Source organism: Thioalkalivibrio sp. ALE11 (assembly GCF_000381205.1).
Lineage (GTDB): Bacteria > Pseudomonadota > Gammaproteobacteria > Ectothiorhodospirales > Ectothiorhodospiraceae > Thioalkalivibrio.
This window is the reverse complement of record NZ_KB906168.1, coordinates 113,712-215,431: the sequence shown is the minus strand read 5'-3', so window position 1 is coordinate 215,431 and position 101,720 is coordinate 113,712. Positions and strand designations below refer to the sequence as shown.

Sequence of the window (101,720 nt, the reverse complement as noted above, 5' to 3'; positions counted from 1 at the left end):
CGAGGAAGTCCTCCCGCCACTGGCTGATCCGAGCCGCCGTGACCCCGTACTCCCGGCTCAGGGCCTCGAGGTCCTCCCCGCGCAGCAGGCGCAGGACCACCTCCGTCTTGCGCTTGGAGGAGAACCGGCCCTTATCCCGCTTGCCGTTGTTCTGGTTGCTCTTGGCCTTCTTGCTGCTCATCTGACACCTCCGTCTTGGTCCAGGTGGGGGCAGTCAAAGGCTCAGGGCGCCCTGACTATACCCCCGGGGGAGGTGTCCAGGCCAAACGGGGTGCGGAGGACCAGCGGCCAGGCGGACAGCGTGAAACAGCGCCGGCGTGAGCAGCGCATGGATCGGATCGAGCGCATCTTCCGCGACTACCAGAGCTGGCTGGAGGACACCCAGATGATCGAAAAGACCCCTTACATCCAGGTCATCGCCGCGTTCACCGGCCGTGGCGCCTGAACGCGCACCCGCCAGCGGAGCCCCGGATGAAAGCTGATTGCAGAGCAAACCTCATGAAGCGCCGCGGCAATGCTGCCCCCGGGCGGACGGCCAATGGGGCTATTGGACCCGCGTTTACATATAAGTAAACTTCATGGAAGAGTATCGCGGAGCCAAACTGACCATACGTTACTGCGAGCAGCCGCCGGCGGACTCGGAGGGCGATCCCTGGATGCCGCCAAGCCTGCGGGAAGCACTTGGCTCCATCCAGGCGGGCAAGCACGCCACCTGCATGTCCCAGCTCGCCGCGCGCCGGTAGCGTCTGGCGAACACGGGGCGTCTCCGCTCTCCGGATCACTGGAATACGGAGGCAAGGCTGCCCAACGGCAGTCGGTTCTACGCGATCAAGGTGGGCAAGCTGCGGGCCTATGGCTGGTTTTCGACCCGATACAAGGGCGTTTTCTACATCAGCCACTTCGCCTTCAAGAAGGGGCAGAAGCTTTCATCACAGGACGAGCAGCGCGTGATTAACAACTGGCGACGGATCGAGGAGCAGAACCCATGACCGATTTTCTGGATCGCTGGGCCGCAGAAAGCCCGGAGCATGCCCGGCTGGTAGCCGAGGAACGCCTCATCACCCAGGCCACCGAAGCCATTTGGGAGGAGATGGAAAGAGCCGGGATCAGCAAGACGGAGCTGGCGGCTCGCATGGGGAAGAGCAAGGGGTTCGTCTCCCAGATTCTGAACGGATCCCGGAACATGACGCTGCGCACGCTGGCCGACATCGGTTTCGCGCTGGGCCGGGAAGCGGATGTCCGCCTTGCGGCGTCCCCGTCGGACGGCTGGACCTCCGACTCGGCTGAAAGGATGCCCATCGGCCGTCCGAAGGTTCGTTACCAGCGCACCGCCAATGTTTTCACGCCCGTGGATCACTGGCATACGGCGGCCTGAATCATGGACAAGTCCCTGATCGAGACCGCGACGCGGGCACTGACCATCGATGCGGTGTATCTGCGCGAAAGCACCATCCGCTGCAGCGACCGTTTGCTCCCTCCGTATCCCGAAGCGGGTCTGGACCTGGTGCCCCAGTATCGCGGCACGCCCGGCGGCAAGATTGAAATCCTGACCGTTGCGGACGAAGAGGGCGATCAGCAGCGCAGGGTTGCCGTGTGTCATTTCCAGGTCGGGGTGCGTCTGGTGGATAACGGTAATGTGGCAGACGCTGAAGAGGACTCCGTCCGGCTGGAGATCGGGGCCGATTTCACCGCCCACTACCGTATTCGAGACGGGGTCGAGGACGAAACCCTGCGCCCCGCGCTCGAAGAGTTCGTCCGCTACAACGTGGGGTACCACATCTGGCCCTATTGGCGGGAGTACGTGCAGAGCACCTGCGCCCGCATGGGCATTCCGCCCATTCCCGTCCCGATGTATCTCCTCAAGGATGCCGACCACGGCGACGCATCCGAACAGGGCTGAACGCGGACGGCGCGCCCTCCGCACGATGGTGCGCGCGCCCCGAACCATCCAAGCGGAAAGGAAGCACGCACGCCATGAGCTGGGCCGGCATCAGTAACGAAAACGAGTTCTACTCCGAGCACTACCTCAGCGAGGTGTTCCACGGCGACATCAAGGCCTTCATTGAGCGCTGGAACGCAGCCGAGCAGGCCGCGCGCGAGGCGCATGACCCGGTGCCGGACGACCGGCTGGCGCCCTGGAACCGGCTCGGCCGCATCGCCCACGAGTACCTGCGCGCGCAGTCCGCGCTGGAGCGCGACCGCGACCCCGAGCGCCGCGTGCAGCCCAGCGTGAGCAGGTGCGCGAACTGCTGAGCGTGTTCGGCTTTGAGTACCACGCCCGGCGCCTGCCGGCCGGCGAGGACGTGGAGATCCCGGTGCTTGCCGAATACACCGGCGCGGACGGCCATCCGCTGCTGTGGGTGGTGCAGGCCATCCCGCTGGACGACCCCGAGAGCGATCCGCTGGAGGTGCCGCTGCACGCCGAGCAGTTCCGCTCCCTGTCGGCCGCGCCGGTGCCCCGCGCGCTGCACGACGGCGAGGGCGAGCATGCCCTGATCGACTGGCAGACCGCGCTGTCGCGTCACATCCTCGCCCAGCCGCATCCGCCGCGCTGGGTGATCCTGGCCAGCCCGCGCCAGTGGCTGCTGATCGACCGCACAAAGTACGCCCGCAGCCGCCTGCTGCGCTTCGACTGGGTGGAGCTGTTCTCCCGCCGCGAGACCGACGCCCTGCGCGCCACCAGCGTGCTGCTGCACCGCGAATCGCTCACCGACCACGACGGCCAGTCCCTGCTCGACCAGCTCGAGGACAACGCCCACAAGCACGCCTACGGCGTCTCGGAGGACCTCAAGTACGCCCTGCGCGAGGCCATCGAACTGCTGGGCAACGAGGCCGCCGCCCAACTGGAGGCGCGCGCCCAGCAGCACAAGAAGAGCATCTACCAGGGCGAGGAACGCCTGGACCCGGAACAGCTCTCGCTGGAATGCCTGCGCTACATGTACCGCCTGCTGTTCCTGTTCTACATCGAGGCCCGGCCCGAACTCGGCTACGCCCCGATGAACGCCCCCAGCTACCTCGGCGGCTACAGCCTGGAACGCCTGCGCGACCTGGAGATGGTCCCGCTCACCCGGCCGGACGAACAGAACGGCCGCTACCTGCACGACAGCCTCAACATGCTGTTCGCGCTGGTGCACCACGGCTCCGAGAACGACGAGGCCGACCACCGCGCCGCCCAGCCCGGCCTCGATCTGGAGGGCCAGGCCCCGGAGCCCACCGGGCAGCACGACGCCACCGCCAGCCGCTTCCGCATGGCGCGGCTGCAGTCGCACCTGTTCGATCCCGAACGCACCCCGCTGCTCAACCGGGTGGTGTTCACCAACCAGACCCTGCAGCGCGTCATCCAGCTCATGTCGCTGTCGCGCGAGGGCGGCGGCGGGCGCGGGCAGGGCCGCCGGCGCCGGGGCCGCATCTCCTATGCGCGTCTGGGCATCAACCAGCTCGGCGCGGTGTACGAGGCCCTGCTGTCCTACCGCGGCTTCTTCGCCCGCGAGGACCTCTATGAGGTCAAGAAGAAGGACGCCAAGTCCAACCCCGGCCCGCTGGAAACCGGCTACTTCGTCACCGCCGAGGCGCTGGAGGACTACGACGAAGAAGAGCGCGTATACGACCGCGACGAACTCGGCCAGCGCGTGCTGCGCCGCCACCCGCGCGGCAAGTTCCTCTACCGCCTGGCCGGGCGCGACCGTGAGAAATCCGCCTCCTACTACACCCCCGAGGTGCTCACCCGCTCGCTGGTCAAATACGCCCTGCGCGAACTGCGCTGCGAACAGCTCGACCCGCTGCCGGACGACGCCGCCCGCGCCGAACGCATCCTGCGCCTCACCCTTTGCGAGCCCGCCATGGGCTCCGCCGCGTTCATCAACGAGGCCATCGACCAGCTCGCCGACCTCTACCTGGAATACGCCCAGAGCGCCCGCGACGAACGCATCCCCCAGGCCGACTACGCGCGCGAAAAACAGCGGGTGAAGATGTACCTGGCCGACCACAACGTGTTCGGCGTGGACATGAACCCCGTGGCCGTGGAGCTGGTCGAGGTCTCCCTGTGGCTCGCCGCCCTGGCCGAAACCGACGCCGACCACCCCCATGTTCCCTGGTTCGGTCTTCAGCTGCGCACCGGCAACTCCCTGATCGGCGCTCGCCGCGAAAGCTGGCCCGCCCACCGCCTCACCTGCGGCGCCAACGCCCCCGAACGCTGGACCCGCCACGCCCCGGAGCACCGCCCGCTGGACCCGGAGCAGGGCACCGCCCTGCCCGAAGGCCACGTGTGGCACTTCCTCGTGCCCGACCCCGGCATGGCCCACTACAACGACAAGACGGTCAAGAAGCGCGAACCCGACGCCATCAAGGTCATCGACGCCTGGCGCCGCGCCTTCAACAAGCCCTTCGACCGCGAAGACGCCGAACGCCTGCAAGTCTTGTCCCGCCGCATCGACGAACTTTGGCACCAGCACGCCCGCGAGCTGGCCGACCTTCGCCAGCGCACCACCGACCCCTGGGACATCTTCGGCCAGCCCGCCCGTGGCCAGCGCTCCAGCATCGACTACAAGGACCGCGCCCTGGCCGGCGAGCTCTACGCCGAATACCAGAAAAACGCCTCCGCCTACCGCCGCCTGCGCCTCGCCATGGACTACTGGTGCGCCCTGTGGTTCTGGCCCATCGGCGAACACGCCGACCTGCCCGACCGCGAGGATTTCCTGTTCGAGCTCGAGAGTTTGTTGCTCGGGGACATTATCCCGGTCGGAAAGCCTTACGAGACCGAAGACCTCTTCGCCCCCACCCAGAACCCCGACGCCGGCCGCCGTTTCATCGACCGCTTTGGGGTCGTGGACCTCAAACGCCTGTTCGGCCAGTTTCCTCGCCTTGAGAAGGCGCAAGACATTGCCGAGGCACGGCGCGTCTTCCACTGGGAACTGGAGTTCGCCGACTGGTGGCCAGTTCGGGGCATGGACCGTGCCGTCCAGTGTGATGTGCCCGGGTGCCCGTACCCATGACGGACCGGGTGCGAACGGGGTATCGTCCGGGATCGGATGCCAAGGGGACCCGCATGACCGAAATCGCTGCCCGACTGCGAAATGTCCGCGACAGTCTCGCCCGTCTCGAGGCCCTGGCGCGTGATGACCAGGCTGCCGCCCAACGTCTCGCGGCCGAGTTGACCCGCGATCTCAATCAGGCCATTGAGGCGGCCGCCGAGTTCGAAGGCCGCCAGGGCACGGGGGAATCCGAGGAGCCGCGGCCGCCGCGCGACCCGATCGAGAAATGTCCCCGCTGCACCCTGCGCGGGTTCACGTTTCAGGAAGGCACCATCCGCGAGAGCGCGACGCGAGCGGGGCACTACGAGGCGCTTTACCACTGCATGAGCTGCGGCTACGAGGCGTGGCGGCCGCTCTGAGTCCGGCCCCTCGGGTTCATCGCCCTCCGGGACCGTCCCGCGCGACCGCACGCCACTCGACGGGATCGCCGACCCGCAGGGTCCCGGCCTCCAGCGGGCGCAGGCAGATGCCGCTGTCGTGGCGCAGGGCGGCCGCGAGGTTGTAGCCGACGACCTGATTGAGCCAGCCGCAGGGCGGCCGGGGGCGTTCGATCACGAAGCGCGTTTCGCCGATCCGCAGCTCGCCCTCGCGCGGGCTGCGTCCCAGACCCGAGACCACCAGATTGCGACGGTGTTCGCCGGGCGCAGGCTCGGCGGGCTGGCGCAGGCGCCGGGCGCGGCGTCCGGCCCGTTCGAATTCCTCCGCGCAGATCAGGGTGACACGGCAGGCCTCGACCGTGTGCCAGTGCCCGCGACCGTGCCGGTAGCGATCCCCCTGCAGGCCCGTAGGGTCGACTTCGATGCGCTCGCATGCAGTCATCGGTGCGCCGGCGTGTTCCGCGATCCAGATGGCCTCCAGCTTGCCGGTCGCGGTGCGGCGGCGGAAGAGGGGGAACATGGTTCAGACTTTCCCGTACACCGCCGGATTTCTCCGGCGGCAGGATGACAGCGCCGGGCGCACTATTCTTCTTCGTCCGCGTCTTCCTCGCCGCTGGGGGTGATGGTCCGTCCCAGGGCGGCGGCGGTGCTGCCGGTCGCCTTGACGGTGCCGGTGGTGACGCTGACGGCGGCACTGGTGGCCGAGCTGGCCACGCTGACGGCCGCGCAGCCACTGGCCAGTGGCAGGACGATGGCGACGAGGAGCAACGGGCGCGCGCAGTGATGCATTCGCATGGGAGGGGCCTTGCGGGGTGGACAGGGCCACAGTCTGGCCGGAACACCCGTACCTTGAAAAGTACGCGGCCGCGGCGCGGGTCTCATCAACGGCGTCGGCAGACCAGGAAGACTTCTTCGACGCCGTCGGTGGCGACCATGCCGGAATGGAGTTTCAGCGGTTTCTGCAGGCGCAGGCCCAGGGGCATGAGGAAGCGGTTATAGACCTTCATGGCCACGGGCCGGTGCCGCTCGAGGAACCACATGCCCAGGTCGTTCAGCCGCGAGGAGCGGGGTTTCATGCCGAAGATCGCGCTTTGTTCCACCTCGAGCCCGTGGTGGTCGAGCAGGTCCATGAGGTGGTCGGGTTCATAGCGGCGATAGTGGCCGACGATGTCGTCGAACGGCGTCCAGTATTCCGGGTGGAGCGGGGTGGAGAGCAGGACCTGCGCACCGGGTTCGGCCACGCGGGTGATCTCCGCCAGTGCGGCCTCGTCGTCCTCGACGTGTTCGATGATGTCCAGGGCGCTTACCAGACCGAAGCTGTCGTCGGCGTGCGGCAGCTCGGAGACCGGTGCGGTATGGGTGATGCCGCCCTCGGCGGCGAGGGTGTCCAGCGCCGGCGGGCTGATGTCGACGAAGTGGGTGTTCTCGATGGGCAGTCGCGGGCGCATGCCGGGTCCGACCTCGAGTCGCCGGTCGTGACTCCGGGCCAGGCCGGAAACCAGGCCCCAGGTGTTGAAGCGTTCGGGGCGGACCAGCCGGCTGTCCGCCCATAGCTGGTCGTAGAACCGCTGGTTGACGTCGCTGACCTCCGCTGACGGAGGGGCGGCTGGATCGTGCGTCATGGGGAGGGCCGGTGTTGAGCGTGGGGCCCAGTGTAGTCGCCCGGGCCGGGGGATGCAGGTGGCGGTTCCGGGTGCTACTGGCAAAAAGGGTAATGCGTCACGTTCTCAGTGCTGCGGCGTGTCCGGCCCGGCAAGCACGGCGACCGCTTCCGCGGGCAGCCGGAGCCCGGTGGGATCCAGGCGGATGTCCGGCTCGGAACGCAGGTGCAGGGACAGGTGCGAGGCCTCCGGTGGCAGGGTGAGGGTCTGCGGCCGGGCGGCGAGGTTGCAGGCCACCACCAGATCCGGACGCAGAAGCAGGAGCCAGCGGCGGGATTCGTCGAATTCCACGCGCATGCGGTCGAGACGGTCCTCGGCGAGGGCGGCTCGGGAATGGCGCAGCCGTATCAGGGCACGGTGCCACTCGAGGAGGTCCGCATGGGGTGCCTGCAGCGGTTCATCCCAGTCGAGCCGCGAGCGCTCGAAGGTTTCGGTGGCCTGCGGGTCCGGGATGCGCGCGGGATCGTGGCCGAACCCGGCGAATTCCTCGCGGCGCCCCTGACACACCGCCGCGGCCAGATCCGCGTCGCGGTGGTCGGTGAAGTACAAAAACGGCGTGGACGCGGCCCATTCCTCGCCCTGGAACAGCAGGGGGATGAACGGCGAGGTCAGCACCAGTGCGGCCCCGACCTTGAGGAGCCCCGGCGACAGGAGATGGCTGCTGCGTTCGCCGGTGGCCCGGTTGCCGATCTGGTCGTGGTTCTGCAGGCAGCCGACGAAACGTCGCCCCGGCACGTCACTGGCCGGCCGGCCGTGCGCCCGCCGGCGGTAGCGGGAGTAGCGTCCGTCCAGGGCGAAGCCGCGGGTGAGCACGCGGGCAAAGTGCTCAAGTCGGCCGAAATCCGCGAAATAGCCCTGCGATTCGCCGGTCAGCAGGGCGTGCAGGGCATGGTGAAAGTCCTCGTTCCACTGCGCATCCAGGCCGTAGCCGCCGACCTCGACCGGCCGGATCAGGCGCGGATCGTTCGCATCGCTTTCGGCGATCAGCACCACCGGTCGGGCGATCTGCGTCTCCAGACGCCGAACCTCGTCGGCGAGGGCCTCCATCAGATGGATGGGGGAGGTGTCGACGATGGCATGGACCGCGTCCAGGCGCAGGCCGTCGAAGTGATAGTCGCGCAGCCACATAAGGGCGTTGTCGAGGATAAAGCGCCGCACCTCGTCGCTGTCGGGGCCGTCGAGGTTGACGGCATCGCCCCAGGGCGTGCTGTAGGTGTCGGTGAAATAGGGACCGAACTGACCGAGATAATTGCCGTCCGGACCCGGGTGGTTGTACACGACATCCAGGAGCACGGCGAGGCCGCGCCGGTGGCAGGCGTCCACCAGGCGCTTCAGGCCGTCCGGGCCGCCCAGGGCGTGATGCGGGGCGAACAGGCTGGTCCCGTCGTAGCCCCAGCCGCGGTCGCCGGGAAACTCGGCCACCGGCATCAGCTCGATGTGGGTGATGCCCAGCCGGACGAGGTGGTCCAGACGGTCGATCACCGCATCGAAGGTGCCGGCCGGCGTGAAGGTCCCCACGTGGATCTCCATGATGACCGCGGAGGCCAGCGGCGGGGCGCGCCATCCGGCATCGCTCCAGTGGAACCGGGAATGCTCCAGCCAGCGCGACGGCCCGTGGACGCCCTGTGGCTGCCAGGGTGAACGCGGGTCGGGGAAGGGGCCGTGATCGTCGACCCGGAAGGCGTAGTCCACGCCGTGCGTCAGGGCGGGCGCGTCCACCGCCCACCAGCCACCCTCGCGGCGCGCCATCGGGAACCGTTCGCCGGCGCATTCCAGCGTGACGTGGGCGGCGTGCGGGGCCCAGACCGTCACCCGCGTCACTGTGGCTCCCCCACCCGCTCGAGAAGGGCGACCGGGAACCCGGCCAGCAGAGCCGCGAGCGGGATATCCCCGCCTTCGAGGTCTTCCCCCGTGAGGACGTTCCGCCAGTGTCCCGGTGGCAGGGCAAATACGGTGTCCTGCCAGTCGTCGCTCAGCCCGAGCACCAGCCGGGGCACCAGGGTCAGCACCTGGTCGCCGCGCAAAAAGGCTACGGCGTGGTCGGCCCGGGGGCCCCGGGCGGCGACCGGCTGATAGCTGCCGTCGGCCCCGAACGCCCCGGGCCGGCGCCGACGCAGGGCCAGCGCCTCGCGCAGCAGCCACAGCTTCGGGAGGCCTTCATCGGCGCGCTCCAGGATCTCGGCGGGTGACAGCACGTCCAGTCGGGCCAGCTGCTCACGGCGTAGCCGAAAATCGACCGGCCGCCGGTTGTCGGGGTCCACCAGACTGAGGTCCCACAGCTCCGTCCCCTGGTAGGTGTCCGGTACCCCGGGTGCCGTGCACCGGATCAGGGTCTGCGCCAGGCTGTTGACCCGTCCAGGGCCCACCAGTGGCTGGACGAAGGCCTCGAGCGCCTCGACGAATGCCCGGTCCTCCAGCAGGCCGCGCGCGAAATCCAGCACGGCCCGTTCGTAGTCCGGATCCTGGCGGGTCCAGCGCGTGTGCTGCTTTGCCTCGCGGGCAGCCTTCTCCAGGTAGGCGCAGAGGCGTTCGGGATCGATCGGCCAGGCACCCACCAGGGTCTGGTAGATCAGATACTCCGTCGCGGCATCGGGGCCGCTGCTCGAGCGGTGGGGGGTGTTGCGTTCGCTCCATGCCGCCACGGCGCGGCCCCAGTCCTGCGGGATCTCCGACAACAGCAGCAGGCGGGCCCGCACGTCTTCGCTGCGCTTGGTGTCGTGGGTGGATGTGGCGAGCATGGCGTCCGGGTGCTGCTCCAGTGCCTCGCGACAGGCGCGATGGAAATCCGCGGGGGATACCCCGAACCGGTCCGGCGCGCCGCCCACCTCGTTGAGTGCCACGAGCCGATGAAACCGGTAAAAGGCGGTGTCCTCCACGCCCTTGGCCATCGCCGGGCCGGTGAGCTGCTGAAAGCGCAGGGCCAGTTCGGCCTCCTGTTCCCCTTCCACCTCCAGCGAGAGCAGGGCGCGCAGGAAGTCCAGGAGCTCGGCATCCAGCTCCGGGGCTTCGGCATGCGCCTGTTCGATGGCGCTGCGGATGCAGCGGGCATCGGCCTCGGTCAGGTCGGCGTCCCGCGCCAGGTAGGTGCGGTAGACGGGAAAGCGGGCGGCGACCTCCAGCAGCACGTGATGCAGCTGCTCGCGGGTGTAATCACGGTGGCGGCGATGGCGCTCGCAGATCAGCACGAACAGCGAGGTCAGCCGATGGAGCTCGCTGCCGAGAAGCTCGCGCAGGACCTGGCGCTTGCTCTCGACCACCACGGTGCCGAAATCCGCGGGCTCCCCGGTAAAGTTTTCGTACAGCGAGGTCATCGGGGGCTCCCCGGCGGGGTCCACGAACAGGCCCTGGACCCGGTTCAGAAAGTCGTAGCCCGTGGTCCCCGCGATCGGCCACTGTGGTGGCAGGCGCTCGCCGGGTTCCAGGATCTTCTCCGCCACGATCCAGGCCTCCGGGCAGACCTCGCGCAGGCGCCGGAAGTATTCTTCGGGGTCCCGCATCCCGTCGGGGTGGTCCACCCGCAGCCCGTCCACGGTGCCTTCGGCCGTCCAGCGCAGGGGCAGCTCGTGGATCGCGTCAAAGACCTCGCGCCGCTCCACGCGCAGCCCGGCCAGATCGTTGATGTCGAAGAAGCGGCGGTAGCCCAGATCCTCTGCGGCGGTGCGCCACCAGGCAAGCCGGTAGTTCTGTTCACCGATCAGGGCGTCCAGCGCATCGGGGCTGGCGTTGATGGCATCGACCTCGGCCTGCACGGCGGCCCGGGTCCCGGCGTTGTCGCGGCAGGTCTCGTCCAGCAGCCGGTGGATCACCTCCTGGTCGCGCCGGCGCCGTTCGGCCGGCTCGCCGCCGGTTACCCGCGGGCGTGGCAGGCGTGCGCAGGACTCGGCCAGAAAGCCGAGCAGCTCCGGGCCGCTGCGCCGGTAGACCCGCTGGAGCAGGTCATGCAGCGAGGAGGGGTCGACGGGGAAACGGTGTTCGTAATAGTGCAGCGTGAACCGGCCTTCGGCGAACCGCAGCTGCAGTTCGCCCGCCTCGAGGATGCGGCCGTAATGGTCGCCGAGTACCGGCAGCAATACCTTGTCGGGCCAGCGCTCTTCCGCGGCTGCCCAGTCGACGTCGAACCAGGGGGCGTGGCGGCTGGAGGGCCCGTTTTCGAGGACATCCCACCACCAGGGGTTCTGGTCGCCGGCGATCGCCATGTGATTGGGAACGATGTCCAGCACCTGTCCCATGCCGGCGCGGGCGAGGGCGACGTTCAGCCGCTGCCGCGCCGCCTCGCCGCCCAGTTCGGCATTCACGCGGCCCGGGTCGACGACATCGTAGCCATGGGTGCTGCCGGACACCGCCTGCAGGAACGGGGAGAGGTAGACATGGCTGATCCCCAGATCCGCCAGATACGGCACGACCGCGGCCGCGTCATCCAGGGTGAACCCCGGATGCAGCTGGAGACGGTAGGTTGCGACGGGTCGAGCGCTCACCCCTCTCTCATAGCACGAAAACGCCACCACCGGAACGCCCGGCCGGCCCGGGTGCGGGTCAGGTCCGGCCCAGGTTGATGCCGGTGGAGATCAGCCCGACGTGACTGAACGCCTGCGGGAAGTTGCCGAGAAAGGCCCCGCTGGCGGGGTCGATCTGCTCCGGCAGCAGGCCCAGCGGGCTGGCCCGGGCGCACAGTGAGTCGAAGAGCTCCATCGCCGCGTCCCGTTCGCCCTGGGCCAGAAGGTTGTCGGCCAGCCAGAAGCTGCACAGCAGGAAGGCACCCTCGTGGCCGGCCAGTCCGTCGGGGGATTCATCGGGAAGGTAGCGGAACAGCAGTCCGTCGCCGGCGCCCAGCCGACGCACCACCGCGCGAGTGGTGGCGATCATGCGCGGATGGTCGGCGGGAATCACCCGCCGCAGGGGCAGGGCAAGCAGGCTGGCGTCGATCCCGCCGCCGCCGAGGTGTTCGGTCAGGGTCTGCTGCTGCGGGTCCCAGGCCTGCTCGAGGATGGCCGTGCGGATCCGCTCGCACTCTAGTTCCCAGCGTCGGGCATCGGACTCCATGCCCATGGACCGGGCCATGCGCGCCCCCCGGTCCAGTGCCACCGCGCACAGCGCCGCGGAATAGGTGAACGGGCGCCCCGGCGTACGCACCTCCCAGATCCCGTGGTCGGGCGTCTGCCATTCCCTCGCCGCCGCTTCCACGAGGCGCCGCAGCCGGTCCCATAGCGCGGGTTCGAGTGCGCCGCCGCGACGCACCCATTGCCAGGCGCAGTCCATGATCTCGCCGAACACGTCATGCTGGCGTTGCTCGGCGGCGGCATTGCCCCACCGTACCGGTGCGGACCCGCGGTAGCCCTCGAGTCCGGGGTCATGCCATTCCGGTGGCGGAGCGTGGCCGTCCACGTCATACAGCACGCGTGGCCGCCCGGCCCGGTCCACCGCATCGAGTACCCAGCCAAGAAAACCCTCGGCCTCGTGCCCCATGCCGATCTGGGCAAGCGCATAGACCGAGAAGGCCGCGTCGCGGATCCAGGCATAGCGGTAATCCCAGTTGCGCGGTCCCCCGATCGCCTCCGGCAGCGAGGAGGTGGGCGCGGCGATCATCGCGCCGGTCGCGGTGTAATCCATCATCTTCAGGGTGATTGCGGAGCGGCGGACCAGTGCCGTCTGCGGACCCTGGTAGCGGAACGAGCGCATCCAGTCGCGCCAGACCGCGATGGTGTCCGCGAGGAGTTCTTCCGGCGGGCGGGGATGGAAGCGGTGCCCCGCGGATTCCCAGCTGAGGATGAGGTGGTGGCGTTCGCCCGCGGACAGCTCGTGGGTGGTGTCCAGCCCGGCCAGCGGGAGCGAGGAGGTCAGGTGCGGCTCGAGCTCCGGGCGACGCTGCAGGCGCAGCTGCAGGCCCGCGGCATGCGGTCGGCACTCGGTGTCACCGCGCGGTTCCAGCCGGACCCGCAGGCGCACGCGCCCCTCCACCACCTCGATCATCCGCAGGAGTTCGCCGCGCCCGGCGGGGGCATCTTCGGACAGGTCGGCGCCGGCGCGGAAGGTCAGCGCGTCGGTCACGCGGACGCGTCCCTCCGGCCCCGAAAGGTCCGTGACGAGCACCCCGGTGTCCGGCTCGTAGCGCTGCGTGGCAGCGGTCAGGTTTTCCGGGGCTACCGTGAAGGAACCGCCGTTGCGATGGTCCAGCAGGCCGCAGAACAGGGCGTCGGAATCGAACCGCGGGACGCAGAGCCAGGAGATGGAGCCGTCGCGCCCCACCAGGGCCGCGGTGGTGCCGTCGCCGATCAGCCCGTGGTCCTCGATCGGGAGGTAGCCATCGCGCGGGTACGGGGGCAGCTCGGTGGCGTTCAACGGAACCCCCTGCAGTCTTGTCGTTAGCCAGAAGATTGGGGTTTCGTGACGAATCCTGTCAATGCGTATGATGGAAACCGCATTGCCCACCAAGTCGCGCGGGCGCCGTCCCGCCGGAGGCCAGCGGATGAGCGTTCAGACCGTCGACGAACTCCTCGCCTCGCGTTCCCCCGAGTCGGGTCGCGAGGCGGTGGTGGCCATGACCCGCGATGGCCACGAGACCACCGAGCGGGCCGAACTGCTCGAAAGGGCCGCGAGACTGGCGGCCGGGCTGCGCGCGGCGGGCCTGGAACGCGGGGACCGCGTGGTGCTGCTGGCCCCCAACAGCCCGGACTGGATCGTCTCGGCCCTGGGCGTGATGAACGCCGGCGGCAGCGTGGTGCCCCTGGATACGCAGATGCCGTCCGAGGATCTGCGCCACGCCCTGACGGATTCGGGCCCGCGCTTCGTCTTCACTACCTCGGGGCTGGAAGAACGGCTGGCGGATGCGCCCGGCGAATGGCAGGTCCGCCTGTTCGACGCTGGGTCGGATGCCCCGGATGCCCCGGATGCCCCGGATGCCTGGGCGAGCCTGCTGCAGGCCGAGCCCGCCGGGTCGATCGCGCAGGCCGGGGATGTGGCCGCGGTGTTCTACACCTCCGGCACCACCGGTCCGCCCAAGGGCGTGCCGCTGACCCACCGTAACCTGGCAAGCAACGTGGAGGCCCTGTGCGCCGAAGAGGTCGCGGACCATAAGGATCGAGTGCTGGTGCCGCTGCCGTTCCACCACGTGTATCCGTTCACGGTCGGCATCCTCGTGCCGCTGACCCTGGGGGCCTCCATCATCGTGCCGTTTTCGCTGGTCGGGCCGCAGATCGTGCGCGGCCTGCGCGATGGCGAGGCGACCGTGATGCTGGGCGTGCCCCGGCTCTACGAGGCCGTGTGGAAGGCGCTGCAGGATCGCGTGGCCGGCCGGGGGCGGGTAGCGGCGCTGCTGTTCCGCGCGATGCTGGGGCTGTCGAAACAGGCGCGCCAGCGCTTCGGTCTGCGCCTGGGTCGTCGTCTGTTCGGAAGTCTGCACCAGCGCCTGGCGCCGCGCCTGCGCATGGTGGTGGCCGGCGGCGCGGCGCTCGACCCCGCGCTGGGCCGCAACCTGCAGGCACTGGGCTGGGAGGTGGCGACGGGCTACGGCCTCAGCGAGACGTCGCCGATCCTGACCTACAACCCGCCGGAGCGGGTGCGTCTGGACGCCGCGGGGGTGGCGCTGCCGGGGGTCGAACTGGCCATCGACGACAGCGGCTCCGGCGATGGCCGGGGCGAGGTGATGGCCCGCGGGCCGAACGTATTCGCCGGCTATCTCAATCTCCCGGACAAGACCGCGAAGGTCCTGGACGCGGACGGCTGGTACCGTACCGGAGATACCGGCGAGATCGATGCGGCTGGATTCCTTTATCTGCACGGTCGGGAATCGGCCATGATCGTGCTCTCGGGTGGCGAGAACATCGATCCGGAACGCGTGGAGGGCGCGCTGCAGTCGGCCGAAGGGATCCGCGAGGCGGGCGTGCTGGAGCATGACGACCGGCTGGCGGTCGTGGCGGTGCCGGATGCAGGCCTGATGCGTGAGGCCGCCGGCGAAGAGCTCGAACGGCGGACCCGCGAGGCCGTCAACGAAGCGGCCAAGTCGCTGCCCACCCATCACCGCCCGGGCGTGGTGCGCGTCGCGCTCGATCCCCTGCCGCGCACGCGTCTGGGCAAGCTGCGCCGGCACAAGCTGGAAGAACTGTTCGAGGAGCTGGGGCGCGAGGACGCGGTCTCGCGCGCCCGCCCGGAGCCGGTGTCGCCGGAATCCATGGCCCCGGAGGACCAGCAGCTGCTGTCCGACCCGGGCGCCGAGCGCACCTGGAACTACCTCGCCAAGCGTTTCCACGACCGGCGTCTGACCCCGGACACCGGGCTGGCCGACGAACTGGGCATCGATTCGCTGAGCTGGGTCGACCTGACCCTGGCGCTGCAGGATCGCGCCGGGATCGATCTGGACGACACGGCGATCGAACGGGTCGAGACGGTGCGCGATCTGCTGCAGGAGGCGGCCGCCGCGGGCGTGGCCCGCGAGGGGCAGGCCGATCTGAAGGAACAGCTCGCGGATCCGGAGTCGCTGCTGGAGGCCGACCAGCAGACCGCCCTGGAACCGCCCGGTCCGCTGCGCCGCGCCGCGGGGATGGTGTTGCTGGCCGGCGCGCGGGTGCTCTCACGGCTGCTGATGCGCGTGGAGGTGCACGGTCAGCTTCCGGCCAGCGCCCCGTACGTGATCGCCCCGCGACATCTGAGCTTCGTCGATGCGCTCGCGCTGCTGCCGGCCCTGGACCGGCAGCGTCTCGAGTCGCTGTACTGGGCGGGACTGCAGGGCTACCTGTTCACCGGCCCGCTGTCGCGGGCCTTCAGCCGCACGGCGCGGATCCTGCCGGTGGACCCCGGGGCCGCACCGCGTCGCAGCCTGGCCCTTGCGGCGGCCAGTCTGCAGCGCGGTCACGGACTGATCTGGTTCCCCGAGGGCCAGCGCTCGCCGGACGGAAGCCTGCAGCCCCTGCGTCCCGGCATCGGGCTGGTGCTGGCCGCGCAGCCCGTCCCCGTCGTGCCCGTGTGGATCGAGGGCACGCGCGAGGTGATGGCCCCGGGGCAGCGTCTCCCGCGGCCGGGCAAGAAGGTGCGCATCGTGATCGGGGAGTCGGTGGATCCGACGACTGCCCGCGGGGATGAACGGGCGATCGTCCGCGACCTCCAGACGGCACTGGAGGAACTGGGGCAGAAATGACCCGGTTGCCGCATGCCGAATGCCGGAAATGATCGGCAAGGGTGCTCCGGGGATACTGGAACGATCTCGGGGTGTGTAAGGATCCGGGTCGCCGCATGGAGCGGCGCGGCCGTGCTCGGGAAGATTCTGGCATGCGTCTCGCTTGGCAAGGTTGCCCCGGCTCCGTTCATGCGGAGCGGGAAAACCTTTCGAGCAGGAGCACGCCATGATCAACAGTATCGGACCCAATCCGGCCACCATGGCCCAGACGGCGGGCATGAACGGACCGAATGGCGCCGGGAATCAGGGGCCCGCGGCCGCGGCCGGGCAGAACCCGGCGGGCCAGGCGAGCGGGCAGGCCGCCGGCATGGCCGCGGCGCAGCAGGCCCAACCGGCCCAGGCGGGCGCACAGGGCGGCATGCAGGCGGCGCAGCCGGCTCAGGCCGCAGCCAGCCCGGCCATGGGACAGGCCCAGCCCGCACAGAACGCCACCCAGGCGGCCGCTACCCAGAGCCCGGCGGCTTCGACCGGTTCCGCCGGCAATACCGGGAGCACTTCCGGAATTGGCGGCACCGAAGCGACGCAGTCCGCGGGCGAGATCGATACCGGACTGTCCGTCGATTCGGAGATGCAGGCGGGCGACTCCTCCACGGACACCGGCTCGGGCAACCCGGATAACGGCGCCGCGCAGGACGAACCGGGCGCCGAGGAAGAGATGGGCTCCACCTTCATGGCGGACGGCAGCCTGGCCAGCACGGGTCCGGACACCACCGGTTCCAGCGTCAACATCCAGGCCTGATCGACCCGCAGACCTGTCCGTTCCCGGAGTGGCCGGCGATTTGCTAGCCCCTCCGGCATGGACTGGCAAGGGACAGATCGAATAAGCGGGCGAGCCCGGCGGCGATGCCGTACGGCCGGGTACGGCCGGCGTGGCAATGTGCCACATGGGTCGCGCGGATCCGTGGCGTTTCGACACATCGCCCCGAACTTCGGGCTCGGGGCCGAAGTGGAAGGCGCGAGCCGGGTGGCCGCATGACCGTCGTCTCGGCATCGCGCCTGGAGGGCCTGGATCTGGCGCGTGCGCTGGCCGTGGCCGGCATGCTGTCGGCGCATGTGGGGCCGGTGGGCCTGGAGACGCTCGGCGGGCAGCTGTACGCGTTGCCTCAGGGTCGGGCGTCGGTGCTGTTCATGCTGCTGGCCGGGGTGAGCGTATCCTTCCTGGCCGCCTCGCGGCGTTCGCGACGTGGCGGGGCCGAGGCCCAGTTGCTGTGGCGGGCCGCGCTGCTCTTCCTGATCGGGCTGGGGCTGCAGGCCCTGGAGCCCGACGCCATCTACGTGATCCTGCCGGCCTACGCGGCACTGTTCGTGCTGGCGATCGCCATGCTGCGCATGCCGTCACCCGGACTGCTGGCCATCGCTGCATTGATGCTGGCCCTCGGTCCGGCGATCTTTCTGCACGGGCAGCTGACCAGCCCCGAGGTGTTCGACCGTTCGCCCGTGATGCCGGGGCTTGCCGCGGGCGAGATGCTGCACCGTCTGGTGCTGTCCGGCCCGTATCCGCTGGTGACCTGGATCGTTCCGTTTGCGGTCGGGATGTGGCTGGGCCGGCTCGATCTTCGCAGTACCGCCGTGCGCCGGCGTCTGGTCGTGGTCGGGGCGGTGGGGACGGCCGGAGTGCTGCTGGCCAGCGCCGGGCTGCAGCGGGCGCTGGGGGTGGATGCCGACGACTGGGGCTGGAACCGGCTGCTGGTCACGCAGCCCCACAGTCAGATGCTGTTGTGGCTGGCCGGCTCCGTGCTGACCGCCGGCGCGGTGCTGGGGCTGTGCCTGCTCCTCGCCGATCGGGCGCGCCGCTGGCTGTGGCCCCTGATCGCGTCCGGGCAGCTGGCGCTGACCTTCTACGTGACCCACCTGCTGGTGCTCTGGCTGCTGCGGGAAACCCTCGAGAGTTCGGGGCTGGACGACCACGTGATGGACTCCCCCGCGATCGCGACCGTGGTGACCCTGCTGGCGATGGCGGCCTTCGCCGCCTTCGCGGTCCTGTGGCGTTCACGGTTCCACCGCGGTCCCTTGGAGAGCCTGCTGTTTCTGCCGTGGATCGCAGGGCGGCAGGGCCGGGACCGGCCCCGCTGAACCGGCTTTGAGCCGTGTCGCCCCCTCCTTTTGGAGGGGGCGTTCTTTTGTGCATTGCGTGATCCTCTCAAGGGGAACATCGGGCCAATCAATGGCACTGAGAGGAGCGGACAATGTACGGAAAACTCTTGCGACGGGCCGTGGCCGGCGGTTTGCTGGCCGGTGCGTTCGGCGTGACGTCGCCGGTGGTGGCCGATGAGCATGTGAGCATCATGGTGTTCGATGCCTCGGGGTCCATGTGGGCGCGGATGGAAGACGACAAGTCGCGCATCGAGGTGGCGCGCGAGGTGGTCGACGAGTTCGCGGCCAGTCGCGAGGCAAGCATCCCCTTTGGCGTGGTCGCCTACGGACATACCCGCCGTGGCGACTGTGACGACATCGAGGCCGCGCTGCCGCTGGGTACCTACGAGGGTGACGAGATCGCGCGTGCGATCCACGATCTCAACCCGCAGGGCATGACGCCGTTGACCGACTCCATGGCCAGGGCCCGGGAGATGATCCCGCGCACCGCCGAGTCCGCGGACATCATCCTGGTGACCGATGGCCTGGAAAACTGCGGCGGCGATCCCTGTGCGCTGGCCGCCGAGATGGCGGAGGAGGGCATCGACCTGCGGGCCCATGTTGTCGGCTTTGCGCTCGAGGAGGAAGAGGTTCAGACCCTTTCCTGTGTGCCGGAGCAGACCGGTGGCCAGCTGTTCACCACGCAATCCGGCGAGGAACTCAGTGCCGCCCTGGACGAGATCGCGGTAGCGGAACCCGAGGCACTGCGCGTGCAGCTGCGCGCGCTCGACAAACGCAATCCCGAAGAGCACGTGCGTCGAGTGGACTGGGAGGTCGCCGACGAGGCGGGCGAGTCGATCTTTTCCGGGGAGTCGCGGGGCATCATCGACCTGGAGCTGATGCCCGGTGATTACACGGTCGAGGCCGAAGCAGAGGTCTTCGCCGGCGGGACCGAGTTCGAGATCACCCCGCAGACCGACGAGCCGGTCGACATCATGATGGCGAAGACGCAGGCCACGCTGGAGCTGAGCGCCGAGGACGCCGCAACCGGGGATGCCCTGGGCGGGGTCGACTGGGTCGCGCTGAACGTGGAGACCGAGGACGCGATCGAGGTCCGCAGCGAGGATGCCGATCCGCTGGAACTGCACCTGGAGCCCGGGGAATACCGCATCACCGCCGAACGCGGCGCGACGAGCGGTGATGCCCGCGAGACGGCGACCCTCGCGGAAGACCGGGAAGTGGTCGTGACGCTCGAGCAGACGCTGCCGGACGCCGAGATCCACGCCCCGGACACCGCCGGCGTCGGTTCCATGGTCGACGTCGGCTGGGACGGGCCCGGCGAGGATCGTGACTTCATCGTCGTGGTGGAGCCGGGCGCGCCCGAGGATGATACGGGCCATTCACGTCGCGCCAGCGACCGCGTGCAGGGCGAGGAGCAGGTAACCCTGCAGATGCCGGATGCCCTCGGGCCCCACGAGCTGCGTTACGTACATCGGGAAACGGGGGCGGTTCTGGCCACCCGGACCATCGAGCTGGAGCCGGTGGAGGCAACCGTTTCCGCATCCGAGGAGGTTTCGGCCGGGGCGCAGTTCGAGGTCGAGTGGGAAGGCCCGGTCAACCGGAACGACTACATCGCGATCGTGGAAGCCGGGGCCCCGGACGACGACACCGGGCATGGCCGGCGGGCCACTGCGCGGGTTTCGGAGGACGGCGAGCCGGTGACCCTCCAGGCCCCGGATGCGCTGGGCACCTACGAGGTGCGCTACGTGCTGCGCGAGAGTCGGCGGGTGCTGGCCTCGCAGGAGGTGACGCTGACCCCGGTGGAGGCGTCCGTCTCGCCACCCGAAGAGGTCCCGGCCGGGTCGCGGTTCGAGGTCGAATGGGAAGGTCCGGTCAACCGTAACGACTACATCGCGATCGTGGAAGCCGGGGCCCCGGACGACGACACCGGGCATGGCCGGCGGGCCACTGCGCGGGTTTCGGAGGACGGCGAACCGGTGACCCTCCAGGCACCGGATGCGCTGGGCACCTACGAGGTGCGCTATGTGCTGCGCGAGAGTCGTCGGGTGCTGGCCTCGCAGGAGGTGATGCTGACCCCGGTGGAGGCTTCCGTCTCCGCACCGGAGGAGGTCCCGGCCGGGGCCTATTTCGAGGTCGAGTGGGAAGGCCCGGTCAACCGGAACGACTACATCGCGATCGTGGCGGCGGGGGCGCCGGACGATGAAACCGGGCATTCCCGCCGCGCCACGAGCCGGGTTTCGGAGGACGGCGAGCCGGTGAAGATCCAGGCGCCGGATGCGCTCGGCACCCACGAGGTGCGCTACGTGCTGCGCGACAGTCGCCGGGTGCTGGCCTCGCAGGAGGTGACGCTGACTCCGGTCGAGGCGTCGCTGGAAGCGCCGGACACCGTGCTGCCGGGTGCCGATTTCGAAGTGCGGTGGGAGGGACCGGAGAATCGCAACGACTTCGTGGCCATCGTGGAGCCGGACGCGCCCGAGGGTGACAGCGGCGACAGCCGCAGCGCCAGCAGTCGTGTCTCCGGCGACACCGAGACCCTGACCGCGCCGGACGAGGAGGGCGAGTACGAGATCCGCTACGTGATCCGCGATTCCGGCCGGACCCTGGAGGACATTCCGATTACCGTCGGCGGTACCGATGTGACCCTTTCGGCCGAAGATTCCGTGGCCGCTCGGAGTACCGTGGAGGTGAGCTTCACCGGACCGGGGCGCTTCGAGGATCTGATCGAGATCGTCGAGGCCGGCGCGGACTCGGACGCCAGCGCGGTGCAGGACGCACGGGCCTCGCAGGGCAGTCCGGTGCAGCTGTTCGCGCCTTCCAGTGCGGGCAGCTACGAGATCCGCTACCGCGCTTCCGACAGCGGTGAGGTGCTCGAGAGCATCCCGCTGGAGGTGGAATAGGAGCCGGGGGCTCAGGCCTTCACCAGGGGCAGGCGCCCCTGGTCGACCCGGCGCAGGCCGTACACTAGGTCAGCGACGGACGAGACCGGTGCCATGTTCGGACCGGGGAGCCGGACCGGGCGGAAGGATTCGCCCGTATGCCCCCGGCGGGTGCACAATATGGCCTGTTTCAGGCCTGCAGGACGCCCCGGGCGGCACCCCGTACATGGTGGATCATCGGCAATGACGGCTTTATCACCCGAAGCAGAGGTCCGGGCGGCGGTGGACCGGTATTTCGATCTCTACTTCCGCGAGCGCGACCTCGTTGCTACATGTGAGCTGCTGAGCCCCTCCATGCACGGCATCGGGACCGGTTCCGGCGAGATCTGCTTTACCCGGGAGGCGTCCGAGCAGCTCTACCGGCACGACATCGAGCAGGCGCCGAATCCGGTGGAATACTCCCTGCGGGATCTGCATGTGTCGTTTCCGGCGCAAGGGGTGGCGATTGCCAGCTGTGTGCTGGATCTGCACACGATCATTGCGCGTCAGGCCGTGCGCTTCAATGGAGTGCGACACAGCCTGGTGTGGAGCCGGGACGATGACGTCTGGCGCCTGGAGCACATCCACGTGTCCTTCCCCGGCGTCGAGCACGGGGACGATGAAGCCTACCCGGTCAAGGAGCTGGAAGACCGCAATTCGGTGCTGGAGCGAAGGGTGGACGAGCGCACGGCCGAGCTCCATGAGGCGCTGGAACGGATTGATCGTCTCGCTCGCACCGATTCGCTGACCGGCCTGGCCAACCGTCGCAGCATCGATGAAACCCTGCAACGGGCCCTTGCGCAGACGGGTGGCGGGGCCTCGACGCTGGCCGTGATTCTGCTGGATCTGGATCGGTTCAAGCGGATCAACGACGTGCACGGTCACCTTGAGGGAGACCGGATCCTGAAGGCGCTGTCCGGCATCCTGGCGCGGGCTGTCGAGGGCGCGGGTCACGTCGGGCGCTGGGGCGGCGAGGAGTTTGTCATCATCGTGCATCACATGAATCTGGCGGGCGCCTCGCGGCTTGCGGAGAGCATCCGTGGCGAGATCCACGGCCTGCGTGATCCCGACGGGGTCTCCGTGACCGGCAGTCTGGGCGTGGTGGAGGCTCGTGCCGGGGATACTCATGAAACCCTGATGGCGCGTGCGGACCTGGCCCTGTATGCCGCCAAGGCCGGCGGACGCGATCGCGTGGAGCGCGGTTGACCCCCACGGCTCTCGCGTTTCGTGTATAGTGCGCAACTGACCGTGTGGTCATTCCTTTTCGCCGGGCCCGGGGCACGCCAGTGCCGTCGCTGTTTCCGGCCCGTGTGAGTACTGTGTGATGTCTGAATCCCCCTCTTTTGACCAGCTCGGGCTGTCCGAGTCGCTGGTCCGTGCCCTGTCGAACCTGGGCTTTGCCACCCCCACCGCGGTCCAGGCCGCCTGCATTCCCGCCCTGCTGGGTGGTCGCGACGTGCTGGGCGAGGCCCAGACCGGCACCGGCAAGACCGGCGCGTTCGGCCTGCCGCTGGTGGATGGCGTGGACGCGGCCCTGAAGGCGCCGCAGGCGCTGGTGCTGGCCCCCACCCGCGAGCTGGCCGGCCAGGTGGCCGATGCCCTGAGCGGTTTCGCGGCGGGTCTGGACGGCATCGAGATCCTGCCGGTCTACGGCGGCCAGCCGATGGGTCAGCAGCTGCGTGCCCTGCGCGACGGGGCCCAGGTGGTGGTCGGCACGCCCGGCCGCGTGGCGGATCACGTTCGCCGCGGAAGCCTCGACCTGTCCAGCCTGCGCATGGTGGTGCTGGACGAGGCCGACGAGATGCTGCGCATGGGCTTCGTCGAGGAGATCGAGTGGCTGCTGGAGCAGACCCCGGCGGAGCGCCAGACCACGCTGTTCTCCGCGACCATGCCGGCGCCGATCCGTCGGATCGCGCACCGCCACATGCGCGAGCCGGAAGAGATCCGTGTGGGTGCGGGCAACGAGGCCGGCGTCGACATCGACCAGAGCTACTGCCTGGTCGATCAGCGCAACAAGCTCGAGGCCCTGACCCGCCTGATGGAGACCGAGCCGGATCTGGACGCCGCGGTGGTCTTTGCCCGCACCAAGGCGGCGACGGTCGAGATCGCCGACCGGCTGGGCGCCGCCGGCGTGGCGGCGTCGGCGCTGAACGGCGACATGGAGCAGGGCGAGCGCGAGCGCGTGGTCGCCAATTTGCGCGACGGTCGTCTGGACGTGATCGTGGCCACCGACGTGGCCGCGCGCGGGATCGACGTCCCGCGCATCAGCCACGTGTTCAACTTTGATGCCCCGGGCGATGCCGAGGTCTACGTGCATCGCATCGGGCGAACCGGCCGCGCCGGGCGCAAGGGCCGGGCGATCCTGTTCCTGGAACCGCGCAAGCGGCGCATGCTGAAAGACATCGAGCGTCTGACCGGCAAGTCCGTGCGTGAACAGGCGGTGCCCGACCGTGAGGCGGTGCGGGCACGGCGCGAGGATCGGTTCGCCGAACGCGTGCGGGCTGCCGTGGCGGATGACGCCGGGGGCCGTCACGCGGCCCTGGTGGAACGCCTGCTGGCCGACGGCGAGACCTCGCCGCAGGATCTGGCCGGCGCCCTGGTGGCGCTGGCCACCGAGGGCTCCCCGCTGGATGCCTCCGCCACCGCCGGTGCGGACCCGCTGGCCGGTGCGGCCCGTGCCGGTCGCGACGACCGCTCCGGTGGCCGTGACAAGGGCGAGCGCAACAACAAGCGTCGTGAAGGCGGGCGTCAGGGCGATCGTGATGCGGGTCCCGAATCCGGCATGGTGCGCTACTACATGCCCGTGGGTCGTACCCACGGCGTGGCGCCGGGCGCGATCGTCGGCGCGCTGGCGAACGAGGGCGGGCTCAAGGGCCGCGACATCGGCCGCATCGGCCTGCAGCAGGAGCACTCGCACGTGGATCTGCCGGAGAGCCTGGACGAGGGCGCGATCCGCAAGCTGGGCGGCATTCACGTCGCGAACCGTCGCCTCGGCCTGACGCTGGAGATCCCGGCGCCGCAGGGCCCGGGCCACGACGCTCCGGCGCGCAAGTCGAAGCCCGCATCCCGCAAGTCCGCCGGTGGCAAGCCGGCGACCGGCAAGCGCCCCGCGTATCAGGCGACGGGCAAGGGCCCCGGACGGGCTTCGGGCAAGGGCCAGAGCAAGAACAGTACCGGAACCCTGGGCATCCGCCGCAAGGCCGCCAACGGCTGATCGCAGAGGGGCGGCCGGGAGCCACTTCAGCTCTCGCAATGCTCGCAGACGGCGCCGGCGGAGGCGTCGTCCGGATATCCGCCCAGCCGCCGGCGGACCTCCTCCTCGTCCATCGCCCGGATGTCTTCGGCCAGGCGATCGAGGTGCGTGAGGATGGTCGCGGAGCACTGCTTGAGATGGGGCAGCAGCTCCCGAGCCCGGTCCAGCCGCCGGGTGTCGTCGAACCCGGTGGAACCGAACAGCCGTGCCAGTGGTGTCGGCTTTTCGGCCTGTTCCTCGAACAGGATGTTGAAGATCCGTCGGTAGGTGGCGTGGAGTTCGTCGTGTGGCGGTTCGATCCGGCAGTAGGAAGCCAGATCCGACAGGCCGCGCCCTTCGCCGTAGTACCACTGGCCGAACTTGCAGTCGGTGGGGGCGACCGGGACCTTGTCCTGGTCCAGCGGGATCCCTTCGATCAGTCCGTGGGCGTAGCTGACCCACATCTTGTGGCTCAGACGGGCGCGGTGGATCCGCTTGATCACGTCCGCTTTGGTCATGCTTGTCTCTCCGAGCGACACGGTGTGTCGCGGCAGAGGAGTCACTACAGGGTGAAGAACCCCCAATTCTGGCCTGCCTGCGGGGCGGATGGGACGGCCGGAATGCGGAACCGTTCACGAATCGGCGGATTGCCGGGGGTGTCAGTCGCCGGTTTCGTGCTCCAGGTGGTCGATCAGGCGCTGGATGTCGCCCGGGTCGGCATCCGCGGGCGCGCGTTCCAGGACGTACTGCCGGCGCTGCTCCGGCGTGAGCGGGTCACGCTCGTCCAGCAGGCCGTGTTCCTTCAGCCAGGACTCCAGCTGTTCACGCTGGTTGGTCCGCAGGCGCTGCTCGGTGCCGCTGGCCATGGTGATCGGACCCTGACGCAGGCCCTCCAGGAGCTCTACAGGGTCACCCCCCGTTTCTTCCGCACGTCGCACCACGCCCTCGAGGGTGTTGTCGGTCAGCACGCCGTCCGCGTGCGCCTGTTCCAGGATCCCCCGGTTCACCGGTTGGCCATGGCCGATCCGGCAGGCGTCCAGCCAGTGCTCCAGAGCCATGCTGCGATGGGCGAGGGCGGTGCGCCGGCGTGTCTCGGGCAGGGCGCGGGCGGCGATCCGGCTGTCCAACAGGCTGCGCAGCGGCCCGACCCGGTCCACCCGCCAGTCCTGCATCAGGCTCCGCGCGGTGGCGGGGTCGTCGAACAGTACGTGCAGCAGGTGGACCTCTTCGGCCGGAGCCGTCGGGTCCGGGCTCGGGACCCCCAGCTCGCGGGCCCAGCTGGCGATGTCCCGGTCGCCGGGTTCGGGGATGGTCGGCGCGGCGGGAAGACGGAAACGGGCCGGAGTCCGCCCCGAGCCTTCCCCGGACTTGTCCATCGCGATCCCGCGCACGGCCTGCAGGTCCACCCGGTGAGGTGACTCGCCGGTGGCCTGCTGCCACAGCTGCACCTCGTAGTCGCTGGCCGCCAGATACAGGATCTGTCGATCCTGCGCGAGTTCGCGCAGGGTGCGGAACATCACGCCGGCGCGTTCGGGGTCGGTAGTGGCCAGAGCTTCGTCGATCAGCAGCGGCCAGCGCCGTGATCCGTCGCCGGCCTCGCGGGTCTCCACGCGGGCCAGACGCAGGGCCAGCAGCAGCTGCATGCGGGTAGCGGTGGAAAGCTCGCCGGGGGTGCGCAGGGCCCCCTGCACGCGGTCCTCGCCGAGGAAGCCGTCGTCCTCGTCGCTCAACCGCAGGGCCCACTGGTGGTGGGTGAAGCGGGCGAAGGCCTCGCGCGCGCGGCGCAGCAGCTCGGGTTCTTCCTCGCGGCGGAACTCGTCCTGGATGTCGTCCAGCAGGAACCGGCCGGCGGTGCTTTCGAGGGCCCTGGCGCGGTGCTGCTCCAGCGCCTCGCGCGCGCCCTGTTCGGCCGCCATGGCCCGTTCGCGTTCCCCCTTGAGCCCGGTCTGGCGGATGCGTTCCCGGATCTGGCTGCGTTCCTCGCGCAGTTCCTCCAGCCGTGCGGCGCGGTCGACCGCCTCGGTGTGGCGCCGGGCCAGGGTGTCGCGCTCGCCGGGGGAATCCTGCGTGCCGGCCAGGGCGAGCAGGTCCGGACGGGCCACCAGTTCGCGCGCGAGGTCGTCGCGGCGCCGGCGCTGTTCTTCCCGCTGGTCCCGCAGTTCGCGCCACGCCTCGTGCTGCTCCAGACGCTGTTCCAGAATGCCGCGCTGATCCGGCCCCAGGCCGACCTCGGCCAGCTCGCGGGCGGTTTCCTGCTCGATCTCCTCCAGCGTGTCCCGCAGCCGCCGCGCCTCGCGTTCCTTCTCGGCGGCCTCGCGCTCGGCCTCTGCGGCCTCGTCGGCGCGCTCGCGCAGGGCGGCCACGGCAGGCGCCAGATCGACGTGGGCCGGGGATGCGTCGGGCGCGGCGTCGGTTTTGGTGCCGGGCCAACGGGCGAGGGCTTCGCGCAGTTCCGTGGACAGGGCCCGGACGCGGCCGGCGGTGTCCGCCCGCCGGGCTTCGGCTTGCTGCAGGGCCAGCTCGGCCTGCTGCAGCTCGCGGGTGCGCTGGAGGAAATCGTCGAGCCGCCCGGCAAGCGTCGGGTCGAAGCCGGCTTCGCGTGCGAAGGCGGCCTCTTCCTGTTCCAGTTCCTGCAACTGTCGGTCCACGCTGTCGCGCTCGGACCGCAGCGTGCGGGCCTCCTCGAAACGCTGGCGGTCCAGCCGCAGTGTATCGCGGCGGCGTTCGATGGCCTCGAGACAGGCGCGCACGCCGGCCGGGACCCACGGCGCATCGGGGGCCTTGTCCAGGCCCAGCGCCGTGAACTCCCGGGTCAGCTGGTCGCGGCGGGCGTCCGCGGCCAGCGCTTCGGCCGAGCGGCGCAGACGTTCCGGCAGGATCCCGGAGACCATCCCAGGGAACCGCAGCGGCAGCAGCGCCAGCAGCATCACGCCGCCGCCCACGACAGCCAGCCAGCCGGGGCCGACGAGTCCGCCAAAGACCGCGATGATGGCGCCCAGGCCAGCCCCGAGCACGGTCGGGAGGACGGGACGCTCGCGGTGGTCCGGCGACGGCAGGGCCAGCCAGTCATACAGCAGCCGCGCGCCGCGTTCGTGGCGTTCCAGCTCCTCTTCGGGGGAGGACTCCGGCGCACCCTGCACCCGCGTCTCGAGGGCCGCGCGGCGGTCTTCCAGCTCGCGCCGGCGGCGGGCGAGATCGTGCGCCCGGTCGAGGCTGGCGTCGTCCAGTTGTGGCAGTTCGCGGGCGGTGTCCTCGCGGCCGTCGAGCCGGGCGAGGGCCCGGTCGCGCGCGGTACGCGCGTCGGTACAGGCGGTGTCGGCGTCGGCCAGTGCCCGTTCCTGCTGGTGCAGGGCCTCCAGACGCCCGCGCAGGCGTTCGAGTTCGGCGGGATCCGGTCGGGCGTTCTCCAGCCCGGTACGTGCCAGCCGCTCGGCGGCCTGCCGGCGGGCCTGTTCCGTGCGGGCGAGTTCTTCGCGGGCGTGCTCGCGGCGGCGGTCCAGTGCGGCGAGGCGTTCCGGTTCGCGGCCGGTCAGGCGCTCCATGTCGGGCGGGAATTCTTCCAGGCGTGCGGCGGTCCCGCGCAGGGCCTGTTCGGTGTCCAGCAGGCGCAGTGCGGTCTCCAGGGCCTTCTGCTCTTCCTGCGCTTGCATTGCCTGCGCGATCTCGCGGTCCAGCTCCGGCAGGCGCTGTTCCCCGGCGGCGGCCTGGCGCTGTTCGCGTTCGACCTCCTCGCGCTGCTGGCGGGCCCGTTCCAGCGCCTGGCGCTCGCGGTGTCCGGCGCGCGGGGCATGCGGGAACAGCTCGTCGCGCAGTGCGGGCAGGTCCAGCCCGCCGTTGAGTTCCCGGCGCAGCTGGCGGGCGAGGGCCTGCTCGCCGCTGCCCTGGATCTGCACCAGGTCCTCGACGCCGATCAGGTAGCTGTCGAGCAGATCCGCCGGGGGCGGGGCGGGCGGTTCGGCCGGGCGGCCATCGCACTGCCACGCCACATGTGCCCCGTTGCGGTCCACGGTCCACAGATGGCGCCCGTCGTGGAAGCCGGCGGTCAGCGACAGCTGGTGCGGGTCGCCCGGGCGATGCCCGGCCAGCAGATGGCGCAGGGCGCGGATCAGGCTGCTCTTGCCGGAGGCATTCGGCCCGGTGACGAAGTTGACCGCCGGGTCCAGAGCGTCGATGACGAAGCCCCGATCGATCCCGGGCAGCCGGCGGATCTCGATGGATTGCAGTTTCACGCGCCGGCCTCCGTTTCGGCCAGCAGGCGTTCCAGCAGGCGGCTGCCGGTATCGGTCAGGTGTTCGGCGATGGCTTCTTCATCCAGTGCCGCCGCGGGCAGGCCCTGCCAGCGGGCGTCGTCGGCGACCGGTGCCAGCTCGTCGCGTGCGCGTTCGATCAGCGCGCGGCGGTCGGGGTCGTCGGCCGGGCGGTGCAGGTCGCGCAGCCGGCGGGCCAGCAGCCCGGCGTGGTCCTGCCGGCGAGCCAGTTCATCCAGATCGACCGGCGGCCGGGTATCGGCGAGGATGCGCTCGATGAAGGTGAAGCGCTCGGGGCTGGCGGCGATGCTCTCCTCGCGATGCCCGTCCAGCTGGTGTGCCACCTCGCCGGCGAGGGTGGTGGCCCCGGTCAGGCGCAGGCGCAGGCCCAGCGCGCGCGGCGGGACGGGGCGGGCGTCCAGTCCCGCTTCCAGCTCGCGCAGCTGCTGCAGCAGGCGGGTGCGGGCCTGTTCGGCGGTCTCGAGGCCGGTCAGGTCGAGATCGACGCGGGCCCAGTGCAGCGGGGCGAGGCACTGCTGTTCCAGGGACTGGATGCGGCCCGCCTCCACGGTCAGCAGCCACGGGCCGCGCGCGCCGTGTTCGCCGGGGTGCAGGCCGGTAATGGAGCCGAGGTAACCGCCGGTGTAGCGCCCGGCCGTGCCCGCGGCGTCGAGGGCGTCCGGGCGATGGATATGCCCCAGCAGCCAGGCATCCAGTCCGGCACCGGCCAGTTCGGCCGAGCGCACCGGGGCGTAGTGCGAGTCGCGTGCGTCGCGGTCGGCGTGCAGCAGACCCAGCTGAACGCCGGCCGCCGCGCCGTCGCCCCGCGCATGGAAGTCATGTCCGGCGAGCGGGCTGGTGGTCACCCGCCGCGACGGGAACGACCAGCCGTGCAGGGTCACCCGGTCTTCGTCCGCGCCCAGGGTGAGGCGCTCCCAGGTCCCGCCACGGCCCAGCAGGTGAAAGCCATCCAGTTCATCGGCCAGACGCGGCAGCACGGCCACGTCGTGGTTGCCGGCCACGCCCGCCACGCGGATGCCGGCCCCGGTCAGACGGTCGATGCCGGTGCGCAGCTGCCGGTAGGCCTCGAAGAAGTCGTCCTCGCGTTCGACCAGGTCCCCGGCCAGTGCCACCGCGTCCACCTGCTGTTCGATGGCCAGGCGGACACAGCGCTCCCAGGCCTCGGCCGGCCCCAGGCGCGCGCCGTCGTCGGCCAGCGCGGCCGGCAGCCGGGAGGGACGGCGACCCAGGTGCATGTCGCCCACGGCGAGGATTCGAACGGGCATGGAGATCCCTTTCCGGTGTTCGGGGCCCTATGGTCGCACCGCCGGAGGCAGGGGAGAAGTGGGCCCGCCCCCTGTATCCGGAGGGGGACAGGAGTGTCCCCTGTGGGTGATGCTGGTGCATCACAACGGGACCTTTTCGGGGGGGCAACGCCATGAAGGACTTCAGCATGCGGGAGACCCTGGGTCTGCTGCGCAGTACCGCACCGTTTCTGGTGTTCCGTTTCGTCATCTACGTGGGGATCACGCTGGCGTACGTGATTGGCACGGGGGTCGGTGCGGGCCTCGGCTACGGGATCGGGTATATCGGCGACAACCCCGGGGTATTCGGTTTGTGGGGCGGCTTCATCGGCTTCGGCCTGGTGGGCGCGGTGGTGTACTTCTTCCGCGAATACCTGCTGTACATCGTGAAGGCCGGGCATATCGCGGTGCTGGTGGAGCGCATGGACGGGCAGGAGCTGCCGCAGGGCCGCGGCCAGATCGAGCACGCGCGCGAGGTGGTGCGCGAGCGCTTTGCCCAGGCCTCGGTGCTGTTCGCGGTGGACCAGCTGATCAAGGGCGTGCTCAAGGTCTTCAACCGGGCCTTCTTCAGCATTGCGGCGCTGATCCCGCTGCCCGGTACCAGGGGGCTGGCGAGCTTCATCAATACGATCATCAACCTCTCGCTGACCTACCTGGACGAGGTGATCCTCGCCTACAACATCCGCACCCGGGCCGAGAACCCGTGGGCGGCCAGCCGCACCGCGCTGATCCTGTATGCGCAGAACTACAAGGCGTTCCTGAAGAATGCATTCTTCCTCGCGTTCTTCATCTGGGGCATGACCTTCCTCGTGTTTCTCGTCATCCTTGCCCCCGTCGCCGGCCTGGTAGCGCTGATCCCGGCGCTGGCCGGTCCGCTGACGGTCATCATCGCCCTGGTGTTCGCCTGGGGCGTGAAGCAGGCCGTGATCGAGCCGGTGGGCATGGTCGCTTTGATGCAGGTGTTCACCCGCGTGACCGAGGGCCAGGACCCCGACCCGGAATGGGAGGGGCGGCTGGAAAAACTGACCGGCAAGTTCGGCGAGATGCGGCAGAAGGCCGCCGCCTGGACGGGCGGCGGGTCGGACCGTTCCGATGATGCGGAGGGCATGGCCACCGCCGGGTCGGGTGTCGACGGGGATCCCGCTTCCGGTTCCGCGCCCTCGACCGATACGGGTTCGGATCAGACCTCCGGGCAGGGTCGGGGCGAGTCCGGACCCTGGGCAGGATCCGGGTCAGGACCCGGGCCGGATCGATAGGCTCCACCAGCCGGCTCCCGGAGCCGGGGCAGGGGCGTCCACCACGGAGGGGCGGATGCAGTAGCATGCGTCCCATGAATGCAGACAGCGACACCGGGGGAGGCGCGCGCCGGCTGGCGGAGCGGCTGAAGGCGCGCCATGGTAAGCGGATCACCGGCGAACTGGTGATGCCCGCGCGTCCGGCACGTTACGAGCCGATTCCGGAGGACATTGATCCGGCTCTCGCCGCGGCCCTGCGGGCGCGCGGTCTGCACCAGCTGTACAGCCATCAGCGGGCGGCCTGGGACCGGGTGCGGGCCGGGCATCACACGGTGGTGGTGACCCCCACCGCGTCGGGCAAGACCCTGTGCTACAACCTGCCGGTGCTGCAGGCGGCGCGCGAGCGCAAGGCGCGGGCGCTGTATCTGTTCCCCACCAAGGCCCTGTCGCAGGACCAGGTGGCCGAGCTGATGGAGCTCAACGAGGCCGGTGATCTGGGCGTGCGCGCCTATACCTTCGACGGCGATACCCCGGGCGATGCGCGCAAGGCGGTGCGCACGCGCGGGGACATCGTGGTCACCAACCCGGACATGCTGCACCAGGGCGTGCTGCCGCACCACACCAAATGGGCGCAGTTCTTCGAGAGCCTGGAGTACGTGGTCATCGACGAGACCCACAGCTACCGCGGGGTGTTCGGCTCGCACGTGGCGAACGTGATGCGCCGGCTGCGCCGGGTCTGCCGCTTCTACGGCGCGGATCCGGTGTTCATCCTGAGTTCCGCGACCATCGCCAACCCGCAGGAGCTGGCGGAAGGGCTGGTGGGCGCACCGGTGGAGGCGATCACCGAGAGCGGCGCGCCGGCCGGCGAACGCCACCTGCTGCTGTGGAATCCGCCGGTGGTGAACGCCAATCTGGGCATCCGAGCCTCGGCGCGCTCGCAGGTCACGCGGATCGCGCGCACGGCCATGCGGGCCAAGCTGTCCACCATCATCTTCGCGCGCACACGGCTGATGGTGGAGATCATCACCCGCTACATGAAGGACGTGTTCGACAACGACCCGCGCAAGGCGGCGCGGGTGGCCGCGTATCGCGGCGGCTATCTGCCGAACGAGCGCCGCGAGACCGAGAAGGCCCTGCGCGGCGGCAACGTCGACTGCGTGATCGCCACCTCGGCGCTGGAGCTGGGCGTGGATATCGGCAGTCTGGATGTGTGCCTGCTGACCGGCTACCCGGGCACCATCGCCAGCACCTGGCAGCGCCTCGGCCGCGCCGGGCGCCGCAACCGGCCGTCGCTGGGCGTGCTGGTGGCCAGCTCCGAGCCGCTGGATCAGTACATCATCCGCAACCCGGAGTTCTTCCTCGGGCAGTCGCCGGAGCAGGCGCGCATCGCCCCGGACCAGCTGCTGATCCTGCTGGACCACGTGCGCTGCGCCGCGTTCGAGCTGCCGTTCCGGCGCGGCGAGACCTTTGGCGGCGAGGACCTGGAGGCCCTGCTCAACTACCTGGAAGAGGAGGGCGTGCTGCACCGCGAGTCCGACACCTGGCACTGGACCGAGGACAGCTACCCGGCGCAGAGCGTCAGCCTGCGCTCGGTGGCCGAGGGCAACTTCGTGGTGGTGGACACCAGCGACGGGCAGCAGAACATCATCGCCGAGGTGGACTTCTCCAGCGCGGCGGAGACCCTCTACGAGGGCGCGATCTATCTGGTGCAGGCGGTGCCCTACCAGGTCGAGCACCTCGACTGGGACGGGCGCAAGGCCTTCGTCACCCGCACGCGCGCCGACTACTACACCGACGCCATCGACTACACCCGGCTGAAGATCCTCGACGACTTCGAGCGCAGCGCGGCCGGGCAGGGCGAGGCCGCGCGCGGCGAGGTGCACATCGTCCGCCGCATCCCGGGCTACAAGAAGATCCGCTACTACACCCATGAAAACGTGGGCTACGGCAACATCAACCTGCCGGACCAGGAGATGCACACGACCTCGGTGTGGTGGCAGATGGCGCCGGAGGCCCTGGCGGCGCGTTTCGCCTCGCGCCATGAGGCCCTGGACGGCTTCCTCGGCGCGGCCTACGCGATGCACCACGTCGCCGCGCTGGTGGTGATGTCGGAACCGCAGGATCTCGGTCGAGCGGTGGGTGACGGCGACGCCCGCTGGTTTGCCACCGTGGGGGCCGGCGGGCGGGGACAGCTGCGCACCCTCGACGGCGGCGAGCGCGACCCCGAGCAGGAGGCGCGCTTCCGCCCGGCGGTGTTCCTGTACGACAACTACCCCGGGGGCGTCGGGCTGTCGTCGCCGCTGTTCGATGCCCGGGTGCGGGTGGTCCGCGACGCCCTGGCCTTGATCCGCAACTGCGGCTGTGCCCATGGCTGTCCCGCCTGCATCGGCCCGATCCTCGCCAGCGACGAGGTGCGCGGGTTCTCGCCCAAACAGGCGGCGCTCACCGTGCTGGAGGCCCTGGACGTGGAGGTGGCGGCATGAGCCTGTCCGACCGGCTGAACACCCTGCGACGGCAGGCCGGCGTGAACCCGGAACGGCGCAACGCGGACGAGGCTGTCCGCGACGGGGCCGGGCCCTCCGGTACGGCCCCGGGGGCTGAATCCGGGGAAGAAACCGGTTCGATGACGGACGCCTCTGCAGATCCGCGGGATGCGTCGGAAAACGAAGGATGCGTGCGCGAAGGTCGGGCGCCGGCGACCGGGCAGGGCGAAAGCCCGCAGCGCGCCCGCGCGCTGGCCGAGCTGCGCGAACGGATCCGGCGTATGGGAGCTGCGCCGAAACCGCCCAGTCCGCAGGATGCCCCGCCGTCCGCCGTACCCCCCGCAGTCGGGAAGGCAGACAGCGCGACGGCGCCCGCCATGAGCCCCAATGGCCCGGCCGTATCCGTTGACGAACTCGCCGAACGTCTCGGCGGCAGTCGCATTGGCGAACACGTGATCCTGCTGGATCGCGAGCTGCCACCGGGGCACGAACATGGCCGGCTGGCTCTGGGGGAGGCCCTGGGGGCGGTGTGGCCGTTCTGGGAGGCCGGCGAACGGGTGGGCTTCATCGACACCGAGACCACGGGGCTGGCCGGCGGTGCCGGGACCGTTGCGTTTCTGGTGGGCCTGGCGACCCCGAGCGGCGAGGGCCTGCGCCTGCGCCAGTGGCTGATGACCGCGTTCGCCGGCGAGGCCACCATGCTGGAGTCGGTGGACGCCGCGCTGGCCGGCTGCGAGCGCCTGGTCAGCTACAACGGCAAGACCTTCGACCTGCCGCTGTTGCGCGACCGCCGGCGCATGCAGCGTCGAAACGATCCGGCGGACAGCGCCCACACCGACTTTCTCCATCCGGTACGCGCGCTGTATGGCCATGCCTGGCCCGACTGCCGCCTGCGCACCGCGGAAGAACGGCTTCTGGGCCTGCAGCGCCCCGATGACCTCCCCGGTTCTGACGCGCCGTGGGCGTGGCAGGCGTACCTGCGCTTCGGTCGGGCGGATTTGCTGCAGCGTGTGGTGCGGCACAATGCCGACGATATCTTCAGTCTGGCCGTTCTGGGTCCCGCGCTCGCCGGTGTGCTGGCCGACCCGCCGGCGCAGCTGGCTTCGCCCGAGGGCGCCGCGCGTCTGTTGCACCGCCTTCGGGGGCCGCTGGAAGCCCGCCGACTGCTGCAGCAATGCGAACAACGGCTGACCCCCGTCGGGCGGTTGTGGCTTGCCCGGGAATGGCGCCGCGCGGGCGTCCGGGAACGCGCGGTCGCCCTGTGGCAGCCTCTGGCCGAACAGGGACACCCGGAAGCCATCGAGGCCCTGGCCAAATACCACGAGCATCAGCGCCGTGACCCCGCGACCGCCCTGGAGTGGGCGCGTCGCCTGCCGGATTCTGCCGCCGCGCGTGCGCGGTGTGCCCGTCTGGTACAGCGCCTCGGCCGGGATGCAGGCCTGCTCGCCGACGCGAGCCCGGACTCGGCCCCCGATCGGCCAGAGGGCTGGCCTCCCACCGGTTGAAGCCGGGCTTGGCCCCGACCGGTCCGTTCCGGTGCCGGGGATTTGTTACGATTCCGGAATCCCTCGCCACGTCGAGTCCATGCCCATGCGCCTGTCGAACGAAACCCGCGAGACGATTCGCACCACGGTGCGGGAGGTCTTTGGCGAGGAGGCTCGCGTGCTGCTGTTCGGTTCGCGCACGGATGATGCCGCGCGCGGCGGGGACATCGACCTGCTGGTGGAGCTGCCGCAGTCGATGCCGGATCGGCGGTCGCGGGAGCTGACCCTGGTGGCGCGCCTGCAGAGGCGCCTGGGGGATCGCGAATTCGATGTGGTCACCATCGATCCCGGTACGACCTGCGAGCCGATTCACCGCGAAGCCCGTCGCACGGGGGTGCCGCTGTGAACGAGGAAAGTTTGCTGCCAGTCGATCGCTTTCTGCAGACGCTGGAGATCGTGCGCCGGGAGGGAGAACATCTGGACTGGAGTCGCGGGCGGCTGGCAGCGGAATCGATCGACGCTGAATGGGTGCGAGCGCTGGACGACGCCCCGGAGCGAGCGGAGCGCATGGAAGCATTCGTGTCCCGTTTCGGCCGCATGCAGGACACCATCGCCGACAAGCTCCTGCCACGCTGGCTTCTTGCGCTGGCGGAAACACCGGGCAGTCAGATCGAGGTCCTCAATCGGGCGGAACGTCTGGGTGTGATCGAGGACCTGGAAGACTGGCTTGAAGTGCGGCGGCTGCGCAACCGGCTGGTGCACGAGTACATGCGCGATCCGGAGACCTTCGCCGAAGACCTTTGTCGTACCCGCGCGCACACGGATATGCTGCTGGACACCTACGAGCGGGTGCGGCGTTTCGCGGTGGAGCGCATAGGACTGGATTCCACGGCGGTGCCCGTATCGCTTGCGGGAGCGGAATAGTGCCGGCATGTCGCTGATCCGGCGCTATCCGCCCAAGGCGCCGGCGCCCCGCCGGGAGATCTTCGGCTGGGCGATGTTCGATTTCGCCAATCAGGCGTACACCCTGCTGATCATCACCGTGATCTTCGGCGATCTGTTCACCCGCGTGATCGTGGGGGACGGGCCCGATTACCGCCTCGGCAATCTGCTGTGGAGCGTGGCGCTGGCGGTGAGTTACGGGATGGTGGTGCTGCTGGCGCCGCTGGCGGGGTCGATCATGGATGCCACGGCCACGCGCAAGCGGTTCCTGCTGGGCTCATGGCTGTTGACGGTGGTGACCACAGGACTGCTGTATTTCGTCGAGCCGGGGCTGATCTGGTTCGGCATGGCGCTGATCGTTGCCTCCAACTTCGGTTACGCCATCGGCGAGTCGTTCATCGCCAGTTTCCTGCCGGACCTGGGCCCGCCGGAGCGGCTGGGCTGGATCTCGGGGCTGGGCTGGGGGCTGGGGTATCTGGGCGGGCTGGTGGCCACGGCGTTTGCGCTGGGGCTGCTGGGTGAGGTGACCGAGGAGAACTTCGACCGCATCCGCTGGGTGGGACCGTTCGCGGCGGCGTTCTTCCTGGTCTCGGCGCTGCCGACCTTTCTGTTTCTGAAGGAGCGCGGCACGCGCCGCGAGCTTGCGCGCCGGGTGCAGCTGGGGCTGGGCTGGCGGCGCGTGCTGCTGGCGCTGCAGCGCCTGAGCGAGGATCGCGCGCTGCGCAGCCTGTTCGTGTCCATCTTCTTCCTGATGGCGGGGATCTACATCATCATTGCCTTCACCTTTATCTATGGCTCGCAGGTGATCGAGTGGGATGAGTCCACGCGGGTGACGATGTTCGTGATCACCCAGATCACGGCGATCGTCGGGGCGATCGGGTTCGGCTGGCTGCAGGATCGCGCGGGGCCGGTGCGGATCTACCGTCTGACGCTGATCATGTGGTGTCTGGCGGTGCTGGCGATCTACGCCACGCCGACGGTGGCGGACGCGCTGGCCGCGCTGCTGGGCCGCCCGGTGGAGGCGCAGGAGGTGTTCCTGGTGGTGGGAGCGGTCGCCGGCCTGAGCCTGGGGGCGGCGCAGTCGGCCGGCCGCGCGCTGGTGGCGATCATGTCCCCGCCGCGCGAGGCCGGGCGCTGGTTCGGGTTCTGGGGGCTGGCGGCCAAGGCCGCGGCGATCTTCGGCCTGCTGGGGCTGGGCCTGCTGCAGACCTGGCTGGGGCTGGCCAACGCCATCCTGTTCTGTCTGGCGCTGTTCGTGATCGCCCTGATCGCGTCTGCCCCGGTGCGCATGCCCGACCACATCGCCGGCGTGTGAACCGTTGAGCCGGCCGGAGCCGGCTCGCGGTTTATGGCTCAGTGCGCGTGGTGGCCCTGGTGCAGGTATTCCACGCCGTCGAGGCTCTGGAGCTGGATCTCGCGCACCGGGATGAAACGGGCGCTGCCGGGGGTCACGATCTCTTCGGTTACGCGCACGCGGTAGGGCGGCTCGTGGTTGAGCAGCTGGCCCACGTAGCGCTTGCCTTCGGCCTCCACGCGCACCGGAGTGGTGTCTTCGTACTGGCTGAAGTTGTAGGAGACGTTGCGCGGGTACTGCAGGTTGCCTTCCGAAAAGGTGCTCATCGCCGGATTCTCGCTGTTGGGTTCATGGGATCGCAGACCATTCTACCCGCTCTGCTTGATGGTGGCGAAGGCATCGAGGGCGGCCTGGCGACTCTGTCAGGGCCGGCAAGAGCCGCGGGCGGCGTCAGTCAACCACCCATTCCAGTATTTCGCTGAACATCCAGATTGTTGGTTCGCGGTCGCCATCGAAGGCCCGGACGGCGGTTTCGACAATTTGCCACTGCGGGACGAGACCCCAGTTTACGGAGACACCGGAAAATGCCGCCAGATCTTCGATAAAGAGCCTCTGCGTTCGTCCGTTGCCTTCCGGGAAGGGGTGCAGGCGATTGATCAGGTCGTAATAGCGAGCGAGATTCCGAGTGAATGGCTCGCGGTCCAGTCCCCGAAGAAAATCCTGTTCGGCCAGTTCCGTGTAGATCTGATGAGCGTAGTGTTCGATGGACCCGGCGGGGGTGAATTCGCAGTAACCCTTGCGGATGTCGAACGAGCGGATATGCCCCGCCCAGTCATAAAGGTCCTGAAAAATCTGGTGGTGGATGTGACACAGGTGTTCGAGGTCGAATGTGGCGGGGCGGTGGGGTCGATCCCGGTACTCTTCGATGCGGACCCAGGTGAGGGATGCTTCGGCTTCGGCAAGTTCCCGGCGGTCTTTCAGACCGAGGTGGTTGATGTAGACGTTGGTGCCGGGCCAGGTTTCAGGTTCGACCGGCATACCAGGAACGGATCTCGCCAACGGCCTTGTCGGCATTGATCTCCCCGCGAGCCATGGCTGCGACCAGGGCTTCGGTCCGCGGGTCGGCGTGCAGTCCCTCAAGGCGGATGTTGGCGCGGGATCGCCGCACGCGCTCAACCGGGTCGTGTGGCCCGAGGGGCTGCAAGCTAAGGCGCGGTCTCTTGATCGGCTTCATTTCCATTCTCAATCCAGCAACTCTCTAACATTACAGTGTAGCACCGTACGTTTCGCCCGGTCTGCGATGACGACGACGGTGCCTCAACCATGGTCGGACCTCGGCGGGTTCTTGATGGTGGCGAAGGCATCGAGGGCGGCCTGGCGGCTCTGTTTCAGGTCGACCATGGGGGCGGGGTAGTCGGCGGCGAGGCCGGGGCGCAGCTGGTGGATGTCGCGGGCGGGGGCGCGGGCGAGTTCGGGGACGAAGCGCCGGATGTAGGCGGCGTCGGGGTCGAAGCGTTCGCCCTGCCGCTGCGGGTTGAAGACGCGGAAGTAGGGCGCGGCATCGGCGCCGCAGCCGGCGGCCCATTGCCAGCCGAGGGTGTTGGCGGCGAGGTCGGCGTCGACCAGGGTGTCCCAGAACCAGCGCGCCCCGGCATGCCAGTGCAGGCGCAGGTTCTTGGTGAGGAAGGAGCCGACCGCCATGCGCATGCGGTTGTGCATCCAGCCGGTCTCCCACAGCTGGCGCATGGCGGCGTCGATCACGGGGATGCCGGTACGACCCTGCTGCCAGCGTTCCTGGTCTTCCGCCGACTCCCGCCACGGGAAGGCCTCGAAGCGCGGGTTCAGGGGCTGCTCCGGGGTGTGCGGGAAGTGGTACAGCACGTGGTGGGCGAAGTCGCGCCAGCCGAGTTCGCGCACGAAGGGCTCGGCCGAGCCGTCGGTCGGCTCGTACCCGGCCTGGCGCAGGGCGCGCAGGATCTGCGTCGGGCTGATCTCGCCGAAATGCAGATGCGGCGACAGCCGCGAGGTGCCGTCGGTGTCGGGGCGTTCGCGGCGTTCGGCGTAGGCGCCCACGCCGTCTTCGATGAAGCCCTGCAGACGCTCCAGAGCGGCGCGCTCGCCGGGGTTCCAGGCGGCGGCCAGCCCGCTGTCCCAGCGGATGCGCGGCAGCAGGTCGAGGGCCTCCAGCGGTTCCGAGGCCGGGGGCGACGGCGGTGCGGGGATACGCGTCGGGGCAGGCAGCGGGTCGCGTTCCAGCCCGCGTTTGCAGGCGGCGCGCCAGTACGGGGTGAAGACCCGGTAGGGCGTGCCCTGGCCGGTGGCCAGTTCCCGGGGTTCGTGCAGCAGGGCGGCGGCGAAGCTGTGCACCTCCAGGCCGTCCTCGCGCAGCGCGGCCTTGATGGTGGCATCGCGCGCGGTGATCGCCGGTTCGTACAGGCGGTTCCAGTAGACCACGCCGGCGCCGGTCTCGCGCGCCAGCGCGCGGAGCTGCTCAAGGCTGGGTCCCCGGCGCAGGGTCAGCGTCGCCCCCAGGGCCTCGAGCTCGCCCCTCAGCGCCTGCAGGCTGTGATGCAGCCACCAGCGCGACGCCGCGCCGGGGGCCCAGGGCGCTTCTTCGTCCGGCGCGTGGATGTACACCGGGATTACCGGGCCGCCCCGGGTTACGGCGGCGTGCAGCGCGGGCTGGTCGGCCAGACGCAGGTCGCGGCGCAGCCAGACGAGGGCGGGGGACGGGGTACTCACAGGCGGTCTCCTTCGCGCAGGCGCCGGCGCAGCTCGCCCGCGCGGTCGTGGATCTGCTGCAGGCGTTCGGGGTCCATGCGTTCGACGTGCTTCCACTGCAGCGCGGTGCGCGGGTGGCGGGCGAAGCGCTCGCGGTGGCGATCGAGGAAATCCCAGTACAGGGTGGTGAACGGGCAGGCGCGCTCGCCGATGGCCTCGCCCGGGTCGAACCGGCAGTGGCGGCAGTAGTTGCTCATGCGCTGGATGTAGCGCCCGGTGGCCACGTAGGGCTTGGAGGCCATGCGCCCGCCATCGGCGTACTGCGACATGCCGAGCACGTTGGGCAACTCCACCCATTCGACCGCGTCCACGTAGATGCCCAGATACCACGCGTGGATCGCGCGCGGCTCCACGCCCAGCAGCTGGGCGAACAGCCCGGCGACCATCAGGCGCTGGATGTGATGGGCGTAGCCCAGCCGCAGGGTCTGGCCTACGGCCTGCGCCAGGCAGGTCATCTCGGTGTCGGCGTCCCAGTACAGCCGGGGCAGCGGCTCGCGGGCGTCCAGGGCGTTCCAGGCGTGCCAGTCGTCGCCGAAATGGAAATACAGCCCGCGCACGTATTCGCGCCAGCCGAGGATCTGGCGGATGAAGCCCTCCACCGCCTCGATGGGCGCGTGCCCGTCGTGCCATGCGGCCTCGGCCTCGCGGATGGCCGCGCGCGGGTCCAGCAGGTGCAGGTTGAGCGCGGCGGAGATCCGCGCGTGGTAGAGCCACGGCGAATCGGTCCACATCGCGTCCTGCCAGGTGCCGAAGGCGGGCAGCCGGTTCCGGATGAAATCCTCCAGCGCCGCCTGCGCCTGCTCCGGGGTGACCGGCCAGTCGAAGTCCTCCAGCTCGCCCGGCAGGTCCGGCAGGTGGGTGCGCACATCGTCGATCGCCTCCCGGGTGATGGCATCCGGCGCGAAGCCCAGGGGCTCCGGGATCAGGCCGGGGCCCTGACGGCCGAAGCTGCCCCGGTTGCTGGCGTCGAAGTTCCACGCGCCGCCGGCGGGCGCCTCGCCGTCCATGAGCACGTCGTGCTCGCGGCGCAGCTTGCGGTAGTAGTGCTCCAGGCGCAGCTCGCGGCGCGACCCGGCCCAGCGGCCGAAGGCCTCGGGGGTGTCGATGAAATGCGGGTCCTCGCGGATCTCCAGACGCAGCCCGTGACGAGCGGCGGCGTTTTCCAGATCCCGCTGCACGCGCCGTTCGCCGGGCTGCAGCACGCACAGGCGTTGTGGTTGCAGGTGCGCCAGGTCGTATTCCAGCGCGCCGCCGAGGTCTGCCGGGCGATCGGTCGAGCCGAGCCGGCGGTAGTGCACGGTCAGCCCGGCCGCGCGGCGGCGTTCGGCGAAGTGGCGCATCGCTGCGAGGAACAGCGCGGTGCGGGCCCGGTGCGAGGGGACGTGAGTGGATTCGCCGGTGACTTCGGCCATCCACAGGGCATCCTGTGCCGGGTCGAGGGTGGCGAGGACGGGGTGTTCGGGGGCCAGCTGGTCGCCGAGGACGATCAGCAGCGTGCGCAGGGGCGTCGCCATCGCCTCGGGCCCATCCAGGGGTCAGCCGCGGCCCAGGTACTGCCAGAGCCGGTCGGCGGCTTCCAGGGGGGCGCCGGGCAGGACTTCCACCGGACGCTGGCGGTCGAGCTTGGACAGCTCGAGGGCGGCGGAGCCTGCCAGGTAGACCGGCGCTCCGGGTGCCGCCAGGATTCCCTCCACCTGATTGAGGTCCGGGCTGCGCAGCAGGCGCGACGAGCCGTGCAGGACAATCCCGCGCGCACCCAGGGTGCCGACCAGCGACTCCAGCGCGGCCGCACTGGTCGCGTCGAACAACGACAGGGTGGCGAGACCGCGCCGGGCACAGCTGACCTGGAGCAGCATGCCGCCGACCTGCTGATGACCGCCGCCCAGCACCAGGCAGGGCGCCACAGGCCCTTCGCAGGCCCGCAGGGCATTGCGCAACTGGTCGGCCAGGGCGGCGGTCGCCCAGGCGGAGAATACCGCCAGGCGTACCTCGCCCTCGGGCGAATGGCGGGACTCCTCGCGCAACTGACGATAGACCTCGAGGAAGGCGCGTTCGTGCACCCCGTCCCATCCGTGACGCATCACCAGCCGCGCGTAGGCGCGGTCCAGCTGCTCCACGTCCAGCGGGTCCACCGCGTGGTACAGCGCGTCGGCGATGGGGTCGGCGGTATGCGGGGCAATCCCGGGGCCACTGATCGCGGGCCGTCGGCCGGGTGCCGGCGAGGCGGGTCCGTCGTCCCCCTCGGGTTCGGCAGGATCCTGCGCCGCGGCGTCTTCGTCGCGCTGCAGCACGCGATGGACCTGCGAGACCGGGATGCCCTGGTCCAGCAGTTCCATGATCCGACGGACCCGCCGGATGTCCTCCTCGCTGTAGAGGCGGTGTCCCTTGGGGGTGCGCATCGGGCGGATGAGCCCGTACCGACGCTCCCACGCGCGGAGGGTGACATCATTGATGCCGGTCTCCGCACAGACGTGCCGGATCGGGTACAGCCCCGCCTGCTCGTTCGAGTCGTTGTCGGTTGCGATGGCCATGCTCCGAACTATACAGGATCTGTACAGACCATGTACGAAAAAGGTGGATGCCGGCTCGGGAATTCCGCGAGGGAATGCTTGATCAACTTGAGCGGTCTTACAGACATTACACGTCCGGATTGAGGTAGGCCATGAGTTTCATGAATCCCGTGTCCGAAATGCGCCGCACGCTTGCGGTTCTGGCGGCGGGTCTGGCGCTGGTCCTGGCCGGAGCCCATCCGCTGGCGGCCGAGCCGGCGAATCCGGAGATGGCCGAGAGCATCTCCCCGTATCTGCGTCTGCACGCGGAGGACCCGGTGCAGTGGCGGGCCTGGGACCGGGACCTGCTGGACGAGGCGCGCGAAAGCGGCCGGCCGCTGCTGATCTCCAGCGGTTATTTCTCCTGCCATTACTGTCACGTGATGCACGAGGAAAGCTTTCTCGACGAGGGCATCGCCGAGCGGCTCAACCAGCATTTCATCCCGGTCAAGCTGGACCGCGAGGTGCATACCGCGCTGGACACCTACCTGCTGGAGTTCCAGCGCGCGACCGGGGGCAGCGCCGGCTGGCCGCTGAACGTGGTGGTGATGCCCGAGGGCCATGCGCTGACCGGGGTGGTCTATGCCCCGCGGGATGGCTTTGCCAACTTCCTCGACGGCGTGGTGGAGCGGCTGACGACGGATGAGGAGCGCCTGGCCGAACTGGCCGCCGCCGGCTCGCGCGAGCTGGAACAGCGTCTGCGCGACGGGGAGCAGCCCCTGTCGGCGGAGCGTGCGGCACGCCTGCCGGACGTCCTCTGGAGCCGAATGGAGCGCGAAGCGGATGATCTGGGCGGGGGCTTCGGGCAGGAGACCAGGTTCCCGCATTCCCCCTATCTGGATGCACTGCTGACCGCCCAGGAAGACACCCGCGCGCCGGACTGGGTCGGGGAATTCCTGAGCATCACTCTGGAAGAGATGGCCGGATCCGGGCTGCGCGACGTGCTGGGCGGCGGCTTCTTCCGTTATTCGGAAACCCCGGACTGGGGCACGCCTCACTTCGAAATCATGCTCGAGGACCAGGCGCAGCTGGCGCGTGTCTACCTGCGTGCCGGCGAGCTCTTCGGGCGCGAGGACTGGACGCAGATCGGCCTGGAAACCCTCGATTTCGTCGGCCGCGAGATGGCCCTGCGCGATTCCGACCCCGGCGCGGCGGGCGCACCGGAGAGCGATTTCCGGGGCTTTGGCTCCAGCCTGTCGGCGCTGGACGACGAGGGCCGCGAGGGCGGTGCCTATCTGTGGCCGGGCTCGGCCCTGGACGCCGCGCTGGAGGATCACCCCGAGCCGGAGCTGGTGCGGGCACGCTTCGGCATGGACGGCGCACCTGCGTTCAGTGCGGGGCATCTGCCGGCCGACCGGATGGACACCGCAGCCCTGGGCGAGCGCTTCGGCCTCGACGAGGAGCGGGTGCGCGACTACGTCGACCGGGGGCGCAAGGCGCTGATCGAGGCACGTCAGGAGCGCGGCCTGCCGCGTGACGAGAAGGTGCTGACCGGCGCCCACGGGCTGCTGCTGTCGGCGCTGGCCGAAGCGGTGCGCCAGGACCTGGGCGAGGAGTACGCGGCCATGGGCCGGGACGTGCGCGACTGGCTGGCGGCACGCGCCGACGAGCCGGAGGATCTGCCGGCGCTGTTGGGCCTGCCCGCGGAGGAGGCCGGCCCGGCCACGCTGCCGGACTACGCGTACGTGGCCCGCGGCCTGCACGACTGGGACGCCGCCACTGACAGCGGCGACGGCGAGCGGGTGCGCGCCCTGCTGCGGACCGCCTGGACGCGTTTCTCCGGCGAGGACGGGTTCCGCACCACCGAGGACCCGCCGCTGCCGGGCATGATCGCCGAGCGTTTCCATCCGGCCGTGCACCGCCCGTCGGGCACCACCGCCGTGCTGCAGCTGACGGCCGAACACGCCGCCGCGGATGCGGATCTGGAGTCCGCGCTGGCCGACTATCCGCTGGAGCCGGGGCGGGGCATCGAGAGCAATCCTCTGCACCACGCGGGACTGATCCTGTGGCTGGAGGATCGCGGGGACGGTCGCTAGACTGCGCCTTTTCCACGCAAGCAGGAGTGTGCGCATGTCCGGTCAGCCCACGGCGCTGAAATCCGTCACCTTCCACGGCCTGGAGCCCGGGCCGCGCCTGATCGTGCTGGGTGCGGTGCATGGCAACGAGCTGTGCGGCACCGAGGCGACCGAGCGGCTGCAGGCGGAACTGGAATCCGGCGAACGCGAGCTGCTGCGCGGCACGCTCACGCTGGTGCCGCGCACCAACCCGCTGGCGGTGCAGCGCAACCAGCGCATGGGCGAGCGCAATCTCAATCGCAACCTGCGGGTGACCGAGGATCCGCAGGATTTCGAGGATCGTATCGCCAACCGGCTGTGTCCGCTGCTGGCGGCGCACGACGTGCTGCTGGACCTGCACTCGTTCCACACCGGCGGGCAGCCGTTCATCATGCTCGGCCCGCGTGACAACGATGGCGAGCTGGAGCCGTTTGCGCAGGCGGCCGAGGAACAGGCGCTGGCGGCCTGCCTGGGACCGCGGCGCATGGTGGAGGGCTGGCTGGACACCTATGCGCGCGGGGTGGAGAAGCGCATGAAGAACCCCAACGCGAGCCACCGGGCGCAGATCCTGTCCACCGATCCGAGCTACGGCATCGGCACCACCGAGTACATGCGCAGCCAGGGCGGCTACGGGGTGACCCTGGAATGCGGCCAGCACGACGACCCGCAGGCGCCGGAGGTGGCGTGCAACGCCATCATCAACGCGCTGGCCCAGCTGGCGATGCTGCCGCAGCGCGCCACGCCCGGGCAGGCCGACCCCGAGGTGCTGCGCCTGGTGGAGGTCATCGACCGCGACCACCCGGATGATGCCTTCGCCCGCGAGTGGAAGAGTTTCGATCCGTTGACCCGGGGTGATCTGATCGGCGTGCGCGCCGACGGGACCGAGGTGCGCGCGCCGGAGGACGGTTTCATCGTGTTCCCCAACCCCAACAGCCTGCCGGGGAACGAGTGGTTCTACCGCGCGGAGTTCAGCGACCGCGAGGTGCCGCCCGGTCCGCAGTAGGCCCCGGGTCTGCAGTAGACCCCGGGGCCTGAACGGGGCGTTGGCGGCTCAGTCGTCGTCCGCGGGCAGTCGGGCGGCGCGCCGCAGGGCGCGGTCCACGGCGTTGAGCGCCTCGAGCTCCTTGCGGCCGCCGCGGTCGCCGCTTTCGGCACGGATCAGTTCCAGACGGGGCGGGGTGGTCTCCGGGGGCGCCGCCAGCGCTTCCAGGCCGCCATCGCGCTCCACCCGGTTGATCTGCTGCCAGCCGCGTTCGGTCTGCAGCACGCCCTTGAGGCGGTCCGCGTCCTGTTCCTGTATCAGGGCCTCCAGCGCCGCGTGATCGAACACGGTGGACGTCGGGAAGCGCCATGAACGGCCGACGAATCCGTCGCCGCGGTTGTCGATCACCACCCAGTCACTCGCGTCGGCTGCGGGCGCATGGTCATGTTCGTGCTCATGCCCATGGTCGTGTGCGTGGTCATGGCCATCGTCCGCGGTCGCGGACAGGTATGCCCGGGCCTCCGGGAACAGGGCGCCGCCGTGCTCCAGGCGCGGGGCGTCCAGCAGCGCCGCATCGATGTGCCCCTCGCGGGTCTCGATCACCCGCGGGCGCGGAGCTGGCAGGCCGGCCACGAACGCATGCAGGGCCTCGCGGTCGGCCTCGCTCCAGGCATCGGCCTTGTTCGCGATCAGCACGTCGGCCACCGCGATCTGGTCGTTCCAGTTGGGGTGCTCGCGATGGCGCGGCGAGGCCAGGTGGCGCGCGTCCATCACCGTGACGGTCGCGCGCAGATCCAGCGCGGTGTCGTAGGGCGGGGCGGTCAGGGTGCGGATGATCTCGGCCGGATGCCCGAGGCCGGTGGGCTCGATCAGGATGCGGTCGGGACGCTGCTGGCGGATCAGGCGGTTGAGGCCCACGGTGAACATCTGCGCGGAGACGCAGCACAGGCAGCCGCCGGGGATCTCCTCGGTGCGCACGCCGGTGTCGGCCAGCAGGCCGCCGTCCACGCCGATCTCGCCGAATTCGTTGACCAGTACCGCCCAGCGTTCGTCCTGCGGACGCTGGGCCAGCAGGGCGCGGATGGTGGTGGTCTTGCCGACCCCGAGGAAGCCGGTGACAAGGTTGACCGGGATGTCTCGATGGGCGGGTTCTGTGCGGCTCATGGCGGTCTCCGTGATTCGACGGTGAAACATGATAACAGTGGTGCTTCGCGGATCCCGTGGTGACCGGACCCGGCGCGATCGTTTGATTCGTACCCGCACCCGCACCGGTTCGCGAACCCGTTTACGCACCCGCCCCCGTTCATGTTCGCGCGACGCCATTCGCGTCCCCGTCATCGCGATTCGCATGGCCCTCCTTTTCCCCGTCATCGCGAGTCGCTTAGCGACGTGGCGATCTCCATCCAGGGTCACCGGTTCCGGCGTGCAGCCCGCTTCGGCCGATTGCCGCGTCGCCTTCGGCTCCTCGCAATGACGGGGTGGGCGCTTCGCGGCCTGGTCGGTATTGTCCGGGCGCGCGAACTCACACGCCGCTGCGGGGTCGATTGGTTCAGATCCCCGGACGAGGAAGACCCCATGCTGATACGAGTGCGCCGGCGCAGTGACATCCCGCGCAGCGAGGTGACGCCCGAGGCGGTCTACCGGCGCCGCCGCGAGTTCATGAAGGGCGGTCTGGCCCTCGGGGCGGGGCTGGGCCTGGGGGCCCTGGGGCTTGCGGGCCCGGCGGGTGCCGATCTGCGCGACGAGCTGAAGCCCCTGGACGCGGAGCCGGGCGAGTTCTCCACCGACGAATCGCTGACCCCGTTCGAGGACGCGACCACCTACAACAACTTCTTCGAGCTGGGCTCCGGCAAGGACGATCCGCATCGTCTGGCCGACAAGCTGCAGACCGACCCCTGGAGCATCCGCGTGGAGGGGCTCTGCGACAACCCCGGGGAGTATGCGCTGGAAGATTTCATCGACCCCTGGTCGCTGGAGGAGCGGATCTACCGCCTGCGTTGCGTGGAAGGCTGGTCGATGGTGATCCCGTGGATCGGTTTCGAGCTCAACCGCATCATCGACCGTGCCGAGCCGACCGGCAGCGCCCGCTATGTCGCCTTCGAGAGCATCCATGATCCGGACAACCTGCCGGGGCAGCGTCGCAGCGTGCTCGAGTGGCCGTACGTGGAAGGGCTGCGCATGGACGAAGCGTGGCATCCGCTGACGATCATTTCGGTGGGGATGTACGACCATGTGCTGCCCAACCAGAACGGGGCGCCGATCCGCCTGGTGGTGCCGTGGAAATACGGCTTCAAGAGCATCAAGTCGATCGTGCGCATCCGCTTCGTCGAGGACGAACCTCCGACCTCGTGGAACCGCATGCAGCCGAACGAGTACGGCTTCTACAGCAACGTGAACCCCGACGTGGACCACCCGCGCTGGTCGCAGGCCACCGAGCGGCGCATCGGCGAATTCCGCCGCCGGCGCACCGAGATGTTCAACGGCTACGGGGAAGAAGTTGCCTCGATGTATGCCGGAATGGACCTGACCGAGAAGTTCTGAGTGGAAAGGCGCCGGCGCGCATCGGCCCGGCCTCCGCGCGGGGTGTGGACTCTGGTGCTGGCGGCCTCGCTGGCGCCGGGGGTGTGGATCGCGCTGCGCGCGGCCGGGTGGTTCGGCGGTCTCGGGGTCAACCCGATCGAGCGGCTGCTGGCGGATACCGGCACCCACGCGATGATCGCGCTGCTGGTGGCACTGGCGGTCACGCCGCTGCGCCAGTGGACGGGCCTGGCCTGGATCAGCGCGCTGCGGCGGATGCTCGGGCTGGTGGCCTTTGCCTGGGTCAGCGCGCATCTGCTGGTCTGGGTCGGGCTGGATCTGTTCTTTGACTGGGTGCTGATCCTGGACGACATCCGTCACCGGCCGTATGTCACGGTCGGCTTTGCCGCCTGGCTGATCCTGCTGGTGCTGGCGCTGACCTCCACTCGGGGTGCGCAGCGGCGGTTGCGGCGCTGGTGGCCGCGTCTGCACCGCCTGGCCTATGCGGCGGGCGTTCTGGCCATCCTGCACGTGCTGTGGCTGACCCGCGGCGCGGACTACGTCGAGGTGGGGATGTATGCCGCAGTGCTGGCGGTGCTGCTCGGCTGGCGGCTGTGGCGGGCCCTGCAACCGGCGCGAAGGCCCCGGGCGGGATGAAAGATCTCCCCGCGGTCGGCGTCGCATCGCTACAATGGGGAAAACGTCAGACTGGAGCAGTTCCTTGGCCACCTTCACCCTCACCCTGCATGCCCCCGACGCCGAGCAGCCCGAGCTGCAGACGGTCTCGGTGGACGAATCCGGCGACGAGCTGCCCGAATACGGGCAGGTGTGGGTGTGGGACATCCTCTACGCGCAGCAGCTGTTCGCCCTGGGTGACACCCAGCCGGCGCAGGATCTCAAGGAGATCCTCGAGCTGTGGGCGGTGAACATGTCCAGCAAGGTGTTCCAGCCCCACCAGCACATCCTGAACAAGGGGTATCTGGATCTCTCCGAGAACCTGAAGCTGGTGACCGACGAGGCGGAGCGCCCGGCGCCGGCGGACGGCGACCGTGTGATTGAGGTGCAGGTCACCGGGCAGGTCGGGCAGATGCCGGAGGTCTCGGTGTCGCCCGAGTCGCTGGAGGCGAACGATCGGGTGCATCTGGTGCTGGGACTGGCGCAGCACTTCAACTACGCCAACGACAAGTTCGGTCGCGAGCTGCCGATCCACGTGCTGGCGCTTCGCAAGTACCACGCCGATATCCAGTTGCCGCACACCCGCGAGGCGATGGATGACGGGCCGATGTACGCCATCCAGAAGGCCATGGAGTACTTCCAGGCCGCCAACCAGGGCACGGTCCAGTAGCGCCGCCGGGCGGGCATGGGAAACACTGATCCATGAAGACCGTCTACCACAACGCCGATCCGGTGATGGCCGAGTTCATCGGCGGCATGCTCAACGACGCGGGGATCCCCGCCCACGTGCATCAGGCCGGGCTCTATGGCGCCTCGGGCGAGATCCCGCCGAACGAGTGCTGGGCGCGCATCGTGGTGGTGCACGAGGAGCAGGCCACCGAGGCGCGGGAACTGGTGATGGAATATCTCGAGGGCGATCCGGTGGGTGACGCCACCGAATGGACCTGCCCGAGCTGCGGCGAGCGGATCGAGCCGCAGTTCACCCAGTGCTGGAACTGCGGGCGCGAGCGGCGCTGAAGCGACGTCAGCCGGAGCCGGCGCGGACCAGCGGCTGGTCGCCGTTGTAGTGCCGACCGATGCGGCGGATGTATTCGCGGGTTTCCTCGTAGGGCGGGACGCCGCCATGGCGTTCCACCGCACCCGGACCTGCGTTGTAGGCCGCCAGGGCCAGGTCCAGGTCGCCGTCGAAGCGCTGCAGCATGGCGGCCAGATAGCGTACCCCGCCGTGGATGTTCTGGACCGGATCGAAACGGTCGGTCACACCCAGCTCCGCCGCGGTGGCCGGCATCAGCTGCATCAGCCCGTGGGCGCCCACCCGTGACACGGCCTCGGGATCGAAGCAGGACTCTACGTGGATCACCGACAGGACGAGTTCCGGATCCACGCCTTCGCGGCCGGCGGCGTCGTGGATGATGTCGGCGTATTCCCCGCCGCCGCTGGCCATCGCCCGTTGCGCGTTGCGGCCGCAGCGGGCGCGCGCCGGCGGACGGCCGTACTGGGCGATCAGCTCCATGCCGGGCCCCTGATTGCGCAGGTTGGTGACCAGACGTTCGCCGTCGGGCCCCTCGAAGACGAAGATCTCGGTCGGCGACCAGCCGTCGTCACCGCCGGTGGCCGTGTTGCCGCGCGTGGACGAGGGACCGGGAACGTCCTCGTAGTCGCCGTGTTCGGGCGGTTCGTCACTGATGACGCGAGCGCCATCGTCATCGATCCAGGTGTAGAAATCGGCCTGCGCCGGTACCGGGGCCGAGAGACCCCCTGTCAGGGCCAGTGACCCGACCACGAGGGTCAGGGCGGACAACCCCCTGCGCAACGCCGTAAGATGATGGACCGTGTTCAAGCCGGTTCTCCCGTCGATCTGCCGATCCCCATGACCGCCTTCTCTTCGACTGCCGCCATTATGAGGCCGGAAACCACGGCGCTGGAAGGCCTTTTGCGCGATGAATCCGCGCACGCGGGGCCGGCCCGGGTGGAAGTCCTGGATCGGGTGGATTCCACCAGCCGCTATCTCCTGGAGGACGTGTCCGCCGAGGCGCTGCCGCGGGCCGGACGGGTGTGTCTGGCGCGCGAGCAGACCGCCGGTCGGGGCCGTCGTGGCCGGGACTGGGTCGGGCACCCGGAAGACGGCATTGCACTGTCCGTGGCGTGGCCGCTGGAACCGGGTGAGCAGGTGCCGCCGGCGTGGCCGGTGGGCGCCGGACTGGTGCTCGGCGAGACCCTGCACGAACTGGGCTACGCCGCCGTCGGCCTGAAATGGCCCAATGATCTGGTGGTCGGCGAAGCCAAGCTGGGGGGCATCCTGGTCGAGCAGCAGGCGCCGCGTGTCGCGAACGGGGTCGGCGGGCGCCTGGTGGCGGGAGTGGGACTGAACCGCGCCGGGTCGCAGCGTCTGCAGCTGGGGCGTGCGGTGACGGACCTGGCCGCGCAGGGTGTCCCGCCGCCGGGCTGGCTGGAACTGGCGGGGCGCCTCGCTGCCGGTTTGCTCGAGGCGCATCCATGGCTGATGGCACACGGTCTGAGTCAGGCTGGCGAGCGGCTGGGCGCCGTGGATGTGCTGGCCGGGCAGCGCGTGGAACGCCTGGAGACCGGCGAGCGCTTCCTCGCGCTGGGGATCGATCCGCAGGCCGGAACGCTCCGGGTGCGCGGCGAAGAAAGCGGGGAACGGGGCGAGGAACAGGCTTTGCATTCCGGAGAGGTCAGCGTGCGCAGGTGGAATCATGCCGAGTGACGGGAACCCGGGCCTGACGCTACTGCTGGATCTGGGCAGCAGCCGCCTCAAATGGTCCCTGCGCGACGCGTCCGGGGTGGAACAGGCCAGCGGTGCCGACGCCGATATCGCGGCCGGCGTGGCGGAGCTGGCGCGGACGGTGGCGGTTCCGCCGGTGGCCGCATGGCTGGCGCGGGTCGGGGCACCGGAGCGCTCGCAGCGCCTGCGCGAGGCCCTGGCCACGGCCTGGCCCGGTCTGACGGTCGAGGAGGTGGAACCCCGTCTGGAGGCGGAGTCCGGCGTGGGCCCCGGGGCGGCGGCGCAGTCGGGCGTGCTGGTGTCGCGGTATGCCCACGGCCAGCTGGGCGTGGATCGTTATTGTGCCCTGCTGGCGGCGCGCGCGCGCGACCCGGGGCAGCCGGTGGTGCTGGTGGATGCCGGAACCGCCGTCACCGTGGACGTGCTGCGCGCCGACGGTGTGCATCTCGGGGGTTACATCCTGCCGGGGCTGCACGGCGGCTGGGCCGGGATGCAGAAGCTGCTGAGCGACCGCATCGCCCCGCGTGCGCCGGGCGCCGGTTTTGATCCGTGGCCCGAGCGCTCGCCGGGGCAGAGTACGGCCGCGGCACTGGACCGGGGCTGGGCCACGGCCTGGGCGGCGGGCGTGGCGGCCGTGGTGGCGGCCGGCCGTGAATCGCTCGCGGACACCCCGTACCCCGAGGAGGGGGTCGCAGGGTGTGCGGTGGGGTCGTGTGTGCCGGTCTGCCGGCTGACGGGGGGGGATGCCCGGATGCTGATGGAGTATCTGCCGGGGCCGGTCAGAACGGATCCCCGGCCCGTGCTGGACGGGCTGGCGGTGCTCGCCGGGCTGGAGCTGGCGGACGAGTCACGGACGGGGAGGGCGGGGGAATGATGCGCTGGACGGTTTTTGCGTTGCTGCTGGCCAACCTTGGCTATCTGGGCTGGGCCTACCAGAGCGGACACCTGGATCCGGATCCCTGGTCCGATGCTCCGCCCCCGGAGGTCGGGGGCGAAGGCATCGAGGTGCTGGAGGTGCGCACCGGGGCCGACGCGGAGCGTTTGCGCCAGCGCCTGGAGGCCCGGGAGGACCCCTCCGCGTCGGCCGGGGGCGGAGAATGATCACTTCTTAATCCTCGCCCGGCATGCCGCGCTGCAGGGCGTCGAATCCGAGCGCGATGTCATCGGGGTCGGCACCCGGATGGATCTGCAGTTGGCCTTCCACGGCCGCCGGGTCCACGTGGCTGGCCGCCACCGCCTCCGCCGGCAGGTAATGCAGCCACCAGGCCAGTGCGGCCTGGGTGGGCACCTCGGTCCAGGGTTCGAGTTCCCCGCCCAGCCGTTCGGCATGAGCGTTCAGATCCTCGTTGAAGAACGGTTGCAGCCGGTCCAGGCGCGCCTGCGGGTCGGGTTCGCCGGCGGCGGTGTCCGTCGGATCGCGCTCCAGCGCCCGGGCGGCCCGGCGCAGTTCCAGACGGGCGATTTCCGGCCAGATCTGCGCGGGCAGATAGCCTTCCAGTTCGGGCTGGCCCTCGTCGGTGACCGCATGCAGAAAAACGGCCGGGATGCCCAGATAGGCATCCACGCCGCGCAGGGCGGTGTCGGCCCACGCGAACAGCTCGTCATCGTCGAAGATCCGCGCACTGGCGGCCAGTGCCGCGATGGCCTGCCCCGAGGTATGGGCGTAGGTCGTGCGGTCGACCCGCGGCGGATCGGTGGCGCGGCGTTCATCCGGATCCAGTCGGTAATAGGCATTGTCGGCGTACTGGGAGTTGCCGAAGCGCCGCTGGTCCTCGTCCCACATCGCATCGCGCAGCCAGCGGATCACGTCTTCCGCGATCTCGCGGTAGCGTTCATCGCCGGTTTCTTCCCAGGCGCGGGCGAACAGCCACAGGAACGCGGCATTCTGATCCAGGCGTTTGGAGGTCTCCAGGGCCCGGTCCGGGTCGCGCTGGTCGAAGTCATAGAAGAAAAAGAAGCCGCCATCCACAGGGTCGTGGAGGTCTTCGGCCACCTGATCCAGCAGACCCGGCATGCGCCCGGTCCATTCCTCCTGATCCAGCAGGAAGCGGTAGGTCCAGGGTTGCGGGCGCTTGCTCAGGGTGCCGAACAGCGCGCTGCCGCTGAGGCGGTCAGCGTCGGCGACGTACACCTGGTCGAGCATCTCAAGAAAACCGCCGACCGTGGTGATCGGCTCCTCGGCGGGGGTTTCCTCGCGCCCCGTCACCGACACCACCCGCTGCTGGCGCTCCAGGATCCGGTACAGGCCGTCGGCGCGGATATGCCCGGTGAAGCGCGAGATCACGTCATCGTCCGGGGTGGTGATGACCACGAAGGGCAGGCCGCGGCCGCCATAGCGCGTGAAGAGGTCGGCGCGCCGATCCAGGTCGATCAGGACCGGGATGTACTCCTCGTTCAGGATGTCCACGACCATGGGGTTTTCCAGCGACTCGTTCTGGAAGTCGATGCACCAGGTGCACCATTGCCCGTGGAAGTAGAAGAACAGCGGCTGGTTCTGATCCTCGGCCCGGTCGAACAGTTCGGGGTCGAAGCTGTTCCACTCGATCTGCGAATCCGCGGGGTAGTCTTCCGCCGGCGCCGCACCGACGAACAGCCACAGCGCCGCGATCAGCAGGGTACCCGCGGCGCGCAAGCCGTTGCGGGCGGATGAAACGTGTTGAGTTGCGGTTCCCATGTCGGGCTCCCGGACCGCGTTGCGGTCGATTCTTTCGTAAAGCATAGACCCTGGCTGCGTGGCTTCTCCATGATCGCCGCGCTCGGCTGCTACCATGCCCGGGTTCATCCGAGGGGGACTTGCATGAGAGACGAAAGCGCGCGGTTGGCTGTTCCGCGGAGGTGGCTGCGATGAGCGACGTGCGGATTCTGGTGCCGGGGCTGCGCGATGCCCTGGTGGCGGCACGCGCCGCCGGGGGCGGCGGGCTGGCGGTACGCTGGCTGCGGCAGCTGCTCGCGCGTTCGCGCGCGGCGACGCCCGCTGAAACCGTCACGGGGGTGCGACCGGACGAACCGCCCGGCTGGGAGCGGACCCTCGCGCAGGCGCTGGGATATACCGAACCCGGAAACGGAGGAGAGACGGGGTCCGCCTTGCGTACCTGGCTGGCCAGTCCGGTCGCACTGAATGCCGGCATGCGGGACCTGACCGCCCGCCCGGTGGACGGGGTCGCCGATACCGATCGGGAGGCCCTTTGGGCGGCCGCCGCACCGGAGCTGGAAAAGGTCGGGGCGCGGCTGGATCAGTCGCCGCAGGGCTTGTGGCTGCTGTCGATGGCCGCCGCGGGTGCCGACGGCGCCCGCAGCCCGTCGGCGGGCTGGGGCCGGCCGATGCCGGCCGCCGGCCTGGACAGCGAGGCCGCCCGCAGCCTGCAGGTGCTGGGCAACGCGATCCAGATGGCCTGGTTCCAGCATCCGGTCAACCAGCAGCGCGAACAGAGTGGTCTGGACCCGGTGCAGGGGCTGTGGTTCTGGTCGCCGGGCGACCCGCCGCCCGTCGCGCCGGCCGTGCAGATCGCCGGTGGCGGCATCCACGCCCGCTGGCTGGCGGAGACCGCGGGGGCGGACTGGAATCCCGATCCGGCGTCGGGTGGCGACGTGATCGTGATGGATTCGCTGGACGGTCCGGCGAGCCCGGAACGCATGGCCGAGCTGCTGTCCTCGCTGGTGCTCGAGGTCATCGCCCCGCGCGCCGCCGGCCTGCGCTTCGGCCGAACCGGGCGTCTGGAGATCGAGGATCCACTGCTGCCACCGGCGGAGGGCCCGCGTCGCATACTGCGCGGACGCGATACCTGGGCGCTGTGGCGCCGGCGGATGCCGTGGCCCGGTCTGTAACTCCATGCATGAGTGATACCACGCAGGCGGCCGGGCTTGGTATACTCCCGGGCTTTTTCCGCACGGGGAAACACCATGGAACTGAGTCCGCTCTACAGCCGGATCGAAGACCTGCAAGGCCGCATCGACGGCCTGAGGGGGTATCTTTGACTACGCTGGCAAGGAAGAACGGCTGGAAGAAGTCCAGCGCGAGCTGGAAGAAAACCCGGACATCTGGAATCAACCGGAGCAGGCCCAGGCCCTGAACAAGGAACGGGCCCAGCTGGAGGGCATCGTCCTCAACATCCGCGAGATCACGGATGCACTGAAGGACAGTCGCGAACTGCTGGAGATGGCCGAGGCCGACGATGACGCGGAAACCGTGTCTTCGGTCGAGGCGGATGTCGCGGGGCTGACCGCACGCGTCGAGGCCCTGGAGTTCCGCCGCATGTTCTCCGGCGAGATGGACGAGGCCAATGCCTACGTCGACATCCAGGCCGGTTCCGGCGGCACCGAGGCGCAGGACTGGGCCAACATGCTGCTGCGGATGTATCTGCGCTGGGCCGAGAGCAAGGGCTTCAAGGTGGAGGTCACCGAGCTCTCCGAGGGGGAGACCGCGGGGATCAAGAGCGCGACGGTGCGTGTCGAGGGCGACCATGCATTCGGCTGGCTGCGCACCGAGACCGGCGTCCACCGCCTGGTGCGCAAGTCGCCGTTCGACTCCGGCAACCGCCGCCATACCTCGTTCGCGTCGGTGTTCGTCTCGCCCGAGGTGGACGAGAACATCGAGATCGAGATCGATCCGTCCGATCTGCGCGTGGATACCTACCGTTCCTCCGGGGCCGGCGGGCAGCACGTCAACACCACCGATTCGGCGGTGCGCATCACCCACGAACCCACCGGCATCGTGGCCGCCTGTCAGGCCGGACGCTCGCAGCACAAGAACCGCGAGATGGCGATGAACCAGCTGCGGGCCAAGCTGTACGAGCAGAAGATCCAGGAGCAGAACGCGGCCAAACAGGCGCAGGAAGAGACCAAGTCGGACATCGGCTGGGGCAGCCAGATCCGTTCCTATGTCCTGGACCAGTCGCGGATCAAGGATCTGCGCACGGGCGTGGAGGTCGGCAACACCCAGGGCGTGCTCGACGGCAACCTCGATTCCTTCATTGAAGCCAGCCTGAAGAGCGGGCTGTAACCCCCGGAAAACCCTCGATGACCGAAACAACCGACGAGAACAAGCTGATCGCGCAGCGCCGCGCCAAGCTCGACGAGCTGCGCACGGCCGGCAACGCCTTCCCCAACGACTTCCGCCGTGATGCCCTTGCGGGCGAGCTGCATGCCGCGCATGGCGAGACCGAGGGCGAGGCGCTGGAGGCCGGGGGCATCGAGGTCTGCGTGGCCGGGCGCATGATCGGCAAACGGGTGATGGGCAAGGCCAGTTTCGTGCGCCTGCGGGACATGAGCGGGGACATCCAGCTGTTCGTGCAGCGCGATGCCCTGCCGGAAGGGGGGTATGCGGCCTTCAAGCAGTGGGATCTGGGCGACATCGTCGGCGCGCGCGGTACGCTGTTCCGCACGAAGACCGGCGAACTGACCGTCAACCTGACCGAATTCCGCCTGCTGACCAAGGCCCTGCGGCCGCTGCCGGAGAAGTTCCACGGCCTGACCGATCAGGAGGCGCGCTACCGCCAGCGCTACGTGGACCTGATCACCAGTCCGGAATCGCGCGAGCTGTTCCGGCGGCGTACGCGGATCATCCGCTTCATCCGTGACTACTTCGAGGACGCGGGTTTTCTCGAGGTGGAGACCCCGATGATGCAGGTGATCCCGGGCGGGGCCACTGCACGTCCGTTCGTCACCCACCACAATGCGCTGGACATGCCGCTGTACCTGCGCGTGGCCCCGGAGCTGTTCCTCAAGCGCCTGGTGGTGGGCGGGTTCGAGAAGGTCTTCGAGATCAACCGCAATTTCCGTAACGAGGGGCTGTCCACGCGGCACAACCCCGAGTTCACCATGCTGGAGTTCTACGAGGCCTTCGTGGACCACCATGCGCTGATGGATCGCACCGAGGCGCTGCTGCGCGGGCTGTGCGAGCACGTGCTGGGGACCACCACCGTGGAATACCAGGGCGTGACCTACGAGTTCGGCCGGTCGTTCGCGCGCATGACCGTGCGCGAGGCGATCCTCGCCCACAACGACGACATCGCGGACGCCGACCTGGACGACATCGAGCGCGTGCGTGCGCACTGCGAGCGCAAGGGCATCGAGGTGAAGCCGGGGGTCGGGCTTGGCAAGCTGTGGACCGAGCTGTTCGAGGCCACCGCCGAGAATCAGCTGCACGACCCGACGTTCATCACCGCCTATCCCACCGAGGTCTCGCCGCTGGCCCGGCGCAACGACGACAACCCGTTCGTCACCGACCGCTTCGAGCTGTTCGTCGGCGGGCGCGAGATCGCCAACGGGTTCTCCGAGCTCAACGACGCCGAGGATCAGGCCGAGCGTTTCCGCGAGCAGGTCGCGGAGAAGGACGCCGGTGACGACGAGGCGATGCACTTCGATGCCGACTTCATCCGTGCCCTGGAGTACGGCCTGCCGCCCACTGCCGGGGAGGGCATCGGGATCGACCGCCTGGTGATGCTGCTGACCGACTCCAGCTCCATCCGCGACGTGCTGCTGTTCCCGCACATGCGCCCGGAAGCCTGATTCCGCCGGCCGATGCTCGGGCGAGGGCGTGACCGGGGGGCGGTGCGCGGGTCAGGGTTTGTCCGGGGTAATGACGCCCCGCGCGAGCAGCCCGGCGCACTGTGCCGCGGGGGCCGGGCGGGCGAGCAGGAACCCCTGGAGCGTGTCACAGCCGGCGGCTTCCAGGAAACGCTGCTGTCCGATGTTTTCCACCCCTTCGGCGACGGTCTCCAAGTTCAGGTTTGTGGCAAGGCTGAGGACCGTACGCACGATGGCCTCGCCGCTGCCGCCATTGTCGAGGTCGCGCACGAAGCTGCGGTCGATCTTGAGCACGTCCAGCGGGAAACGCTGCAGGTAGGCGAGTGACGAGTACCCGATGCCGAAGTCGTCGAGGGCCACCCGCAGCCCCATGTCGCGAAATGCCCCCAGGGTGTGGATGACCCGCTGAATGTCGGCCATCAACATGCTCTCGGTCACCTCGAGCTCCAGCGCATCGGCCGGCGTGCCGGTTTCGGCGAGGATCCGGCGGATCCGCCGCGGCAGGTCCCGGTCACGGAACTGCGGGGCGGCCAGGTTGATGGAGATCCGCGGCGAGGGCAGTCCGCTGGCCTTCCAGCGCTGATGCTGGAGGCAGGCCTCGCGCAGGATCCATTCGCCCAGTTCCCGAATCAGTCCGGTTTCTTCCAGTACCGGGATGAAGGTCCCCGGCGACAGCACCTGTCCGTTGGGATCCTGCCAGCGGAGGAGGGCTTCGAGACCGGTAATGCCCCCGTTCCCGGCCTCGACCCGCGGCTGATAGTGCAGGAAGAAGCCTTCCTGCCGGTAGACGGCGCGCCGGAGCTGGCCTTCCAGGGCGACCCGTGCACGCGCCGTGGTGTTGCGTTCGCCGGAGCAGAAACGCAGTCCGTTACCGCCTTCCCGTTTGGCCTGATCCATGGCGGCACCCGCGCGGCGCAGCAGCTCCTCGGGTTCGCTGCCATCGTCGGGGTAGAGGGCCGCCCCGGCCGAGCCGGGAACGTAGACCTCTTCGCCATCCATCGCGAAGAGTTCCTTCAAATGATCCACCAATCCGGCCGCCTGGCGGACCAGGGTTTCGGCCTCGGCACTGTGGCCCAGCACGATGCCGAATTCGTCGCCACCGATCCGGGCCAGGGTGTCGCCTTCCTCGAGGGCGCCTGCCAGACGCTGGCTGACCCGCTGCAGCAGTGCGTCGCCGGCGGCGTGGCCGAGCCCCTCGTTGATCCCCTTGAAGCGGTCGAGGCCCAGATGGAGGATCAGCAACGGCGAACCGCGGTCGCGGGCGTATTCCATGCTTTCGTTCAGACGCTGCAGGAACAGTTCGCGGTTGGGCAGCCCGGTCAGGGGGTCGTGCCAGGTCAGGTATTGCAGCCGGTCTTCGGTCTCGCGGCGTTCGGTGATGTCGTGCACGATTCCGGCCATGCGCCGTGGACGGCCCTGCTCGTCGAAACGCACGGTGCCACGCTGATAGACCACCCGCGTGGTGCCGTCCGGGCGGCGAATGCGGTGTTCGATGTCATATTCCGGACCGTCCGGACGCAGGGAGGCATTGATCGCCTGCTGGACCCGCTCCCGGTCGTCGGGGTGAACGGCCGCCATGAACGATTCGTGGTTGGCACCCCACTGATCCCGGGTCATGCCGAAGATGCGATAGACCTCGTCCGACCAGCGGATCTCGTCGTTTTCGAAATCCGAGATCCAGGAACCCAGATGGGCGATGCGTTGCGCCTCGGCAAGTTCGGCCTCGCGCTGTTCCAGCGCTTCGCGGGCCTGGTGGCGCTCGGTGGAGTCGATGCCCAGGGTCTGCAGGTGGGTGAGCCGCCCGTGCTCGTCGAAGAAGGCGCGGGAGGTCCATTCGACCCAGCGCCGGGTACCGTCCGCCCGAATGACCGGGTTTTCGATGATCCGGACCGGCTGTTCCGGCGTGAAGCGCGCCAGGTCGGCGAGGTTGGCCTCCTGGTGTTCGGGGGGGGGGCAAATCCTCGATCCAGCGCCGGCCGACCAGATCCGCCCCGAAGTATTCCCGCGCCATGCGATTGGCGAACAGGATGGTGGTGTCGGGCCGGTAGACCGTGATGATGTGCGGGTGGTCCTCGATCAGGCTGCGGTAATCGATGACCAGTGTATCGTCGGGCCCGTATTGATGTTGATCCGTTTTCATCCTTGATCCCTGCCTGGTGCCCGATCGCCATTGGCTCATTATGGAGATGGAAATTCGCCCGGTGCAATCGCGCCGGATCCGCCCGGCGAGTCCGGTTGCGCGAAACGCCGTGCGCAGATCGGGTATCCTTGTGAATCTGAATCCGTACTCAGGGAGCCATCAATGCAGCCCTTTGCCTCGCGCAATGTCTTCGGTGAGGAACTCGAGCCCTGTGGCCGCGACCCGGTGACCGGGTTCTATCGCGACGGGCGCTGTGCCACCGGACACGACGACACCGGCATCCATACGGTCTGTGCCGAAGTGACGCAGGCGTTTCTGGATTATTCCCTGGCGCAGGGCAACGATCTGGTGACGCCGATGGAGGCCTTCGGCTTCCCCGGGCTCAAGCCCGGAGACCGGTGGTGCCTGTGCGCCGGCCGCTGGGTGGAGGCGTATCGGGCCGGTGTGGCGCCGGGGGTGTATCTGCGGGCGACCCACGAGGAAACCCTGGCGATCATCCCGCTGGACGTGCTGCAGGCGCACGCCCGCGATCCGGCAGAGTAGCGCGGACGCGTTCGCGTACGCCTCAGGCGGGGCGGGCCAGATACCAGCGGATGACCGCCCAGTCGTAGGCCGCGTGCGCGATCATCACCACCACCAGGTTCTCGGTCACGTGGTAGACCCAGCCGAGATACAGGCCGATGAGGGTGGCGAACACGAAGTACAGATGGCTGACGTAGTGCGCCAGCCCGAACAGCACCGAGGCCAGCAGGATCGCGGCCCCGGGCGGCAGGTGCAGACCCAGCCACTGCTGCAGCACGCCGCGTACCAGAAGCTCCTCGCCGACCCCGGCGAGCACCGCGATCAGCACTACCGAGCCGGCCGGGGCCCCGCGAAACAGCAGATCCAGGAATTCCTGCAGCTGTGCCCGAATGTCGCGAAACGCCGGGTGGTCGGTCCAGCCCAGCACGGCGACCAGCAGGAACATCGGGGTGGTGACCAGGAGGCCCAGGGCCACGGCCTCGATGCTCCAGTCCATCGCGCCCAGCAAAGGCACTCCGGCGAGCGCCGCCAGCGCGAACGCCACGGGGATGAGTGCACCCTGGAACAGGGCCCCGGCGAGCAGGGGATGACGGGCGATGAACGGTCGCAAGGTGGCGGGAGGGGCAATGGTTGGTTGCGGGTGAGCGGGTCGGCCGGCCGGGCGATCGCCGCGGCCGGCAGTCCGCCCGGGGCTTTGCCTCAGGCCAGACGCGCGCGGTGGTCGAGGATCACGCGCACGCCGTGACGCTTGCCGCCGGGCAGGGCACCGAGCACGTCACGGCGCTCGGACTCCGCCAGGTGTTCGCAGGCCTGCGCCAGACCATGGCTGGGCAGACGGTCTGCGAGCCGTGCCAGGGTATCGGGATCCAGCGCCTGCAGCACCTCGGCCTGCGCCCGTTCAGTCAGCTTGAGGAAGCGCATGCGGGCGGCGGCCAGCTGGCCGGCGTCCAGCGCGCCCTGGATACCCGCCACGGCGGGGTCGGGACGCATGTCGGCCCAGTGCACGCCCCCAGCGGCATGATCGCCGCGGAATTCAGTGACCGTGGGGAAATCCTGCACGGTGTCCATTGCCAGTTCGGTCATCTTCGGTCTCCTCGCATCGATTCAGTGAAATTAACCAACAACACGATGCGAAGGCCGTCCGGAGGTCCCCGATCGGGGAGCGGGCGGTGGGGCAGGCACGACCCGGTCACTACCGGGATGATGTGCGGGAACCCGTGATCCGGCGCGTATCCAGGTCACGACGGACCGGGTTCCGGGGCCTCGTTCAGGCGAGGACGCGGCGGGTCCGGGTCCGACGGACAGCTGGATACACGTCATCCGCCGCGCCGGCGGCCTTCGTGCATCGGCAACTGCAACTGTCCATGGGTGTCGTCATACCTCGTATGGCTCAACATGCGCTCGTGGCACCCGGCCACGAACGGGCGCGAATCATAGCGAAAGCGCGGGTGGCGAAACAAGCCTTGCGGCGGAATGCGTTGACAGGTTCCGGTGCGGGTTATAGTTTGACCCGTTTCCCGGCGCGCGCCGGATCAGGGTGCGCGTATCCTGATCGCGCCGGTCGCCAGCGCCGCAAAGCCTACGCCCGGTGATCCCGGGCCCAATCAGGAATCGACCCGTGACCGACGTCTTTCCCCGCATCGAGCGACTGCCCCCCTACGTCTTCAACATCGTGAACGAGTTGAAGGCCGAGGCACGAGCTCGCGGCGAGGACATCATCGATTTCGGCATGGGCAATCCGGACCAGCCGACGCCGAAGCACATCGTCGACAAGCTGACCGAGGCGGTACAGCGCGGCGACACCCACCGTTATTCGGTGTCGCGCGGGATCCCGCGGCTGCGGCGCGCCGTCACCCGCTGGTACCAGGACCGTTTCGATGTGGAACTCGATCCGGAAACCGAGACGATCGTGACCATTGGCTCCAAGGAAGGGCTGGCGCATCTTGCGCTGGCCACCCTGGGGCCGGGGGATGCGGTACTGGTGCCGAACCCGGCGTATCCCATCCATCCTTATGGCTGCGTGATCGCCGGCGCCGACGTGCGCCACGTGCCGCTGACGCCGGACGTCGATTTCTTCGCCGAGCTGGAGCGCGCGATCCGCGATTCCTGGCCCAAGCCGAAGATGCTGATCCTGAACTTCCCGGGGAACCCGACCACGCAGTGCGTGGATCTGGAGTTCTTTGAACGGGTGGTGGAGATCTGCCGCGAGCACGGGATCTGGATCGTGCACGATCTGGCCTATGCCGAGATCGCGTTCGATGGCTATCGCGCCCCCTCGATCCTCGAAGTGCCGGGCGCCAAGGACATCGCGGTGGAGTTCTACACCCTGTCCAAGACCTACAACATGCCCGGCTGGCGGGTCGGATTCATGTGCGGCAATCCCACGCTGGTGGCGGCCCTGGCGCGCATCAAGTCGTATCTCGACTACGGCACCTTCACGCCCATTCAGGTGGCGGCGATCTCCGCACTGGAAGGGCCGCAGGACTGTGTCGACGAGATCCGCGAGACGTATCGCGTGCGCCGCGACGTGCTGTGCGACGGCCTGAACAAGCTCGGCTGGGCGGTGGAGAAGCCGAAGGCGACCATGTTCGTCTGGGTTCCGATCCCGGAGCCCTATCGCGAGATGGGGTCGCTGGAGTTCGCCAAGAAACTGCTGCGGGACGCGAAGGTGGCGGTCTCGCCGGGCATTGGTTTCGGTTCCTACGGGGACGATCACGTGCGCTTCTCGCTGATCGAGAACGAGCAGCGCACGCGCCAGGCCCTGCGGGGGATCAAGGCGATGTTCCGGGCGGATTCCGTCCTCGCCGATGCCTCCGCGTAACCAGGCATTCGAAGACCAAAACCCGGATGCGGTGCATCCGGACGATCAGGGAAACAGGATCATATGACGCCGGTAAAGATCGGAATTCTCGGACTGGGAACGGTGGGCTGCGGCACGGTGAACGTGCTGGCCCGCAACGGGACCGACATCGCCGGGCGCGCCGGCCGCGGCATTGAAGTGGTGGCGGCCGCCGCCCGCGACATCGAACGGGAGCGTGACTGCGACACCACGGGGATCCGCCTGACCACCGATCCGGCGTCGGTGGTGGAGGACCCGGAAGTGGAGGTGATCGTCGAGCTGATGGGCGGAACCGATGCCCCGCGCGACCTGGTCGTGCGGGCGATCGACGCCGGCAAGCACGTGGTCACCGCGAACAAGGCGATGATCGCCCTGTACGGCAACGAGATCTTCGAGCGCGCCCATTCGCGCGGCGTGATGGTGGCGTTCGAGGCAGCGGTCGCCGGCGGCATCCCGATCATCAAGGCGATCCGCGAGGGCCTGGCGGGCAATCGTATCGAATGGCTGGCGGGGATCATCAACGGGACCGGCAACTTCATCCTGACCGAGATGCGCGACAAGGGTCGTGACTTCGAGGACGTGCTGGCGGAGGCCCAGTCGCTGGGTTACGCCGAGGCCGATCCGACCTTCGACGTGGAGGGCATCGATGCCGCCCACAAGCTGGCGATCCTGGCGTCCATCGCGTTCGGGATCCCGCTGCAGTTCGACCGCGTGGCGGTCGAGGGCATCAGCGGCATCACCCGCGAGGACGTGGGCTTCGCCGCGGAGCTGGGGTACCGCATCAAGCATCTGGGCATCGCGCGGCGCATGCCGGACGGCTACGAACTGCGGGTGCATCCGACCCTGATCCCGGAACGCCGGCTGATCGCCAATGTGGACGGGGTGATGAATGCCGTGCTGGTGCAGGGCGACGCGGTGGGGCCCACGTTGTACTACGGCGCCGGAGCCGGTGCCGAGGCGACCGCCTCGGCCGTGGTCGCCGATCTGGTGGACGTGGTGCGCGCGCTGACCACCGACCCCGAGAATCGCGTGCCGCATCTGGCGTTCCAGCCGGACGCGCTGTCGGAACGCCCGGTGCTGGCGCTGGAGGATGTGCAGACCTCGTTCTACCTGCGCCTGCGTGCCCAGGATCGTCCGGGGGTACTGGCCGACATTACCCGGATCCTGGGCGAGCATGGCATCAGCATCGAGGCGATCCTGCAGCGCGAGCCCGACCCGGAGCGGGGCGAGGCGACCATCATCATGCTGACGCACGCCGTGCGCGAGGGCGCGATGAACCAGGCGATCACGGCGGTGGAACAACTGCCGCACCTGCTGACACCGATCACGCGTATCCGCATGGAAGCGCTCTGAACAACCAACCGATCCGATCCACGACACGAGAATCCGCATGGCCCACGGACACCGCTACACCGGACTGATCGACCGCTACCGCGATCGGCTGCCGGTCCACGACGACACCCGCGTGATCTCCCTCGGCGAGGGGGCCACGCCGCTGATCCGGCTGAACAACATTCCCCGCGAGCTGGACAGCGAGGTGGAGATCTACGTCAAGTACGAGGGTCTGAACCCCACCGGCTCGTTCAAGGACCGGGGCATGACCATGGCGGTCACCCGCGCGGTGGAAGAGGGTTCGCGGGCGATCGTTTGCGCCTCCACCGGTAACACCTCGGCCGCCGCCGCGGCCTATGCCGCCCGCGCGGGGATCACTGCGTTCGTGGTCATCCCGGACGGCAAGATCGCGATGGGCAAGCTGGCGCAGGCGATGATGCACGGGGCCACGGTGATCCAGATCGCCGGGAATTTCGACGACGGCATGCGGCTGGTCAAGGAGGTGGCCTCGAATACCCCGGTGACCCTGGTCAATTCGGTCAACCCGTACCGTCTGCAGGGGCAGAAGACCGCGGCCTTCGAGATCATCGAGGAACTGGGCCGGGCACCGGATTATCACTGCCTGCCGGTGGGCAATGCCGGCAACATCACCGCACACTGGATCGGCTACAGCGAGATGGCCGCCCGCAGCAGCGAGGACGTGACCGACGCCTGCGCCTACTGCCAGGGGCACTGCAAGTATGCCGGCGGCGGCATGGTCGGGAACCGGCCGCACATGGTGGGCTATCAGGCCTCGGGTTCGGCGCCGTTCATGCGCGGGGCCATGGTGGACGATCCCGACACCGTCGCGACCGCGATCCGCATCGGTCACCCGCAGTCCTGGGACATGGCGTGGAAGGTGCGCGAGGAATCCGGTGGCTGGTTCGACGAATGCGCGGATGACGAGATCCTGGCCGCGCAGAAACTGCTGGCGGAGAAGGAAGGAGTGTTCTGCGAACCGGCCTCCGCCGCCTCGCTGGCCGGTGCCCTGCGCGACATTCGCTCGGGGCGAATCCCGGCGGGGTCCACCGTGGTCTGCACGCTCACCGGCAATGGCCTCAAGGACCCGGACACCGCGATCAGTCAGAGCGTGGTCCAGCCGACGCGGGTGCCCGCGGAGCTGGACGCCGTGTCGCAGGCGATCCGCGACAACCTCGCCTGAAGCCGTCGGCCTGAACCCCGGGGGCCGATTCCGGCCCCCGGGCAGGGTCAGTTTGCCGGTCGTTCGGGGATCTCGATCCGGGCGGCCTCGCGCAGGCGTTCGATCTCTTCCTGGATCGCGCGGCTTTCCAGGATCTCGATCAGTTCGGCCCGCACGTCTTCCATGGGCGGCGGGTCGACCGGGCGCGTCTCCTCCAGCCGGATCAGGTGCCAGCCGAAGCGGCTTTCCACCGGATCCGTCGTCGTCTCGCCGGGTTCCAGGCGCTGCACGGCATCGCTGAAGGCCGGCACCATGCGGCCGGCTTCGAACCAGCCCAGGTCACCTCCGCGTTGGGCGGAGCCGGGGTCGGTTGAATGCGTTTCGGCCAGCTCGGCAAACGAAGCCCCGTCCTCGAGTTCGGCCAGCAGGTCCCGGGCGGTCTCCTCGCTCTCGACCAGGATGTGGCGGGCGCGGTACTCCTCGGCGGCCATCTGCTCCACCTGCCGCTCGTATTCGGCGCGCAGGTCGTCCTCCGTGAGTTCCAGTTCGGCCGTCAGGCGTTCCATCATCTCGGAGGCGAGGAAATTGGTGCGGACCATCTCGAGGATTCGGCGCGTTTCTTCTTCCTCGTGCAGGCCACGCCGCTCGGCTTCCTGGCGCAGCAGCCGCAGGCTGATCAGTTCGTCGATCACGCCATCATCGCCGGCCAGCCCGGGGTCGTCGTCCAGGCCGGAATAGGTAAAAACATCGGCCCGGGTGATCGGTTCGCCATCGATGCGCGCGAGGATTTCGGCGTCTTCGGTCGTCGTGGCGGCATCGGTTTCGTGGCCATTGCGTTCGTCAGACGGACCATCGTTGCCGCAGGCGGCAAGCGAGGTGACGGCGGCCAGGATCGCGGCCGCGAGCAGGCCGCGGGGTGCGGACAGGGGGAACGTTGATGCGGCCATTCAGAACACCTGCTTGAAGGGGCGGACATCCACCGAGGCATACACCCCGGCCCGGACATAAGGATCGGCATCGGCCCATTCGCGGGCCGCTTCCAGCGACGGGAATTCGGCGACGATCAGGCTGGCGCTGAAACCGGCCGGCCCCGGATCGGGGCTGTCGATCGCGGGGCACGGACCGGCCAGCACCAGGCGTCCGGCATCGCGCAGGGCCTGCAGGCGTTCCAGGTGTTCCGGACGCGCCGCCAGGCGGGCGTCCAGCGAATCGGGGGCATCGTGGCCCTGGATCATGTAGAGCATCGGCATTCCGTGTCGGGGGGACAGGCGGGCATTGTAACGTCACGGGCGGGTGCGGCGTGATGGTCGGGTCACAGTTGCGCTACACTGCGCGCTTTGTCCGATCTGCGGTTCCCCATGAGTACGTTCGCGATCCACCCCGAGAATCCCCAGCCACGGCTGATCCGCCAGGTCTGCGACCGGCTGCAGGAAGGTGCGGTGATCGCCGTGCCCACCGATGCCTGTTATGCGCTCGCGTGCCTGCCCGGTGACAAGACCGGCGCCGATCGCATCCGCCGCATCCGCGAGGTGGACGAGACCCATCATCTCACCCTGATGTGCCGTGACCTGTCCGAACTGGGGGTGTACGCCAAGGTGGACAACAGCGCCTTTCGGCTGATGAAAACCCTGACGCCGGGGCCCTACACCTTCATTCTCCCCGCCACCCGCGAAGTCCCGCGGCGGTTGCAGCATCCCAGGCGCCGGACGATCGGACTGCGGGTGCCGGACAGCCCCATCGTGTCCGCGCTGCTGGCGGAACTCGGTACGCCGCTGATGTCCGCCACCCTGCAGCTGCCGGGGGACGATACCCCGCTGACCGAGGTGTGGGAGATCGAAGAGCGTCTTGCGCATGCGGTGGACGCGATCCTGGACGGAGGAGCAGGGACGCTGGAGGCCACCACGGTGCTGGACCTGACCGGTGACGGCGTGGAAGTGGTGCGACAGGGCCTCGGGGACGTGGCCTTTCTGGAAGAATAGCCATGCGTAAATGGATCATCCTGGCCGCTCTGGTGGTCGCCATTGGTGCGGCATGGCCCTGGTACGTCGGGGGACAGGTGGAAGACACCCTCGACGCGCGCATGGAGCTGCAGGCGGACGGTCTGGAGCTGCGCCACGAGCCCGTTCGCTACGAGCGGGGCTATCGCGAGGCGCGTGCGGAAGGAACACTGCACCTGCGTCGGGGCGAGGACGCTTACGAACTACCGGTGGTGCACGAGGTGCAGCACGGGGTGCTGGGCGCGAGGATCGCCACCCGCCTGGATCACGCGGCCCTCGACGACGCCCTCGCGGAGCATGACGGGCTGGCCGCGATCCTGCAGCGTCTTGCGCCCGAGGCGGAGAGCCGGACCGGCCTGGGTGGCGGCGTCACGACCCGCCTGCGCGTGCAGGATACGCGCCTGGATGTTGCGCAATGGGCGGCAGTGGCACCGCTCCGGGACGCGGAGGGCCCGCTGTGGCTGGAGTTCGAGGACGCGCTGGGGCAGTTCGCCTGGTCGGACGAGCAGGCGATGGCGAGTCTGTCGATCCCGCGTCTGCGACTCGATCAGGCGGACGGAACCCTGGTGTTCGAGGGGCTGCGGCAGGTCCTGGCGCTGGAGCCCGACGCCGACGGGGTCTATGGCGTGCTTCCGGATTATGAAGGCGGCGTGGCGGCCGACCGGATGGAATGGACGGGTCCGGGATGCGGGGGCAGTCTGCTTCTGGAGCGTGCCCGGATCAATGCATTCCAGAGCACCCATGGCGACCGGCTGGACTCCCGGGCGCGTCTGGAGATCGACCGGATGACGGTGACGCGGAGCACGCAGCGTCTCGTGCGCCAGAGCGGGCCGATGGATCTGCAGCTGGGGCTGGAGCGCTGGGACCGCGCAGCCGTGGAGCAGCTCGCCGGAACCCTGCGTGACCCGGCGCACCGGCGCCAGGAGGCCGAGCAACGCCGCGATCTCACCCATGCCGCGATGATCGATGCCGTGAGCCAGTCGCTGGAGCGCAGCCCGGCGGTGACGCTCGGGGCGATCATGAACGACGAGCCGGAGCAACGGCTGGAGCTGGAGGGCAACCTGGTCTTTTCCGGTACGCCCGAAGGCTTCCGCATGCGCCCGGTGGAGGCGATCGCGCTGGACATGCAGGCCGCGGTCGGGCTGCAATGGCCGGAGTCGCTGGCCGGGCTGACCGACCCGCAGCCGTTCGGCCGGGTGCTGGCCGCGGCCGAGGCGGATGCCTGGCTGGAACGCGACGGCGAGATCCTGAGCGGGACTCTGGCGATGCGTGACGGCCGCATCCACGTCAACGAGCGGGACCGCACCGCCAGTGCCCTGGGCCTGCTGTTCGCCGCCGCCGGCGGCATGTTCTGACACCGACCATCTCAGCCTCATCAGTCAACCATCAGGAAGGATCGCGACCGTGACCACCAATCAGGGGACGAATCAGCGTGTCATCTCGGGGATGCGGCCCACCGGGCGTCTGCATCTCGGGCATTATCACGGAGTCCTGAAGAACTGGATCGAGCTGCAGCATAACTACGAGTGCTTTTTCTTCGTTGCGGACTGGCATGCGCTGACCACGCATTACGAAGACCCGGGCGACCTGCAGCAATACGTGACCGAGATGGTGATCGACTGGCTGGCCGCGGGGGTGAGTCCGGGATCGGCCACCCTGTTCGTGCAGTCGCGGGTGCCGGAACATGCCGAGCTGCATCTGCTGCTATCCATGATTACCCCGCTGGGCTGGCTGGAGCGGGTGCCGACGTGGAAGGACCAGCAGGAACAGCTGCGCGAGAAGGATCTGGCGACCTACGGGTTTCTCGGCTATCCGGTGCTGCAGAGTGCCGACGTGCTGGCCTATCGCGCCGGCATGGTGCCGGTGGGCGAGGACCAGGTCTCGCACCTGGAGGTCACGCGCGAGCTGGCGCGGCGCTTCAACCATCTGTACGGGCGCGAACCCGGGTTTGCCGAAAAGGCCGAGCAGGCCGTGGACAAGATGGGCAAGAAGGCAGCCAAGCGCTACCGCGATCTGCGCAAGCGCTTCCAGGAGCAGGGCGAGGACGAGGCCCTGGAGGTCGCCCGGGCGATGCTGGAATCACAGCAGAACATCTCGCTGAAGGACCGCGAACGGCTGTTCGGCTATCTCGAGGGCGGGGGCAAGATCATCCTGCCCGAGCCGCATCCGAAGCTGACGCCCACCGCGAAGATGCCCGGGCTTGACGGGCGCAAGATGTCCAAGAGCTATGGCAACACCATCAGCCTGCGGTCCGAGCCGCAGGAGGTGGAAAGCCAGATCCGGACCATGCCCACCGATCCGGCGCGGGTGCGCCGCACCGATCCGGGGACGCCGGAAAAATGCCCGGTGTGGGAGCTGCACCAGGTCTACACCGGCGAGGACAAGCGGGGCGAGCTCTACGAGGGCTGCACCACCGCCGGGATCGGCTGCCTGGACTGCAAGAAGCCCCTGATCGCGGCCATCCAGGAGGAGCTGGAGCCGATCCAGCAGCGCGCGCGCGAATACGCCAGTGATCCGGGGCTGGTGCGCTCGATCATGGTCGAGGGCTCGGAGGCCGCGCGCGAAGAGGCGCGCGAGACCCTGGAGGAGGTCCGGCGCGCGATGGGGCTGGACTACCTGCGGTAGAGCCGGTGAGCGAACACGCCGAAGACGCCAGCGTCGACCCCGTTGATCCGGCCGCCGCCGGGGAGGGCGAGCACGTCTGGCGTGTTCACGGCGAACCGGTCGCGGAGCTGCCCGAGGACCTGTACATCCCGCCGGATGCACTGGAAGTGTTCCTCGATTCCTTCGAGGGGCCGCTGGACCTGCTGCTGTACCTGATCCGCCGGCAGAACCTCGACATCCTGGCGATCCCCATCGCCGAGATCACGCGCCAGTACATGGCCTACATCGAGGTGATGCGTGCCCTGCGCCTGGAACTGGCGGGCGAATACCTGGTGATGGCGGCACTGCTGGCCGAGATCAAGTCGCGCATGCTGCTGCCACGCCCGGCGGAGGCGGACGCGGAAGACGCCGGTGATCCGCGCATGGCGCTGATCCGTCAGCTGCAGGAATACGAGCAGTTCAAGACCGCGGCCGAACGCCTGGACGCGCTGCCGCGCATGGAGCGGGATTTCTTCGCTGCGGGCGCTGCGACCGACGCACTGGAAGGCCCGCCGCCCCCGGCACCGTCGCTGGATGCCCTGATGGACGCGCTCGCCGGGGTGATGCGGCGTGCCAGTCTGAACGCCCACCACCACGTGGCCACCGAACAGCTGTCGGTGCGCGAGCGCATGACCCGGCTGCTGCAGGAGCTGGACAGCGAGACCTTCACCGACTTCGTCGGCCTGCTGGAACGGGCCGAGGGCCGCCAGGGAGTGGTGGTGTCGTTCCTCGCCATCCTCGAGCTGGCCAAGGCGGGGCTGGTGGAGTGGGGCCAGAGTGAACCCTACGCCCCCATCCGCCTGCGTCGGCGCGGCGGCGACGCCTGACCCCGACGCGCCCCGCCGCCCCATGTCCTCCCTTCCTCGGGGCTGCGGTCAGCTCGCGTGGTGGGTGGACGTGGCGCCGCGATCGAACGCCCCCTCGTACAGGCGCAGCAACGCCGGGATCACGAACAGTACCAGCACCGTGGCCACCGCCAGCCCGAACACGATCGAGATCGCCATCGGGATCAGGAACTGCGCCTGCACCGAGCGCTCGAACAGCAGCGGGGTGAGGCCCGCGATGGTGGTGACCGAGGTCAGGATGACCGCGCGCAGGCGCTGGCAGGAGGCCTCGATGATCGCCTCGCGCAGGGCCAGACCGCTCTCCCGCAATCCCTGGTAGAAGCTGACCAGGATGATGGAGTTGTTGACCACGATCCCGGTCAGGCCGAACAGGCCGAACATCGACAGCACGGTCAGCTCCACCCCGAGGATCCAGTGGCCCAGCAGGGCACCGAGGATCCCGAACGGGATGATCGCCATCACGATCAGCGGCCAGCCCCAGGAGGCGAAGACCCAGGCGAGGATGATGTACATCAGTCCCAGCGCCAGCACCAGGCCCGTGCGCATGTCGGCAAACGTCTCCTCCTGATCCGCCGCGCGGCCCTCGAAGGACCAGTCCACCCCGTGGCGCTCGGCGACCGCGTCCAGCGGACCGTCTTCCAGCGCGGCGCGGATGCGCGCGGCATTGTTTACCGAGCGGTCGACTTCGGTGGATACCTCGATCGCGAGGCGGGTATCGGCATGCCGCAGGGTCTCGAAGCCGGGACGGGATGCGAGTTCCGCCACGTTCTCCAGCGGGGTCAGCTCGCCGTCCGGCAGGCGGATCTGCAGGCGGTCCAGGCTTTCCGTCGCATGGCGTTCGTCGTCGGGCAGACGCACGCGCACCTCGACCTCCTCCAGGCCATCCTGATAGATCTGCGCCAGATGGCCGTCGTAGGCGTCGCGCAGCTGCGCGCCGAGCTGCTCCGTGGTCAGTCCGAGGGCGCGGCCTTCCGGCAGGATGCGGAAGGTCAGCTGCTCGCGGCCGAACGGGGTGTCGTCCTGGGTGGCAAAGGTGCCCGGGAACTCGTCGAACAGATCGGCCACGTCCAGTGCCGCGTCCTTGAGGATATGCGGGTCATCGCCGGTCAGACGCACTTCGAGATCGCGCCCGGGCGGGCCGGCCTGACGCTCGTCAATAGAAAAGGTCTCGATGCCGGGGGCCTCGCGGACGTTGTCCCGCCATGCCTGGATGAACGCCCGGTTGCGCACCTCGCGGGCCTCCGGCGAGATCAGCTCGACCTGGATGTTGCCGAACTGGTCGCCCTGCGGGGCGTTGCCGTCGCCGGGGTCGATGCCGCGTCCGAGCCGGGTCACCGAGGCACGCACCAGGCCGCCGCCGAGTTCCTCGTCGGTTTCCTCCAGCGCCTGTTCGACGTGGATGAGGAATTCTTCGACCCGTTCCGGCGGGGTGCCGGCCACGAAGTTCACGCCGGCATTGACGACCGTGCCCTCGGGCGAGGGGAAGAAGGTGAAGCCGATGCGTCCGGATGCCGCCAGGCCGATGGCCAGGATCACCGCGCCCACCGCCAGGGCGAGGGTGACCCCGGAGTGGTCCACGGCGCGCGTGACGGCACGGCGGAACGGGCCGTTGCGCAGGTTTTCGAAACCCCGGTCGAAGCGCGCCCGCAGGCTGCCGGCCGGCGGTTCCTCGAGGCGATCCATCACGCCCTTGAGATGGGCCGGAAGGATCAGGAAGGCGATCAGCAGGGTGGCCACGATCACGCAGATCACCACCAGCGGGATGTCGAACAGGATATTGCCGATGATCCCGCCGATCAGCATCAGTGGCATGAAGGCCGCGACGGTGGTCAGTGACGCGGCGACGACCGGACCGACCATCCGCTGAGCACCCTGACGTGCCGCCCGACTGGCCGACAGGCCCCTCTGATGCAGGCTGTAGGCGTGCTCGGAGACGACGATGGCGTTGTCGACGATGATCCCCAGCGACATGATGAAGCCGAACAGCGACATCATGTTGATCGAGCCACCCACCAGCCACAGCACCACGAATGCGGCGGTGAAGGCGATCGGGATGCCGAGGGCGACGCGCAGGGCGATGTGGCGGTTCAGGAACAGGAACAGGATCCCGAGCACCAGCAGGAGTCCACCGGCACCGTTTTTCAGCAGCAGGGTGATGCGTTCGGACAGCAGCTCCCAGAACGCATCGGTTTCCTGGAGCTGGACACCCGGGGGCAGGGCGGGCCGGGTGCGCTCCAGCCACTGTTCGAGGATGCGCGCGGAATCCAGGGCGTCGCCGGTCTCGCTGCGCAGCAGCTGCATCTCGATGGCCCGCGTACCCTGGGAGCGGACACGCACCTCGCCGTCGCGGGGGCGCAGGTCGATGTCGGCGATGTCGCCCAGCAGCACCCGACCGCGTTCGGGGTCGCCCTGCAGCACCAGGCGTTCGAAGGAGACGATGTCGCGGGCCTGCTCCAGGCTGCGCAGCTGTCGAGCGGTGTCGTCGCGTCCGACCGAGCCGGCGGGCATGTCGCGGCTCATGCCGGCGACGGCCGTGCCGATGTCGGCCAGGGTCATGTCCAGGCGGTAGAGATTGAAGGCCGGCACCTGGATGGCCATCTCGTCTTCCGTGAGGCCGGTGAATTCGACCCGCGCGATGCCGGCGTCCAGGAGCTCGCGTTCGTACTGCCGAGCCAGGGTCCGCAGCTGTTCCGGGTCGTCGGGGCCGGTGATCAGCAGGCGCGAGACCGGCTCGTAGTTGATCACCTGATTGACGATCGGGGTCTCGGCATCCGCCGGCAGGTTGCGCTGCTGATCGACCCGGTCGTTGACCTGTTCCAGCGCATGCGACATGTCCGCGCCGGGTTCGAACTCCAGGGTGATGGTCGCCACGCCCAGCGCGGAGGTGGAGGTCATCTCGCGCAGGTCGTCGACCGTGCGCAGGTCCTGCTCCAGCGGGTCGGTAATCGACTGTTCCACGTCTTCGGCGGCAGCGCCCGACCACACGACCTGGACCGTGATGATGTCGAGATCAAAATCGGGGAAGAACTGCGAGTTCAGCTGGTTCAGGGCATAGGCGCCCGCCAGCAGCATCAGCGCGATCAGCAGGTTGGCGGCCAGCCGGTGTTCCAGGAACAGCCGGATCGGACCGCGCCCGGCCGCGCCCTCCGCATCGCCCCCGGCCGGGGCGCCGCCCGGCATGGGTGCGCTGGTTTCACTCATCGCCGGCGTCCTGCGGCTGGAGGTCCGGGTCGCCTTCGCGCACGGCTTCGGCCGCGGTGGGCAGGTCCTCGCGGTCCTCGACCTCCACGCGCAGGCCATCCACCGCATTGGGCAGGCGGGTGGCGATCAGGACGTCGCCGGCCGACAGGTCCGGATTGCGAACCAGCGCCAGGGTGTCCCCGGCCTCGCTGCGGTATTCGCCCAGACGTTCGACGTTCAGGGACTGCAGGCGGCCGTCGATTACGCGGAACATGGTGTCGCGCCCGTACAGGGCCTCGAACGGAACGGCCAGGCTGTCGTCTTCCTCGGGCAGGCGCAGGTTCAGTTCAAGGAAGCGGTTCAGACCCAGCGAGCGCCCGCCTTCGCGGATCGCGAACACACCGTGCGAAGCGCTGGCGCCGGGCCGGGTTTCGCCTTCGATGCGGACCAGCTCGCTGGTGATCTCGCGGCCGCCGTTGCGGGCCGAGGCTTCCAGCGTTCTCCCCTCCGCCAGCAGCGCCTCCAGCCGCGGTTCCAGCGACACGGGAAGTCCGGCCCGGATCTCCACGTCGTCCACGTCGAACAGGCGTACCAGTTCGTCGCCCACCCGGGCGCGTTCGCCCGGCGAGGTCCGGACGGCGGTCACGCGGGCATCGAACGGGGCGCGGATCTCGGTGCGTTCCAGGTCCAGTTCGGCCTGTTCGGCCGCGGCCCGCGCCCGGTTCAGCCGGGCCTCGGCCCCGGCCAGCCGCATGGGGGCGTCGGCGATCGCCTGTTCCCGGTTCTGGATGGTGAGTTCGGCCTGCTGCAGGCGCTCCTGGGCTTCGTCCACGTCACTGTCGGATGCCATGTCGCGTTCGCGCAGGTTGCGGGTGCGTTCGAGGTTGCGGCGAGCAATCTCGCGCAGTTCGCGTTCGCGCACCAGGGCCTCGCGATCGAATCGCGCGCGCAGCTGTTCGCTTTCCAGCGCGCCTTCGAGTTCATCGACCTCGGCGCGCGCCTGCCGCAGGGCCAGGCGCGCCTCGGCCGGGTCGATCCGGACCAGGACGTCGCCCCTGGCGACCCGCTGGCCTTCGCGCGCGGAGACCCGGGCCACGTCGCCCTGTACTGCGGCTCGCAGGGTCGCGTCGTGGGCCGAGGCACTGCGCCCGTAGAGCATCACCGAGGGCTCATGGGTCCGGGGTTCGGCGACGAAGCCGCGCACCGGCCAGGCGCGTTCCTCGCCCTCGGGGGCGGGGGCCTCCGGGCCGGTGGCGCGCAGGATCATGAATCCGGCCACGCTGAGCGCGACGATCAGTACGGGGATGAGGGCACGGCCGACTCGCGGCATGACACGGGACATGCAGTTCTCGCTCGGGTCCTGGGCTGGATGGGGCGCGGGCCTGATGCCCGGGCCTTGGAGACGGTGCACCGGATGAAGTTCCCGTCCGCGGGAGACCGGTATCAGTGTCTCCTGATATGGCCAATCCTAACATCGGCGGCACGAGGGCCGCAGGCGTGGGGAATGCCTTTCTCAGGCCAGGTTATAGCGATGCAGCTTGCGCCACAGGGTCGTGCGGTCGATTCCGAGACTGCGCGCGGCCCGCGAGCGGTTGCCATTATGAGCGGCAAGGGCCTGACGCAGGCGCCGCGCCTCTTCGGATTCCCTCGGGGATACCTGCGGGGCCGCGTCCGTGGGGGGCACTTCCGGAAAAGCCGTTGCCGGGGTGGCGGCCTCCGCCGGTGGTGACACGGTCCCGGGAGGCCGGCCTTCGGGCAGGGGGAAATCCTCCACGTGACCGTTGACCGCGTGCAGCTGGAGGCAGGCGAACACGTTCTCCAGCTCGCGGAAATTGCCGGGCCAGGGGTGGGCTTCCAGTTTGCGCCGCAGCGCCGGCGCCAGCTTCAGCGCGTGTTCCTCGACGAAGCGGTCGAGGGTGGCGGCCAGGTCGTGCGGCCGGGTCCGCAGGGGCGGCAGCTCCACCGTGGCGACAGCCAGGCGGTAGAACAGATCGGCGCGGAACTGTCCCGCATCCACGCGGGCCTGGAGGTCCTGATTGGAGGCGGAAAGGATGCGTACGTCCACCTGCCGCGTGCTGTTCTCGCCCACGCGTTCGAATTGTCCGTCCTGCACCGCGCGCAGCAGCTTGGCCTGCAGTCGCAACGGCAGTTCGCCGATCTCGTCGAGGAACAGGGTGCCGCCGTGGGCGGATTCGAAACGGCCCTCGCGATCGCTCACCGCCCCGGAAAAGGCCCCGCGCACATGGCCGAACAGCTCCGATTCCAGCAGCTCGTCGGGGATGGCCGCGCAGTTGACTTCGACGAAGGGTCCGGCGGCACGCGGGCTCCATTCATGGATGCCCCGGGCCAGTCGGGTCTTGCCGGTTCCCGACTCGCCCAGCAGCAGCATGCGAATGTCGCTGCCCGCCGCCCGGCGGGCGAAGACCATCTGATGATGGCAGTCCGGATCGGCCGAACGGAACGCGTCCGGCAGACCCTCCCCACGGTTCATTTTCATGGCCTTCCTCTCCGGGAAATTCACCGGGAGTATGGCAGCGGCGTTGCAACGCCGCCACCGTTGTTGCAACAAAAAAATTTTCGGCAGTAACAGATGCTTATATTCGAATCTCCGGGTGCCACGTGTTGCAACACCCTGAGTGCGCCTTGTTTTTTCACGGAGACAAATATCTGAAATTTAATAATATTCTAATATTGGCATCTCTCTTGCTTGTGTCGAGGCGTGCTTTTCTTTACAACGGAACAACACGAAACGGAACAGGCACGCTGTCGGGGGGAGGTGCGAATGACGCTGATGCGAACGGCCAGCCTGATGCTGTGTATGGTCACCGTGGCCGGCACGGCCGGTGCACAGACCGCCTGGACGCCGGCCCAGAGCGCGGGAACCACGAGTCCGGACCGTACCGGTATCCATGTCGCGCAGCCGCTCGCCGCGGAGCGCCATACCGTCAGCGGCACGGTGATCCCGTTCAGTGAAGTGACCCTGCGGGCGCAGTCGGGGGGCCGGGTGATCGCGGTTGAAGGGGTCGAGGGCGACCGCTTCGAGGAGGAAGAAGAGCTGGTCGCGATCTCCGACGATCGCCTCCAGGCTCAGCGCCAGGCGGCGCTCGCCGAGATGCGCACCACCGAGGCGGCGATCCGCGAAGCACGCATGCAGTACGACCGCGAGGTCATTTCCCCGCGCTCGCAGGACATCGGGCAGATGCCGGGCATGGGCATGCCGTCGATGTTCGACCAGGTGTTCACGCGCAACATGGGGCAGTTCATGGGATTCGGTGACCCGACCCTGGACCGCACCACGGATCTCTTTTCCCGCCACATCGGCGTCGATCAGGCCCGGGCGCGCTGGGAACAGGCCCGGGCCCGCGTCGAGGAGCTCGACGTCGCGCTGGAAGACACCCGCTCCCGCGCTCCGTTCGACGGGGTGATCATGCACAAGCACGTGGAACAGGGCGATACCGTCCAGCCCGGGCATCCTCTGGTCACCTTCGGGCACCTGGATTACCTGCGGGTGGAGGCCGCCGTGCCGGTTCGCCTGGTGCGTCAGCTGGACGTGGGCGACATCGTGCCGGTGACGCTCGACGGTCATGCCGAGGAAGTCAACGCCCGGGTCTCGCGGATCTTCCCGCTGGCCGATCCGCAGCGCCATACCGTGACCGTGAAGTTCGATCTGCCGCAGGAGGTCCGCGGCGGCCCGGGCATGTATGCCGAGGTGCATCTGCCGGGCGAAGTGACGCGCGAGGACCGGGTGGTGATCCCGGAGAGCGCGATCATCCCGGGCGGGGCCTTGCCGCGCGTGGCCGTGCTGGATGCCAATGACGAGGTGCGCATCCGAATGGTCCGGCTGGGGGCATCGCGTGATGGCGGCGTGGTCGTGACCTCGGGGCTGGAGCCGGGGGCGCGGGTGCTGCAGCACCCCGGCGGCCGCCATTGATGCGCTTCGAACTCGGACAATGACAGGACGTTGGCCTCGGACATGAGCGACCAGGAACCTCGCAACCAGGAACGGCCCGGCGATCACGCGACGGACCCCGGCATTGCCGGGCGCATGGCCCGCGCATTCGTCCATTCGCCGCTGTCGCCGCTGCTGCTGCTGGCCAGCATCGCCATCGGCATACTCGGCCTGATCGTGACGCCACGCCAGGAGGACCCGCAGATCTCGGTCCCGATGGTCGACATCATGGTGGAGTATCCCGGCGTGCCATCGGAGCAGGTGGCCAGTCTGGCCGCGCGGCCGCTGGAACGTCTGATGAGCGAGCTCTCGGGTGTCGACAACGTCTACTCGGTCTCGCAGCGAGGCGAGGCGATGGTCACCGTCCAGTTCGACGTCGGCGAGGAGATGGAATCCTCGGTGGTCAAGGTGCATGACCGGCTGATGTCGAACCGCGACCTGATGCCTCCGGGGGTCAGCGAGCCGATGGTGAAGCCCAAGGGTGCGGATGACGTGCCGGTGGTGACGCTGACCTTCTGGTCGCACGAGGTCGATGACGCGATGCTGCGCCAGATCGCCCTGGACGCGCAGCAGCAGCTCAACGAGGTACCCGACACCGCGCAGAGCTTCGTGGTCAGTGGCCGCGAGGAGCAGCTGCGCATCGAGGTGCGGCCGGAACGGCTGGAAGGTTACGGGGTCACCCTGGACCAGATCGCGGGCGCGGTGCGTCAGGCCAATTCGGAACGCGGAGCGGGCGCGATCGAGGCGGGTGGACGGCACATGTCGGTGCACACCGGTTCGTTCCTGACCAGTGCCGAGGATGTCGAACGCCTGCTGATCTCGGTGGAGGACGGTCGCCCGATCTATCTGCGCGACGTGGCCGAGGTCAGCTATGGCCCGGGGGAGGTGGATCGCTTCGTACGTCACTATTCCGGCCCGGCCGCAGAGGCGCCCGATGCCGCACCGGAGGGGGCGTCCGCCGTGACCCTCGCGATCGCCAAGAAGCCCGGCAGCAACGGGGTCACGGTCGCCAATGGCGTGCTCGAACGCCTCGAGCGCCTGAAGGGCTCCGCCATCCCCGACAACGTGGGCGTCGAGATCTCGCGCGACTACGGCAAGACGGCCAACGAAAAGGTCAATGAACTGATCTTCAAGCTGTTTGTCGCGACCTTCGCAGTGACCCTGCTGGTCGCACTGTTCCTCGGGCTGCGCGCCGCGCTGGTGGTGCTGATCGTGATTCCGGTGGTGATCCTGTTCACCGTGTTCAGCGCATGGCTGCTCGACTACACCATCGATCGGGTGAGTCTGTTCGCGCTGATCTTTGCGATCGGGATCCTTGTGGACGATGCCATCGTTGTGGTGGAGAACATCTACCGCCGCTGGCTGATGAAGCGCGGCCTGGATGCCGAAACCAACGTGGACGCGGTACGCGAGGTCGGCAACCCGACGATCCTGGCGACCTTTACCGTGATCGCGGCGCTCCTGCCCATGGGCTTCGTCTCCGGGATGATGGGTCCCTACATGCAGCCGATCCCGGTTCTGGGGTCGGTCGCCATGCTGTTCTCGCTGGTCGCGGCCTTCGTGTTCACCCCGTGGCTGACCCAGCGGCTGCGCCCGAGCATGGCCTACCTGGAGAAGGCCACCGAAAAGGAACACCGGCAGGCCGAGCGGCTGGGCACGTTCTTCCGCCGGGTGATCCCCGGGCTGGCGGACAATCCCGCCCGGGGCTACGCCTTCCTGGCCGGGATCGTGGTGGTGTTCTTCCTGATGGCCAGCCTGTTCTACACCACGGATGTCCGGGTGAAGATGCTGCCGCTGGACAACAAGCCCGAATTCCAGGTGATGATCAATTTCCCCGAGGGCACGGCGCTGACCGAGACGGCCTCGCTCAGCGAAGCGATGGTGGCGGAACTGCGGGAGTTCGAGGAAGTGACCGGGCTGCAGGCGTATGTCGGCACTGCAGCGCCGTTCAATTTCAATGGTCTGGTGCGTCATTACTACCTGCGCCAGGACCCCTGGCTGGGCGACATCCAGGTTCAGCTGGTGGACAAGGGCGATCGCGCGCGCTCCAGCCACGAGATCGCCACCGAGGCCCGTGAGCGTCTGACACCACTGGCCCGCGAGGCGGGTGCGCGCATCGAAGTGGTGGAGATGCCGCCGGGGCCCCCGGTCCTGCAGTCGGTGGTCGCCGAGGTCTATGGCCCGGATGCCGATACCCGGCGTCAGGTCGCGCGCGACCTGGAAGAAATGTTCCGCGGGGCCGAACACGTGGCGGACGTCGACAGCTTCCTGCAGGCCCCGCACGACGTCTGGCATTTCGACGTGGACCGTGACAAGGCCCTGCGCCGTGGTGTCACCGTGGAGACCGTGAACCAGACGCTGGAGGCCGCGATCGGTGGCCGGGTTCTGGGCGACATCAAGGCGCGTTCGCTGGTGGAGCCGCACCTGATCGAGCTGCGCCTGCCACGCCCCACGCGTTCCGATATCGGGCGTCTGGAACAGCTGCCGGTGGCCTCGCAGCATGGCGGGACGGTCAGCCTGGGCGAGCTGGGCCGGTTCGTCGAGCGCCCGCAGGACGAACCCATCTATCACAAGAACCTGCGGCCGGTGGAGTATGTCACCGGCGAAGTGGTGGGGCGTCTGGCGGCACCGGTCTACGGGATGCTCGAGGTACAGGAGCAACTCGCCGATTACGAGCTTCCCGACGGCAGCCGGGTGCAGCCGCACTGGCTGGGGCCGCCGCCGAACGACGGGTCCACGGCGTTCGAATGGGCCGGCGAATGGACGGTCACCTACGAGACCTTCCGCGACATGGGTATCGCGTTCGCCATCGCCCTGATTCTCATCTACATGCTGGTGGTCTGGGAGTTCGGCAACTTCGTGCTGCCGGGCATCATCATGGCCCCGATCCCGCTGACCCTGATCGGGATCATTCCGGGCCACTGGCTGTTCAACGCCGAATTCACCGCGACTTCGATGATCGGGTTCATCGCCCTGGCAGGGATCATCGTGCGCAATTCCATCTTGCTGGTCGATTTCGGCCGCCAGGCGGTGGATCAGGGACATGACGTCCGCGAGGCGATGATCCTCGCCTGTCAGGCGCGCACGCGGCCCATCGTCATCACCGCGTTCGCACTGCTCGCCGGTTCCAGCGTCATCCTGTTCGACCCCATTTTCCAGGGCATGGCGATCTCGCTGATGTTCGGGACCATCGTGGCCACGCTGCTGACCCTGGTCGTCATCCCGCTGGGCTGCATCTCCGGGCGGCGCGCGTTCTGTCCCGCCTCACTGGAAGACGGCGACGGCACCAACGGCTCCGGCTGTGCTACCCCGACGAATGGCAGTGCCGGGACCGGCCGTGACGACAATCCCTTCGGCCCGGCCGAGGGCGGACCGGTCACGCGCGCAGTCCAGTACTTCGGGCTCTACCTGCGCTGCCTGACGGTCGCCTTCGTCGAGGGCATGCGCGACCTGTTCCTGGCCTTGCTGAAGCTGGTGCGCGGACGTTTCGGGACGCGCCCGGGGCCGGGCGGTGGCCCGGGATCCGGCGGTTCCGGCTCGGGCTCCGGGCCTTCTCCAGCCCCGTCGTCCGGTCCTGCGCCGGGTCCCCCCGCGTCGGGGGCCTCGGACGGCCCCTCCGGCCGTGAAGGGGACGCGGGCGCGAACGCCGAATCCACGCCGGACGACGGGCTTGGATCGAAGGAGGGAGATACGGAGGCGCCGCGGAAATCCGGAAGCGATTCCCGTTCCGCCGGATCGGAGAACTCCGGGACGAGTGCGCCGCCGGATCACGATTCCACCACGGATTCCACCACGACGGACCAGAAGTCGGACTCGGGGGAAGACCAAAAAGACGCGTCGTCTCCGGAGGACGGTCCCGGTGCACGCCAGTCGGGTGGCCGCCGACGCCGGGGTATTCGGCTGAAATGAGCAATCACTGAAAGAACCTCAAGGAGGTTAATGATGAAGAAGCGATTCAACGCACGCATGCTCGGTCTGGCCATGGCCGGCGCCGCAGTGGTCTCGATGTCCGTGCTGGGCGCGGCCCAGGCGGAAGAAGGGAACCAGGGCGCTCAGGGGCAGCCGATGGCCCAGCATGCTCCGGTTCCCGGGCCCTGGGGCCAGCCGGGTCCGTATGGACAGGGCATGGGCGGGCATCAGGGCGGCGAAATGATGCAGCGTCGCGATGCCTCCGGTGACTTCAGCTTCGGCATGTCCGGGCGCAGCCACGGGCAGGGCTACGGTCAGGGCCGCGGTCATGGCTACGGTCACGGCTATGGCCCCGGCCATGGGTACGGGCCCGGTCATGGTCCCGGCTACGGCTACGGTCCGCAGCAGGGCCATGGCCCCGGCATGATGCACGGCCCCGCGTACGGGCCCGGCCATGGCGCCGGCATGCGCGGTCCGGCGGCGTACGGCCAGATGCCGGAGTTCGACCCCGAAGATCTGCCCGAGGACATGCCGGAGGAGATGCGCGAGCGCATCGAGAAGATGCATGCCGAGCGGCAGGAACGCATCGAGGAAATGGAAGCCATGCGCGAGGCCCGTATGGAGGCGATGAAGAAGGGGCGCCAGGCCTACATGGAGGAGATGGAACGCCAGCGCGAGATGCGCATGGAGCAGATGGAAGAGCGTCGCGACTCGGGGGATTACTGAGCACCGGGTGACGCATGGGAGCGAGGCGAATGGCGTTCGGAAGCAACGGCATGCAACCGGGAGCAACGGCGGGGCGGAGCGTCCTGCTGCTCGCCCTGGTGACGGTCGGATTGATCGTGGCCGCTGCGGCCGCCGAGGCCCGGGAACGCCACAATCCGTGGCATGCCGGACCGCCATCCGCGGCCGATGCGGGAGAGCCGGGAGGCTTCTCCCGGGGCGAACCCCGGTCGGCCGGATCGTTCCCTCCGCCGGACTACGATCCGGCCCGGCGGGGACGCGAGGAGCGCTCGCGCGTTCCCGCAGGTGAAGCACGCCCGGGTCCCGGGATGTCGCCCTACGGTTACGGGTTCGGTCCGTATCCGTATGGCGGCCACCGGGGACCGGGGGCAAGTGAACCGGGCATGTCGGGGTACGGATTCCCGTTCTTTGGCGGCCCGGGCGCATGGGGACCCTTTTCGGGGCCCTGAATCACCTGCCTTCGGGCAGGGTCCGGTGCGTGATCGCCCTCCGCGCATCGGTGGCAGAAATGGGAGGGCATGTCTCCGATAGGAGGAGGTAACACTATGAGCAAGTTTCTGAAAGCAGCCGTTCTTGCGGCATCCATGGCCGGTCTGGCCGCTGCCCCGATGATGGCTTCCGCGCAGTGGGGCGGGCCGGGCTATGGCGGTCCGGGCTACGGGGCTCCCTACGGTCCCGGTTATGGCTACGGCCCCGGCTACGGTGGCATGCCGTTCTTTGGCGGTCCGGGTTACGGCCGCGGCCACAACATGGGCGACATGTTCGGCGACATGATGGGCGATTTCGACTTCTCCGCCCGCGGTCGCGGTCATGGTCACGGCTACGGTCACGGCCGTGGTGACGGCTACGGCTATGGTCGTGGTCATGGCTACGGTCCCGGCTACTATGGCCATCCGGGCTACGGTTACGGCCCCGGCCACGGCTATGGCCCGCAGCAAGGTATGCCGCAGCAGGGCATGCCGCAGCAGCAGCAAGAGCAGTGATCTGCTCGCACGGGCTCGCCCGTGCATGATCGGCTGCCCGGTTCGCCGGGCAGCCCGTTTTAGAATTCAATGGATCCGGGAGCCGCAATGCTGACCGTGGTGGCCAACCTCAAGGGCGGAACGGGCAAGAGCACCGTCGCTTTCAATCTCGCGCTCTGGCTGCTCGCGAAAGGGCACCGCGTACAGGCCGTGGACCTGGATCCGCAGGGGACTCTCGGCGATGTCCTGGAAGTGCGGCAGGAGGAGGGGTACAGCCCCGCGCTCCCCGCCACGACCGATGCCGACGTCGCGCTGGGTCGGCAGGGGGAGTTCGATCACTGGCTGGTGGACGTCGGGCCCTCCGCCATGGACACCCTGATGCGGGCGGTCGCCGCGGCAGACCGGGTGCTGATCCCGGTGCCGCCGAGTCAGGCCGACGTGTGGTCCACTCACCGTTTCGTGCGTGAGATCCAGGAGCGTCGGACTGATCGCGACACCGGCCCCGGCATCGAGGTATTCATCAATCGCGCCGACACGCACCAGTTCGTGCGCGAGACCGAGGAGACTGCAGAGGCCCTGCAGCAGATCGAGGGTATCCGTTTTCTGCGCCCTCGGCTGAAGCAGCGCACGGCCTTTCGGCGATCGTTCAGCGAGGGTCTCGCGGTGAACGAGCTGGAGCCTTCCGGCAAGGCGGCGGAGGAGCTGGACCGACTGGCCCGGGCGATTTTCGGATAAGAAGGGGCTATCCCCTCCAGGAAACGAGGTGACAAATGGAATCAGGTGAAGACAAGCCGCGCCACGGTTTCATCAATCGCTACTGGGTGCTGATCGTGATCGTCCTCTGGTTGATCGCCTGGTCCGCCCGTGACTGGCTGGCGCCGGCCGAGCCGGAGGACCCGCCCGCGGAGTCCGGCGTGGTCCTGGAGGAAGAGTCCCCCGCCGTGGACGAAGAAGCCGCTCGGGAGGAAGCCGCTCGGGAAGAAGCTGCTCGGGAAGAAGCCGCCAGGGAAGAAGCCGCCAGGGAAGAAGCCGCCAGGGAAGAAGCCGCCAGGGAAGAAGCCGCCAGGGAAGAAGCCGCCAGGGAAGAAGCCGTCAGGGAAGAAGCCGTCAGGGAAGAAGCCGTCAGGGAGGAAGCCGTGGAGGAGCCGGTGGAGGTCGAGGCGCTGCTGACCGAAGCACGGGAGACGTACTGGCGCGAGGGTGCCGCAGCCGCGTTGACCGTCCTCGAAGGCGGGCTGGAAACGCAGGCGTACGAAAGCCGGGAACGGGCGGACATCCTCGGGGAACTGGGCAATCTGCAATACGCCACCGGCGACGTTGAAGCCGCCATGGGCAGCTGGGATCGGGCGCTGGAGAAGCTTCCGGAGGGCGAACGCCGGGCGATGATGGCCCCACTGCGTCCGATCTATGCCCGGCATCATCCGCAAGGGGCGGACCACCTGGAACGGTTCCGCTGAGGTTTGCGGCGCCCTCCACATCACGTGTGCTGTAGTGACCGACCGGAGGAACGATGGGTGCGAACGACAGGCCTGCTGACGGCGACAGTCAGTATTACGAGGTCAAGGAAGAGGCGGACGATGCGCAACGACGGGCCCGACGGCTCGAACTGATCGTCTATGCTTCCCTGGTCGCATTCGTCGTGCTGGCGGTGTACGGTTTCTGGTTGATCACCAGCCTGACCCGGGACGTGTCACAGCTGACCGAGGAGATCTCCTCGATGACCCGGGTGGTGGACCGCGACATGTCGGCGATTGTGCGCCACATGGAGGCGATGGAGGGCCGCATGGTGGACATTGCCGGGTCCACGGCCGAGATGGAGCAGAGCGTTGCGTCCATCAGCGCGGACACCGGCAGCATGAGCACGGACATCGGGTCGATGACGCGGGATACCGAGGTCATGGCCGGGTCCGTGATTGGCATGCAGCGCGACATGTGGAGCCTGAATCGCAACGTGGGCGGTCCCATGGGTATGATGAACATGTTCAACCCACTCTCGGGGCAGGGCGGTCCCTATCCGGGGTCGGGCGGTCCCTACCGTCCGCCGTCGGCGCCGCGCTAGCCGTGCGCGCGGTCTGCCCGGACCCGAACCAACACGGAGATCGGAATGTTCAATCGACCTGGCAGCCGCGTCCGCAAGCAGCTCAAGCTCCTGAGTGAACGTCTGGCGGAGGAAAACCCGGTCCTCGAGGGCGTGGTCAATCCGTTCCGGGAGCTGGATCGGGTCGGATATGCCTCGGGCCTGCTGGATCCGGAAGAAGAGTCCTACGCCTTCACCATTTCCTGGTGGCCGATGATCTCGGTCCTGGGGACCTTCTCCTCGGGCAAGTCCACGTTCATCAACGAGTTCGTGGGCGATACCGTGCAGCGCAGCGGCAGCCAGGCGGTGGACGACAAGTTCACCGTGATCTCCTACGGCGGCAGCGAACGGGTGCAGGAACTCCCGGGGCTGGCACTCGACGGAGACCCGCGCTTTCCGTTCTATCGGGTGTCCGACGAGATCGAACGGATCACCGATGGCGGCGGGCGCACGGTGGATCATTTCCTGGCAATGAAGACCGCGCGCGCGGAGCAGCTGCGGGGCCGCATACTGATCGACTCGCCCGGGTTCGATGCCGACGAGCAGCGTACCACCATCCTGCAGCTGACCGACCACATCATCGATCTGTCGGATCTGGTGCTGGTGTTCTTCGATGCACGGCACCCCGAACCCGGCGCCATGCGTGACACCCTGGAGCATCTGGTCAACCGGGTGGCCGAGCGCAACGACTTCACCAAGCTGGTCTTTATCCTGAACCAGATCGACACGACCTGGCGCGAGGACAACCTCGAGGAAGTCGTCGCGGCCTGGCAGCGCGCGGTGGTGCGTCAGGGCAATGCGACGGGGCGGTTCTACTGCATTTATAACGAGAGCGGGGCCGTCGAGATCGAAGACCCGCAGGTGCGCAGCCGCTACGAGGAAAAATCCGCGCACGACCGCGAGGAGATCCATGCCAAGATCCGCGAGATCAGCTCTTCGCGTTCCTACCGCATCATCGGTGCCCTGCAGGCGATCGCCGAATCCATCGAGATGGACGCCCTGCCGGCGATCAAACGCAGTCTCGATCGCTGGCGGCGCCGGGTGCTGCAGTTCGACGCCGGCATGATGGGGGTGCTGGTGGCGGTGCTGGCCGTGATCGGCTACCAGGCGACCGACGGTGTCCGCCCGTGGATCGATGGCCGGGTGTGGCAGACCCTGCTGGACAACCCGTGGTGGACGTCGCTGGGCGTGGTGCTGGTTCTCGGCGCGCTGGGCGGCATCCATTTCTTCAACCGTCGCTGGCTCGCACGGCGGATTGCACGCGAGCTGCCGAAAGAATCGGCGGCCGGGAACTGGCAGGCGGCCTTTCTCAAGAGTACCCGGCCGATGCGTTCGCTGTTCGCACGCGGGCCGCGTGGTCTGGGGCGGCGGAGCCTGGCACGGCTGCATCGCCTGCGTGATCAGGCCGAGGCCTACATCCAGAAGCTCAACAACCAGTTCGTGGACGCGAGCCCCGTGGACCCCGGCAGTGGCCGGGCCTCGGCGGCCGATGTCCATCGCCCGGCGGAACCGGCCACGCGGCCGGCAGCGTCGGAACCCGGTACGGCCACGGAGGCCGCCGGCGAGAGCAGTGATGCAGGGAGCAGCGGAACGCGGTAGGCTTCGGTTGCCCGAGGCCGCCGACAACAACAACGCGGTCCCCGGACGGTCTGCGCCGTTCGCACCGAAGGAGGAGAACGATGATGACCGTGCTGGCGTGGGTCATGTTTGTTCTGGCGATGATTCTGGTGCCGATCTCGATTTGGGCCAGTCTTGCTGCCCTGGGTATTTGCGCGGGTTGCGCCTTCATCCGGGACTGGCGGCGCGGCCGCCAGAATGCCGGGCACTGACACCTCTGGGTAAGGGCGTTCGGGGCCGGGGGGCGCAGGGGGCGCTCCCCGGCCTCGCCATGTATAACAACAGGAGGAAAACTCAATGAGCGACGAACAGAAGAAAATGGCCATCATCGCGACCAAGGGCAGCCTGGACTGGGGGTATCCCCCGTTCATCCTGGCCTCGACCGCAGCGGCCCTGGGCTATGAGTGCGAGATCTTCTTTACCTTCTACGGCCTGAAGCTGCTGGAGAAAAAGCTGGATCTTCAGGTGACCTCACTGGGCAATCCGGGCATGCCCATGCCCATGCCGATGCCGGTTCTTGTGCAGGCCCTGCCGGGGATGCAGAAGATGATGACCGTGATGATGAAGAAGAAGATGAAGGCGAAGGGCGTCTCCGATCTGGAGGATCTGCGCGAGCTGTGCCAGGAGGCCGAAGTGCGCATGATCGCCTGCCAGATGACGGTGGACCTGTTCGAAATGGACACCAGTCACTTCATTGATGGCGTGGAATATGCCGGGGCGGCGGCGTTCTTCGAGTTCGCCGGAGATTCCGACATCTGCCTGTTCATGTAAACGGGCGGGGCGTTCGCGCCATCCGGGCCCCGGAGCCGAGCTCCGGGGCCTTTTTGTTGGCGGGGTTCACGTCGCATTCGTCGTGCCCGCGGACCCGCAAAGCCTGCGTGAGTCGTTATACTCTGCGGCCATGAAACGACTGCATCCCGATTCCTTTCCGACCCTCGAGGATTTCGTCGGCAACACGCCGCTGGTGCGCCTGCAGCGCCTGGCCGCGGATCTGCCGTCGACCGTGCTGGTAAAGCTCGAGGGCAATAACCCCGCCGGTTCGGTCAAGGACCGGCCCGCGGTCAACATGATCCGTGCCGCCGAGCAGCGCGGCGACATCCGTCCCGGCGATACCCTGATCGAGGCCACCTCCGGCAATACCGGCATCGCGCTGGCGATGGCGGCCGCGATCAAGGGCTATCGCATGATCCTGATCATGCCGGACAACATGTCGGCCGAACGGCGCGCGTCGATGAAGGCCTATGGAGCCGAGCTCAAGCTGGTCACGCGCGAGGAAAGCATGGAAGGGGCGCGTGATCTCGCTCAGCGCATGGCGGACGCGGGAGAAGGCTTCCTGCTTAACCAGTTCGGCAATCCCGACAATCCCGATGCGCATTATCAGGGCACCGGGCCGGAGATCTGGCGCGACACCGAGGGCACGGTCAGCCATTTCGTGTCTTCCATGGGCACCACCGGGACCATCATGGGGGTTTCGCGGTACCTGAAGGAGCGCGATCCGGAGATCGAGATCGTCGGCGTGCAGCCGGGAGAAGGGGCTTCCATCCCGGGGATCCGGCGCTGGCCCGAGGCCTATCTGCCGACGATCTTCGAGGCCGCGCGGGTGGACCGCACCGTGGACGTGACCCAGGAGGAAGCGGAGACCACCATGCGCCGGCTGGCGGCAGAGGAAGGCATCTTTGCCGGGGTGTCGTCCGGCGGCGCGGTGGCGGCCACCCTGAAGCTCGCCGCACAGGTCGAAGGCGGAACCTTCGTGGCCATTATCTGCGATCGCGGCGACCGCTACATTTCCACCGGCGTCTACCCCGACTGAGGCTGGCATGTCTGCTCCCGTACTGGTTTTTGACCTGGAAACGGTGCCCGATATCGAGGGCGCGCGCCGGCTGTACGACTTTGATGGCCTGACCGACCGGGAGGTCGCGGATGCGCTGTTCGCGATGCGCCGCGCGCAGACCGGCTCGGAATTCCTGCGCCATCCGCTGCATCGCATCGTGTCCATCGGGGTGCTGTACCAGGGCGGGGAAGCGCTCAAGCTGTCGGCCTTCGGCCGCGACGGAGAGGACGGGCACACGCCGGACGAGGCCGAACTGCTGCGCCAGTTCTTCGGCGTGATCGACCAGCGCACGCCCACGCTGGTGAGCTGGAACGGCAGTGGCTTCGACCTGCCGGTGCTGCACTACCGCGCGCTGGTCAATGGCGTGCAGGCGCCGCGGTACTGGGAGCAGGGCGACGACGACCGCGAGTTCCGCTACAACAACTACCTGTCGCGCTTCCACTGGCGCCATGTCGACCTGATGGACGTGCTCGCCGGCTTTCAGGGCCGCGCGGTGACCGGACTGGACACCATGGCCAGCCTGCTGGGCTTCCCCGGCAAGCTGGGAATGGACGGCTCCATGGTCTGGCCGGCATGGCGCGACGGACGCGCGGGCGAGATTCACGACTACGTGGAGCACGACGTGCTCAATACCTACCTCGTGTGGCTGCGCTTCGAGCACATGCGCGGGCACCTGACCGACGATGCGCTGAAGTCCCGCCAGGACCAGCTGGCGGATTACCTGGCCGCCAGCGCGGCGGAGCACCACCTTGAATTTCTCGAAGCCTGGCGGGGCTGACGGCATGGGCAAGAAGATCGACCGCACACCGTTCGAGGCCGTGATCGAGGACGTGACCCTCGATGGCCAGGGCGTGATCCGGCGTGACGGCAAGGCCTGTTTCGTGCACGGGGCACTGGCCGACGAGCGGGTGCGCGCGGTGCAGACCGGGCGCAAGCGCCGTTTTGATATGGCCGAAGTGGTGGAGGTGCTGGAGCCCGCGGCCGGTCGGGTGGATCCGCCCTGCGCATTCTTCGGTCTGTGCGGCGGCTGCAAGCTGCAGCACGCGTCGATCGACCTGCAGCGCGAGATCAAGGAACAGGCCCTGTTCGATGCGCTGGAGCGGATCGGGCACGTGACGCCCGAGGCGCGGTTCGAGCCGCTGACCGGGGCGACCCTGGGCTATCGGCGAACGGCCCGGCTGGGCGCGAAGCATGTCCCGAAGAAGGGCGGGACCCTGGTCGGGTTTCGTGAACGGGGCAGCCCCTATCTGGCGGAGATGGACCACTGCGAGGTGCTGCATCCGGCGGTGGGGCACCGCATCCGTGCGCTGCGGGAGCTGCTGGACGGCCTGCAGGCGCGTGACCGGATCCCGCAGATCGAGGTCGGCGTGGATGACGACGACCGCGTGGCGCTGGTGTTTCGTCATCTCGATCCGCTGGCCGATGCCGATCGGGCGCGGCTGGCGGCCTGGGCCGACGAGGAACGCATCGGTGTATTCCTGCAGTCGGGCGGGCCGGAGACCGTGGTCCATCTGGCGGGGCCGGATGCCCCACTGGTCTACCGGCACCCGGATTTCGGCGTGGAGGTCGGTTTCACGCCCATGGATTTCGTCCAGGTCCACCCCGAGGTCAACCGTGCCATGGTGCGTCAGGCGGTGGCCGCCATGGAGCTGGAGCCGGAGCACCGGGTGCTGGACCTGTTCTGCGGGCTGGGCAACCTGACCCTGCCGCTGGCCACCCGGGCGGCCGAGGTGACCGGGGTCGAGGTGGATGATGCGATGCTCGCGCGGGCGGCGGACAGCGCGCGCGGGCAGGGCATCGACAACACTCGCTATGCCCGCGCCGACCTGGACGACGCCGAGGCACTCTCGCGGGCCGACTGGCTGCACGAGGACTGGGACCGGGTCCTGCTCGATCCCCCGCGCACCGGGGCGGCCGCCGCCGTGGAGGCGCTGGGCCCGCGCCGGATCGAGCGCATGGTCTACGTGTCCTGCAACCCGGCGACCCTGGCCCGTGACGCCGAACGTCTGGTGCATCATCATGGCTACCGGCTGGAACGGGCCGGGATCATGGACATGTTCCCGCACACCGCGCACGTGGAATCCATGGCCGTCTTTTCCCGGGCCTGAGGGCGCAGCCGGACCGCGCCGTAACTCCAAGGAGGCAGTGAATGCTCGAGATCGTGAAAAGTGGCGGCTGGCTGATGGTGCCGATCCTGCTGTGTTCGGTGCTGGCCGTGGCGATCATCCTGGAACGTCTTATCTCGCTGCGGCGAGGGCGGGTAGTGCCGCAGGGCCTTCTGGGGCGCGTATGGGAACAGATGCGCGAACATGGCCTGTCGATGGAAGACATCGAGCGCCTGCGTGAAAACTCCCCGCTGGGATCCGTGCTGGCCGCGGGTCTGGCGACCCATGACCGTACCCGCCAGATCACCCAGGAAAGCATCGAGGAGGCGGGCCGGCGGGTGGCGCATGAACTCGAACGCTACATGAACACCCTCGGTACCATCGCGATGATCACGCCGCTGCTGGGGCTGCTGGGCACCGTGGTCGGCATGATCGAGGTCTTCACGGTGGTCACCGAGATCGGTGTGGGCAGCCCGCGGGATCTGGCCGGTGGCATCTCGCAGGCGCTGATCACCACCGCCACCGGCATCGGGATCGCGATTCCGGCGCTGATCTTCCATCGCTACTTCCGCGGCCGGATCGATGAACTGGTGCTGGAGATGGAGCAGGAAGCCACCAAGCTGGTCGAGATCATGCACGGCGAGCGCAGCGCCAGCAGCGTCGAGGCCGGAGGCCGGGCGTGAAATTCCGGCCCCATCGACCACCCGAGGAGCCCGGCGTCAATCTCACGCCGCTGATCGACGTGGTGTTCCTGCTGCTGATCTTCTTCATGGTCTCCACCACGTTCGACCGGCATGCCGACATCGACATCACCCTGCCATCGGCCGACCGGGAAGCGGAACAGGTGGACGACCGCGCCTGGATCGACATCGTGGTGGATGCCGACGGCCGCTATTTCGTGGACGGGCGGGAACTGGTGAACCGTCGGGCCGAAACCCTGGAACAGGTGCTGGGCGAGGTCCTCGAGACCCGCGGCGATGACCCCGTGGTGATCCGCGCGGACGCCAGCGCCAGCCATCAGTCGGTGGTGCGGGCACTGGACGTGGTGGGCCGCCTCGGTGTCAGCGCGGTGTCGATCGCCACGCTGGGCGATGACGGCCGGGCGGCGGACGACTGAGCGGCATGTACACGACTGAACCGGGATACGGCGCCGGGCTGGCGGAGGTCTGGGGCGCGGTCGGGCGGGACTGGCGCCGCGGAGACCGTGCACGGGCACTCGCGCGGCTGGGATTCCTCAGTCCGCCGCAGGACCGCGGCCGCCTGATCTGGATCCGGGCCGGGGCCGACCCCGAGAGCCTGCGCCTGGGGATCGAACTGCTGGGATTCGTGCGCCACAAGCGTCAGGACGTGCGCCTGGTGCTGACCTTCGAGCGCGACTGCCCGGAGCTGTTCGAACAGCACATGCAGCCGTTTCGCAAGGTGGGCGTGGGGTACGGCCCCTGCGACCGGCCACGGGTCGTTCGCCGCGTGCTGGACCGCTTCCAGCCCGCGGGCATCATCCTGGCGGGCGGCGTGACCCCGCCCAACTTGCTGGAAGCCACACAGGCGCCGGTGATCGCGGTGAACGCGGCACCGCCGGCGCGGCCGGCGGCGCGGGGTCTGGAGCTGGCCTGGCCCCGCGATCCGGAAGAGAGCCGGCGCTGGAATGAGCAGGCCGGCGACGGCGGTGCCGCGCGGCGGCTGGAACCGGCGGATCCGATGGCGCGTTTCGTCGAAGCGCAGGCGGATGTGGTACTGCGCTCGCTGGTGGGTGGCGAGGTACGCCGGCTGTGGTGGTGGCACGGCACTGCGGCCGGCTGGCCGGACTGGCGCGCCGCCTGGGAGGCCTCCGGTTTCGGGGAGGAGGATATCCTGCTGGCCAGCCTGGAAGAGGACCCCGGTCACCCGCTGCCGGGGCGTTCACTGCGGGTGAGCGAATGGGATCGCAATGCGCTCGCCCCCGGGAATGTCGTGCAGCTGGACGACCCGCGCTGGTTCGCCGCGGCGGCCAGCGCGACGCAGGCGGTGCATCTGGATGCCCCGGGATCGCGGGTGCTGTGGCAGGCGCTTGCGGGCGGGACCGCGGTCAGTCTCGGGCGCGAAGGGACCCTGGAACTGCCGGTGGAGGTGCACGCCGATCCGCAGGCGGTGCTGGCCCGCTGGACGGCGTTGCGTGACGATGCCGCCGTCCGCCGGCAGCTGGGGGATGCCGCCCGCCGCCGGTTCTGGGACGAGCGCCGGCGGGTGGATGACCATTTCGAGACGCTGCTGGCCGAGGTCTGGGACTGGTGAGCCCGTCGCCGGGGAACGGAGGCCGCGCATGAATACGGCCTGGCTGAGTCGATGGTGGTGGCGGCACTGGAGCCAGCGCGGCCCGGTGGCCGCGACGTTGTATCCCCTGTCGCTGGCCTACGCCGGACTTGCGGAATACAACCGCATGCGCCTGGAAGAGATCCGCCGGAATACCCGACTGCCGCTGAAGGCGGTGATCGTGGTCGGGAATCTGACGGTCGGCGGCAGCGGCAAGACCCCGATGACGGACTGGCTGGCGCGGCGTCTGACGGAGGCGGGCTATCGTCCGGGCATCGTGTCCCGCGGCTATGGCCGGCGTGGCGAGGCGGGGCAGGCGGTGCATCCGGATTCGGATCCGGCCGAGGTCGGGGACGAGCCCGTGCTGCTGGCCCGACGGACCCGGCTGCCGGTCCAGGTGGACCGTGATCGCGTGCGTGGCGCACGCGCGCTGGCCGACCGCGGCGCGGACGTGGTGATCGCCGATGACGGCATGCAGCACCATCGACTGCCGCGTGATCTGACCGTGTTGATGGTGGACGGGAGCCGGGGCCTCGGCAACGGTCTGTGTCTGCCGGCCGGGCCGCTGCGGGAGCCGAAGGCGGCACGTGCGCGGGCCGATTTCGTCGTGCGGACCGGTGGCGAGGCCGGCGCCGACGAGATCCCGATGCAGCTGGTACCGGCCTCGCGCCTGCGGCGGGTGGACGGCAGTGACGAGATCATGCGCCCGAGGTTTCTGGGCGGGCAGGAGGTCCACGCGGTCGCCGGCATTGCCGACCCGGAACGTTTTTTTTCCATGCTGGAGCAGCGCGGCATCTACGTGATCCGGCACCCGTTTCCGGACCACCATCGCTTTCGCGCGCGTGATCTGGCGTTTGATGACGACCTGCCGGTTCTGATGACCGAGAAGGATGCCGTAAAATGCCGGTCGTTCGCGCAATCCCGCCACTGGTACTGGCCCGTGGCGGCCAGCCTTCCAGCCACTTTCGAGCCGGCCCTGCTGCAGCGTCTGACGACCAGCATCCGGCTCCGCCATCTGGGGTAAGTACAACATGGACAACCGCCTTCTCGACATCCTCGTCTGCCCGGAGACCAAGGGCCCGCTGAAATACGACCGCGAGAATCAGGAGCTGATCTCGGTTCAGGCCGGTCTGGCGTACCCGATTCGGGACGAGATCCCGGTGATGCTGGTGGACGAGGCCCGGCGCATGTCGGATGAGGAAAAGGAACGCTGGCGCGACGTCTGAGGGCGCCGTGGAACCCTTCGTTGTCGTCATTCCCGCGCGGCTGGCCTCCAGCCGTCTGCCGGATAAACCGCTGGTGCCGGTCGCGGGCCGCCCTCTGATCGCGCATGTCGTCGCGCGCGCGCGGGAGAGTCGTGCTGCCCGCGTCATCGTGGCGGCCGACGATGAACGGGTGCTGGCCGCAGCCCGCGAGGCGGGCGCGGAGGCGGTATTGACCGCCGCGGAGCTCCCGTCGGGCACCGACCGCATCGCCGCGGTGGCCGCGACGGAGGGCTGGGGTGACGAATCCCTGGTGGTGAACCTGCAGGGGGACGAACCCCTGACACCCGGCGGGCTCCTCGACGAGCTGGCGGCCCTGCTGGCGGAATCGCCGGAGGCCGGGATGGCGACCTTCGGGGTGCCGCTGGGCAGTGCGGCCGATCTGCACGATCCGAACCAGGTCAAGCTGGTGACCGATGATCACGGGCGGGCGCTGTACTTTTCCCGCGCGCCCATTCCCTTCGACCGCGATGCCGCGCGCGACGGCCGCGACCCCGACACGTCGGCGGCCGTGCGTCACCTCGGGCTGTACGCGTATCGCGCCGGGTTCCTGCGGCGCATGAGTGCGACCCCGCCGGCGCGCCTCGAACGCCTCGAGCAGCTGGAGCAGCTGCGAGCCCTGGCGATGGGGGCGCATATACGGGTGGGGCTGCGCGCGGAGGCGCATCCACCCGGTGTCGACACCCCGAGCGATGTAGAACGCGTGGAAGCCGTGCTGGCGCAGGGTCGGGGATCATGACGGACGAGTGGCCGCGTCGCCGGACGGCGGGTTACGCCGCGGGTGTCCTGATACTGGCGCTGGTGTTGACCGGATGTGGCGAGGGGCCGTCGGAGGCGCCGGCACCCGAGCGGCCCGTCAAGCTGGTCACCGTGAGCGAGCGGGACACTCTCATCGAGCGCCGCTTCTCCGGGCGTACCCAGGCGGCGGAACGTGCCTGGCTGGCGTTTCGCGTCGGAGGGGTGGTCGAGTCGGTCGCGGTGGAGCGCGGCGAACGCGTGGACGAGGGCGACCTCCTGGCGCGTCTGGACCCGCGCGATTTCCAGCGCCGGGTGCGTGAACTGGAGGGCGGTCTGGTGGAGGCCCGCGCGGAGCAGCTGATGCTGGAGCACGGCGCACGCGAGGAAGAACGGCGCCAGCTGGAGGCGCGGCTGGAGGCGGCCGGGGCCCGCGAGGAACAGGCCGAGTCCGAATACCGCCGGGTGGCGCGCATGCGCGACGACGGTCATGTGAGTCAGTCGGAATATGACCGCGCCCGCCGGGCCCTGCGCGAGGCCGCGGCGGACCGGCGTTCGGCGCAGGAGGCGCTGACCATCGCGCGGGCCGGCGGCCGCGAGGAGGAGCGCGAGGCCGCCCGTGGCCGGATCCGGCGCATCGAGGCGCAGCTGGAGCAGGCGCGCGACGCACTGGAAGACAGCGAACTCAGGGCCCCGTTCACCGGTTACGTCGCCGAACGCGATCTGGAACCGCATGAACCGGTGCAGGCGCATCACCCGGTGGTCCTGTTCGAGGATCTGGAATCCATCGAGATCGAGGTCGGCATCCCCGAGGGGCTGCTGGCCTGGCGGGACCGGCTGGAGGCGGTGGAGGTACGCATTCCGGCGCTGGACGACGCGCGTTTCTCCGCCAGCATCCGGTCGGTCGGGGTGGACGTGCTGCCGGGACGGCAGACCTATCCGGTCAAGGTGCGTCTGGAGACCCCCGACCCGCTGACCCTGCCCGCGACGGCGCTTGACCCCGACCGGGTCCTCCCGGGGATGACCGCCGAGGTTGCCTTCCGGGCGCGCCCCGAACCCGGTGTCGGCGTGGTGCTGCCGCCGTCCGCTCTGGTGGAACACGCGGAGGGCTACGCGGTGTGGGTGCGGGACCCGGAGGACGGCCGCGTCGCCCCGCGCCAGGTGGAAGTGCTTGGCGCGGATGGTCGCGGGGTGCGCGTGCAGGGTGATCTGGAGCCGGGTGACGAGGTGGTCTCCGCGGGTGCCGGGCGGCTGCGCGAGGGCCAGCGTACCCGTCGGTTCAATGACGAAGCCCCGGCTTCGGGACGCGACACCGGGGCCGGGGACAACCGGCCGTGAACCCGCCCGGCGGCGACAACGCCGGGTCCGGGTTCAACGCCGCGACCTGGGCCATCCAGCGGGCCCGGCTGGTAGTGTTCCTGACGGCCCTGCTGGTCCTCGGCGGGACCTGGGCCTTCATCGACATGGGCAAGCTCGAGGATCCCGAGTTCACCGTGCCGACCGCGCTGGTGCAGACCGCGTATCCCGGTGCTCGAGCCACGCGGGTGGAGGAGGAGGTCACCGAGGTCCTGGAGCGCCATATCCAGCAGCTCGACGAGCTGGATGAACTGGAGTCGGTGAGCCGCCATGGCGAATCGGTGATCTTCGTCCACGTCGACGAGGCTCTGGGGGATCAGGCCCAGCGCCAGGTATGGGACGAGCTGGAACGCACCGTGCGCGCGGCGGTGCCGGATCTTCCGGAGGGGATTCGCGGTCCGCTGGTGGACGACGACTACGGGGATGTCTTCGGCACCCTGCTGGCGATCCACGGCGAGGGCTACAGCCACCGCGAGCTGCACGACTACGCTGATGAACTGCGCCGTGAACTGTTGCGCCTGCCCGGGGTGGCACGAGCCGAGCTGTTCGGCGATCGCGGCGAGCGGATTTTCGTCGAGACCCGGCGTTCGCGTCTGGCCGCACTGGATCTGCATCCGGGGGTGATCATCCAGGCTCTGGAGCGCCAGAACGTGGTGGCGCCCGGCGGGGCGATCGAACTGGAGGAGGACCGCGTACGGCTGTTCGTCTCCGGGGTGTTCGAATCGGTGGACGACGTTCGCCACCTGGCCATCCACAACCCCGAGACCGGCGAGCGTTTCCAGCTGCGCGATGTGGCCGAAGTGCACCGCGGTGACGCCGAGCCGCCGGAACGCATGCTGCGCTACAACGGCCAGCCGGCGGTCGCGCTGGGGGTGAGCCCGACCGAAGGGACCAACGTGGTCGCCCTGGGTGACGACGTCCTGGAGCGCATCGAGGCGTTGCGCGGGGATCGCCCGGTGGGGATCGACATCGACACGGTCAACTTCCAGCCGGAAACCGTGCGCGCGGCGATCCTGGATTTCGGCGGCAACCTGGCCACGGCCGTGGTCATCGTGCTGGGGGTGCTGCTGGTGGCGCTGGGCTGGCGCACCGGCCTGATCGTCGGCATGGGCGTCCCGCTCACCATCCTGGCGACCTTTTTCGTGATGTGGGTGGCCGGCATCGAACTGCACCGGGTCTCGCTGGGGGCCCTGATCGTGGTCCTGGGGATGCTGGTGGACAACGCGATCGTCGTTGCCGAACTGATGATGACCCGCATCCAGCGCGGCACCGAGCGGCTGCAGGCGGCGCGCGAGGCGGTCAGCGAGACCGGTGGGCCGCTGCTGATCGGGACCCTGATCGCAGCGCTGGCGTTCTCGCCGATCAGCATGACGCCGACCCTGGTGGGCGAGTTCACCCGCTCGCTGTTCTGGGTGGTGGCGATCGCGCTGGGCCTGTCGTGGCTGCTGGCGGTAACCCTGACGGCCCTGCTGGCGTGGCGCTGGTTGCCGGGTCCGGTGAATGGCGATCCGACCGGCACGGAGACGCCCGGAGTCGGCACACAGCTGCTCGCGCTCTATCGCCGGGCGCTCACGGCCATGCTGCGCCATCGCCGCCGGACCCTGGCGTCGGTGGTCGGCCTGATGCTGGTCGCGGTCGCGTCCTTTGCGCTGGTACCGCAGATCTTCTTCCCGCCGGCCGACCGGGCGCAGTTCATGATCGATCACTGGCGGGGAGAAGGGACGCGCATCGAGACCACCGCAGCCGATGTGGCGCGTCTGGAATCCTGGCTGTCGCAGCACCCCGAGGTGGAAAGCTACACGGCCTTCATCGGCGAGGGGTCGCCGCGGTTCTATCTGCCGATGATGCCCGAACTTCCCAATCCGGCGCTGGCCCAGATCCTGGTGCAGGTCGAAGACGTGGATCGACTGCATGACATCATCGCGGAGACCCGCGAATGGATGGACGGTCGCTTCCCCGGGGCGGAACCTCGGGTGCGGCCGATGCAGCTGGGGGAGCCCGTGCGCTATCCGGTGGAGCTGCGGCTGTCCGGGCCGCAGGACCGGGCCGAACTGCGCGCCACCGCCGACCGCGTGCTGGAATGGATGGAAGGTCACCCCGACCTGGAACGGCCCCGGCATGACTGGCGCGAACGCACACTGACGCTGGACGTACAGGTGGATCAGGACCGGGTACGAGCGGCCGGGCTGTCCAGCGCCGAGGTGGCCGAGACGCTGGAGGCCGGGGTCAGCGGCATGCCGATCGGGGTGTTTCGCGATGGCGATCAGGCCCTGCCGGTGCTGTGGCGCTTCCCGGAGGACGAACGCCGGGATCTGGCACAGCTGCACACCCTGGAGATCTGGCCGCGCGACGGCGGGGCGGCGGTGCCACTGGGCCAGGTAGCCGAGGTGGAGCCCGTGTTCGATGAGGCGGTGATCTGGCGCCATGACCGGCGCCCCACCGTGACCCTGCAGGCGGACCTTGCCCCCGGTGCCACCGCGAGCGGTTTCGTGCGCGAGGCCGACCCGGTGATCGACACCCTGCTGCAGGGCACCGGGAATGCGGGGCAAGTGGAGCGGGCATGGGGCGGCGAGTTCGAGGCGGCCGCTGATGCGCAGGCCAGTGTGCTGGCGCCGGTGCCCATTGTCCTGGGACTGATGGTGGTGTTACTGCTCTGGCAGTTCAACAGCTTCCGCAACACTCTCGTGGTGGCACTCAGCGTCCCGCTGGCGGTGGTGGGCGTGGTCGCGGGTCTGCTGCTGTTCCGGCAGCCGTTCGGTTTCATCGCCCTGCTGGGGGCAATGAGCCTGGGCGGAATCCTGCTGCGCAATGCGATTGTGCTGGTGGAGCAGGCCGAGCTGGAACGCCGCCGCGGACTGGAACCCCTGGAGGCCCTGATCGAGGCCGCGGTCAATCGTTTCCGCCCGGTGCTCCTGACCGCCCTGACCACCATCCTCGGCATGATCCCGCTGGCGCTGTCCGGACCGTTCTGGGCGCCGCTGGCCATTGCCGTGATGAGCGGCCTTGCCGCCGGTACGGTGCTGATCCTCGGCGTGGTGCCGGTGCTCTACGCGACGCTGCACCGGCTCCCGCGTCCGGAGTAAAACGGCCCGAGCGGGCCCGGCCCGGACGAATTAGCCGGCAGCTTCTCGCAGTCGTCGGGTCCAGTCGCGCAGGGCCTCCGGCAGTTCTTCGTCGGTGTCGGGCAGTTCCCGTGCCAGAAGCCGCAGGCGATAGCGCACGTCGTTCTGCAGCGCGGCGGTTTCCACGCCGAGGGATGCATCCTCGGTGATGCTTTCGCGGATCAGGTCCAGGGGCAACCCGCGCAGCCCGGCCCGGTCCAGCAGGCGGGTCAGCGGCTCCAGGTGACGCCGGAGGATGGCCTGCAAGTCCGGATCGAGCTGTTCCATGCGCTCGAGGCCCTGTTCCACGCATTCGATCCCGGCACGCAGGGCTTCCCAGTCGACCGGAAAGCCGGTCGCCTGCGGGACCGATTCCGCGACGGGGCAGTGGTCCATGGCCTGCAGCAGGACACGGAGGGCGTCGCCATCGAGCTGGCCGGCGTGGCCCTTGAGGATCGCCGAGAGGGCCGCGGGATCCTGTCGGCCGCACAGTGCGGAGGCAAGCTCCATCACTGCCAGGCAGCGACCCGCCGGCTCCAGCGTTTCGCCTGCGTGACCGCGCGGGTAGCCGCTGCCATCGAGGCGCTCGTGGTGCTGCAGGACCGCATGGCTGGCCCCCGGGTGGCACGCGGGAAAACGCTTGAGCGTGAGCCAGGCGATCACCGGATGGCTGCGCAGCTGGCGTTCCTGTTCGGGCGTCAACGGGGCGCGGGATTCGAAGATCGCCGGGTCGATATGCAGATAGCCGATGTCATGGAACAGCCCGGCCGTGGCCAGATCGCGGGCGAAAGCGGTGTCCGGCGGGCGCAGCT

At 69.0% G+C, this 101,720-nt stretch carries 86 protein-coding genes and 2 pseudogenes (1 of these 88 only partly in view); 60 read left to right on the top strand and 28 right to left on the bottom strand.

What is annotated here, in order from left to right; genetic code table 11:
* Nucleotides 1-181 (bottom strand): annotated as a pseudogene (locus tag F620_RS14285) (hypothetical protein); the annotation flags it as partial.
* 120 nt (nt 182-301) lie between these two features.
* On the opposite strand from F620_RS14285, the gene F620_RS15115 reads away from it, so the two are divergent.
* The 7 genes from F620_RS15115 (at nt 302) to F620_RS0107810 (ending at nt 5,389) form a co-directional block, all read left to right on the top strand.
* Nucleotides 302-445, top strand: coding sequence for a hypothetical protein (locus F620_RS15115; RefSeq protein WP_019570118.1), 144 nt, complete (start codon nt 302-304; stop codon nt 443-445).
* A 388-nt stretch (nt 446-833) separates the two neighbouring features.
* On the top strand, nt 834-989 hold the full coding sequence (locus F620_RS15110; RefSeq protein WP_019570116.1) for a hypothetical protein: 156 nt from the start codon (nt 834-836) through the stop codon (nt 987-989).
* The gene (locus F620_RS0107825; RefSeq protein WP_019570115.1) at nt 986-1,375 is read left to right on the top strand and encodes a helix-turn-helix transcriptional regulator; all 390 of its coding nucleotides are present in this window, start codon (nt 986-988) and stop codon (nt 1,373-1,375) included. Before F620_RS15110 ends, F620_RS0107825 begins: the two co-directional genes overlap by 4 nt.
* Before the next feature lie 3 nt (nt 1,376-1,378).
* Nucleotides 1,379-1,900 (top strand): hypothetical protein, encoded by a 522-nt coding sequence (locus tag F620_RS0107820; RefSeq protein WP_019570114.1) that lies wholly within the window; start codon nt 1,379-1,381, stop codon nt 1,898-1,900.
* A 74-nt stretch (nt 1,901-1,974) separates the two neighbouring features.
* The gene (locus F620_RS15475; RefSeq protein WP_231373881.1) at nt 1,975-2,253 is read left to right on the top strand and encodes a hypothetical protein; all 279 of its coding nucleotides are present in this window, start codon (nt 1,975-1,977) and stop codon (nt 2,251-2,253) included.
* Complete coding sequence (locus F620_RS14280) at nt 2,238-4,991, top strand: hypothetical protein (RefSeq protein WP_231373880.1); 2,754 nt, start codon at nt 2,238-2,240, stop codon at nt 4,989-4,991. Before F620_RS15475 ends, F620_RS14280 begins: the two co-directional genes overlap by 16 nt.
* A gap of 53 nt (nt 4,992-5,044) precedes the next feature.
* On the top strand, nt 5,045-5,389 hold the full coding sequence (locus F620_RS0107810) for a hypothetical protein (RefSeq protein ID WP_019570113.1): 345 nt from the start codon (nt 5,045-5,047) through the stop codon (nt 5,387-5,389).
* A 16-nt stretch (nt 5,390-5,405) separates the two neighbouring features.
* Here the strand turns inward: F620_RS0107810 and F620_RS0107805 are convergent, their stop codons facing one another.
* The 6 genes from F620_RS0107805 to F620_RS0107780 form a co-directional block, all read right to left on the bottom strand.
* Nucleotides 5,406-5,927, bottom strand: a complete 522-nt coding sequence (locus F620_RS0107805; protein WP_019570112.1) for an MOSC domain-containing protein — start codon at nt 5,925-5,927, stop codon at nt 5,406-5,408.
* 62 nt (nt 5,928-5,989) lie between these two features.
* Nucleotides 5,990-6,196 carry a hypothetical protein gene (locus F620_RS0107800; RefSeq protein WP_026331357.1) on the bottom strand — a complete coding sequence of 69 codons (207 nt, stop codon included), beginning with the start codon at nt 6,194-6,196 and terminating at the stop codon, nt 5,990-5,992.
* A 92-nt stretch (nt 6,197-6,288) separates the two neighbouring features.
* The gene (locus F620_RS0107795; protein ID WP_019570110.1) at nt 6,289-7,029 is read right to left on the bottom strand and encodes a bifunctional 2-polyprenyl-6-hydroxyphenol methylase/3-demethylubiquinol 3-O-methyltransferase UbiG; all 741 of its coding nucleotides are present in this window, start codon (nt 7,027-7,029) and stop codon (nt 6,289-6,291) included.
* A 105-nt stretch (nt 7,030-7,134) separates the two neighbouring features.
* Nucleotides 7,135-8,889, bottom strand: a complete 1,755-nt coding sequence (treZ, locus tag F620_RS0107790; protein WP_019570109.1) for a malto-oligosyltrehalose trehalohydrolase — start codon at nt 8,887-8,889, stop codon at nt 7,135-7,137.
* Nucleotides 8,886-11,543 carry a malto-oligosyltrehalose synthase gene (treY, locus tag F620_RS0107785; protein ID WP_019570108.1) on the bottom strand — a complete coding sequence of 886 codons (2,658 nt, stop codon included), beginning with the start codon at nt 11,541-11,543 and terminating at the stop codon, nt 8,886-8,888. Before treY ends, treZ begins: the two co-directional genes overlap by 4 nt.
* A gap of 58 nt (nt 11,544-11,601) precedes the next feature.
* Nucleotides 11,602-13,404, bottom strand: coding sequence for a glycoside hydrolase family 15 protein (locus F620_RS0107780; protein WP_019570107.1), 1,803 nt, complete (start codon nt 13,402-13,404; stop codon nt 11,602-11,604).
* 127 nt (nt 13,405-13,531) lie between these two features.
* Between F620_RS0107780 and F620_RS0107775 the strand changes: the two genes are divergently transcribed.
* The 6 genes from F620_RS0107775 (at nt 13,532) to F620_RS0107750 (ending at nt 24,457) form a co-directional block, all read left to right on the top strand.
* Nucleotides 13,532-16,195 carry an AMP-binding protein gene (locus F620_RS0107775; RefSeq protein ID WP_019570106.1) on the top strand — a complete coding sequence of 888 codons (2,664 nt, stop codon included), beginning with the start codon at nt 13,532-13,534 and terminating at the stop codon, nt 16,193-16,195.
* Nucleotides 16,196-16,400: 205 nt separating this feature from the next.
* Entirely contained in the window at nt 16,401-16,973 is a 573-nt protein-coding gene (locus F620_RS0107770; RefSeq protein ID WP_019570105.1) for a hypothetical protein, read from the top strand.
* A 233-nt stretch (nt 16,974-17,206) separates the two neighbouring features.
* Nucleotides 17,207-18,307: an acyltransferase family protein gene (locus F620_RS0107765; RefSeq protein WP_019570104.1), complete on the top strand. Its 1,101-nt coding sequence runs from the start codon at nt 17,207-17,209 to the stop codon at nt 18,305-18,307.
* A gap of 113 nt (nt 18,308-18,420) precedes the next feature.
* Entirely contained in the window at nt 18,421-21,225 is a 2,805-nt protein-coding gene (locus F620_RS0107760) for a VWA domain-containing protein (RefSeq protein WP_026331356.1), read from the top strand.
* Between the two features lie 222 nt (nt 21,226-21,447).
* Nucleotides 21,448-22,449, top strand: a complete 1,002-nt coding sequence (locus F620_RS0107755; RefSeq protein WP_026331355.1) for a diguanylate cyclase domain-containing protein — start codon at nt 21,448-21,450, stop codon at nt 22,447-22,449.
* A 118-nt stretch (nt 22,450-22,567) separates the two neighbouring features.
* Nucleotides 22,568-24,457, top strand: coding sequence for a DEAD/DEAH box helicase (locus tag F620_RS0107750; RefSeq protein ID WP_019570101.1), 1,890 nt, complete (start codon nt 22,568-22,570; stop codon nt 24,455-24,457).
* 26 nt (nt 24,458-24,483) lie between these two features.
* On the opposite strand, the gene F620_RS0107745 is transcribed toward F620_RS0107750, so the two are convergent.
* The 3 genes from F620_RS0107745 to F620_RS0107735 form a co-directional block, all read right to left on the bottom strand.
* Nucleotides 24,484-24,993, bottom strand: coding sequence for a CZB domain-containing protein (locus F620_RS0107745; RefSeq protein ID WP_019570100.1), 510 nt, complete (start codon nt 24,991-24,993; stop codon nt 24,484-24,486).
* 141 nt (nt 24,994-25,134) lie between these two features.
* On the bottom strand, nt 25,135-28,704 hold the full coding sequence (locus tag F620_RS0107740) for a hypothetical protein (protein WP_019570099.1): 3,570 nt from the start codon (nt 28,702-28,704) through the stop codon (nt 25,135-25,137).
* The gene (locus F620_RS0107735) at nt 28,701-30,008 is read right to left on the bottom strand and encodes a DNA repair exonuclease (RefSeq protein WP_026331354.1); all 1,308 of its coding nucleotides are present in this window, start codon (nt 30,006-30,008) and stop codon (nt 28,701-28,703) included. Before F620_RS0107735 ends, F620_RS0107740 begins: the two co-directional genes overlap by 4 nt.
* Nucleotides 30,009-30,160: 152 nt before the next feature.
* Here F620_RS0107735 and F620_RS0107730 point away from each other — a divergent pair, with 152 nt between their 5' ends.
* From F620_RS0107730 to F620_RS0107705, 6 genes are all read left to right on the top strand, one after another.
* Nucleotides 30,161-31,282, top strand: a complete 1,122-nt coding sequence (locus tag F620_RS0107730; RefSeq protein ID WP_019570097.1) for a hypothetical protein — start codon at nt 30,161-30,163, stop codon at nt 31,280-31,282.
* 65 nt (nt 31,283-31,347) lie between these two features.
* Nucleotides 31,348-33,744 (top strand): DEAD/DEAH box helicase, encoded by a 2,397-nt coding sequence (locus F620_RS0107725; protein WP_019570096.1) that lies wholly within the window; start codon nt 31,348-31,350, stop codon nt 33,742-33,744.
* A complete protein-coding gene (locus F620_RS0107720) occupies nt 33,741-35,249 on the top strand; it encodes a ribonuclease H-like domain-containing protein (RefSeq protein WP_019570095.1) in 1,509 nt (502 codons plus the stop codon). The genes F620_RS0107725 and F620_RS0107720 overlap by 4 nt, the downstream gene beginning before the upstream one ends.
* A gap of 85 nt (nt 35,250-35,334) precedes the next feature.
* A complete protein-coding gene (locus F620_RS0107715) occupies nt 35,335-35,634 on the top strand; it encodes a nucleotidyltransferase domain-containing protein (RefSeq protein ID WP_019570094.1) in 300 nt (99 codons plus the stop codon).
* The gene (locus tag F620_RS0107710) at nt 35,631-36,152 is read left to right on the top strand and encodes a hypothetical protein (protein WP_019570093.1); all 522 of its coding nucleotides are present in this window, start codon (nt 35,631-35,633) and stop codon (nt 36,150-36,152) included. Before F620_RS0107715 ends, F620_RS0107710 begins: the two co-directional genes overlap by 4 nt.
* 7 nt (nt 36,153-36,159) lie before the next feature.
* Nucleotides 36,160-37,485: an MFS transporter gene (locus F620_RS0107705; protein ID WP_019022200.1), complete on the top strand. Its 1,326-nt coding sequence runs from the start codon at nt 36,160-36,162 to the stop codon at nt 37,483-37,485.
* A gap of 38 nt (nt 37,486-37,523) precedes the next feature.
* Here the strand turns inward: F620_RS0107705 and F620_RS0107700 are convergent, their stop codons facing one another.
* From F620_RS0107700 to F620_RS0107675, 6 genes are all read right to left on the bottom strand, one after another.
* Nucleotides 37,524-37,790 (bottom strand): hypothetical protein, encoded by a 267-nt coding sequence (locus tag F620_RS0107700; RefSeq protein ID WP_019570092.1) that lies wholly within the window; start codon nt 37,788-37,790, stop codon nt 37,524-37,526.
* Nucleotides 37,791-37,914: 124 nt separating this feature from the next.
* Nucleotides 37,915-38,502, bottom strand: coding sequence for a Fic family protein (locus F620_RS0107695; protein WP_019022198.1), 588 nt, complete (start codon nt 38,500-38,502; stop codon nt 37,915-37,917).
* Nucleotides 38,486-38,632, bottom strand: coding sequence for a hypothetical protein (locus tag F620_RS0107690; protein ID WP_231364979.1), 147 nt, complete (start codon nt 38,630-38,632; stop codon nt 38,486-38,488). Before F620_RS0107690 ends, F620_RS0107695 begins: the two co-directional genes overlap by 17 nt.
* A gap of 149 nt (nt 38,633-38,781) precedes the next feature.
* Nucleotides 38,782-40,206 (bottom strand): deoxyribodipyrimidine photo-lyase, encoded by a 1,425-nt coding sequence (locus F620_RS0107685; protein WP_019570090.1) that lies wholly within the window; start codon nt 40,204-40,206, stop codon nt 38,782-38,784.
* On the bottom strand, nt 40,203-41,759 hold the full coding sequence (locus F620_RS0107680) for a cryptochrome/photolyase family protein (RefSeq protein ID WP_019570089.1): 1,557 nt from the start codon (nt 41,757-41,759) through the stop codon (nt 40,203-40,205). Before F620_RS0107680 ends, F620_RS0107685 begins: the two co-directional genes overlap by 4 nt.
* A gap of 21 nt (nt 41,760-41,780) precedes the next feature.
* Entirely contained in the window at nt 41,781-42,776 is a 996-nt protein-coding gene (locus F620_RS0107675; protein WP_019570088.1) for a MerR family transcriptional regulator, read from the bottom strand.
* Nucleotides 42,777-42,907: 131 nt separating this feature from the next.
* On the opposite strand from F620_RS0107675, the gene F620_RS0107670 reads away from it, so the two are divergent.
* Together F620_RS0107670 and F620_RS0107665 are read left to right on the top strand one after the other, a co-directional pair.
* Nucleotides 42,908-44,830, top strand: coding sequence for a thioredoxin domain-containing protein (locus F620_RS0107670; protein WP_019570087.1), 1,923 nt, complete (start codon nt 42,908-42,910; stop codon nt 44,828-44,830).
* A gap of 34 nt (nt 44,831-44,864) precedes the next feature.
* Entirely contained in the window at nt 44,865-45,851 is a 987-nt protein-coding gene (locus F620_RS0107665; protein ID WP_019570086.1) for a succinylglutamate desuccinylase/aspartoacylase family protein, read from the top strand.
* A gap of 48 nt (nt 45,852-45,899) precedes the next feature.
* Here the strand turns inward: F620_RS0107665 and F620_RS0107660 are convergent, their stop codons facing one another.
* Nucleotides 45,900-46,994: a GTP-binding protein gene (locus tag F620_RS0107660; protein ID WP_019570085.1), complete on the bottom strand. Its 1,095-nt coding sequence runs from the start codon at nt 46,992-46,994 to the stop codon at nt 45,900-45,902.
* Between the two features lie 411 nt (nt 46,995-47,405).
* On the opposite strand from F620_RS0107660, the gene msrP reads away from it, so the two are divergent.
* The 4 genes from msrP to F620_RS0107640 all read left to right on the top strand — a co-directional run bounded on the left by msrP (nt 47,406) and on the right by F620_RS0107640 (nt 50,039).
* Entirely contained in the window at nt 47,406-48,371 is a 966-nt protein-coding gene (gene msrP, locus F620_RS0107655) for a protein-methionine-sulfoxide reductase catalytic subunit MsrP (protein ID WP_019570084.1), read from the top strand.
* On the top strand, nt 48,372-49,004 hold the full coding sequence (locus tag F620_RS0107650; protein ID WP_019022184.1) for a sulfite oxidase heme-binding subunit YedZ: 633 nt from the start codon (nt 48,372-48,374) through the stop codon (nt 49,002-49,004). It abuts the gene before it with no gap.
* A 64-nt stretch (nt 49,005-49,068) separates the two neighbouring features.
* Nucleotides 49,069-49,692, top strand: coding sequence for a hypothetical protein (locus F620_RS0107645; protein WP_019022183.1), 624 nt, complete (start codon nt 49,069-49,071; stop codon nt 49,690-49,692).
* 32 nt (nt 49,693-49,724) lie between these two features.
* Complete coding sequence (locus F620_RS0107640; protein WP_018869615.1) at nt 49,725-50,039, top strand: DUF2007 domain-containing protein; 315 nt, start codon at nt 49,725-49,727, stop codon at nt 50,037-50,039.
* Between the two features lie 7 nt (nt 50,040-50,046).
* Here the strand turns inward: F620_RS0107640 and F620_RS0107635 are convergent, their stop codons facing one another.
* On the bottom strand, nt 50,047-50,823 hold the full coding sequence (locus F620_RS0107635) for a lytic transglycosylase domain-containing protein (RefSeq protein WP_019570082.1): 777 nt from the start codon (nt 50,821-50,823) through the stop codon (nt 50,047-50,049).
* Between the two features lie 99 nt (nt 50,824-50,922).
* On the opposite strand from F620_RS0107635, the gene F620_RS0107630 reads away from it, so the two are divergent.
* The 3 genes from F620_RS0107630 to F620_RS0107620 are packed head-to-tail and all read left to right on the top strand — an operon-like array spanning nt 50,923 to nt 52,869.
* Complete coding sequence (locus F620_RS0107630) at nt 50,923-51,750, top strand: biotin--[acetyl-CoA-carboxylase] ligase (protein ID WP_019570081.1); 828 nt, start codon at nt 50,923-50,925, stop codon at nt 51,748-51,750.
* Nucleotides 51,740-52,642 (top strand): type III pantothenate kinase, encoded by a 903-nt coding sequence (locus F620_RS0107625; RefSeq protein WP_019570080.1) that lies wholly within the window; start codon nt 51,740-51,742, stop codon nt 52,640-52,642. Before F620_RS0107630 ends, F620_RS0107625 begins: the two co-directional genes overlap by 11 nt.
* On the top strand, nt 52,639-52,869 hold the full coding sequence (locus tag F620_RS0107620) for a hypothetical protein (RefSeq protein WP_019570079.1): 231 nt from the start codon (nt 52,639-52,641) through the stop codon (nt 52,867-52,869). The genes F620_RS0107625 and F620_RS0107620 overlap by 4 nt, the downstream gene beginning before the upstream one ends.
* Before the next feature lie 7 nt (nt 52,870-52,876).
* Here the strand turns inward: F620_RS0107620 and F620_RS0107615 are convergent, their stop codons facing one another.
* The gene (locus F620_RS0107615) at nt 52,877-54,442 is read right to left on the bottom strand and encodes a DUF255 domain-containing protein (protein ID WP_026331353.1); all 1,566 of its coding nucleotides are present in this window, start codon (nt 54,440-54,442) and stop codon (nt 52,877-52,879) included.
* A gap of 170 nt (nt 54,443-54,612) precedes the next feature.
* Here F620_RS0107615 and F620_RS0107610 point away from each other — a divergent pair, with 170 nt between their 5' ends.
* The 3 genes from F620_RS0107610 (at nt 54,613) to lysS (ending at nt 58,275) form a co-directional block, all read left to right on the top strand.
* Nucleotides 54,613-55,593 carry a hypothetical protein gene (locus F620_RS0107610; protein WP_019570077.1) on the top strand — a complete coding sequence of 327 codons (981 nt, stop codon included), beginning with the start codon at nt 54,613-54,615 and terminating at the stop codon, nt 55,591-55,593.
* A 75-nt stretch (nt 55,594-55,668) separates the two neighbouring features.
* A protein-coding gene (prfB, locus tag F620_RS0107605) for a peptide chain release factor 2 (RefSeq protein ID WP_155984440.1) occupies nt 55,669-56,767 on the top strand; the annotation gives its coding sequence in 2 pieces (ribosomal slippage) (nt 55,669-55,740 and nt 55,742-56,767; 1,098 coding nt in all).
* Nucleotides 56,768-56,784: 17 nt separating this feature from the next.
* The gene (gene lysS, locus F620_RS0107600) at nt 56,785-58,275 is read left to right on the top strand and encodes a lysine--tRNA ligase (protein ID WP_019570075.1); all 1,491 of its coding nucleotides are present in this window, start codon (nt 56,785-56,787) and stop codon (nt 58,273-58,275) included.
* A 51-nt stretch (nt 58,276-58,326) separates the two neighbouring features.
* Here lysS and F620_RS14275 read toward each other — a convergent pair.
* A pseudogene (locus tag F620_RS14275) lies at nt 58,327-60,433 on the bottom strand (putative bifunctional diguanylate cyclase/phosphodiesterase).
* Between the two features lie 162 nt (nt 60,434-60,595).
* On the opposite strand from F620_RS14275, the gene F620_RS0107585 reads away from it, so the two are divergent.
* Entirely contained in the window at nt 60,596-60,976 is a 381-nt protein-coding gene (locus F620_RS0107585; RefSeq protein ID WP_018869605.1) for a DUF2237 family protein, read from the top strand.
* A gap of 22 nt (nt 60,977-60,998) precedes the next feature.
* On the opposite strand, the gene F620_RS0107580 is transcribed toward F620_RS0107585, so the two are convergent.
* Together F620_RS0107580 and F620_RS0107575 are read right to left on the bottom strand one after the other, a co-directional pair.
* The gene (locus tag F620_RS0107580; RefSeq protein ID WP_019570072.1) at nt 60,999-61,565 is read right to left on the bottom strand and encodes a CPBP family intramembrane glutamic endopeptidase; all 567 of its coding nucleotides are present in this window, start codon (nt 61,563-61,565) and stop codon (nt 60,999-61,001) included.
* An 89-nt stretch (nt 61,566-61,654) separates the two neighbouring features.
* Nucleotides 61,655-62,038 (bottom strand): magnesium transporter MgtE N-terminal domain-containing protein, encoded by a 384-nt coding sequence (locus F620_RS0107575; protein ID WP_019570071.1) that lies wholly within the window; start codon nt 62,036-62,038, stop codon nt 61,655-61,657.
* 535 nt (nt 62,039-62,573) lie between these two features.
* Between F620_RS0107575 and alaC the strand changes: the two genes are divergently transcribed.
* The 3 genes from alaC (at nt 62,574) to thrC (ending at nt 66,327) form a co-directional block, all read left to right on the top strand.
* Nucleotides 62,574-63,776, top strand: a complete 1,203-nt coding sequence (alaC, locus tag F620_RS0107570; RefSeq protein WP_019570070.1) for an alanine transaminase — start codon at nt 62,574-62,576, stop codon at nt 63,774-63,776.
* Between the two features lie 63 nt (nt 63,777-63,839).
* Nucleotides 63,840-65,147 (top strand): homoserine dehydrogenase, encoded by a 1,308-nt coding sequence (locus F620_RS0107565; RefSeq protein ID WP_019570069.1) that lies wholly within the window; start codon nt 63,840-63,842, stop codon nt 65,145-65,147.
* Between the two features lie 37 nt (nt 65,148-65,184).
* On the top strand, nt 65,185-66,327 hold the full coding sequence (gene thrC, locus F620_RS0107560) for a threonine synthase (protein WP_018869600.1): 1,143 nt from the start codon (nt 65,185-65,187) through the stop codon (nt 66,325-66,327).
* Nucleotides 66,328-66,374: 47 nt separating this feature from the next.
* Here thrC and F620_RS0107555 read toward each other — a convergent pair whose 3' ends face one another.
* Both F620_RS0107555 and F620_RS0107550 read right to left on the bottom strand, forming a co-directional pair.
* Complete coding sequence (locus F620_RS0107555; RefSeq protein ID WP_019570068.1) at nt 66,375-67,253, bottom strand: peptidylprolyl isomerase; 879 nt, start codon at nt 67,251-67,253, stop codon at nt 66,375-66,377.
* Nucleotides 67,254-67,550, bottom strand: a complete 297-nt coding sequence (locus F620_RS0107550) for a YciI family protein (RefSeq protein ID WP_018869598.1) — start codon at nt 67,548-67,550, stop codon at nt 67,254-67,256.
* 114 nt (nt 67,551-67,664) lie between these two features.
* Between F620_RS0107550 and F620_RS0107545 the strand changes: the two genes are divergently transcribed.
* The 4 genes from F620_RS0107545 to F620_RS0107530 are packed head-to-tail and all read left to right on the top strand — an operon-like array spanning nt 67,665 to nt 71,773.
* Entirely contained in the window at nt 67,665-68,285 is a 621-nt protein-coding gene (locus tag F620_RS0107545) for an L-threonylcarbamoyladenylate synthase (RefSeq protein ID WP_019570067.1), read from the top strand.
* 2 nt (nt 68,286-68,287) lie between these two features.
* Nucleotides 68,288-69,658, top strand: a complete 1,371-nt coding sequence (locus F620_RS0107540) for a DUF945 family protein (RefSeq protein ID WP_019570066.1) — start codon at nt 68,288-68,290, stop codon at nt 69,656-69,658.
* A gap of 49 nt (nt 69,659-69,707) precedes the next feature.
* A complete protein-coding gene (locus F620_RS0107535; RefSeq protein ID WP_018869595.1) occupies nt 69,708-70,928 on the top strand; it encodes a tryptophan--tRNA ligase in 1,221 nt (406 codons plus the stop codon).
* Nucleotides 70,929-70,933: 5 nt separating this feature from the next.
* On the top strand, nt 70,934-71,773 hold the full coding sequence (locus F620_RS0107530) for a ScpA family protein (RefSeq protein WP_018869594.1): 840 nt from the start codon (nt 70,934-70,936) through the stop codon (nt 71,771-71,773).
* A 48-nt stretch (nt 71,774-71,821) separates the two neighbouring features.
* On the opposite strand, the gene F620_RS0107525 is transcribed toward F620_RS0107530, so the two are convergent.
* The 3 genes from F620_RS0107525 to F620_RS0107515 form a co-directional block, all read right to left on the bottom strand.
* Nucleotides 71,822-74,992 carry an efflux RND transporter permease subunit gene (locus F620_RS0107525; protein WP_026331350.1) on the bottom strand — a complete coding sequence of 1,057 codons (3,171 nt, stop codon included), beginning with the start codon at nt 74,990-74,992 and terminating at the stop codon, nt 71,822-71,824.
* Complete coding sequence (locus F620_RS0107520; RefSeq protein ID WP_026331349.1) at nt 74,985-76,301, bottom strand: efflux RND transporter periplasmic adaptor subunit; 1,317 nt, start codon at nt 76,299-76,301, stop codon at nt 74,985-74,987. The genes F620_RS0107525 and F620_RS0107520 overlap by 8 nt, the downstream gene beginning before the upstream one ends.
* A gap of 183 nt (nt 76,302-76,484) precedes the next feature.
* On the bottom strand, nt 76,485-77,468 hold the full coding sequence (locus F620_RS0107515) for a sigma-54-dependent Fis family transcriptional regulator (protein ID WP_019570063.1): 984 nt from the start codon (nt 77,466-77,468) through the stop codon (nt 76,485-76,487).
* Nucleotides 77,469-77,753: 285 nt separating this feature from the next.
* Here F620_RS0107515 and F620_RS0107510 point away from each other — a divergent pair, with 285 nt between their 5' ends.
* The 21 genes from F620_RS0107510 to F620_RS0107410 all read left to right on the top strand — a co-directional run bounded on the left by F620_RS0107510 (nt 77,754) and on the right by F620_RS0107410 (nt 100,890).
* Nucleotides 77,754-78,902: an efflux RND transporter periplasmic adaptor subunit gene (locus F620_RS0107510; protein WP_019570062.1), complete on the top strand. Its 1,149-nt coding sequence runs from the start codon at nt 77,754-77,756 to the stop codon at nt 78,900-78,902.
* Nucleotides 78,903-78,944: 42 nt separating this feature from the next.
* Nucleotides 78,945-82,829 (top strand): efflux RND transporter permease subunit, encoded by a 3,885-nt coding sequence (locus F620_RS0107505; protein ID WP_019570061.1) that lies wholly within the window; start codon nt 78,945-78,947, stop codon nt 82,827-82,829.
* A 33-nt stretch (nt 82,830-82,862) separates the two neighbouring features.
* On the top strand, nt 82,863-83,555 hold the full coding sequence (locus F620_RS0107500) for a hypothetical protein (RefSeq protein WP_019570060.1): 693 nt from the start codon (nt 82,863-82,865) through the stop codon (nt 83,553-83,555).
* Between the two features lie 563 nt (nt 83,556-84,118).
* Nucleotides 84,119-84,556, top strand: a complete 438-nt coding sequence (locus F620_RS0107495) for a sulfur globule family protein (RefSeq protein ID WP_019022161.1) — start codon at nt 84,119-84,121, stop codon at nt 84,554-84,556.
* Nucleotides 84,557-84,643: 87 nt separating this feature from the next.
* On the top strand, nt 84,644-85,270 hold the full coding sequence (locus F620_RS0107490) for an AAA family ATPase (RefSeq protein ID WP_019570059.1): 627 nt from the start codon (nt 84,644-84,646) through the stop codon (nt 85,268-85,270).
* Between the two features lie 35 nt (nt 85,271-85,305).
* Entirely contained in the window at nt 85,306-85,992 is a 687-nt protein-coding gene (locus F620_RS0107485; RefSeq protein WP_019570058.1) for a hypothetical protein, read from the top strand.
* A gap of 53 nt (nt 85,993-86,045) precedes the next feature.
* Complete coding sequence (locus F620_RS0107480; protein ID WP_019570057.1) at nt 86,046-86,594, top strand: hypothetical protein; 549 nt, start codon at nt 86,046-86,048, stop codon at nt 86,592-86,594.
* 45 nt (nt 86,595-86,639) lie between these two features.
* Nucleotides 86,640-88,211, top strand: coding sequence for a dynamin family protein (locus F620_RS0107475; RefSeq protein WP_019570056.1), 1,572 nt, complete (start codon nt 86,640-86,642; stop codon nt 88,209-88,211).
* 80 nt (nt 88,212-88,291) lie between these two features.
* Entirely contained in the window at nt 88,292-88,441 is a 150-nt protein-coding gene (locus F620_RS15105) for a hypothetical protein (RefSeq protein ID WP_019570055.1), read from the top strand.
* Nucleotides 88,442-88,526: 85 nt separating this feature from the next.
* Nucleotides 88,527-89,000, top strand: a complete 474-nt coding sequence (locus F620_RS0107465; protein WP_018869582.1) for a DsrE/DsrF/DrsH-like family protein — start codon at nt 88,527-88,529, stop codon at nt 88,998-89,000.
* 130 nt (nt 89,001-89,130) lie between these two features.
* Entirely contained in the window at nt 89,131-90,039 is a 909-nt protein-coding gene (gene cysM / locus F620_RS0107460; protein WP_018869581.1) for a cysteine synthase CysM, read from the top strand.
* A gap of 7 nt (nt 90,040-90,046) precedes the next feature.
* Entirely contained in the window at nt 90,047-90,838 is a 792-nt protein-coding gene (locus F620_RS0107455; RefSeq protein WP_019022157.1) for a 3'-5' exonuclease, read from the top strand.
* A gap of 4 nt (nt 90,839-90,842) precedes the next feature.
* Nucleotides 90,843-92,168 carry a 23S rRNA (uracil(1939)-C(5))-methyltransferase RlmD gene (gene rlmD / locus F620_RS0107450; protein ID WP_019022156.1) on the top strand — a complete coding sequence of 442 codons (1,326 nt, stop codon included), beginning with the start codon at nt 90,843-90,845 and terminating at the stop codon, nt 92,166-92,168.
* A 41-nt stretch (nt 92,169-92,209) separates the two neighbouring features.
* Entirely contained in the window at nt 92,210-92,848 is a 639-nt protein-coding gene (locus tag F620_RS0107445) for a MotA/TolQ/ExbB proton channel family protein (RefSeq protein ID WP_019570054.1), read from the top strand.
* Nucleotides 92,845-93,282 (top strand): biopolymer transporter ExbD, encoded by a 438-nt coding sequence (locus F620_RS0107440; protein ID WP_019022154.1) that lies wholly within the window; start codon nt 92,845-92,847, stop codon nt 93,280-93,282. Before F620_RS0107445 ends, F620_RS0107440 begins: the two co-directional genes overlap by 4 nt.
* Before the next feature lie 5 nt (nt 93,283-93,287).
* Nucleotides 93,288-94,436: a glycosyltransferase N-terminal domain-containing protein gene (locus F620_RS0107435; protein WP_019570053.1), complete on the top strand. Its 1,149-nt coding sequence runs from the start codon at nt 93,288-93,290 to the stop codon at nt 94,434-94,436.
* Nucleotides 94,437-94,464: 28 nt separating this feature from the next.
* Entirely contained in the window at nt 94,465-95,478 is a 1,014-nt protein-coding gene (gene lpxK / locus F620_RS0107430; RefSeq protein WP_019570052.1) for a tetraacyldisaccharide 4'-kinase, read from the top strand.
* 7 nt (nt 95,479-95,485) lie between these two features.
* The gene (locus F620_RS0107425; protein ID WP_018935434.1) at nt 95,486-95,680 is read left to right on the top strand and encodes a Trm112 family protein; all 195 of its coding nucleotides are present in this window, start codon (nt 95,486-95,488) and stop codon (nt 95,678-95,680) included.
* Nucleotides 95,681-95,687: 7 nt separating this feature from the next.
* The gene (kdsB, locus tag F620_RS0107420; RefSeq protein ID WP_019570051.1) at nt 95,688-96,455 is read left to right on the top strand and encodes a 3-deoxy-manno-octulosonate cytidylyltransferase; all 768 of its coding nucleotides are present in this window, start codon (nt 95,688-95,690) and stop codon (nt 96,453-96,455) included.
* A complete protein-coding gene (locus F620_RS0107415) occupies nt 96,452-97,789 on the top strand; it encodes an efflux RND transporter periplasmic adaptor subunit (protein WP_019570050.1) in 1,338 nt (445 codons plus the stop codon). Before kdsB ends, F620_RS0107415 begins: the two co-directional genes overlap by 4 nt.
* Nucleotides 97,786-100,890 carry an efflux RND transporter permease subunit gene (locus tag F620_RS0107410; protein ID WP_019570049.1) on the top strand — a complete coding sequence of 1,035 codons (3,105 nt, stop codon included), beginning with the start codon at nt 97,786-97,788 and terminating at the stop codon, nt 100,888-100,890. The genes F620_RS0107415 and F620_RS0107410 overlap by 4 nt, the downstream gene beginning before the upstream one ends.
* A gap of 30 nt (nt 100,891-100,920) precedes the next feature.
* On the opposite strand, the gene F620_RS0107405 is transcribed toward F620_RS0107410, so the two are convergent.
* Nucleotides 100,921-101,720, bottom strand: the 3' portion of a protein-coding gene (locus F620_RS0107405; RefSeq protein WP_019570048.1) for an HD-GYP domain-containing protein. The gene runs 475 nt beyond the window's last position; the window shows 800 of its 1,275 coding nt (coding positions 476-1,275); its start codon lies beyond the right edge, outside the window; the stop codon is at nt 100,921-100,923.

Excerpts from the sequence above, each read along its gene's own strand:
- F620_RS0107805 (WP_019570112.1), bottom strand. The coding sequence starts at position 5,927 with ATGTTCCCCCTCTTCCGCCGCCGCACCGCGACCGGCAAGCTGGAGGCC.
- F620_RS0107455 (WP_019022157.1), top strand. The coding sequence starts at position 90,047 with ATGTCTGCTCCCGTACTGGTTTTTGACCTGGAAACGGTGCCCGATATC.
- F620_RS0107425 (WP_018935434.1), top strand. The coding sequence starts at position 95,486 with ATGGACAACCGCCTTCTCGACATCCTCGTCTGCCCGGAGACCAAGGGC.
- F620_RS0107745 (WP_019570100.1), bottom strand. The coding sequence starts at position 24,993 with ATGACCAAAGCGGACGTGATCAAGCGGATCCACCGCGCCCGTCTGAGC.
- F620_RS0107435 (WP_019570053.1), top strand. The coding sequence starts at position 93,288 with ATGTACACGACTGAACCGGGATACGGCGCCGGGCTGGCGGAGGTCTGG.
- F620_RS0107545 (WP_019570067.1), top strand. The coding sequence starts at position 67,665 with ATGAGTACGTTCGCGATCCACCCCGAGAATCCCCAGCCACGGCTGATC.
- F620_RS0107820 (WP_019570114.1), top strand. The coding sequence starts at position 1,379 with ATGGACAAGTCCCTGATCGAGACCGCGACGCGGGCACTGACCATCGAT.
- lysS (WP_019570075.1), top strand. The coding sequence starts at position 56,785 with ATGACCGAAACAACCGACGAGAACAAGCTGATCGCGCAGCGCCGCGCC.
- F620_RS0107675 (WP_019570088.1), bottom strand. The coding sequence starts at position 42,776 with ATGGCCATCGCAACCGACAACGACTCGAACGAGCAGGCGGGGCTGTAC.
- thrC (WP_018869600.1), top strand. The coding sequence starts at position 65,185 with ATGGCCCACGGACACCGCTACACCGGACTGATCGACCGCTACCGCGAT.
- F620_RS0107540 (WP_019570066.1), top strand. The coding sequence starts at position 68,288 with ATGCGTAAATGGATCATCCTGGCCGCTCTGGTGGTCGCCATTGGTGCG.
- F620_RS0107825 (WP_019570115.1), top strand. The coding sequence starts at position 986 with ATGACCGATTTTCTGGATCGCTGGGCCGCAGAAAGCCCGGAGCATGCC.
- msrP (WP_019570084.1), top strand. The coding sequence starts at position 47,406 with ATGCTGATACGAGTGCGCCGGCGCAGTGACATCCCGCGCAGCGAGGTG.
- F620_RS0107640 (WP_018869615.1), top strand. The coding sequence starts at position 49,725 with ATGAAGACCGTCTACCACAACGCCGATCCGGTGATGGCCGAGTTCATC.
- F620_RS0107720 (WP_019570095.1), top strand. The coding sequence starts at position 33,741 with ATGAGCCTGTCCGACCGGCTGAACACCCTGCGACGGCAGGCCGGCGTG.
- rlmD (WP_019022156.1), top strand. The coding sequence starts at position 90,843 with ATGGGCAAGAAGATCGACCGCACACCGTTCGAGGCCGTGATCGAGGAC.
- F620_RS0107660 (WP_019570085.1), bottom strand. The coding sequence starts at position 46,994 with ATGAGCCGCACAGAACCCGCCCATCGAGACATCCCGGTCAACCTTGTC.
- lpxK (WP_019570052.1), top strand. The coding sequence starts at position 94,465 with ATGAATACGGCCTGGCTGAGTCGATGGTGGTGGCGGCACTGGAGCCAG.
- F620_RS0107755 (WP_026331355.1), top strand. The coding sequence starts at position 21,448 with ATGACGGCTTTATCACCCGAAGCAGAGGTCCGGGCGGCGGTGGACCGG.
- F620_RS0107735 (WP_026331354.1), bottom strand. The coding sequence starts at position 30,008 with ATGCCCGTTCGAATCCTCGCCGTGGGCGACATGCACCTGGGTCGCCGT.
- F620_RS0107700 (WP_019570092.1), bottom strand. The coding sequence starts at position 37,790 with ATGAGCACCTTTTCGGAAGGCAACCTGCAGTACCCGCGCAACGTCTCC.
- F620_RS0107500 (WP_019570060.1), top strand. The coding sequence starts at position 82,863 with ATGAAGAAGCGATTCAACGCACGCATGCTCGGTCTGGCCATGGCCGGC.
- F620_RS0107575 (WP_019570071.1), bottom strand. The coding sequence starts at position 62,038 with ATGACCGAACTGGCAATGGACACCGTGCAGGATTTCCCCACGGTCACT.
- F620_RS0107555 (WP_019570068.1), bottom strand. The coding sequence starts at position 67,253 with ATGGCCGCATCAACGTTCCCCCTGTCCGCACCCCGCGGCCTGCTCGCG.
- F620_RS0107670 (WP_019570087.1), top strand. The coding sequence starts at position 42,908 with ATGAGTTTCATGAATCCCGTGTCCGAAATGCGCCGCACGCTTGCGGTT.
- F620_RS0107770 (WP_019570105.1), top strand. The coding sequence starts at position 16,401 with ATGATCAACAGTATCGGACCCAATCCGGCCACCATGGCCCAGACGGCG.
- F620_RS0107415 (WP_019570050.1), top strand. The coding sequence starts at position 96,452 with ATGACGGACGAGTGGCCGCGTCGCCGGACGGCGGGTTACGCCGCGGGT.
- F620_RS0107490 (WP_019570059.1), top strand. The coding sequence starts at position 84,644 with ATGCTGACCGTGGTGGCCAACCTCAAGGGCGGAACGGGCAAGAGCACC.
- F620_RS0107505 (WP_019570061.1), top strand. The coding sequence starts at position 78,945 with ATGAGCGACCAGGAACCTCGCAACCAGGAACGGCCCGGCGATCACGCG.
- F620_RS0107610 (WP_019570077.1), top strand. The coding sequence starts at position 54,613 with ATGAGCGACGTGCGGATTCTGGTGCCGGGGCTGCGCGATGCCCTGGTG.
- F620_RS0107620 (WP_019570079.1), top strand. The coding sequence starts at position 52,639 with ATGATGCGCTGGACGGTTTTTGCGTTGCTGCTGGCCAACCTTGGCTAT.
- cysM (WP_018869581.1), top strand. The coding sequence starts at position 89,131 with ATGAAACGACTGCATCCCGATTCCTTTCCGACCCTCGAGGATTTCGTC.
- F620_RS0107475 (WP_019570056.1), top strand. The coding sequence starts at position 86,640 with ATGTTCAATCGACCTGGCAGCCGCGTCCGCAAGCAGCTCAAGCTCCTG.
- F620_RS15105 (WP_019570055.1), top strand. The coding sequence starts at position 88,292 with ATGATGACCGTGCTGGCGTGGGTCATGTTTGTTCTGGCGATGATTCTG.
- F620_RS0107480 (WP_019570057.1), top strand. The coding sequence starts at position 86,046 with ATGGGTGCGAACGACAGGCCTGCTGACGGCGACAGTCAGTATTACGAG.
- F620_RS0107750 (WP_019570101.1), top strand. The coding sequence starts at position 22,568 with ATGTCTGAATCCCCCTCTTTTGACCAGCTCGGGCTGTCCGAGTCGCTG.
- F620_RS0107715 (WP_019570094.1), top strand. The coding sequence starts at position 35,335 with ATGCGCCTGTCGAACGAAACCCGCGAGACGATTCGCACCACGGTGCGG.
- F620_RS0107695 (WP_019022198.1), bottom strand. The coding sequence starts at position 38,502 with ATGCCGGTCGAACCTGAAACCTGGCCCGGCACCAACGTCTACATCAAC.
- F620_RS0107765 (WP_019570104.1), top strand. The coding sequence starts at position 17,207 with ATGACCGTCGTCTCGGCATCGCGCCTGGAGGGCCTGGATCTGGCGCGT.
- F620_RS0107680 (WP_019570089.1), bottom strand. The coding sequence starts at position 41,759 with ATGGCGACGCCCCTGCGCACGCTGCTGATCGTCCTCGGCGACCAGCTG.
- F620_RS0107565 (WP_019570069.1), top strand. The coding sequence starts at position 63,840 with ATGACGCCGGTAAAGATCGGAATTCTCGGACTGGGAACGGTGGGCTGC.
- F620_RS0107630 (WP_019570081.1), top strand. The coding sequence starts at position 50,923 with ATGAGGCCGGAAACCACGGCGCTGGAAGGCCTTTTGCGCGATGAATCC.
- F620_RS0107495 (WP_019022161.1), top strand. The coding sequence starts at position 84,119 with ATGAGCAAGTTTCTGAAAGCAGCCGTTCTTGCGGCATCCATGGCCGGT.
- F620_RS0107615 (WP_026331353.1), bottom strand. The coding sequence starts at position 54,442 with ATGGGAACCGCAACTCAACACGTTTCATCCGCCCGCAACGGCTTGCGC.
- F620_RS0107760 (WP_026331356.1), top strand. The coding sequence starts at position 18,421 with ATGTACGGAAAACTCTTGCGACGGGCCGTGGCCGGCGGTTTGCTGGCC.
- F620_RS0107485 (WP_019570058.1), top strand. The coding sequence starts at position 85,306 with ATGGAATCAGGTGAAGACAAGCCGCGCCACGGTTTCATCAATCGCTAC.
- F620_RS0107810 (WP_019570113.1), top strand. The coding sequence starts at position 5,045 with ATGACCGAAATCGCTGCCCGACTGCGAAATGTCCGCGACAGTCTCGCC.
- F620_RS0107465 (WP_018869582.1), top strand. The coding sequence starts at position 88,527 with ATGAGCGACGAACAGAAGAAAATGGCCATCATCGCGACCAAGGGCAGC.
- F620_RS0107795 (WP_019570110.1), bottom strand. The coding sequence starts at position 7,029 with ATGACGCACGATCCAGCCGCCCCTCCGTCAGCGGAGGTCAGCGACGTC.
- F620_RS0107625 (WP_019570080.1), top strand. The coding sequence starts at position 51,740 with ATGCCGAGTGACGGGAACCCGGGCCTGACGCTACTGCTGGATCTGGGC.
- F620_RS0107445 (WP_019570054.1), top strand. The coding sequence starts at position 92,210 with ATGCTCGAGATCGTGAAAAGTGGCGGCTGGCTGATGGTGCCGATCCTG.
- F620_RS15475 (WP_231373881.1), top strand. The coding sequence starts at position 1,975 with ATGAGCTGGGCCGGCATCAGTAACGAAAACGAGTTCTACTCCGAGCAC.
- F620_RS0107515 (WP_019570063.1), bottom strand. The coding sequence starts at position 77,468 with ATGAAAATGAACCGTGGGGAGGGTCTGCCGGACGCGTTCCGTTCGGCC.
- F620_RS0107705 (WP_019022200.1), top strand. The coding sequence starts at position 36,160 with ATGTCGCTGATCCGGCGCTATCCGCCCAAGGCGCCGGCGCCCCGCCGG.
- F620_RS0107725 (WP_019570096.1), top strand. The coding sequence starts at position 31,348 with ATGCGTCCCATGAATGCAGACAGCGACACCGGGGGAGGCGCGCGCCGG.
- F620_RS0107550 (WP_018869598.1), bottom strand. The coding sequence starts at position 67,550 with ATGCTCTACATGATCCAGGGCCACGATGCCCCCGATTCGCTGGACGCC.
- F620_RS0107730 (WP_019570097.1), top strand. The coding sequence starts at position 30,161 with ATGAAGGACTTCAGCATGCGGGAGACCCTGGGTCTGCTGCGCAGTACC.
- F620_RS0107510 (WP_019570062.1), top strand. The coding sequence starts at position 77,754 with ATGACGCTGATGCGAACGGCCAGCCTGATGCTGTGTATGGTCACCGTG.
- F620_RS0107800 (WP_026331357.1), bottom strand. The coding sequence starts at position 6,196 with ATGCATCACTGCGCGCGCCCGTTGCTCCTCGTCGCCATCGTCCTGCCA.
- F620_RS0107775 (WP_019570106.1), top strand. The coding sequence starts at position 13,532 with ATGAGCGTTCAGACCGTCGACGAACTCCTCGCCTCGCGTTCCCCCGAG.
- F620_RS0107520 (WP_026331349.1), bottom strand. The coding sequence starts at position 76,301 with ATGCCGCGAGTCGGCCGTGCCCTCATCCCCGTACTGATCGTCGCGCTC.
- F620_RS0107665 (WP_019570086.1), top strand. The coding sequence starts at position 44,865 with ATGTCCGGTCAGCCCACGGCGCTGAAATCCGTCACCTTCCACGGCCTG.
- F620_RS0107525 (WP_026331350.1), bottom strand. The coding sequence starts at position 74,992 with ATGAGTGAAACCAGCGCACCCATGCCGGGCGGCGCCCCGGCCGGGGGC.
- F620_RS0107585 (WP_018869605.1), top strand. The coding sequence starts at position 60,596 with ATGCAGCCCTTTGCCTCGCGCAATGTCTTCGGTGAGGAACTCGAGCCC.